The 115343-nt window shown below is 34.2% G+C and carries 111 protein-coding genes, 3 tRNA genes and 1 pseudogene (2 of these 115 only partly in view); 58 read left to right on the top strand and 57 right to left on the bottom strand.

Going from position 1 to position 115343, the window contains the following annotated elements; all coding sequences use genetic code 11:
* From gpmI to CLV00_RS06740, 10 genes and pseudogenes are all read left to right on the top strand, one after another.
* Positions 1–1071, top strand: a pseudogene (gene gpmI / locus CLV00_RS06785) (2,3-bisphosphoglycerate-independent phosphoglycerate mutase); it begins 446 nt to the left of the window's first position.
* Positions 1072–1226: 155 nt separating this feature from the next.
* Positions 1227–2003, top strand: a complete 777-nt coding sequence (locus CLV00_RS06780) for a carbonic anhydrase (RefSeq protein WP_199074764.1) — start codon at positions 1227–1229, stop codon at positions 2001–2003.
* Positions 2000–2773 carry a DUF2490 domain-containing protein gene (locus tag CLV00_RS06775; RefSeq protein ID WP_099714414.1) on the top strand — a complete coding sequence of 258 codons (774 nt, stop codon included), beginning with the start codon at positions 2000–2002 and terminating at the stop codon, positions 2771–2773. Before CLV00_RS06780 ends, CLV00_RS06775 begins: the two co-directional genes overlap by 4 nt.
* 479 nt (positions 2774–3252) lie before the next feature.
* Positions 3253–3885, top strand: coding sequence for a leucine-rich repeat domain-containing protein (locus CLV00_RS06770; protein WP_099714413.1), 633 nt, complete (start codon positions 3253–3255; stop codon positions 3883–3885).
* 111 nt (positions 3886–3996) lie between these two features.
* On the top strand, positions 3997–4668 hold the full coding sequence (locus CLV00_RS06765; RefSeq protein WP_099714412.1) for a TetR/AcrR family transcriptional regulator: 672 nt from the start codon (positions 3997–3999) through the stop codon (positions 4666–4668).
* A 12-nt stretch (positions 4669–4680) separates the two neighbouring features.
* On the top strand, positions 4681–6342 hold the full coding sequence (locus tag CLV00_RS06760) for a peptidase domain-containing ABC transporter (RefSeq protein WP_099716264.1): 1662 nt from the start codon (positions 4681–4683) through the stop codon (positions 6340–6342).
* Positions 6343–6344: 2 nt separating this feature from the next.
* Positions 6345–7691, top strand: coding sequence for an HlyD family secretion protein (locus tag CLV00_RS06755; RefSeq protein WP_099714411.1), 1347 nt, complete (start codon positions 6345–6347; stop codon positions 7689–7691).
* Positions 7691–9079: a TolC family protein gene (locus tag CLV00_RS06750; RefSeq protein WP_099714410.1), complete on the top strand. Its 1389-nt coding sequence runs from the start codon at positions 7691–7693 to the stop codon at positions 9077–9079. Before CLV00_RS06755 ends, CLV00_RS06750 begins: the two co-directional genes overlap by 1 nt.
* 44 nt (positions 9080–9123) lie before the next feature.
* Positions 9124–9942, top strand: coding sequence for a type I methionyl aminopeptidase (gene map, locus CLV00_RS06745; protein WP_099714409.1), 819 nt, complete (start codon positions 9124–9126; stop codon positions 9940–9942).
* Complete coding sequence (locus CLV00_RS06740) at positions 9942–10712, top strand: class I SAM-dependent methyltransferase (RefSeq protein WP_099714408.1); 771 nt, start codon at positions 9942–9944, stop codon at positions 10710–10712. Before map ends, CLV00_RS06740 begins: the two co-directional genes overlap by 1 nt.
* A gap of 66 nt (positions 10713–10778) precedes the next feature.
* Here the strand turns inward: CLV00_RS06740 and CLV00_RS06735 are convergent, their stop codons facing one another.
* Complete coding sequence (locus tag CLV00_RS06735) at positions 10779–13589, bottom strand: pitrilysin family protein (protein ID WP_099714407.1); 2811 nt, start codon at positions 13587–13589, stop codon at positions 10779–10781.
* 169 nt (positions 13590–13758) lie between these two features.
* Between CLV00_RS06735 and CLV00_RS06730 the strand changes: the two genes are divergently transcribed.
* From CLV00_RS06730 to pruA, 3 genes are all read left to right on the top strand, one after another.
* The gene (locus CLV00_RS06730; RefSeq protein WP_099714406.1) at positions 13759–15024 is read left to right on the top strand and encodes a DUF5103 domain-containing protein; all 1266 of its coding nucleotides are present in this window, start codon (positions 13759–13761) and stop codon (positions 15022–15024) included.
* An 82-nt stretch (positions 15025–15106) separates the two neighbouring features.
* Positions 15107–15493: a Co2+/Mg2+ efflux protein ApaG gene (gene apaG, locus CLV00_RS06725; RefSeq protein WP_099714405.1), complete on the top strand. Its 387-nt coding sequence runs from the start codon at positions 15107–15109 to the stop codon at positions 15491–15493.
* 107 nt (positions 15494–15600) lie between these two features.
* A complete protein-coding gene (pruA, locus tag CLV00_RS06720; protein ID WP_099714404.1) occupies positions 15601–17226 on the top strand; it encodes an L-glutamate gamma-semialdehyde dehydrogenase in 1626 nt (541 codons plus the stop codon).
* Between the two features lie 128 nt (positions 17227–17354).
* On the opposite strand, the gene rsmG is transcribed toward pruA, so the two are convergent.
* Positions 17355–17984, bottom strand: a complete 630-nt coding sequence (gene rsmG, locus CLV00_RS06715) for a 16S rRNA (guanine(527)-N(7))-methyltransferase RsmG (protein ID WP_099714403.1) — start codon at positions 17982–17984, stop codon at positions 17355–17357.
* A gap of 105 nt (positions 17985–18089) precedes the next feature.
* Between rsmG and CLV00_RS06710 the strand changes: the two genes are divergently transcribed.
* The 3 genes from CLV00_RS06710 to purT all read left to right on the top strand — a co-directional run bounded on the left by CLV00_RS06710 (position 18090) and on the right by purT (position 21913).
* Entirely contained in the window at positions 18090–19187 is a 1098-nt protein-coding gene (locus tag CLV00_RS06710; protein ID WP_099714402.1) for an acyl-CoA desaturase, read from the top strand.
* A gap of 88 nt (positions 19188–19275) precedes the next feature.
* The gene (locus CLV00_RS06705) at positions 19276–20463 is read left to right on the top strand and encodes a pyridoxal phosphate-dependent aminotransferase (RefSeq protein ID WP_099714401.1); all 1188 of its coding nucleotides are present in this window, start codon (positions 19276–19278) and stop codon (positions 20461–20463) included.
* A 289-nt stretch (positions 20464–20752) separates the two neighbouring features.
* Positions 20753–21913, top strand: coding sequence for a formate-dependent phosphoribosylglycinamide formyltransferase (gene purT, locus CLV00_RS06700; protein WP_099714400.1), 1161 nt, complete (start codon positions 20753–20755; stop codon positions 21911–21913).
* Here purT and CLV00_RS06695 read toward each other — a convergent pair whose 3' ends face one another.
* Entirely contained in the window at positions 21914–22777 is an 864-nt protein-coding gene (locus tag CLV00_RS06695) for an AraC family transcriptional regulator (protein ID WP_099714399.1), read from the bottom strand.
* A gap of 92 nt (positions 22778–22869) precedes the next feature.
* Here CLV00_RS06695 and CLV00_RS06690 point away from each other — a divergent pair, with 92 nt between their 5' ends.
* The gene (locus CLV00_RS06690; RefSeq protein WP_099714398.1) at positions 22870–23232 is read left to right on the top strand and encodes a DUF983 domain-containing protein; all 363 of its coding nucleotides are present in this window, start codon (positions 22870–22872) and stop codon (positions 23230–23232) included.
* A 41-nt stretch (positions 23233–23273) separates the two neighbouring features.
* Positions 23274–23594: a DUF6370 family protein gene (locus tag CLV00_RS06685; protein WP_099714397.1), complete on the top strand. Its 321-nt coding sequence runs from the start codon at positions 23274–23276 to the stop codon at positions 23592–23594.
* 38 nt (positions 23595–23632) lie between these two features.
* Here the strand turns inward: CLV00_RS06685 and CLV00_RS06680 are convergent, their stop codons facing one another.
* Positions 23633–25276: a hypothetical protein gene (locus tag CLV00_RS06680; protein ID WP_099714396.1), complete on the bottom strand. Its 1644-nt coding sequence runs from the start codon at positions 25274–25276 to the stop codon at positions 23633–23635.
* Between the two features lie 229 nt (positions 25277–25505).
* Between CLV00_RS06680 and CLV00_RS06675 the strand changes: the two genes are divergently transcribed.
* The 6 genes from CLV00_RS06675 (at position 25506) to CLV00_RS06650 (ending at position 30788) form a co-directional block, all read left to right on the top strand.
* Positions 25506–26180 (top strand): response regulator transcription factor, encoded by a 675-nt coding sequence (locus tag CLV00_RS06675; protein ID WP_099714395.1) that lies wholly within the window; start codon positions 25506–25508, stop codon positions 26178–26180.
* A gap of 3 nt (positions 26181–26183) precedes the next feature.
* Positions 26184–27572 carry a HAMP domain-containing sensor histidine kinase gene (locus tag CLV00_RS06670; RefSeq protein ID WP_099714394.1) on the top strand — a complete coding sequence of 463 codons (1389 nt, stop codon included), beginning with the start codon at positions 26184–26186 and terminating at the stop codon, positions 27570–27572.
* Positions 27573–27652: 80 nt separating this feature from the next.
* On the top strand, positions 27653–28360 hold the full coding sequence (locus tag CLV00_RS06665) for a hypothetical protein (RefSeq protein ID WP_099714393.1): 708 nt from the start codon (positions 27653–27655) through the stop codon (positions 28358–28360).
* Between the two features lie 38 nt (positions 28361–28398).
* Positions 28399–29349: a bestrophin family protein gene (locus CLV00_RS06660; RefSeq protein WP_099714392.1), complete on the top strand. Its 951-nt coding sequence runs from the start codon at positions 28399–28401 to the stop codon at positions 29347–29349.
* 203 nt (positions 29350–29552) lie between these two features.
* Positions 29553–30428, top strand: coding sequence for an ACP S-malonyltransferase (gene fabD / locus CLV00_RS06655; RefSeq protein WP_099714391.1), 876 nt, complete (start codon positions 29553–29555; stop codon positions 30426–30428).
* Between the two features lie 108 nt (positions 30429–30536).
* The gene (locus tag CLV00_RS06650; RefSeq protein WP_099716263.1) at positions 30537–30788 is read left to right on the top strand and encodes a hypothetical protein; all 252 of its coding nucleotides are present in this window, start codon (positions 30537–30539) and stop codon (positions 30786–30788) included.
* A gap of 35 nt (positions 30789–30823) precedes the next feature.
* Here CLV00_RS06650 and galE read toward each other — a convergent pair whose 3' ends face one another.
* Positions 30824–31837, bottom strand: coding sequence for a UDP-glucose 4-epimerase GalE (gene galE / locus CLV00_RS06645; RefSeq protein ID WP_099714390.1), 1014 nt, complete (start codon positions 31835–31837; stop codon positions 30824–30826).
* Between the two features lie 85 nt (positions 31838–31922).
* Entirely contained in the window at positions 31923–33053 is a 1131-nt protein-coding gene (locus CLV00_RS06640; RefSeq protein ID WP_099714389.1) for a DegT/DnrJ/EryC1/StrS aminotransferase family protein, read from the bottom strand.
* A 227-nt stretch (positions 33054–33280) separates the two neighbouring features.
* Between CLV00_RS06640 and CLV00_RS06635 the strand changes: the two genes are divergently transcribed.
* From CLV00_RS06635 to CLV00_RS06620, 4 genes are all read left to right on the top strand, one after another.
* Positions 33281–34522 (top strand): 3-deoxy-D-manno-octulosonic acid transferase, encoded by a 1242-nt coding sequence (locus tag CLV00_RS06635; protein ID WP_099714388.1) that lies wholly within the window; start codon positions 33281–33283, stop codon positions 34520–34522.
* Positions 34509–34955 carry a GNAT family N-acetyltransferase gene (locus CLV00_RS06630; RefSeq protein WP_233206865.1) on the top strand — a complete coding sequence of 149 codons (447 nt, stop codon included), beginning with the start codon at positions 34509–34511 and terminating at the stop codon, positions 34953–34955. The genes CLV00_RS06635 and CLV00_RS06630 overlap by 14 nt, the downstream gene beginning before the upstream one ends.
* A 23-nt stretch (positions 34956–34978) precedes the next feature.
* Positions 34979–37147 carry a S46 family peptidase gene (locus CLV00_RS06625; protein ID WP_099714387.1) on the top strand — a complete coding sequence of 723 codons (2169 nt, stop codon included), beginning with the start codon at positions 34979–34981 and terminating at the stop codon, positions 37145–37147.
* Between the two features lie 188 nt (positions 37148–37335).
* A complete protein-coding gene (locus CLV00_RS06620; RefSeq protein ID WP_099714386.1) occupies positions 37336–37560 on the top strand; it encodes a hypothetical protein in 225 nt (74 codons plus the stop codon).
* A gap of 167 nt (positions 37561–37727) precedes the next feature.
* Here CLV00_RS06620 and CLV00_RS06615 read toward each other — a convergent pair whose 3' ends face one another.
* The 4 genes from CLV00_RS06615 to mutS all read right to left on the bottom strand — a co-directional run bounded on the left by CLV00_RS06615 (position 37728) and on the right by mutS (position 41129).
* Positions 37728–38075 carry a DUF1508 domain-containing protein gene (locus CLV00_RS06615; RefSeq protein WP_099714385.1) on the bottom strand — a complete coding sequence of 116 codons (348 nt, stop codon included), beginning with the start codon at positions 38073–38075 and terminating at the stop codon, positions 37728–37730.
* A 126-nt stretch (positions 38076–38201) separates the two neighbouring features.
* Positions 38202–38287: transfer RNA gene (locus CLV00_RS06610), tRNA-Leu, on the bottom strand.
* An 11-nt stretch (positions 38288–38298) separates the two neighbouring features.
* Positions 38299–38374, bottom strand: a tRNA-Gly gene (locus CLV00_RS06605).
* Positions 38375–38522: 148 nt separating this feature from the next.
* The gene (gene mutS, locus CLV00_RS06600) at positions 38523–41129 is read right to left on the bottom strand and encodes a DNA mismatch repair protein MutS (RefSeq protein ID WP_199074762.1); all 2607 of its coding nucleotides are present in this window, start codon (positions 41127–41129) and stop codon (positions 38523–38525) included.
* A gap of 158 nt (positions 41130–41287) precedes the next feature.
* On the opposite strand from mutS, the gene CLV00_RS06595 reads away from it, so the two are divergent.
* From CLV00_RS06595 to CLV00_RS06585, 3 genes are all read left to right on the top strand, one after another.
* Complete coding sequence (locus CLV00_RS06595) at positions 41288–41734, top strand: DUF1573 domain-containing protein (RefSeq protein WP_099714384.1); 447 nt, start codon at positions 41288–41290, stop codon at positions 41732–41734.
* A 69-nt stretch (positions 41735–41803) separates the two neighbouring features.
* Complete coding sequence (locus CLV00_RS06590; protein WP_099714383.1) at positions 41804–42340, top strand: RNA methyltransferase; 537 nt, start codon at positions 41804–41806, stop codon at positions 42338–42340.
* A 41-nt stretch (positions 42341–42381) separates the two neighbouring features.
* Positions 42382–44574 carry a T9SS type B sorting domain-containing protein gene (locus CLV00_RS06585; protein WP_233206864.1) on the top strand — a complete coding sequence of 731 codons (2193 nt, stop codon included), beginning with the start codon at positions 42382–42384 and terminating at the stop codon, positions 44572–44574.
* A 36-nt stretch (positions 44575–44610) separates the two neighbouring features.
* Here the strand turns inward: CLV00_RS06585 and folK are convergent, their stop codons facing one another.
* A complete protein-coding gene (gene folK, locus CLV00_RS06580; protein WP_099714382.1) occupies positions 44611–45747 on the bottom strand; it encodes a 2-amino-4-hydroxy-6-hydroxymethyldihydropteridine diphosphokinase in 1137 nt (378 codons plus the stop codon).
* 138 nt (positions 45748–45885) lie between these two features.
* Between folK and sppA the strand changes: the two genes are divergently transcribed.
* The gene (gene sppA, locus CLV00_RS06575; RefSeq protein WP_099714381.1) at positions 45886–47646 is read left to right on the top strand and encodes a signal peptide peptidase SppA; all 1761 of its coding nucleotides are present in this window, start codon (positions 45886–45888) and stop codon (positions 47644–47646) included.
* Between the two features lie 183 nt (positions 47647–47829).
* Positions 47830–50445 carry an AsmA-like C-terminal region-containing protein gene (locus CLV00_RS06570; RefSeq protein WP_099714380.1) on the top strand — a complete coding sequence of 872 codons (2616 nt, stop codon included), beginning with the start codon at positions 47830–47832 and terminating at the stop codon, positions 50443–50445.
* A gap of 225 nt (positions 50446–50670) precedes the next feature.
* Here CLV00_RS06570 and CLV00_RS06565 read toward each other — a convergent pair whose 3' ends face one another.
* Positions 50671–51465 carry a DUF2797 domain-containing protein gene (locus CLV00_RS06565; protein ID WP_099714379.1) on the bottom strand — a complete coding sequence of 265 codons (795 nt, stop codon included), beginning with the start codon at positions 51463–51465 and terminating at the stop codon, positions 50671–50673.
* A gap of 236 nt (positions 51466–51701) precedes the next feature.
* Between CLV00_RS06565 and CLV00_RS06560 the strand changes: the two genes are divergently transcribed.
* On the top strand, positions 51702–53225 hold the full coding sequence (locus CLV00_RS06560; protein ID WP_099716259.1) for a GH3 auxin-responsive promoter family protein: 1524 nt from the start codon (positions 51702–51704) through the stop codon (positions 53223–53225).
* Positions 53226–53237: 12 nt separating this feature from the next.
* The gene (locus CLV00_RS16385) at positions 53238–53387 is read left to right on the top strand and encodes a hypothetical protein (RefSeq protein ID WP_158234587.1); all 150 of its coding nucleotides are present in this window, start codon (positions 53238–53240) and stop codon (positions 53385–53387) included.
* Between the two features lie 58 nt (positions 53388–53445).
* On the opposite strand, the gene serB is transcribed toward CLV00_RS16385, so the two are convergent.
* The 8 genes from serB to CLV00_RS06520 form a co-directional block, all read right to left on the bottom strand.
* Positions 53446–54684, bottom strand: a complete 1239-nt coding sequence (gene serB / locus CLV00_RS06555; protein WP_099714378.1) for a phosphoserine phosphatase SerB — start codon at positions 54682–54684, stop codon at positions 53446–53448.
* Between the two features lie 193 nt (positions 54685–54877).
* Positions 54878–55312, bottom strand: a complete 435-nt coding sequence (locus CLV00_RS06550) for a VOC family protein (RefSeq protein ID WP_099714377.1) — start codon at positions 55310–55312, stop codon at positions 54878–54880.
* Between the two features lie 24 nt (positions 55313–55336).
* Complete coding sequence (locus CLV00_RS06545; RefSeq protein ID WP_099714376.1) at positions 55337–55777, bottom strand: SRPBCC domain-containing protein; 441 nt, start codon at positions 55775–55777, stop codon at positions 55337–55339.
* A gap of 29 nt (positions 55778–55806) precedes the next feature.
* Positions 55807–56220 (bottom strand): VOC family protein, encoded by a 414-nt coding sequence (locus tag CLV00_RS06540; protein WP_099714375.1) that lies wholly within the window; start codon positions 56218–56220, stop codon positions 55807–55809.
* An 11-nt stretch (positions 56221–56231) separates the two neighbouring features.
* Positions 56232–56642 carry an SRPBCC family protein gene (locus CLV00_RS06535; protein WP_099714374.1) on the bottom strand — a complete coding sequence of 137 codons (411 nt, stop codon included), beginning with the start codon at positions 56640–56642 and terminating at the stop codon, positions 56232–56234.
* A gap of 173 nt (positions 56643–56815) precedes the next feature.
* Positions 56816–58048: an ATP-dependent Clp protease ATP-binding subunit ClpX gene (gene clpX / locus CLV00_RS06530; protein WP_099714373.1), complete on the bottom strand. Its 1233-nt coding sequence runs from the start codon at positions 58046–58048 to the stop codon at positions 56816–56818.
* Between the two features lie 86 nt (positions 58049–58134).
* Positions 58135–58809 carry an ATP-dependent Clp endopeptidase proteolytic subunit ClpP gene (gene clpP, locus CLV00_RS06525; protein WP_039108847.1) on the bottom strand — a complete coding sequence of 225 codons (675 nt, stop codon included), beginning with the start codon at positions 58807–58809 and terminating at the stop codon, positions 58135–58137.
* A 408-nt stretch (positions 58810–59217) separates the two neighbouring features.
* Positions 59218–60543: a trigger factor gene (locus CLV00_RS06520; RefSeq protein WP_099714372.1), complete on the bottom strand. Its 1326-nt coding sequence runs from the start codon at positions 60541–60543 to the stop codon at positions 59218–59220.
* 476 nt (positions 60544–61019) lie between these two features.
* Here CLV00_RS06520 and CLV00_RS06515 point away from each other — a divergent pair, with 476 nt between their 5' ends.
* From CLV00_RS06515 to CLV00_RS06505, 3 genes are all read left to right on the top strand, one after another.
* Positions 61020–61835: a DUF6615 family protein gene (locus CLV00_RS06515; RefSeq protein WP_099714371.1), complete on the top strand. Its 816-nt coding sequence runs from the start codon at positions 61020–61022 to the stop codon at positions 61833–61835.
* Positions 61836–61980: 145 nt separating this feature from the next.
* Positions 61981–62754 carry a hypothetical protein gene (locus tag CLV00_RS06510; RefSeq protein ID WP_099714370.1) on the top strand — a complete coding sequence of 258 codons (774 nt, stop codon included), beginning with the start codon at positions 61981–61983 and terminating at the stop codon, positions 62752–62754.
* A gap of 309 nt (positions 62755–63063) precedes the next feature.
* Positions 63064–63288 carry a hypothetical protein gene (locus CLV00_RS06505; RefSeq protein WP_099714369.1) on the top strand — a complete coding sequence of 75 codons (225 nt, stop codon included), beginning with the start codon at positions 63064–63066 and terminating at the stop codon, positions 63286–63288.
* 116 nt (positions 63289–63404) lie between these two features.
* Here CLV00_RS06505 and CLV00_RS06500 read toward each other — a convergent pair.
* Positions 63405–63476, bottom strand: a tRNA-Glu gene (locus tag CLV00_RS06500).
* A 282-nt stretch (positions 63477–63758) separates the two neighbouring features.
* On the opposite strand from CLV00_RS06500, the gene CLV00_RS06495 reads away from it, so the two are divergent.
* Positions 63759–64130: a hypothetical protein gene (locus CLV00_RS06495; RefSeq protein ID WP_099714368.1), complete on the top strand. Its 372-nt coding sequence runs from the start codon at positions 63759–63761 to the stop codon at positions 64128–64130.
* Positions 64131–64206: 76 nt separating this feature from the next.
* Positions 64207–64386 carry a hypothetical protein gene (locus CLV00_RS06490; RefSeq protein ID WP_091165592.1) on the top strand — a complete coding sequence of 60 codons (180 nt, stop codon included), beginning with the start codon at positions 64207–64209 and terminating at the stop codon, positions 64384–64386.
* A gap of 135 nt (positions 64387–64521) precedes the next feature.
* Here the strand turns inward: CLV00_RS06490 and CLV00_RS06485 are convergent, their stop codons facing one another.
* The 14 genes from CLV00_RS06485 to CLV00_RS06420 all read right to left on the bottom strand — a co-directional run bounded on the left by CLV00_RS06485 (position 64522) and on the right by CLV00_RS06420 (position 77522).
* Positions 64522–65340: an MOSC domain-containing protein gene (locus CLV00_RS06485; protein ID WP_099714367.1), complete on the bottom strand. Its 819-nt coding sequence runs from the start codon at positions 65338–65340 to the stop codon at positions 64522–64524.
* Between the two features lie 45 nt (positions 65341–65385).
* Positions 65386–67617 (bottom strand): multicopper oxidase family protein, encoded by a 2232-nt coding sequence (locus CLV00_RS06480; protein WP_099714366.1) that lies wholly within the window; start codon positions 67615–67617, stop codon positions 65386–65388.
* A gap of 62 nt (positions 67618–67679) precedes the next feature.
* Positions 67680–70214, bottom strand: a complete 2535-nt coding sequence (locus CLV00_RS06475; protein ID WP_099714365.1) for a heavy metal translocating P-type ATPase — start codon at positions 70212–70214, stop codon at positions 67680–67682.
* A gap of 58 nt (positions 70215–70272) precedes the next feature.
* The gene (locus CLV00_RS06470; RefSeq protein ID WP_099714364.1) at positions 70273–70722 is read right to left on the bottom strand and encodes a heavy metal-binding domain-containing protein; all 450 of its coding nucleotides are present in this window, start codon (positions 70720–70722) and stop codon (positions 70273–70275) included.
* 106 nt (positions 70723–70828) lie between these two features.
* The gene (locus tag CLV00_RS06465) at positions 70829–71389 is read right to left on the bottom strand and encodes an AraC family transcriptional regulator (RefSeq protein WP_099714363.1); all 561 of its coding nucleotides are present in this window, start codon (positions 71387–71389) and stop codon (positions 70829–70831) included.
* A gap of 5 nt (positions 71390–71394) precedes the next feature.
* Positions 71395–72123, bottom strand: coding sequence for a DUF3347 domain-containing protein (locus CLV00_RS06460; RefSeq protein ID WP_099714362.1), 729 nt, complete (start codon positions 72121–72123; stop codon positions 71395–71397).
* A 95-nt stretch (positions 72124–72218) separates the two neighbouring features.
* On the bottom strand, positions 72219–73028 hold the full coding sequence (locus CLV00_RS06455; protein ID WP_099714361.1) for a hypothetical protein: 810 nt from the start codon (positions 73026–73028) through the stop codon (positions 72219–72221).
* Positions 73028–73558 (bottom strand): heavy-metal-associated domain-containing protein, encoded by a 531-nt coding sequence (locus CLV00_RS06450; RefSeq protein WP_099714360.1) that lies wholly within the window; start codon positions 73556–73558, stop codon positions 73028–73030. The genes CLV00_RS06455 and CLV00_RS06450 overlap by 1 nt, the downstream gene beginning before the upstream one ends.
* Before the next feature lie 6 nt (positions 73559–73564).
* Complete coding sequence (locus CLV00_RS06445) at positions 73565–74035, bottom strand: TlpA disulfide reductase family protein (RefSeq protein ID WP_099714359.1); 471 nt, start codon at positions 74033–74035, stop codon at positions 73565–73567.
* Between the two features lie 20 nt (positions 74036–74055).
* On the bottom strand, positions 74056–74931 hold the full coding sequence (locus CLV00_RS06440) for a DUF3347 domain-containing protein (protein ID WP_099714358.1): 876 nt from the start codon (positions 74929–74931) through the stop codon (positions 74056–74058).
* Positions 74932–75085: 154 nt separating this feature from the next.
* Entirely contained in the window at positions 75086–75457 is a 372-nt protein-coding gene (locus tag CLV00_RS06435) for a hypothetical protein (RefSeq protein WP_143394880.1), read from the bottom strand.
* An 87-nt stretch (positions 75458–75544) separates the two neighbouring features.
* Positions 75545–75889 carry a phage holin family protein gene (locus CLV00_RS06430; RefSeq protein ID WP_099714356.1) on the bottom strand — a complete coding sequence of 115 codons (345 nt, stop codon included), beginning with the start codon at positions 75887–75889 and terminating at the stop codon, positions 75545–75547.
* A gap of 54 nt (positions 75890–75943) precedes the next feature.
* Positions 75944–76702, bottom strand: coding sequence for an alpha/beta fold hydrolase (locus CLV00_RS06425; RefSeq protein WP_099714355.1), 759 nt, complete (start codon positions 76700–76702; stop codon positions 75944–75946).
* Between the two features lie 106 nt (positions 76703–76808).
* The gene (locus tag CLV00_RS06420) at positions 76809–77522 is read right to left on the bottom strand and encodes a pyridoxine 5'-phosphate synthase (protein ID WP_099714354.1); all 714 of its coding nucleotides are present in this window, start codon (positions 77520–77522) and stop codon (positions 76809–76811) included.
* A 114-nt stretch (positions 77523–77636) separates the two neighbouring features.
* Here CLV00_RS06420 and CLV00_RS06415 point away from each other — a divergent pair, with 114 nt between their 5' ends.
* The 8 genes from CLV00_RS06415 (at position 77637) to murI (ending at position 85986) form a co-directional block, all read left to right on the top strand.
* Positions 77637–78296 (top strand): CBS domain-containing protein, encoded by a 660-nt coding sequence (locus CLV00_RS06415; protein WP_099714353.1) that lies wholly within the window; start codon positions 77637–77639, stop codon positions 78294–78296.
* Between the two features lie 78 nt (positions 78297–78374).
* Positions 78375–79259: an NAD kinase gene (locus CLV00_RS06410; RefSeq protein WP_099714352.1), complete on the top strand. Its 885-nt coding sequence runs from the start codon at positions 78375–78377 to the stop codon at positions 79257–79259.
* A gap of 168 nt (positions 79260–79427) precedes the next feature.
* Positions 79428–80111: a DUF6089 family protein gene (locus CLV00_RS06405; RefSeq protein ID WP_099714351.1), complete on the top strand. Its 684-nt coding sequence runs from the start codon at positions 79428–79430 to the stop codon at positions 80109–80111.
* Positions 80112–80115: 4 nt separating this feature from the next.
* On the top strand, positions 80116–80856 hold the full coding sequence (locus CLV00_RS06400; protein WP_099716258.1) for an isoprenyl transferase: 741 nt from the start codon (positions 80116–80118) through the stop codon (positions 80854–80856).
* Positions 80789–83518 carry an outer membrane protein assembly factor gene (locus CLV00_RS06395; protein WP_099714350.1) on the top strand — a complete coding sequence of 910 codons (2730 nt, stop codon included), beginning with the start codon at positions 80789–80791 and terminating at the stop codon, positions 83516–83518. Before CLV00_RS06400 ends, CLV00_RS06395 begins: the two co-directional genes overlap by 68 nt.
* A gap of 37 nt (positions 83519–83555) precedes the next feature.
* Positions 83556–84575 (top strand): OmpH family outer membrane protein, encoded by a 1020-nt coding sequence (locus CLV00_RS06390; RefSeq protein WP_099714349.1) that lies wholly within the window; start codon positions 83556–83558, stop codon positions 84573–84575.
* Between the two features lie 21 nt (positions 84576–84596).
* A complete protein-coding gene (locus CLV00_RS06385) occupies positions 84597–85097 on the top strand; it encodes an OmpH family outer membrane protein (protein ID WP_099714348.1) in 501 nt (166 codons plus the stop codon).
* 109 nt (positions 85098–85206) lie between these two features.
* Positions 85207–85986 carry a glutamate racemase gene (gene murI / locus CLV00_RS06380; RefSeq protein ID WP_099714347.1) on the top strand — a complete coding sequence of 260 codons (780 nt, stop codon included), beginning with the start codon at positions 85207–85209 and terminating at the stop codon, positions 85984–85986.
* A 1-nt stretch (position 85987) separates the two neighbouring features.
* On the opposite strand, the gene CLV00_RS06375 is transcribed toward murI, so the two are convergent.
* Both CLV00_RS06375 and CLV00_RS06370 read right to left on the bottom strand, forming a co-directional pair.
* Complete coding sequence (locus CLV00_RS06375; protein ID WP_099714346.1) at positions 85988–87223, bottom strand: aromatic hydrocarbon degradation protein; 1236 nt, start codon at positions 87221–87223, stop codon at positions 85988–85990.
* Positions 87224–88546, bottom strand: a complete 1323-nt coding sequence (locus CLV00_RS06370) for a DUF4270 family protein (protein WP_099714345.1) — start codon at positions 88544–88546, stop codon at positions 87224–87226.
* 229 nt (positions 88547–88775) lie between these two features.
* Between CLV00_RS06370 and CLV00_RS06365 the strand changes: the two genes are divergently transcribed.
* Genes CLV00_RS06365 through CLV00_RS06345 form a run of 5 tightly spaced genes read left to right on the top strand, consistent with a single transcriptional unit; the run spans position 88776 to position 92853 of the window.
* Positions 88776–89624, top strand: a complete 849-nt coding sequence (locus CLV00_RS06365) for a DUF6268 family outer membrane beta-barrel protein (protein WP_099714344.1) — start codon at positions 88776–88778, stop codon at positions 89622–89624.
* A 15-nt stretch (positions 89625–89639) separates the two neighbouring features.
* A complete protein-coding gene (locus CLV00_RS06360; protein ID WP_099714343.1) occupies positions 89640–90647 on the top strand; it encodes a kelch repeat-containing protein in 1008 nt (335 codons plus the stop codon).
* A complete protein-coding gene (locus tag CLV00_RS06355; protein WP_233206863.1) occupies positions 90634–90996 on the top strand; it encodes a DUF4907 domain-containing protein in 363 nt (120 codons plus the stop codon). Before CLV00_RS06360 ends, CLV00_RS06355 begins: the two co-directional genes overlap by 14 nt.
* Positions 90997–92082 carry a sensor histidine kinase gene (locus CLV00_RS06350; protein ID WP_099714341.1) on the top strand — a complete coding sequence of 362 codons (1086 nt, stop codon included), beginning with the start codon at positions 90997–90999 and terminating at the stop codon, positions 92080–92082.
* 57 nt (positions 92083–92139) lie between these two features.
* Positions 92140–92853, top strand: a complete 714-nt coding sequence (locus CLV00_RS06345; protein WP_099714340.1) for a LytTR family DNA-binding domain-containing protein — start codon at positions 92140–92142, stop codon at positions 92851–92853.
* 23 nt (positions 92854–92876) lie between these two features.
* Here the strand turns inward: CLV00_RS06345 and CLV00_RS06340 are convergent, their stop codons facing one another.
* The 3 genes from CLV00_RS06340 to CLV00_RS06330 are packed head-to-tail and all read right to left on the bottom strand — an operon-like array spanning position 92877 to position 94741.
* Positions 92877–93179: a hypothetical protein gene (locus CLV00_RS06340; RefSeq protein WP_099714339.1), complete on the bottom strand. Its 303-nt coding sequence runs from the start codon at positions 93177–93179 to the stop codon at positions 92877–92879.
* Positions 93180–93207: 28 nt separating this feature from the next.
* A complete protein-coding gene (locus CLV00_RS06335; RefSeq protein ID WP_099714338.1) occupies positions 93208–93726 on the bottom strand; it encodes a gamma carbonic anhydrase family protein in 519 nt (172 codons plus the stop codon).
* Positions 93727–93742: 16 nt separating this feature from the next.
* Complete coding sequence (locus tag CLV00_RS06330; protein ID WP_099714337.1) at positions 93743–94741, bottom strand: type IX secretion system membrane protein PorP/SprF; 999 nt, start codon at positions 94739–94741, stop codon at positions 93743–93745.
* A 169-nt stretch (positions 94742–94910) separates the two neighbouring features.
* On the opposite strand from CLV00_RS06330, the gene CLV00_RS06325 reads away from it, so the two are divergent.
* From CLV00_RS06325 to CLV00_RS06310, 4 genes are all read left to right on the top strand, one after another.
* Positions 94911–95810, top strand: a complete 900-nt coding sequence (locus CLV00_RS06325) for a NifU family protein (RefSeq protein WP_099714336.1) — start codon at positions 94911–94913, stop codon at positions 95808–95810.
* Between the two features lie 121 nt (positions 95811–95931).
* Positions 95932–96132 carry a dodecin family protein gene (locus CLV00_RS06320; RefSeq protein WP_099714335.1) on the top strand — a complete coding sequence of 67 codons (201 nt, stop codon included), beginning with the start codon at positions 95932–95934 and terminating at the stop codon, positions 96130–96132.
* A gap of 320 nt (positions 96133–96452) precedes the next feature.
* Positions 96453–96962 (top strand): YtxH domain-containing protein, encoded by a 510-nt coding sequence (locus tag CLV00_RS06315; protein WP_199074761.1) that lies wholly within the window; start codon positions 96453–96455, stop codon positions 96960–96962.
* A gap of 81 nt (positions 96963–97043) precedes the next feature.
* Positions 97044–97871 (top strand): mechanosensitive ion channel family protein, encoded by an 828-nt coding sequence (locus tag CLV00_RS06310; protein ID WP_099714334.1) that lies wholly within the window; start codon positions 97044–97046, stop codon positions 97869–97871.
* A gap of 7 nt (positions 97872–97878) precedes the next feature.
* Here the strand turns inward: CLV00_RS06310 and tsaB are convergent, their stop codons facing one another.
* The 7 genes from tsaB to CLV00_RS06275 all read right to left on the bottom strand — a co-directional run bounded on the left by tsaB (position 97879) and on the right by CLV00_RS06275 (position 105759).
* Positions 97879–98547 (bottom strand): tRNA (adenosine(37)-N6)-threonylcarbamoyltransferase complex dimerization subunit type 1 TsaB, encoded by a 669-nt coding sequence (gene tsaB / locus CLV00_RS06305; protein WP_099714333.1) that lies wholly within the window; start codon positions 98545–98547, stop codon positions 97879–97881.
* Between the two features lie 83 nt (positions 98548–98630).
* Entirely contained in the window at positions 98631–99935 is a 1305-nt protein-coding gene (locus CLV00_RS06300) for an efflux RND transporter periplasmic adaptor subunit (RefSeq protein WP_099714332.1), read from the bottom strand.
* 6 nt (positions 99936–99941) lie between these two features.
* Positions 99942–101312: a TolC family protein gene (locus CLV00_RS06295; protein WP_099714331.1), complete on the bottom strand. Its 1371-nt coding sequence runs from the start codon at positions 101310–101312 to the stop codon at positions 99942–99944.
* A gap of 82 nt (positions 101313–101394) precedes the next feature.
* Entirely contained in the window at positions 101395–102510 is a 1116-nt protein-coding gene (locus CLV00_RS06290) for an efflux RND transporter periplasmic adaptor subunit (RefSeq protein ID WP_099714330.1), read from the bottom strand.
* Positions 102511–102552: 42 nt separating this feature from the next.
* Complete coding sequence (locus CLV00_RS06285; protein ID WP_099714329.1) at positions 102553–103818, bottom strand: ABC transporter permease; 1266 nt, start codon at positions 103816–103818, stop codon at positions 102553–102555.
* 2 nt (positions 103819–103820) lie between these two features.
* The gene (locus tag CLV00_RS06280; protein ID WP_099714328.1) at positions 103821–105065 is read right to left on the bottom strand and encodes an ABC transporter permease; all 1245 of its coding nucleotides are present in this window, start codon (positions 105063–105065) and stop codon (positions 103821–103823) included.
* Entirely contained in the window at positions 105058–105759 is a 702-nt protein-coding gene (locus CLV00_RS06275; protein WP_099714327.1) for an ABC transporter ATP-binding protein, read from the bottom strand. The genes CLV00_RS06280 and CLV00_RS06275 overlap by 8 nt, the downstream gene beginning before the upstream one ends.
* A 172-nt stretch (positions 105760–105931) precedes the next feature.
* Here CLV00_RS06275 and CLV00_RS06270 point away from each other — a divergent pair, with 172 nt between their 5' ends.
* The gene (locus CLV00_RS06270) at positions 105932–107341 is read left to right on the top strand and encodes a DUF4403 family protein (protein WP_099714326.1); all 1410 of its coding nucleotides are present in this window, start codon (positions 105932–105934) and stop codon (positions 107339–107341) included.
* Positions 107342–107438: 97 nt separating this feature from the next.
* On the opposite strand, the gene CLV00_RS06265 is transcribed toward CLV00_RS06270, so the two are convergent.
* The 10 genes from CLV00_RS06265 to deoC form a co-directional block, all read right to left on the bottom strand.
* Positions 107439–107729 (bottom strand): hypothetical protein, encoded by a 291-nt coding sequence (locus CLV00_RS06265; RefSeq protein WP_099714325.1) that lies wholly within the window; start codon positions 107727–107729, stop codon positions 107439–107441.
* Complete coding sequence (locus CLV00_RS06260) at positions 107719–108303, bottom strand: DUF420 domain-containing protein (protein ID WP_099714324.1); 585 nt, start codon at positions 108301–108303, stop codon at positions 107719–107721. The genes CLV00_RS06265 and CLV00_RS06260 overlap by 11 nt, the downstream gene beginning before the upstream one ends.
* 2 nt (positions 108304–108305) lie before the next feature.
* Entirely contained in the window at positions 108306–108992 is a 687-nt protein-coding gene (locus CLV00_RS06255; RefSeq protein ID WP_099714323.1) for an SCO family protein, read from the bottom strand.
* Between the two features lie 6 nt (positions 108993–108998).
* Positions 108999–109664: a hypothetical protein gene (locus tag CLV00_RS06250; protein WP_099714322.1), complete on the bottom strand. Its 666-nt coding sequence runs from the start codon at positions 109662–109664 to the stop codon at positions 108999–109001.
* Positions 109665–109714: 50 nt separating this feature from the next.
* On the bottom strand, positions 109715–110065 hold the full coding sequence (locus CLV00_RS06245; protein WP_099714321.1) for a cytochrome C oxidase subunit IV family protein: 351 nt from the start codon (positions 110063–110065) through the stop codon (positions 109715–109717).
* A gap of 18 nt (positions 110066–110083) precedes the next feature.
* Positions 110084–111061, bottom strand: a complete 978-nt coding sequence (locus CLV00_RS06240; RefSeq protein WP_099714320.1) for a cytochrome c oxidase subunit 3 — start codon at positions 111059–111061, stop codon at positions 110084–110086.
* A 42-nt stretch (positions 111062–111103) separates the two neighbouring features.
* Positions 111104–111691 carry a cytochrome c oxidase subunit 3 gene (locus tag CLV00_RS06235; protein ID WP_099714319.1) on the bottom strand — a complete coding sequence of 196 codons (588 nt, stop codon included), beginning with the start codon at positions 111689–111691 and terminating at the stop codon, positions 111104–111106.
* 2 nt (positions 111692–111693) lie between these two features.
* Positions 111694–112596, bottom strand: a complete 903-nt coding sequence (gene cyoE / locus CLV00_RS06230) for a heme o synthase (RefSeq protein WP_099714318.1) — start codon at positions 112594–112596, stop codon at positions 111694–111696.
* Between the two features lie 82 nt (positions 112597–112678).
* Positions 112679–114802, bottom strand: a complete 2124-nt coding sequence (locus CLV00_RS06225; protein ID WP_099716257.1) for a gliding motility protein RemB — start codon at positions 114800–114802, stop codon at positions 112679–112681.
* Between the two features lie 19 nt (positions 114803–114821).
* Positions 114822–115343, bottom strand: partial view of a deoxyribose-phosphate aldolase gene (gene deoC / locus CLV00_RS06220; protein ID WP_099714317.1) — the 3' portion only. The gene runs 222 nt beyond the window's last position; only the last 522 of its 744 coding nucleotides appear in the window; its start codon lies beyond the right edge, outside the window; it ends in the stop codon at positions 114822–114824.

Raw genomic sequence — 115343 nt, 5'->3', positions numbered from 1 at the left:
GACGGTCGTGATGTAGATCCAAAATCCGGAAAGCATTATATTCAGGATTTACAGGATTACATTGCTAATACTACCGTAAAACTGGCTTCGGTTGTGGGACGTTATTATGCGATGGACCGCGACAGACGTTGGGAAAGAGTAAAACTTGCCTACGATTTATTGGTAAACGGAATTGGAACACATTCAACAAATGCAGTGGCTTCCATCGAGGATAGTTATGAAGTTAATGTAACGGATGAATTTATTCACCCAACGGTTATTGTGGATGAAAATGATAAACCTCTGGCGACAATTGAAGAAGATGACGTGGTTATTTTCTTTAACTTCAGAACGGACAGAGGAAGAGAATTAACCGAAGTATTGACGCAAATGGATTGTCATGAACAAAACATGCACAAACTTAATTTGTATTATGTTACGCTGACTAATTATGACGAAACGTACAAAAACGTAAAAGTAGTTTACAACAAAGATAATATTACGGAAACTCTTGGAGAAGTTTTAGAAAAAGCACACAAAAAGCAAATTCGTATTGCCGAAACGGAGAAATATCCTCACGTAACTTTCTTCTTTTCCGGCGGAAGGGAACAGCCCTTTATTGGCGAGAGCCGCATCTTGAAAAACTCTCCTAAGGTCGCCACTTATGACTTGCAACCGGAAATGAGCGCCTTTGAGTTGACCGATGCTTTGATTCCCGAATTGGAGAAAGAAGAAGTAGATTTTGTTTGTCTTAATTTTGCAAATGGCGATATGGTCGGACATACCGGAATTATGAGTGCTGCGATAAAAGCCTGTGAAGCAGTTGACCAATGTGTCGAAAAAGTAATCACGGCAGCATTAGCCCATAATTATACTACCATCGTAATTGCAGATCACGGGAACTGTGAGACAATGATTAATCCTGATGGAAGTCCAAATACAGCACACACTACAAATCCTGTCCCAATTATTTTAGTGGACAAAGATCTTAGAGTAATTCATGATGGAGTTCTTGGCGATATTGCCCCAACTATTTTAGAATTAATGGGTGTCGAAAAACCGGAGGTAATGACTTGTTATTCTTTACTTTAAATAAAACCAATAAGCAATATTTGAATTGAAAGCTACTCCAAACGAGTAGCTTTTTTTATAAATAAAAGTTAAATTTTCATTGTTAATAGCAATACTATTATTTTTAATATATATTTGTATTAAATTTAAATGTATCACTATAATTAATTAAAAACATGAAAAAAAGTATTCTATTTTTAATGTGTTTAAGTATAGGTCTAAGCACTTATTCGCAAGAAAAACAAGTCAAAAAAAACAAATCAAAAAAAATTGAGATTGATTCCGTACAATGGAAAAAAGAACATTACGTCATTAATAGAGATTCCGCTTATGCAGATCCTAGGATTGGCATAAAGAAATTAATGGGCGGAAACAAACGTTTTATTGAAGGGAGAACAATCAAACCAAGGCAAGACATGAATACCATAAAAAGCCTAGAAAACGGACAGGAACCCTTTGCAACAATTGTAGGCTGTTCAGATTCAAGAGTGCCTAATGAAATGATTTTTGATCAAGGTTTAGGTGATTTATTTATCATCAGAACTGCTGGACAAGTATCTGCTGCGGCATCTTATGGCAGTATGGAATTTGCCGTATTAAAATTAAAAACAAAATTAATTGTAGTGCTGGGACACACAGAATGCGGTGCAGTAGCTGCAGCTGTAGAACGCCCCGAGGATGTACCCGGCCACATTGTAACCCTGATTAATGAAATTAAACCCGCGGTGGCAAAATGTGCACATTTACCTGGGAATCATGTTAATAATGCAGTCCGACAAAATGTTGTTGACCAAGTTAATAACCTGCGCGACCTAGACCCCATTTTACATAAAAAATACTTAAATGGTGAAATATTAATAGTAGGTGCGGTATACGATATCCACACAGGAAAAGTAGAATTCCTACCAGAAACACTAAACAACTTGCCACAGCCAAAAAAGAATACCAAATGAAAAAAATAATATTTATAACACTGTTGTCACTAATGGGCAGCAGTGTTTTTTCACAAAATACTAGATTAAATGACCACAACCAAATAGGATGGTTAGGATATTTTGGGACATTTAAAGTTTCCAATAAATTTAGCTTGCACTCCGAGTACCAGTGGCGAAGAGACAATTATATTGCTGATAAACAGCAAGGATTAATGCGTGTAGGATTGAACTACCAAACCAATCCAAAATTGCAATTACGATTAGGATATGCCTGGATTGAGACCTATCCTTATGGTGATTTTCCAATAAATGGAATGGGAAGAGATTTTACGGAACATAGAATTTTTCAGATGGCTACGCTCACAGATAAAATATCAAAATTTGATCTTTCGCATCGTTTTATGCTCGAACAGCGTTTCATAGGAAGATATACAAATCGTACAATAAGAGTAGAAGATGACTATCTATTCCTTAATCGTTTACGATATATGTTTCGAATTCAAATGCCTTTAAAAGGAAAAGAAATAACAAACAAAACAACATACATTGCCGCCTACAATGAAATACTTATAGGATTTGGAAAAAATGTAAATGAAAATATATTTGATCAAAATCGAATAGGAATTTTACTAGGTTATAAATTCAACAATAATTTTAGAGTTGAAGGCGGTTATATAAATCAAACGGTACAACTTGGAAGAGAAATAGAACAAAGAAATGTATTTCAAAACAATAATGGATTCATAGTAAACACACTAATAAACCTAGACCTTACTAAAAAAAATTAATACTAAAAAATAATTGATTCTTTAGCTTTAGAAAAGTATAATAAGACATACGCTATTACTTAAAATCAAATTTGTGGAATAAATTTTTGTTTGCAAGAAAACCACAATTTATTGGAAATATGGATTCTTAAAACCAAGGATTAATGATGCCCTGAGCTCGATTAGAAAGAGGCTTTTACTGTTTAAATTAGGCGGTTTCGAATTTTAAAGAAGAAATTTTTGAGCAATTAATCAACATTTTGCCGCAAAATATCATCATATCTTGAAAATATCGTTTAGTTAAACTATTAACTTTCGGATATTTATAAGCAAATGATTTTCAACTTTAGCAATTTTTTTTTAATGATAAATCGAGTTCAGGTTAATTACTGAACAAGAAGCAAAAGCATGCGTTTCTTAAAAAAAAGTTAAAATCACATAATCAATAGCATTACTATTAATTATGTGATTACTTTTGTTGAATAATCTAAAAAAATAAAATGAAAACGAACTTAATTTTGGCATTTTTAATCGTCTTTTCAAATGCATTATTTGGTCAAATTAAGCCTGATCAAAGTAAAGATTACAATAATTTAGAAGAAGCTCTGAAGAATCCTGAAATGATTTACAGACTAGATCTGAGTAATCAAACAGTTAAATTAGATACTATAAATTGGACAAAGTTTACTAATCTTACCTATCTAAGTCTTAAAAATGATCATCTGAAGGAAATACCAATTGGCATTACTACTCTAAAATCTTTAAAAACAATTGATTTAAGTGGAAATGATTTCAATATATTACCTAGTGATTTTTCTAATTTGACCGAATTAGAAGAGGTGTTTTTAAATGATGAAAAGAAAATGAATTTGCCTAAAACGCTGAACATTTTAGCAAAACTGCCAAATTTAAAATCCCTGCATTTAGAAAATGATCACTTAAAATCATTACCAAGTGAACTACTGCGTTTTAAAAATCTAGAAAAATTGTATTTGGGCAATAATGAATTGAAGCAAATCCCAGTTCTCAAAACATTAGATCATTTAAAATATTTAGATTTAAAAAATAATAATATAGAAACTGACATTAGAGATATGAAAAATTTAAACTTTGGCCTAAAAATTAATTTCTAATAATAACCAATAAAACTTATCTTTAATTAAAAATACGTTTTAAATACAAGCAGTGAAACAATAATATAAAATTCCTTTTTGTCTCTCAAGTATATCATCAAAATTTTAAAAATGAACACTATTTTAGCAAATATAACAATAACAGTCAACGATCAACTTTACGTCAAGAATCCTGAAACTTCTTCTTTAGGAAAAAAAATAATTGAGCATAGTATTTTAATGATAGATGAAATAGGTTTTGAAAATTTTACGTTCAAAAAGCTTGGTGAAAAAATTGGTTCAAATGAAAGTTCAATCTATAGATACTTTGAAAGTAAGCATAAACTATTATTATATTTATCCTCGTGGTATTGGGGCTGGATGGAGTATAAATTAGTGTTTGCAACTAATAATTTATCTGTACCATTGGAGAAATTAAAAAAAGCTATTACTATTTTAACGGAAAAAATTGAAGATGATTTTACAACCGCCCATATCAACGAATCTATTCTAAACAAAATAATAATTGCCGAATTCACAAAAACATTGCTAACAAAAGACGTTGACGAGGAAAATAAAATTGGTTTTTTCTTAGTGTATAAAAGAGTAATCAATAGAGTTATAGAAATGATACAAGTGGTAAATCCTGATTATAAATATGCAAAAAGTTTAGCCTCATCAATAGTCGAAGGCGCATTACACCAGCATTTTTTAAAGGACCATTTAAAAACAATTACAAATTGTAATGAAACTATTTCACCAACCGATTTCTACATTGATTTAGTTGAACGAATTACAAAATAAGATATTATGAAAATTTCTCCATTAAAACGTTTTTACAATTTACTTGAATTAGATAAAAAAGATGTTTATCAAATATTTTTCTACGCCATTTTTGCCGGATTAATCAGTTTGTCTTTACCCCTGGGTATTCAGGCGATCATCAACTTTATACAATCCGGAAGAGTAAGCGCCTCTTGGATTGTTTTAATTATTTTGGTGATTTTTGGTGTTGCATTAGTGGGTATTTTATCCTTGATGCAATTGCGAATCACTGAAAATTTACAACAAAAAATATTTGTTCGCGCCTCATTTGAATTTGCAGCCCGTTTGCCCAAAATAAAAATGGATCAATTGTACAATTCCTATCCACCGGAATTAGCCAATCGATTTTTTGACGCGATGACTATCCAAAAAGGAACTTCCAAGCTGCTAACCGATTTCTCAGCAGCATTATTGCAAATTGCTTTCGGAGTAATTTTACTGTCTTTGTATCATCCTTACTTTATAATATTTGGAGTACTACTATTTTTTCTTTTGTATTTTATTTTCAGATTTTCTTTTAAATCGGGTTTGGAAACAAGTTTGAAAGAATCAAAATTCAAATATAAAGTAGCAGGCTGGTTACAAGAATTAGCTCGGAATAATTACAGTTTCAAAAATGACCTTCACTACAATTTTGGACTCCAAAAAAACAACAATATAGCGGCTGCTTACTTGAATTATCGCGAAAAACATTTCAATGTTATCCAAAGACAATTTACCCAATTAATCATTTTTAAAATTTTAATAACTGGTGGCTTATTGTCTATTGGAGGTTTTTTGGTACTTTCAGAACAAATGAATATTGGCCAATTCGTAGCGGCAGAAATCATTATTTTATTAGTTATAACTTCTGTCGAAAAAATTATCATTGGACTTGAAACATTCTACGATGTACTGACCTCAATTGAAAAAATTGGTCAAGTGACTGACATGGAATTAGAAGACGATACCGCATTTAACAGCGATACTTGCTATGCTAATATTTCATTGGAAATAGAAAATCTTACGTTTAAATTTCCAGATTCAAACAAGGAAATATTAAGTAATTTATCTCTTAAAATAGAACAGGGAGAAAAAATAGCAATTGAAGGACCTAATGGTTCTGGGAAAACAACCCTAATTCGCATATTGTCCGGTTTATTGCAACCTACATCTGGTACTTTTTACATTAATGACGATACGTATAGAAAAATTAACCTGAAGCAATATCGTTCGCAAATTGGCGGTATTATTCACGGTGAAACACCATTTGAAGGAACGCTGTTAGAAAACATTACGTTCAATGACAGCTCAATAACAACTGAAAATCTAAAATGGGCTATTGAAGGAGTCCAACTTTCCAGCTTTGTAAAAACGCTGCCGAAGGGTCTCGAAACACGCATTTTTCCGGAAGGCAAGCAATTGTCATCTTCAGATGCTGAAAAAGTACTGTTAGCTAGAAGTATCATACACAAACCAAAAATCCTTTTTTATGAAGATCCTACGGACATGATGGACATTAAAGTTGCTAATGAAATTATTGATTTCCTTACATCCGAAAAGAACAACTGGACGATAATAGTTTCCTCAAAAAACCCATATTGGAAAACCAAATGCAGTCGTATTATCACTATGGAAAATGGAACTATTCAACTTGATTTAAAAAATAAATAGTCATGCTAAACATCTCTGACAATAAAACAAAACTGCCGAAATTAGATCGTTTTAGTACGGTGAAAAACCTGGTAAACAGACCACACTATAAAATTTTAAATAAAATTATTGTAGGGGTTTCAATTATTGGTATAATAGCACTTTTCCTGCCTTGGACACAAAACATTTCAGGTAGCGGAAGCGTTACCACCTTAAGACCTGACCAAAGACCACAGTCCATTCAGAGTGTGATTTCTGGGCGACTTGAAAAATGGTATGTTCAAGAAGGTGATTTTGTAAAGAAAGGCGACACGATTCTATTCATTTCAGAAATAAAAGAGGATTATATGGATCCAAATTTAGTTCAAAATACAAAGAATCAAATAGATGCAAAAAAACAATCTTTACAATCGTACGGTTCAAAAGTAAGTACGCTTACCGGGCAAATTCAGAACATTGAAAGAGAAAAAGTTTTGAAACTGGAACAAGCGCAAAATAAAATCAAACAATCCGTTTTGAAAATAAAGAGCGACAGTATAGATTTAGTTGCCGTAAGAACCCAGCTAAAGATAGCCAATACGCAATACAATCGTTCTGTTCAACTGAATAAGGAAGGACTGAAACCGCTTACTGATATTGAAGAAAAAAGACTGAAATTACAAGAAGTAGAAGCGAAAATTATCACTCAAGAAAACAAATTTTTAACGAGTAAAAACGAATTTATCAATGCCAAAGTTGAAATAAACAGAATAAGCGCAGAGTATGCAGAAAAGGTATCAAAAGCCAACAGTGACAAATTTACAGCGCTTAGCAGTCAGTACGACACTGATGCGCAAGTGAATAAACTTGAAAATCAGTATGCAAATTACAGCATTCGCAATGGAATGTATTATATCAAAGCCTCGCAAAACGGCTACATCAACAGGGCATTGCAGTCCGGTATAGGAGAAACCATCAAAGAAGGAACGCCAATTGCAACCATAATGCCTTCAAAATATGATATTGCCGTAGAAACTTTTGTAAACCCAATTGACCTGCCGCTATTACGCAAGGGAGAAAAAGTCAGAGTGTGGTTTGATGGCTGGCCAACAATTGTATTCTCCGGATGGCCAAACATGTCATACGGTACCTTTGGCGGTGAAATTGTAGCCATTGAAAATTTCATTAGCGTCAATGGAAAATATCGGGTCTTAATATCACCTGATAAAAATGATGAAAAATGGCCCAATCAACTGAGTATTGGAGCTGGAGCGCAAACTATTGCTTTACTAGAAAATGTGCCAGTATGGTTTGAATTGTGGAGATCCTTGAACGGATTCCCTCCTAATTATTACAAACCTGCGGTAAAACCAACAACAGATAAAAAATAATGAAACAACTATTTTTAGCATTTTTATTTTTGAGTTTTGCTGCAACTGCCCAAGATATCGCCTCAAAAGAACTTACCTACAACGAGTTTTTGGGTTATGTGAAAAAGTACCATCCCTTGGTTAAGAATGCCAATTTGGAAATCAATAAAGCACAAGCAAATTTGATGATGGCCCGAGGTGGATTTGATCCAAAAATCGAGGTCGATTTCAGCAAAAAACAATTCAAAGACAAAGAGTATTATTCCATTTTGAACAGCAGTTTCAAAATCCCAACTTGGTACGGAATCGAGATTAAAGCGGGTTTTGACAATAGTGACGGCGTATACTTGAATCCGCAAAACACACTTCCCAATCAAGGATTAACTTCCTTAGGAGTGACCGTTCCACTTGGACAAGGACTGTTTATCAACCAAAGAATGGCTGATGTAAGAAAGGCAAAAATGCAAATGCAATTGAGTCAGGCAGAACGAAAACTTCAGGCTATTGCAGTTTTGTATGATGCTTCGCAGGCCTATTTTAATTGGAAAAAAAACTTCAATGAAGTGCAGTTGTATGAAGAATATAATAAAAATGCACAAATTAGATTTAAAGGAATTCAATCTTTAATCAATCAAGGTGACAAACCCTCAATTGATAGTGTTGAGGCCGGAATTATTGTAAAAAACAGAAAACTGAGCTTGGAAGATTCGAATCTGAAATTGGCTAAAGCCAAATTAGAACTCGCTAATTTTCTTTGGTTGGAAAACAATATTCCGCTAGAATTATCCGATGAGTTGATTCCTGAAACCCAATTGGAATTCACGATTCAGGAAAGTTTAAAAACAAATGATTTATTGAATACGGATTTCTCCATCACCAATCATCCAAAAATTAATGCATTACAAAGCAAAATTGACATGCTCAATGTAGAACGAAAACTGAAAGCCAACATGCTTTTGCCAAAAATTGATGTCGGTTACTCCTATATTTCAGAACCCAGCTATATTGATAATTATCAGTTTGAGGATTATAAAATTGGATTGGATTTTTACTTCCCTTTATTTCTTCGAAAAGAACGCGGAAGTTTGAAACTAGCGAAGTATAAAGTACAGGAAACTGAATTTACATTGGATTTAGAAAAAGTACAACTGACCAATAAAATAAATGCACAAAGGATGGAAATTGAATCCTTGCTAAGACAAAAGGAACTAATCAAAGGTTTGGTTCAGGATAATCTCACGATGTTAAATTCAGAGGAAAGATTATTTTCTTTTGGAGAAAGTTCCTTATTTTTAATTAACACCAGAGAGAATAATTTAGTTAGTGCACAGCTTTCAAAGATAGCTTTGGAGAACCGTTTTTACATTTCAAATTCAGAGCTTTTTAAAATAATGGCTAATCCGGATTAAATAATTTATAAAATTGTACTTTTGCAAACTGAAAATTCGAAATTATGATTATAGTAAAATCACGTGAAGAAATAGAATTAATGCGCGAAAGTGCCTTAATCGTATCAAAAACATTAGGAATGATTGCTTCTGAAATAAAAGAAGGAGTTACGACTTTATACCTGGATAAATTAGCCGAAACATTCATTCGTGACCATGGAGCTGAACCAAGTTTTCTTGGATTATATGGCTTCCCAAATTCACTTTGCATGAGTCCAAACGCACAAGTAGTTCATGGAATCCCAAACAATACACCTTTAAAAAGTGGTGATGTAATCTCCGTAGATTGTGGCGCATATAAAAATGGATACCATGGCGATCATGCTTATTCTTTTGAAATAGGTGAAGTCGCTCCTGAAACAAAAAAATTATTGCAGGTAACCAAAGAATCTTTATATGTTGGAATCCGCGAATTCAAATTAGGAAATCGTGTAGAAGACGTAGGAAATGCAATTCAAAAATATACAGAAGCGCATGGTTATGGCGTTGTTCGTGAATTAGTAGGTCATGGCGTAGGACAAAAAATGCATGAAGATCCTGAAATGCCTAATTATGGTAAAAAAGGAAGAGGAAAACTTTTTGTAGAAGGAATGGTTGTCGCTATTGAACCGATGATTAATATGGGAACCCGAAACATCAAACAATTAAAAGACGGCTGGACAATCCTTACTGCCGATGGAAAACCAAGTGCGCATTTTGAGCATGATGTTGCGATTATTGATGGAAAACCAGAGATTTTATCGACTTTTGGATACATCTACAAAGCGTTAGGAATTGTGAGTGATGAAGAAGATGAGTTTAGACAAACACCTTTAGTGCTGTAATGAAAAAACTATTTAAACTTGTACTCAATACTATTCCGCGTCCTATACTTATTCGTTTAAGTTATGTAGCGCGTCCTATTATTGCTTTTTCATTAAGAGGAACTAATTTCACCGACCCAATCGATGGAAAAAGCTTCAAATCGATGTTGCCTTATGGGTACGAAACACAAAGAAATAATGTGCTTTCGCCAAGTACACTTTCCCTGGAAAGACATCGTTTATTGTGGTTGTATTTAAATAACGAAACTGACTTTTTTACTTCGGCAGCAAAAAAGAAAGTATTGCATTTTGCGCCAGAACAAGCTTTTTATAAATTGTTTAGAAACCAGAAAAATCTGGACTATACAACAACGGATTTGTTTTCACCGTTGGCGGATGTAAAAGCTGATATTTGTAATTTGCCTTTTGAAGACAATCAATATGATGTTATTCTGTGCAATCATGTTTTAGAACACATTCCGGATGACACGAAAGCCATGCAGGAATTGTATCGGGTTTTGAAACCAGGCGGAATGGCTATTTTACAAATTCCGCAGGATTTATCCAGAGCAACAACTTTTGCCGATGATTCCATTACAGATCAAAAAGAACGAGCTAAAATCTTTGGTCAATACGATCACGTTCGTATTTATGGCCGTGATTATTTTGACAAATTACGAAGCATTGGGTTTAAAGTAATTGAAGAAGATTACACAAATAAAATTGCACCTGAATTAGTAGAGAAATATTGTTTAGCCAAAGGGGAAATTATTCCGGTTTGTTTTAAATAATTCACACTATAAAAAAACCTGCTAAAGTTTATTTTAGCAGGTTTTTAGTTTATAAATTGAGTTGGTTTATTTTTTTTCTGGCATCAACATTCCAATTACTTTATCTTTTGTAAGATATTTTTTTGCAATATCTTGAATATCCTTAGCCGTTACTGCATTTACAGTTTCTTCAAATTTCAAGACTTCTTCAGCGCTACTTCCATTGGTGTATGATCTAGTGAAATTAGACAACCAATATCTGTTTTCTTTACTATCTTTTCTGAAATCAGCTAATTCTCCTTCTTTAAATTTAGCCACATCTTTTTCATCTGGTCCTTTATCGATAATATTTTGAAGTTCTTTTAAAGCAGAAGCTGTCAATTTTTCAGCATTATCTGGTCCACATGGGAAACCAATTGTAAAACTGTACGATCCATTTGGAACTTTATTCATGCTTCCTCTTGCAGAAACACCATAAACACCGCTTTCATTTTCACGCAATTGCTCGATTAGTTTTATAGTCAAAACTTCTCCTAATGCTTGCATACTCATCGCATCTTTTGCAGAATATTTTGCATCTCCATAATACATGATCGTTACGTTACTTTTAGGATCTGTTCCTTTATTAACGACTTTTTTCAAATCTCCTTTTAGCATTCTATAACCTAAATCTACGGCTTTCTCTTTTTTATCAGTCGCAGGTAAAGACGCTAAATATTTAATAGAATACGCTTCCATAGTTTTATCATCAATGTTTCCAACGAAATAAAACTCAAAATCAGCAGCATTGGCAAAACGCTCTTTGTATTTTTTGTACGCTAATGCATAATCTGTTTCTCCCCAAGTTTTTTCAGAAGGAATCAATCCATTAAATCTAGGATTCTCTTTATTCAAATACGTATAAAACTCTTGTTGAAAATAAAAACTAGGTTGTGAAGCCATATTGTTAAAGAAAGCCGATTGCTTTTGTTTGTAGCCTTCAAAAGCGGTCACATCCATATTTAAATCTGTGAAATACGCATGCGTCATTTGGAACAAATATTCTAAATCCTTCGGAGTAGAATTTCCTCTTAAACCTTCAGTACTTCCACCTATATATGGATTTACTCTTGCTATTTTACCCGTCATGAATTTATTGATATCGTTCAATTTCAATCCTGAGAATCCGGCTTCCGCCAAGGCTCCGTTAGCAAATTGAACTTTTTTCATATCCTCATTAGAGTATAAATTAGTTCCTCCAAGACTCACTGCCTCAAAAAGAACCTCATCATTTTTGAAATCTGTATTCTTATACGTTACTTTCACACCATTGGACAATACTAATGTTTTTGTTCCAATTTTAGCATTGCTTTCACGACTAACAATTGTACCTGGTTTAACTTCGTTTCTTATCAAACTTGTCGCAACTGCAGCATCTTCATAAGGCTTAATATCATCAGTATTAATTTTCAAAGCATCAAGAACTTGTTGTTCTGTAACTTTTTTCAAACCTTCTTTTTCAGGGCCAGTAAGAATAATGACACGGTTGTCTTCTTTTACGTAATCTTTAATTAAGCTATTTACATCCTTTAAATCAATCAAAGGCATCAATTGTTTCATGGTTTGATACGTCCATTCAATTCCGGGAACTGGTTCTTTTTCTAAGAAATTAGCTTGGTATTCTCCAACAAAATTTACTGAATTCGTTTTATCTCTGTCGTTGTATGCTTTTTCAATAGAAGCAAGAAATTCTAATTTTGAACGATCTAATTCACCTTGTGTAAATCCAAATTTCTTAGCTCTTTCATTTTCAGTTATCAATACTTTCAAAGCACTTAATTGCTTATCTTCTTGAGACATAGCCACAGACTGATATGCTTTTTTATTTCTGGCAAAAGTTCCGCCATAATACGAATATCCATAGGTAAATGGAGGTGTAGATGAATTTGTAAGTTCATCCAATCGCGTATTTAAAAGCGTAGAGAACAATCCTTCAACAATGTAATTTTTGAAATCTCCAATATTTACGATAGGTTTTGGAGCTCCATAATCTTTGTAAATCAATTGTACTTGAGCACTTGAAGCTTCTTTATCACTTTCAACAGCTACAAAAGTTTCCTTGTGATTAGGAACGTCATAAAATTTTCTAGGTTTTTCTTTGGCTGGATTTTTATAACTTGAAAAATGAGAAATGATTTTCTTCTCCATTTCTGCTACGTCAATATCACCAACAACAATTACGCTCATTAAATTTGGACGATACCAATCTTTATAGAAATTAATTAACGATTGGTGTTTAAATTTCTCTAAAATTTCTTTTTGACCAATTGGCAAACGCTCTGCATAGTGTGACTCATGCATCATTTTTGAAATGTAGCGACCCAACATTCTTTTTTGAGCACCTAAACCCAATCTGTATTCTTCTAAAACTACGCCTCTTTCTTTATCGATTTCTTCTGGTGTCAAAACCGTGTTAAAAGCCCAGTCTTCAATAATTTGAAATCCTTTTTCTAATTTTTCAGGACTGTCAGATGGAATTGGTAAAAAATAAACCGTTTCATCAAAACTGGTATACGCATTTAAGTGTTGCCCAAACTTTACACCAATACTTTGCAAATAATCAACTAATTGATTTTTAGGAAAGCGCTTGGTTCCATTAAAACACATGTGCTCCATAAAGTGAGCCAATCCTTGTTGGTCATTCTCCTCAAGGATAGAACCAGCATTGACAACCAGCCTAAGATCTACTTTTTTTTCTGGTTTGGCATTTTTCTTGATGTAATAGGTTAAGCCATTTTCAAGCTTACCTGTTTTTACGCTAGGATCAAAAGGAATTGCTTTTGAGTAATCCATTTGCTGTGCAAAAACAGCAAAAGGAAACAGCATGATCCCGAATACTAAATTGTTGATTTTTTTCATAAGGTTAGATATATTTGAAGTAAAAATAATAAGATAACTCCTAACTTTTAAAAATATTGTATTTTAATTAACAGAAATTACATACAAAATATATTTACTCTTTGAATTACATTATCGGATAAAAACGGGGAGTATTCCTTATATTTACAAAATCTTTAAGCGCTGCAAAATGATAAAATCTTTTTTTAAAATAGTCTTCTTTTTTCTTTTTGTATTCACAGCTAATTCTTCCTCTGCACAAGCAGAAAAAGAAGTAGCCGCGCCTTACAATATCAAAACGATTTCTTTTTTACAGAGTGATCGAAATGTGATTCCAATTTTTAAATTAGGAGAAGGATTTCAATTGCAGTTTGATGACCTTTTTGGCAATGAAGCCAATTATTACTACGAAATAATCCATTGCGATTACAACTGGGTTCCTTCTGGAATTCCAAAAAACGAATATTTAGAAGGTTTTGACAATCAAAGAATCCAAAATTACACTAATTCCTTTAATACATTACAAATCTATTCGCACTACAAATTATCAATTCCCAATCAGTTTACACAGCAGTTGCGAATCAGCGGAAATTATATCATTAAAGTTTTAGACGAAAATAAAGAAGTGGTATTTTCCAGAAAATTCATTTTAAGTGAAGATCTTGTTACGGTTCCAATGCAGGTGAAGCGAGCACGAACAGTCAGCAATATAGAACTGAAACACAATTTAGAATTCTCTATAAAATCAAGCGTAATTACATTTCAAAATCCAATGAAGAACGTTAAAGTAGTCTTACTTCAAAACGGACAATTTAACACTGCCATAAAAAATGTGGTCCCACAATATACCATTGGAAATGACTTGATTTACAAATATGACCCTGAAACACAATTTTGGGCAGGAAATGAGTTTTTGTTTTTTGAAAACAAAGACATACGATCCGCAAGTAACAACATCGCTCGTATAGATTCTAATACGGCAATTTATGGCTCTTATTTATACACCAACGGCGCACGAACAAATTTCCCTTATTCATTTACCCAAGATGTTAATGGTGATTTCGTTGTTAATAACATAAATGCCACTAATCCCGAAATCGAAGCGGATTATGTATGGGTTTATTTTAGTCTCTCTGCCCCTACTTTTAGATTGAAAAAAAATATTTATGTTGGTGGAATGTTCAATAATTATAATCTGTCCCCAGAATACAAAATGGAGTATAACTCCCAAAAGGGTATTTATGAAAAAGCAATTTTAGTCAAACAGGGATTTACAAACTATCAATATATTGTTGCTGATGACAAAGGAGTTATTGACTATGAAAATGCAATTGACGGGAATTTTTATCAAACGGAAAATGATTACACCGTACTCGTTTATTACAGAGAAAACACAGATCGATACGATAGAGTAGTTGGGAAAGGAATAGCAAATTCCTTAAATATTACCAACTAAAAAAACTTTTCAAAAATTTAGCAAAACGAGTTCAATTTTTTGTAAATTTGTCAATAATAAACACATATTCATCCATTTAATCATGGTTTCTCAAATAACAAGAGGTATAAAAATTTCAGTTTTGACTAGTTTTGAAGGAACCTACTTCAAAAACTACAAGATTCACTTTGCCTTTAGTTATGTAATCACAATTGAAAATCACAGTAAAGATTCTGTTCAGTTGATTTCTCGCCATTGGGAAATCTTTGATTCTCTAAATGCAATAGAAATAGTTGATGGAGAAGGCGTAATTGGAAAAAAACCAGTTTTAAAACCTGGTGAATTTCATACCTACAGTTCTGGCTGTTTACTTTCTTCGCCTTATGGCGCCATGAAAGGATATTTCAACATGATTAACTTCACCTCTACAAAAAACTTCAAAGTTATCGTACCTACTTTTAGGTTATGTGCGCCTTTTGCTTTGAATTAAATTACAACTCTTTTATTAGAATTTTAACTTCCAATCAGATTCTCTGATTGATGAATTATTGTTACCTTTACAGCTCAATTTTTGATTATAATTAAAATCTATTTAATATGCCAAAAGGAATTTACAACGTCCCAAAAGCGTTTAACGAAACCGTTAAGTCCTACGCTCCAGGAAGTCCGGAAAGAGAAGAAGTTCTAGCCACTTTCAATAAAATGTATAATGAAACAGTTGATGTTCCTTTATATATTGGAGGAGAAGAAATCCGTACAGGAAAAACTCAATCAATAAATCCTCCTTTCGACCACAAACACACTGTAGGACAGTATCACGAAGCTGATAAAGAACATATAGAAAAAGCCATTTCAACAGCTCTGGAAGCTAAAAAGAAGTGGGCTAATTTAGCTTGGGAACACAGAGCATCCATCTTTTTAAAAGCTGCTGAATTGCTTGCCGGACCATACCGTGCCAAAATAAATGCAGCAACTATGATTGCTCAGGCAAAAACAGTACACCAAGCTGAAATTGATGCAGCCTGTGAATTTATAGACTTTTTGCGTTTCAATGTGCAATTTATGTCTCAAATTTATGCTGAACAACCCGCTTCATCAGAAGGTGTTTGGAACAGATTAGAACACAGACCTCTTGAAGGATTTATATATGCCATCACTCCGTTTAACTTTACAGCAATTGCCGGTAATTTACCTGCAGCTCCAGCATTAATGGGGAATGTTGTAGTTTGGAAACCAAGTGCTACACAAATTTATTCTGCAAATGTAATTGTAGAGGTATTCAAACTAGCAGGTTTACCGGACGGTGTAATCAATGTAGTTTATGGAGACTCTGCCATGATTTCTGAAACGTTATTAGGAAGTCGTGATTTCGCAGGAATTCACTTTACAGGTTCAACTCGTGTTTTCAATGACATTTGGGGAAAAATTGGACAAAACATCAGCAACTACAAAACATATCCAAGAATCGTAGGAGAAACTGGAGGTAAAGATTTTGTTGTGGCGCATTCATCCGCTATTCCGGCTCAAGTTGCTACGGCACTTTCCAGAGGAGCTTTCGAATACCAAGGTCAAAAATGTTCAGCAGCTTCAAGAGCATATGTACCAAAATCTATATGGCCAGAAGTAAAAAAATTATTAGTTGCTGATTTAGCTTCTATGAAAATGGGATCGCCAGGAGACACCAATAATTTCGTTTCATCTGTAATTTCAGAAGGTTCATTTGACAAATTAGCCGGTTTTATTGACCAAGCTAAAAAAGATGCTGATGCCGAAATTATTGCAGGAGGAAATTACGACAAGTCTGTTGGTTATTTTATTGAGCCTACCGTTATCGTAACTACTAATCCAAAATACAGTACAATGGAAACCGAATTATTCGGACCAGTATTGACAATTTACGTTTACGAAGATGCTAAATGGGAAGAAACTCTTGTATTAGTAGATTCGACTTCTGAGTATGCATTGACAGGAGCTGTCTTGAGCCAAGACCGTTATGCCATTGAATATGCGATGAAAGTTTTAGAAAATGCCGCTGGTAATTTCTACATCAACGACAAACCTACAGGTGCTGTTGTAGGACAACAACCATTTGGTGGAGCTAGAGGTTCAGGAACAAATGACAAAGCAGGTTCAGTATTGAATTTATTGCGTTGGGTTTCTCCAAGAACCATCAAAGAAACATTTGTTACTCCAGAGAATTACAGATACCCGTTTTTAGGATAATAAATTAGTCGTAAAGTTCGAAATTCGAAAGTCTTAAAGAACATACAAATAGTAAAAAAGCCGAATCTAAAATTTAGATTCGGCTTTTTTATCTTTTTTCTAGTCAATTCTATCTTTCGATCTTATGACTACGATTGAAACTTCAACGGCAAATGCACTACTTTTTTGGTTTCAAAGAATTCATCTTCAAAGAAATCAGCAAGATTATATTCAGTGGCTTTTGGAAAATCCTTTAATTCTTCGGTTAAATCACCCCCTTTTAGATACAGAATTCCGTTTTTCAATTCGTGTTTGTTGTTCTTTTTGATTTTGGTTTTCACCCAAGAAACAAAATCCGGCATATTTGTTACGGCACGACTCACGATAAAGTCGAAATCTCCTTTTACATTTTCGGCACGCATTTGTTCGGCTTTTACATTTTTCAACCCCAATCCTTCGGCAACAGCCTGAACCACTTTTATTTTCTTGGCAATAACATCAATTAAATAAAAACGCGTTTCCGGAAAAAGAATCGCCAATGGAATCCCAGGAAATCCTCCGCCAGTTCCAACATCAAGAACATACGTTCCTGGTTCGAATTTTATGATTTTGGCTATTCCTAAAGAATGTAAAATATGTTTGGTGTACAAAGCATCAATATCTTTTCTCGAAATAACATTGATTTTTTCATTCCAATCATGGTATAAAAAATCCAGTTTTTCGAACTGTTCTTTCTGAATATCAGTTAAATTAGGAAAATACTTAAGAATCTCGTCCATCTATTAATTTTTTAACAAAAGTAATACTTTAGAGTTAAAATATTTATCTCAATTTTGTATATCCAAAAATTTATAATAATTACCTTTGAACTTTATTGAAAATATATGAATAATAATGCTCCAACATTTGCTAAGCAAGATAGCCTAAAGTTTTTTAGAACACTTAACTCACGGGTTAACAATTACTTCAAAGAAAACAACATCCAAAAGACCGGCAATTGGAAACTATATTTGAAAACTATAATTCTGTTTTCAGTTTTTCTAGCGCCTTATTTTTTAATTCTGACACTTGGTATGCCATTTTGGGCACATCTTCTGTTGACAATAGTTATGGGAATTGGAATGGCTGGAGTAGGAATGAATGTGATGCACGATGGAAATCATGGTTCTTATTCCAATAAAACTTGGGTCAACAAATTCATGGGTGGAACTATTTATGTTTTGGCAGGAAATGTATACAACTGGCAAGTGCAACATAATGTTTTACACCACACCTACACAAACATTCCGGGTCACGATGAGGATTTAGATGCCGGACGTGTTATCCGTTTTACTAAAGAAGCAAAATGGTATAATTTCCACCGTTTTCAGCAATATTATTCTGTATTCTTATACGGATTACTAACTTTCAACTGGGCTATCACAACTGATTTCAAACAGATGAGAAGCTACTTGAAAAGAAAATTATCTTACGGAGAAGCAAAAAGCCCAAAAATACTTTGGACGACTTTAATTATCACCAAAGTAATTTATGTTTCTATCTGGATCGTATTACCAATCGTTATTGGAATCACTTGGTGGAAAGTATTAATTGGTTTCTTCGTGATGCATTACACTGCTGGATTAATTCTAAGTGTTGTGTTCCAATTGGCACACGTTGTTGAAGAAACGACTAATCCATCTCCAAATGAATTAGGTGAAATGGACAATACTTGGGCTATTCATCAATTGTTTACCACAACTAATTTTGCTCCAAAAAACAAAATCGTTAACTGGTACACAGGCGGATTGAATCACCAAATTGAGCACCATATTTTTCCAAATATCAGCCACATCCATTATGGTAAAATTGCTAAAATTGTGAAAGAAACTGCGCAGGAATGCAACTTGCCGTATTATGAATACAAAACAATGCGAAGCGCCGTTATTGCACATTTTAAGCATTTGAAAGATTTGGGACAAAACCCTGCTCTTACTGTATAATCATAAAAAACACAACGTGTAAAGATGCTGCAGTGCATCTCTACCAACAGAATGAATTTAATAAAAACTAACTACAACCTATTAAAAAATGAATCCATTATCAGATAGAATAAACAATTTATCTACGTCTCAAACATTAGCAATGGCAGCTTTGGCCAGAGAATTAAAATCACAAGGAAAAGACATCATCAGTTTAAGCTTAGGCGAACCTGATTTCAATACGCCAGACTTTATTAAAGAAGCGGCTAAAAAAGCAATTGACGAAAATTACAGCACTTATTCTCCAGTAGAAGGATATTTAGAATTAAAAGAAGCCATCTGTAGAAAATTCAAAAGAGACAATGATTTAGAGTACAAACCGTCTCAAATTGTAGTTTCAACAGGAGCAAAACAATCGTTATACAACATTGCACAAGTAATGCTAAACGATGGTGACGAAGTGATTTTACCGGCACCTTACTGGGTTTCTTATTTCGAAATTGTAAAATTATCTGGTGGAGTTCCTGTAGAAGTTCCAACTTCTGTAGATACTGATTTCAAAATCACACCAGAACAATTAGAAGCAGCGATTACACCAAAAACAAAAATGATGTGGTTCAGTTCTCCTTGTAACCCAAGTGGATCTGTATACAGCAGAGAAGAATTAACGGCATTAGCAAAAGTATTGGAGAAATATCCAAACGTTTATGTTGTTGCTGATGAAATCTATGAGCACATCAATTTCTCAGGAACTTTTTGCAGCATCGCATCTATCCCGGGAATGTTAGAAAGAACAATTACCGTAAATGGAGTAGCAAAAGCTTTCGCCATGACAGGATGGAGAATTGGATATATTGGCGCACCAGAATTCATTGCAAAAGCATGTACAAAAATTCAAGGACAAGTAACAAGTGGTGCTAACAGCATTGCACAACGTGCTACAATTACTGCTGTTGATGCGGACCCAAGTGTTTTAAAACACATGGTTGACGCTTTCCATAGCCGTAGAGATTTAGTGGTTGGATTATTAAAAGACATTCCTGGAATCAAAATCAACGTTCCAGAAGGTGCTTTTTATGTATTCCCAGACATTTCATCTTTTTTCGGAAAAACATTAAAAGGAACTTTTATCAAAGATGCTAATGATTTCTCTATGTACCTTTTGGGCGAAGCTAATGTAGCAACTGTAACCGGTGACGCATTTGGAAACCCAGACTGTATCCGTTTCTCTTACGCAACTAGCGAAGAATTATTGAAAGAAGCCTTACGCAGAATCAAAGAAGCAGTAGCTTTATAGTCAAAAGTCATAAAGTCAAAAGTTGGAAAGTCAAAAGTTGGAAAGTCAAAAATCCAACTTCCAATATACAAACAAAGCCTCAAGATTTTCTTGGGGCTTTTTAGTATTTGAGCGTGACCACAAGGGTCGGGCTTTACGCTGCAATCTTTTTATTTCTCCGTTATCACTTCAAAAATAAAAAGGATTTTCACTTTAATCCCTCACGCAAAAAAACACTATTTTTGTTTCCGTTTTAAATTGCATTCCTAACCTTACGCAACTTTAAACTTCAAACATTAAACTTTTTTTCATGAAAATACTATTGCTAGGCTCAGGCGAATTAGGAAAAGAATTTACAATCGCTGCACAACGCATCGGACAAATCGTAATTGCGGTTGACAGTTACGAAAATGCGCCCGCCATGCAAGTTGCCCATGATTTTGAAGTTATCAATATGCTGGATGGTGACGCTTTAGATAGAATCGTTGCCAAACACAAACCTGATTTTATTGTTCCGGAAATTGAAGCCATCAGAACCGTGCGCTTTTATGATTACGAAAAGCAAGGAATTACCGTAGTTCCCTCAGCGAAAGCGGCAAACTTCACCATGAATAGAAAAGCGATTCGGGATTTGGCTGCCAAAGAATTAGGATTAAAAACCGCAAATTACCGCTATGCCACAACTGCCGATGAATTAAAAAAAGGTGTTGAAGCCGTAGGAATGCCTTGTGTCGTAAAACCATTAATGTCTTCGTCCGGAAAAGGACAATCGACGATAAAAACCGAAGCCGATATCGAAAAAGCATGGAATTATGCCGTTGAAGGTTCCCGAGGCGATGTTGTAGAAGTGATTGTGGAAGCCTTTGTAAAATTCAATTCCGAAATTACTTTATTGACCGTGGTTCAAAATAACAATCCAACATTGTTTTGCGCACCAATTGGTCATAGACAAGAAAGAGGTGATTATCAAGAAAGCTGGCAACCCACCAGAATATCCGACAAGGATTTATACGAAGCACAAGACATGGCCGAAAAAGTAACTGAAGCTTTGGGTGGCGCAGGACTTTTTGGAGTAGAATTTTTCTTGGCTGATGACGGCGTTTATTTCTCGGAATTATCACCTCGTCCGCATGATACTGGAATGGTAACATTAGCTGGAACACAAAACTTCAATGAATTCGAATTACATTTACGAGCCATTTTGAGTTTGCCTATTTTCGAAATTACATTAGAAAAAGCGGGAGCGAGTGCTGTAATTTTAGCTTCGGAAAACTCAACAAACCCGACTTATTCCGGCATCGAAAACATTGCTTCCTTACCTAAAACTGATTTCAGAATCTTTGGAAAACCAACTTCAAGACCGTATAGAAGAATGGGGGTAGCTTTAATCAATGACAGTTTAGAAACTCCAATTGAGGAAGTGGTAGAAAAAGCGAAAAAAGCAGCCAGTTTAGTTACCGTAAATTCGTAATTACTTTTTAGAAATACGAAAATCTGTTGGAGTCATTAGGGTATTTTTTTTGAATAATCGTGTAAAATAAGAATAATCATCATAGCCTAATTCCGTTGCAATTTCATTAACGGTAAACTTTTTATCCATCAGCATGCGTTTCGCTTCGAGTATAATTCTATCTGTAATTACCTCGGTTGTGGTTTTTTGCAACATTTCATTGCAAATCCTGTTCAAATGTTTTAAAGTAATAGCAAGTTGCGAAGCATAGAAAGAAGGTGCTTTTTCTTTTTTAAAATTATGTTCTAAAACCAATTCAAATGTTTTGATTTTCACATTATACGAATGGGCTTCGTGGAGATGTGTTTCACTATATTTTCTGGCAATTTCAATGTGAATGATGTCTAACAGATTCATGATTTTATCCTGTTTCAACAGCTGATTTGCCTGAGTTTCTAAAATTAAACTCTCAAAATAAGGGAGAATCAATTTCGATTCGGTTGCATCAAAAAACATTTCAGGCTTATTATCCACCGAAGAATAAAAAGGATAATCGCCAATGGTTTTTTGTCCAAAATAAAGATTATACATTTCCTGCGAATAGAAAATCACAAAACCTTCTACATCATCGGATAAATTCCAATGGTGCATTTGTCCGGGTTGCAAGAAAAACATACTTCCCGGCTGAATCGTAAATACATCAAAATCGATTTCATGTGTTCCGGAACCTTTCGTAAAAAAAACCAAAACATACGAATTATGGCGGTGTGGTTCCTCAACAAAACTATGGTCGATTAAGTGATTTTTAAAAGTATTAATATACAAATCACTATTCACTGAATTACAGTTAAACCGCTGGATGTTATAAATCGGATATTTTTTCATCTCGCTCTAAATGTCTTTATTGTGCTATAATAAGCGAATATAGAAAACATCCATGACATGAATAAGAAATACCTTTGATAAAAATAATAACGATGTCAAATTCTATTGTACACATCCTGAATAATGATTGCCCACACTGTCTTAAAGGCAAAGTTTTCAATGAAAAGAATATTTTCTTAAACATTGGATTTCCTAAAATGAACCAGTATTGCTCGAATTGCCAGTTTAAATTCGAAAAAGAACCTGGCTATTTCTTTGGCGCCATGTATGTCAATTATGGTTTAACAGTAGCGCAAGGTATAGCGACATATGCTGTAGCGCAATTCTTCTTTACCGAAAATTTTGATTTGAGAATCATTCCAATTATTGCTGTTGTCATTATTGCAATGTCTTCTTTCAACATTCGTTTTTCCAGATTATTGTGGATTTATATGTTTAAAAATTATTCGATATAAAAAAACTAGTATCTTAGCTGAAGTAAAAAATTTAATCATTTATGAAAAAGTTACTATACTTAGCTATTTTGTTCTCTGCAACACTTGCAAGCGCTCAGGATAAGAAAGAAGAACCAAAAAAACCTCAAATTGTAGAAGCTTCATGCGGACAATGCCAATTTGGGATGGAAGGACACGGTTGCGAATTAGCCGTTCGCATTGACGGAAAATCCTATTTTGTTGACGGAAGTTCTATCGACTCTCATGGTGATGCGCATGCCAGCGATGGTTTTTGTTCTGCCATTAGAAAAGCGGAAGTGGTTGGTAAAGTGGTTGACAATAAATTCAAAGTCACCTCATTCAAATTACTGCCAAAAAAATAAAAAAAGGGCCTAAAGAAATTTCTTTAGGCCCTTTTTAATTATTTCGTTTTCATGCTCATTTTCAGATTGATATTCTCAAAACTCGAAACATCAATTACTTCTTCTAAGTCTACATCAAAAGAAATTTTTATACTGTCACCCACCATTGTTACGGGCAATTGATTGGATATTTGTGAAGAACCCACAAAAATATTAGGATAATCTTTGACTTTAAAATAATAAAAACTATTTCCGTTTTTAACATCATTCTGGATTCGGGTTACCACTGATTTCAGCGATTTTTTATTGGAAACACTGTTCGGATTTATTTTATTATCAGCCATATTATAGACGTTTTTAAATGAAGTCAACGTTTCTCGCATCGTATTGCCTACGCCCACAATCGTATAATCTGAGATGGCAACCATCGCAAACATTTTAACTAATCCACCGTCATCTTTAAGCGTCATTACATAGGTGGGAATATTGTTGATATTGTACGGAATAGGCAACGAAGCCTTATAACCTTTTTCCTGAACTTTCCCTTGTGCTGAACTCTGAGCTGCAAATTCTGTTGCGCCACCTTGCTTATAAAAGGTAATTTCTTTGGTTCTGGTATCCACCAATACAAAGCCTACCGCAGATTCTTCTTTCCCCACCGAAGTCAATCCCGTATACCAATAGGATTTATTGTCTTTTCCGTACACCAGCGTCAATCCTTCCGTGATTTGAAGTTTATCCGCATTAGAAAAATTCCAATACCCGTGAACATATTCTCCCCAATCGTTCAATTGATCTTCTATGAAATCCAAAGGCTGAATTCGATCTACCCATTTTGGTGTTTCAGCAATCGAATATTCATTTATAGCTCCAGATTGGGCATCAACAACAATAACACCAGTCGCTTCTTTTCCTGAGAAACCAATTTTTTTCACATATTTAGTGACAATCCAAAATGGATTTCCAGCATCATCAATTTCAAAACTAAAATCAGCCAAACCAACCGTAGCGTTTCCATTAAAATAAACATGTCTATGAATATCACTTTGAAAATAAGCCCCTTGCTGGTACTTAATCTTAATGGCTTTCCCTCCTACACTCTGAACTAATTTCACATCGCGTTCATTGGTTGCAGAAACCATAACATATCCCGCAGTTCCTTCTTGGTTATTGAACCATTTTAAAAAACCAGAATGCAATAATGGAGCAACCCAATACAAGTTGTCATTTACTTTTTGGATACAAAAATCCCCTAATTCTACCTGACTTCCCAAAGCTGGTTGTGAACCTAATATTTTTTCACCCAAAAGATGCGCTAACTCCTCATCGACCACACGGATTTTATCAATAGAAATTGGAGCAATATGATTGGTTATTTTTTGACCGTTTTTAACCTCACCTATTAATTTTTGGTACGAATCGCTTCTGAACATTTTTAAGCTTGTTACAAAAGGAAGCGCGATACAATACACTAAAAGTATTCCTGCCAGAATATACAAAACCTTGCTCGGTCTTGAAATAATCTTGACTTGCTTCGTTTGCTGTGAAACTGTAAGTCCCAAAGAAAATAAAATCCCAAGAATAACTAATAACAACAAAACAATAGCAAAACCCGTAAATCCATAATTAATTACCGGCAGGTTGATATAAAAAAGGAAAAATCCAAAAAGGAGTAAGAAAACAATGGAGAATATTTTTTTCATAAAGCTGTTTATTTTTATACTTCATTAGTAACCAAGAAACAAAAAATGTTACAAAACAAAACCCTAATAAATTAATAATGAAGCCTAAAAACAATTCTACGATTTGGATATAAAAACACAAAATGAAACTTTCAACAAATTATAAGATTTTGTTAATATTAGTTTAGCAGCTGTATTTTGGAAAAAAAATAAAAGTTTAAACATTAGATTTGTAGAAATAGTAATGTTAATGAAGTTATTAATCGTTGAAGATGAACCTAATCTTTCGTCAATTATCCGCAAAGGGTTTTCAGAAAAAAATCATGAAGTAAGTGTTGCACTTGATGGTACCACAGCGTTAGATTTACTCTCTAATCATAATTTTGATGTGGTGATTCTAGACGTAATGCTACCTGACATCAATGGTATTGAAATTTGCAGACGTTTGAGAGCTGCTAAAAACTTTGTTCCCATTTTGCTATTAACTGCATTGGGAAGTACTGAAAATATAATAAACGGATTGAATTCCGGAGCCGATGACTACTTATTAAAACCGTTCAAATTCCTTGAACTTGACGCAAGAGTCAATGCCCTTTCCAGAAGAGCCGGTCAAATACAAAAACCAAATGAAATCATCACTATTGCCGATCTTCAAATTAATTCAAAAACAAAATCGGTAACCAGAAATGGAGATTCCATTATATTAACAGCCAAAGAATTTAAACTCTTACATTATTTAGCCATCAACTCTGAGAATATTTTATCCCGCGAACAACTTTTAGACAATGTTTGGGACATTAATTTTGACATGAATACCAATGTAATTGATGTCTACATTAACTATTTGAGAAAAAAAATTGACAAACCGTACGACACTAAATTAATTCACACCATGAAAGGCTTGGGTTATGTACTGAAACCATAAAAAATGCAGATTAAGAAAAAAATTACCTTTACCTATATTGCGCTTTCAACCCTCAGCACCCTTTTATTGAGTTTGGTGGTTTTCTTTTTGTTCAAACAAAATAATCAATATCATTTTTTGAAACGATTACAAGATAGGGCTAAAATTGTAGCATCTATTCATTATCAAAATGACCCAGTAAAAACCCGTTATTTCAAAGAATTTAAAGCAAATGGACTGGAAGAACTGATTGATGAACAAGATTTTGTTCTTAAAGTCAGTGGGAAAAATACATTTGAATACAATACCAATCTTGATTTACCAGCTGATTTTTATACAAAAGTAATGGCTAATGGTTCTAATTGGATTGAAAACAGCAATCGTTATTTTTATGCCCAGACTTTTACGGAATCCAATCAAAAATATATCGTAATCATCACCGCAATAGACCGAAGGGGAAATGTCAGCAGCATTTACATTATTCAAATTCTCTTTTTTGGAGGATTGGCTTTTGTATTATTGGCTTATTTTCTTGGTAGATTTTTGGCAAGAAGAGTGATCAATCCAGTAGCCCGAATTACGGATGAAGTAAAAATAATAAGCGCATCAAACCTTCACAATAGACTTCCCGAGACCAACAGCACTGATGAAATTGCCGATTTGACAAAGACATTTAACAACATGCTGGACCGTCTGGAAACCTCCTTTGAAATCCAGGCAAACTTCATCAATAATGCTTCTCATGAGCTAAAAACACCCGTGACAACTATTATTGCCGAAGCAGAAATCATGCTTTTAAAAGAACGAAATGTTTCGGAATATATCTCTTCATTAGAAAACATTCACAGTCAGGCATCAAGATTAGGAGATCTTACGGAAAGTCTTTTGAAACTGACACAAACTGGTTATGACGGTAAAAAACAATTATTAGATATTGTCAGGATTGATGAACTTCTAATGGATGTAAAATCAGATGTTGATAAAATTTACCCCAATAACAGAGTAACGATCAAGATCAAGAAAATCCCGACTGACCCAAGTTTTCTGGAAATCCCTTGTAACAAATCCTTACTGGAACTTTCATTGAATAACATTATCGCTAATGGTGTCAAATATTCTGATAACGAGACTGTTTTTGTTACTTTATTCGTAAACAGTTCAAGCATCAAAATTTCTATTACTGATATTGGCATTGGTATTCCGGCAGAAGATATTCCACATCTTTATGAGCCGTTTTTTCGGGGCAAAAAAGCATCAAAATACAATGGTTATGGATTAGGGCTTCCTCTAGCCATGAAAATAATCAGGATGCACAATGGAGAACTTCAAATACAATCTGAACCCGACAAAGGCACTATTGTAAATATTACTTTTAATACCGCCAAGATTAGAAATTCTAATGTGAATTCTTAGAATATTCTAATTTTAATTTAAGATTGCTATAAACTGGGTACTGTTATTTTGTATGTATAAATAAATCAAATTTAATACATATGAAAAATATTCTTATCCCATCGACATTACAAAGTGACACCATCAATGCGGTAAAAACTGCTATAAACTCATCTAATGGTACTCAATGCCAGCTCGTATTGATGTTACTTGCAGATATTCCTGACACCTTTTCTTCTGCCAGTTTATTAAGAAACATCAATAAAGGTTTAAGCACTTCGCAAGAAAATGTTTTGCAGATGTGCCGACAAATTATTTCAGAATCTAAAAATTGCAGCTTAAAAATTCACCATCAATATGGTATTTCTTCTCCTGTTTTTAAAAATCTAATGGAGCATTTTACTATTGGACTAACTATTATTACACCTTCTTTTAAAGCTTCAAAAAAGAAAATCAACACTTATTGTGTCCAAATTATTTCTAACAGCAAATGCCCCATTTTACATACAAACGCAAACTTTGAAGAAGAAATCTTAAGCCAAGCATTGTATATTAAAAATTCAGATTCAAACCTTCATGCGGAAGATCTGCAAACGTACATTAATACAATTCTTTCCTTGAAAATTGTAGGTGAAACCAAAACAAACGAAAACAAACCTTTTTTGACGGATACGATATCAAAAAACAACATTGATATTTTGATTGAAACCAGAAAACCTAAAAAATTAAAATTACTTAAAACAGAAAAAAAAGCACTTAACGAAACCTTAGGCCTGCCTGTTCTTTCTCTATACGAAGAGATTTCTTAGTAAAATAAATAATTGTTTAAAATTTAAACCTAAAACATATGTTACTAAAAAAGAAAATTCCCATGAAATATGTGCTGGGTAAGATAAAAACTGAATTGACATTGGTGATTCTGTTTTGTATTGCATTTGAAATTTTTCATTATTTTTTCAAAACAGCTTCTGTTAATATTCCTATCGCAATCCCTACTATTATTGGTACTATTATTTCATTATTATTGGCCTTCAAATCCAACCAAGCTTATGACCGTTGGTGGGAAGCAAGAATAATATGGGGCTCAATTGTAAATGATTCCAGAACATTATTACGCCAAATTATTATCTTTTATAACGACCCTAATTTCTCCGTAGAGGCAAACGATTTCAAGGAAAAATTCGCAAAAAGACAAGCTGCTTGGTGTTACAGTCTTGGACAAGCACTTCGAGAAAAAGATCCTATTAAACCAATAAGAGATTTACTAGACGAAGATGAGTTACGCTTTGTAAAAAAACATAAACATGTACCAAATGCCATTTTAATGCTGCACGCCAAAGATTTAAAAAAAGCACTTAATGCGGATAAAATTAATGTTTACCAACAAGTAGAAATAGACAATACATTATCGCGACTGTGTGATTCAATGGGCAAATGTGAGCGTATAAAAAACACCATTTTCCCAACAACATATAGCATGTACATTCGATTTGCGCTGTGTTTATTTATAATTCTATTGCCTTTTGGATTAATTAACATTATTGGCTGGCTTCAAATTCCATTGGTGACAACCATTGCCGCAGCTTTTTTCTTAATCGAAAAAATGGCCATTCATTTGCAAGATCCATTTGAAAACAGACCTACAGATACTCCTGTAAGTGCGATTTCGAATACAATTGAAAAAAACCTTATGCAAATGGTTAACGAATATCGAGATGAATTTGATGAAGAACTACCAGTTTATGGAGCAAAAGCACATCATATACAACCTTTAAACAATGCTTATTTCGTTCTTTAGTTTTTGATTTTGGTGAAAATCCACTCATTAATTTGAGTGGATTTTTTTTTGGATTGAATCTACTATTTTATAAATGGACCAACCCTTCAATAGAAAAAGGAACCCTAACAGATAGTTTCAAATACCGCAAAAAATAGTATTTTTGCATTCCGATTGATACTAATATTTCAATCCTTACATTTTTCAATCTTTAAATTAGACACATGAAAGCATACGTATTTCCAGGTCAAGGCGCACAATTCACAGGAATGGGTAAAGACTTATATGAAAATTCTGCTCTTGCAAAAGAATTATTCGAGAAAGCAAACGAAATTTTAGGTTTCCGCATCACAGACATCATGTTTGAAGGAACTGCCGAGGAATTGAAAGAAACCAAAGTTACTCAACCAGCAGTTTTCTTGCATTCTGTGATTTTGGCAAAAACGCTTGGTGAAGATTTCAAACCAGAAATGGTAGCGGGACATTCATTGGGTGAATTTTCAGCTTTAGTAGCAAATGGCGCTTTGTCTTTTGAAGACGGATTAAAACTGGTTTCACAAAGAGCCTTGGCAATGCAAAAAGCCTGCGAAATAAAACCATCTACAATGGCAGCAGTTTTAGGGTTGGCTGACAATATCGTAGAAGAAGTTTGCGCTTCTATCGACGGAATTGTAGTAGCTGCAAATTACAACTGCCCAGGACAATTAGTGATTTCAGGAGAAACATCAGCAGTAGAAAAAGCATGTGAAGCGATGAAAGCCGCTGGTGCAAAACGCGCATTATTGTTACCTGTTGGAGGTGCTTTTCACTCTCCAATGATGGAGCCGGCTCGTGAAGAACTGGCTGCAGCTATTGAAGCAACTACGTTTTCTGCTCCTATTTGTCCGGTATATCAAAATGTAACGGCAAGCGCAGTTTCAGATCCGGCCGAAATCAAGAAAAACCTAATCATTCAATTGACAGCTCCAGTAAAATGGACACAATCTGTACAACAAATGATAAAAGACGGAGCAACTTTATTTACTGAAGTAGGTCCTGGAAAAGTATTAGCAGGATTGATTGGAAAAATTGATAAAGAAGCAGTTACTGCGAATGCATAATTAGCATTTAGTGTTCAAAATAGTATCCTCATAAACTCTTGTTTATGAGGATTTTTTTTATCTTTATAAAATGAGTTAAAATCAATTTTAATTTTTAAAATGAAAAAAATGAAAAAAGCACTTTTAGGATTAGCATATATTGCAACTTTAATGACTTCTTGCAAAAAAGAAACAAAAGACGAAGTAAAAGAGGCTACCGAAGCCGTTGGTAATGAAATGGAAGAAGCTATAGACACAGCAGCTGTAAAAGTGGATGCTGCAGCTGATTCTACCAAGGTTAAAGCAGGAGAAGTTCTTGAAAAAGGAGCTGACAAAATGAATCAAGCCGCTGAAAAATTGAAAGAAGCAGCAAAAAAATAATTTTAAAAAAAGGGCTGTCAATGACAGCCCTTTTTTTATTTTCTAATTTTCTGTTCCCATTTCCAGGCACTGGCCATTGCTTCTTCAAGCGTGGATTGTGCTTTCCATCCCAGAACAGTATTAGCTTTATCCGTATTGGCGTAAGCCGAAGTAATATCTCCTTCTCTACGTCCTACAATTTTGTAAGGCAATTTTTTACCGCTTACCTTTTCGAAAGTATGTATCACTTCTAAAACAGAACTTCCGGTTCCGGTTCCCAGATTAAAAGTTTCCACTTTAGCTGTATTTTTTTTATTCAATAATCGTTGCAAAGCAATCACATGGGCTTTCGCCAAATCTACTACATGAATATAATCACGTACCGCTGTTCCGTCTGGAGTTGGGTAATCATCTCCATAAACCGCTAATTCTTTACGCAATCCAAAACCAGTCTGCGTAATAAACGGCACTAAATTTTGAGGAACTCCAATAGGCAATTCTCCAATTTCAGTGGATGGATGCGCCCCAATTGGATTAAAATAACGCAATAAAATCGCATTCACATTCGTTACTTTGACGGTATCAATGATAATTTCTTCTCCAATTTTTTTGGTGTTTCCATAAGGGGAAATTGGCTGCTGTACTGGCGCATTTTCGGTAATTGGCATTGTTTCAGCTTGACCATAAACCGTACAAGACGAACTGAAAATAAAATTTGCTTCTGTTTTTTGTTGTAATTCCTGCAAAATATAAACTAATGCATTGATGTTATTTTCATAATACAACAATGGATTTTCTACGCTTTCGCCTACTGCTTTTGAAGCTGCAAAATGTATAACACCAGAAATATCATGATGCCTTTTAAAAAAGTCCTGAACCTTATCCTTTTCGCGCAAATCTAATTTTTCGAAAGCGGGAATTTTTCCGGTAATATTCTGAATTCCATCCAACACACTCAATGATGTATTCGATAAATTATCTACAATTACTACTTCAAAACCCTCATTTTGTAATTCGACAACAGTATGCGAACCAATAAAACCCAAACCTCCTGTAACTAATATTTTCATGATTACTTTTTTATACAGACGCGATTTATAGCATCTCTTAATATTTATACCACATAAAAAAGACGCAATAAATTGCGTCTTTCTATTATTTTAAAAACTCTAAAACGCTATCCGTAATGAATTTAATTTGTTCGTCATCTAATTCTGTATGCATCGGTAACGAAATCACTTCTTTAACCAACTGATTGGTAACTGGGAAATCTTCCTCTTTATATCTGGAATCCAAATATGCTTTTTGCGAATGCAATGGAATTGGATAATAAATAGCACATGGAATTCCTTTGTCCAACAAATGTTGCATTAAACCATTTCTGTCAGCATCAACAATTCGCAATGTATATTGATGAAAAACGTGACAATCACAAATATCACAAATACTTGGTGCAATTATATTTTTATGTCCTTCAAAAGCAGTTGAATATTTTCTGGCTGCATCTTGTCTTGCTTTACTGTACTCGTCTAACAAAGGCAATTTAGCATTCAAAACTGCTGCTTGAATACTGTCTAAACGTGAATTTACACCTACGACATCATGGTGATAGCGTTCGTACATTCCGTGGTTTACAATTCCGCGAAGTTTGTGGGCCAATGCATCATCATTTGTAAAAATGGCTCCACCGTCTCCGTAACATCCAAGGTTTTTGGAAGGAAAAAAGGATGTAGCCCCTACATGTCCAATCGTTCCTGCTTTCTTTTTTGTTCCGTCAAAAAATTTACAATTGGCACCAATCGCTTGCGCATTATCTTCAATAACATATAAATTATATTCTTTGGCGATAGCCATAATAGCTTCCATATTGGCAGCACGGCCAAACAAATGTACTGGAACTATTGCTTTTGTTTTTGGCGTAATCGCTTTTTTAATTCCTTCGATAGAAATGTTCATGTTATACATATCCACATCGACTAAAACTGGTGTCAATTGCAGTAAAGCAATAACTTCTACTGTCGCTGCAAAAGTAAAATCGGCTGTAATTACCTCATCTCCTGGTTTTAAATCCAATCCCATCATAGCAATTTGCAACGCGTCGGTTCCATTAGCACATGGAATTACGTGTTTTACGTCAAGATATTCTTCTAAAGATTTTTGAAACTGATGAACTTGAGGCCCATTAATGTAAGTATTTGTGTTCAGAACCTCCTGAATAGAAGCATTTACAGTGGTTGCAATTTTATCATATTGACTTTTCAAGTCAACCATTTGGATTTTTTTCATTGAAATTTTTGTTAAAGTTCGAAAGTTTATGGTTTCCAGAAACCATAAACACTTTCTTAAAACGAAGAACAAAAATAGTTATTTATGAGTTTAAACCAATGCAACCCACATTAAAAAACGATATTATTCCAATGAAATAAAAAGTGGATTCCTGACAACCAAAATTTATATATTGATGCTGAAACAAAAAACCTAAAGAAAACGTATTTTAGCCCAAAATTTCAACGATGCTTTTTCTCTATAATCTAATTGTTCAGATAGCTGGTTTTTTATTAAAAATCGCAGCTCTTTTCAGCCCAAAAATGAAACTTTTTGTAGAAGGCCGCAAACTGGTTTTTCCTGTTTTGGAACAAAAAATAAAACTTACCGATAAAACAATATGGTTTCATGCTGCTTCCTTAGGCGAGTATGAGCAAGGCTTGCCCGTAATTGAAAAAATAAAAGAGCAATTCCCTTCTCACAAAATTGTACTTACTTTTTTTTCGCCTTCTGGTTATGAAGTTAGGAAAAACAATACCGTTGCTGATGTTACGGTTTATTTGCCTTTGGACACCCAGAAAAATGCTCAGAATTTTTTAAAAATCGTTCATCCGGATTTGGTGTTTTTTATTAAATATGAGTATTGGCCCAATTATTTAGCTGAGCTCAAAAAAAGGTACACCAAAACCTATTTAATTTCTGGAATTCTTAGAAAAAATCAACTGTTTTTCAAATGGTACGGCGGCTTTTACAGAGAAGCATTAAATACATTCACTTACTTTTTTGTACAAAATGAAACTTCAAAAAAATTACTGCAAGAAGTAGGCAAAACGAATGTTTCGGTTTCTGGAGACACTCGATTTGACCGAGTTGCCGCAATTTTAGAAAAAGACAATTCCTTGGATTTTATTGCTCAGTTTAAAAACAACACATTAACGATTGTCGTGGGAAGTTCGTGGCCGAAAGACGAAAATTTATTAGTGGATTTTATTAATTCGAACACCTTAAATGTCAAGTTTATAATTGCGCCACATAATATCAAAGAAGAACAAATTCAACAATTAAAAAACAGCATTACCAAAAAAACCGTTTTATTCTCTGAAAAAGAAGGACAAAATCTCGCTGATTTCGATGTTTTTATCATTGACACAATTGGTATTCTGACAAAAATCTACAGTTATGCGGATATTGCATATGTGGGCGGTGGTTTTGGGAATCCCGGAGTTCATAATTTACTGGAGCCGGCAACTTTTGGCGTTCCAATACTGATTGGTCCCAACTATTCACATTTTGCAGAAGCAACAGCATTGGTAAATATGGAAGCGTGTATTTCTATCAACAATAACAAAGAGCTAGACGAAGCATTTAAAAACCTCATCCAGAACGATGACATCAGGCACGAAAAAGGACATATGTGCAGCACTTTTGTACAAATGAATAAAGGAGCTACAGCCATTATTCTGAAACACATCTTGAATGATTCAATTTAAACCGTTAGTAATTTCTGATATCGAAACGATTGTGTCCATGATGCAAGAGTTTTATGCGATTGACAATTATCCTATTGACATTGACGTTTCCAAAGCTTTATTTAAAGAATTTATTTCCAATGAAAATCTGGGGAAATCATGGCTCATTTTATCCGATAATGAAATTGTAGGCTACGTTATCCTAACCATTGTTTTTAGTTTTGAATACCAAGGAAAAATTGCTTTTTTAGACGAATTGTTTTTGACCGAAAAAACTAGAGGCAAAGGAATTGGTAGTAAAACCATTGCATTCATTCAAAATGAAAGTCATAAACTATCGTTAAAACTGGTTTATCTGGAAGTGGAACAACACAACGAAAAAGCACAAAAATTGTACCTTGCGCACGATTTTGAGATGCACAACAGAAAATTGATGCGATACAAAATCAAATAAAATTACACCCTAAATTTAATACCATGAAATTTTTAAAACTATTCTTATTATTATTTGTCATTCAGATGCAAGCGCAGCAGGGTGGCATGTGGATTCCTTCACTTTTGAAAGGAATGAATGAAACAGAAATGAAAAATTTAGGCATGAAAATGTCTGCGAAAGAGATTTACGATGTCAATCAATCGAGCATGAAAGATGCCGTTCCGCATTTTAATGGCGGTTGTACCTCCGAAGTTATTTCTCCAAAAGGATTGATTTTAACGAATCATCATTGCGGATTTTCACAAATTCAATCGCACTCTACGGTAGATCATGATTACCTGACTGATGGATTTTGGGCTTACAAAATGGAAGACGAATTGCCTAATAAAAACTTAACTGTCGCTTTTATTGTAAAAATCGAAGATGTGACCACATTAGTTTTAGAGGGAACTGCTGCTCTAACCAGCGAATCAGAAAAACAAAACAAAATTCAAGAAAACATTACGGCACTTACTAATTCTTTACCAAAAGAAAATTGGCAGGAAAATAAAATCCGTACGTTTTACGAAGGCAATCAATACATGCTTTTTGTAACAGAAACTTTTACCGATGTACGTTTGGTAGGTGCTCCGCCTTCCTCAATAGGGAAATTTGGTTCTGATACTGATAATTGGGTTTGGCCGCGTCATACGGGAGATTTTTCATTGTTTAGAATTTATGCTGACAAGAACAATCGTCCGGCTGCGTATTCGAAAGACAATGTTCCTTACACACCTAAACACTTCTTACCGATTTCACTTGACGGTGTAGCCGAAGATGATTTTACATTGGTTTTTGGTTATCCAGGAAAAACAAATGAATATTTACCTTCTGTTGCGATTGAGCAAATTGTAAACGAATTAAATCCGGCAAAAATCGAAATCAGAGACAAAGCCTTGAAAGTGGCTGATGGTTTCATGAGAAAAGACAATGCCATTAAAATTCAATACGCCTCTAAATATGCCAGAATTGCTAATAATTGGAAAAAATGGATTGGTGAAACCCAAGGATTAAAAAAATCAAATGCCGTTGCTGTTAAAAGGGAATCTGAAAAAGCCTTTCAGCAAAAAATAACAAAAGCAGGCAAAGAAAAAGAATACGGAACACTTTTAGTCGATTTCGAAAAAAACTACGCAGAAATAGCCCCATACGCTTCCGCAAGAGATTATTTTACAGAAGTTGTGCAGCTTAACACCGAATTATTAAGTGTTGGTTACAAATTGTATCAGCTGGAGCAAGTTTACAAAACCAAAGGAGAGCAATCTTTTACTGACCGAAAAAACAATTTGCTAATTGGTCAGGAAGCTTTTTACAAAGATTTTAATGCAACTGTTGATGAAAAAATTTTTGAACAATTGATTGAATTGTATGCTGCCAAATCTCCAAAACAATTTTTACCCCAAAGTTTGATGAATGTAAACGCTAAAAATTTAGCTTCGGAAATTTACAGCAAATCCAGACTTAAAAATTATACTGGTCTGAAAGAATTATTAACTGGCGATACAAGAACCGTTTTAACGAGTTTAAACAATGATCCAGGTTTTCTGTTGGTAAAAGAATTAGCTGATAAATATTTGAAAGAAGTCGCGCCAAAATACGACGAAATCAATTTAAAGATTACTGCGCTGCAACGCACGTACATGAAAGCGCAATTGGAATTGAACAAAGACAGCAGAATTTTTCCAGATGCCAATAGCACATTACGAGTTACTTATGGAAAAGTAAAAGGATACGAACCTAAAGACGCTACTCTTTATACGCCAATAACTTATTTAGATGGGGTAATGGAGAAATACATTCCCGGAGATTATGAATTTGATGTTCCAGCTAAATTGTTAGACTTATATAAAACTAAAGATTACGGTCCATATGGTGAAAACGGAAAAATGCCAGTTAACTTTATTGGCACAAATCACACCACAGGAGGCAATTCAGGTAGCCCGGTGATAGACGCAAACGGAAACTTAATAGGACTTAATTTTGACAGGGTTTGGGAAGGAACCATGAGTGATATCTATTATGACCCAAGTATTTGTAGAAATATTATGGTTGACATACGCTACGTCCTGTTTATTATGGATAAATATGCTGGTGCAAAAAACTTGATAAGTGAGCTAAAACTGGTTCACCCCAAGAAAAGCAAACCACTGAAAAAGAAAAACTTAAAGTAAAACCAAGGACTCAACAACGATATAAAGCATTTATTAATTATTTAGCTGGATTGGCACAATAATTGTTATTTGTTTCGGCGTTGACAAAAAATATTATTTTTTAAAAAAAAAATAAAAAAATATTTTACATATTAAAAAATTTATATCTTTGCCACGAATTAATAATTAACCTTTTATATTAAATTAAGATGAAAAAAGTATTTTTAAGTTTAGCTGCTGTTGCTGTTTTGACTGTTGTATCATGTAAAAAAGCTGACGCTCCTGCTGAGGACGCTGCTGCTGTTGTTGATTCTGCTGCTGCTGTAGTTGATTCTGCTGCTGCTGTAGTTGATTCTGCTGCTGTTGTTGTTGATTCTGCTGCTGCTGTTGCTACTGAAGCTGCTGCAACTGCTACTGAAGCTGCAAAAAAATAATTAGAACTCAAATTCTAAAAATTTTAAAGCCATCCGCTATGCGAGATGGCTTTTTTAATTTATGACATTTCCATTCCTTTAAGAATAGATATACAAATAAAAAAGAGAGTCGCGAAAATTTAATTTTCACGACTCTCTTTTTTATTTACGAATTAATTCAAAAACCTTTAATCAGAAAAAATAAAATCATTTCCTGAGAAATCCAACACCTCTGAATTTGATCCATACCGAACAATTTCATCGATTCCTTTTTGCAAACGCAACGAAGTGGTATATTTTCTACTTGTAGCAAAATGATTCCCTTCCAGCATTAATTTAAAATAAAATTTCCCGCCAGAAGATTTAAATTTTAAAAAGTCAGCGGTTTCAATTGTCGCTTTAAACTTTTCAATATCTTCTTCGCACTCAAACTTGAGCTCATAACTTAAACTCGTAAAAACAACTTTCCCTTTTCTGGAAGTAAAAACAAATTTATACTCATCATTATACCTTTTACTAATTACAAAAGCGCCCATTGTTTATTAAATAACAAAAATTAAAATTACAAATCACAAAAAAAAGTTGATATTGGTTTCGACAGATTTAGTTTTATACAAAAACCATAAAAACAAAAAAAGCCTCTTCAATTGAAGAGGCTTTAGTACTCAGAGCGGGACTTGAACCCGCACGAACATTGCTGTTCACTGGATTTTAAGTCCAGCGTGTCTACCAATTTCACCATCCGAGCATTATGTGGTGTGGAGCGAAAAACGGGGCTCGAACCCGCGACCTCGACCTTGGCAAGGTCGCGCTCTACCAACTGAGCTATTTTCGCATTTTCAATTCTTAGAAAGAACCGCGATACTTGTTCTGTATTGCGGATGCAAATTTAGGACATTTATTGAATTATACAAGCCTTTTTCATAAAAAAATCACACATCAGAGTTAACATTCTGATAACGTAATCTTTAAAATAAAATAAATTATTTTCTGGTCAACATTCTTTTAATTTCATTGAGTTTCATCAGCGCCTCCATAGGCGTAATGGTATTTATATCCAGACTTATAATCTCCTCTTTGATTTCTTCCAATAGAGGATCATCCAGATTAAAGAAACTCATTTGCATTTCATCTTTTGCAGCTTTAATTCCGTTCAGTGCATCGCTGGAATGATTCTTTTCTAATTTCTTTAAAAGCTTTTGCGCTTTCAAAATTACAATTTGAGGCATTCCGGCCATCTTCGCCACATGTATTCCAAAACTATGCGCACTTCCTCCTTTTACTAATTTTCGAATAAAAAGTACGGTATCTTTCAATTCTTTGACGGCCACATTATAATTCTGAATTCTAGGCAATGATTCACTCATTTCATTCAACTCGTGGTAATGCGTTGCAAATAATGTCTTCGGTTGCGAAGGATGTTCGTGTAAGAATTCAGCAATTGCCCATGCGATGGAAATCCCATCATAGGTGCTCGTTCCTCTTCCAATTTCATCCAAAAGCACTAAACTTCTATCGGAAATATTATTCAAGATAGAAGCCGTTTCATTCATTTCGACCATAAAAGTAGATTCACCCATCGAAATATTATCGCTCGCTCCTACTCTGGTGAATATTTTATCTACAATTCCCATTCTCACGCTGTCTGCAGGAACAAAACTTCCCATTTGAGACAAGAGTACAATCAGCGCCGTTTGACGCAAAATAGCGGACTTTCCAGACATATTTGGACCCGTGATCATAATCAACTGCTGCGTTTCTCTATCCAAGAAAACATCATTGGCTATGTAAGGCATACCAACAGGCAATTGTTTTTCGATAACAGGATGCCTTCCGTTTTTAATTTCTAGTTCGAATGTTTCGTCTAGTTCCGGACAGATGTATTTATTTTCGATAGCCAATTGCGTAAAAGAACACAAACAATCGAGTTGCGCCACCAAATTAGCATTCATTTGAACCGGCTTGATATACGTGGCAATCCAACTCACTAATTGTTCAAATAATTCTACTTCTATTTTATGGATTTTCTCTTCTGCACCAAGGATTTTAGTTTCATATTCTTTTAATTCCTCCGTAATATAACGCTCCGCATTGACCAAAGTTTGTTTTCGAATCCATTCCGCAGGAACTTTATCCTTGTGCATATTCCTAACTTCGATGTAATATCCAAAAACGTTATTAAAGGATATTTTCAATGATGAAATTCCCGTCAGTTGTGATTCTCTTTTTTCAATTCCTTCCAAGAATTCCTTACCAGAAGTTGATATCGCGCGTAAATCATCTAACTCAGCATTGATTCCTTTGGCAATAGCATTTCCTTTGGCAATAGCCACAGGCGCATCTTGATTCAAAACGGTTTTTATTTTTTCACGCAATAATTCACAACTGTGCAAACTATCGCCGATTACTTTCACTGCTTCTTGCGGACTTTCTAGAGCCAAGGTTTTTATCGGAATAATAGCATCCAATGATTCTTTCAGATAAACCACTTCGCGAGGCGATACTTTTCCGGCTGCAATTTTTGAAATCAAACGTTCCAAGTCGGAAATTTGCTTGATTTGATTCTGAATATTTTTCAGCACACCCTGATTTTCTTTTAAATAAGAAACCACTTGGTGACGACTTTTTATTTTAGCACTGTCTTTCAACGGCAATGCCAACCATCTTTTTAACAAACGACCACCCATTGGCGAAAGCGTTTTATCAATAACATCGAGAAGCGTCACCGCGTTTGGATTGTAACTGTGATACAATTCCAGATTGCGAATGGTAAATCTATCCATCCAGACATAAGCATCTTCGGCAATACGCTGAATCGCCGTTATATGCTGTACTTTATTGTGTTGTGTTTCGGATAAATAATACAAAATAGCTCCCGAAGCAATGATTCCTTCTTTCAATTCTTCGATTCCAAATCCTTTCAAAGAAACCGTCTGAAAATGCTTGGTTAAGGTTTCGAATGCGTAATCTTCTTTGTAAATCCAATCTTCCAGATAAAAACTATGATAATCCTCTCCGAAAATTTCACGGAAATCATTTTTATTATTTTTTGGAATTAGAACCTCACTTGGATTAAAATTCTGCAACAGTTTATCAATATATTCTGCATTTCCTTGCGCCGTTAAAAACTCTCCTGTAGAAACGTCCAAAAATGAAATTCCTATGGATTTATTGGCAAAGAAAATGGATGCTAGAAAGTTATTGGTTTTTGATTGCAAAACCTCATCATTCATGGAAACACCAGGAGTCACCAGTTCAGTAACACCCCGTTTTACAATAGTCTTAGTCATTTTTGGATCTTCGAGCTGGTCACAAATTGCCACACGAAGTCCTGCTTTGACTAATTTTGGTAAATATGTATTCAAAGAATGATGCGGAAAACCAGCCAGTGCCGTTTCAGTTTCAGAACCTGCACCACGCTTCGTTAAGACAATTCCTAATATTTTTGAAGCACGAACTGCGTCCTCTCCAAATGTTTCATAAAAATCTCCAACGCGAAATAAAAGACAAGCATCAGGATACTTTCTTTTTATCTCATTGTATTGCTTCATTAACGGAGTTTCCTTAACTACTTTATCTTTAGATGCCAATTGTATTTATGTTTAAAAAATGAAAAAATATCAGCGAATTTATATATTTTAAAACAAATAAATAAGGAGTTCAAAAAATTAAACTATTTTAAGAAAGATTTAAGGCATAATTTCTATTTTTTATTTAGATTTGTAAATACTTTTAAATTGAAATAGATATGAAAAAAATAATTACCCTAGCTATGCTAGTTGTTTTAGGAGTTGCTACTTCTACTGCACAAGAAACTTCAAAAAAATTGAAAGCAACTACTGCTAAAGTTGCTGCAAAAGTGAATGGCGCAGGAATGGTTTTCGTAAGTGAAACTATTGACTACGGTACAGTTGCCTATAACTCTGATGGTAAACGCGAATTTGTTTTTACAAATAACGGAAACAAACCTTTAATCATTACTAATGCTCAAGGATCTTGTGGTTGCACAGTTCCTACTTATCCTAAAGAACCAATTGCTCCAGGAGCAAAAGGAGTTATTGGAGTAAAATATGACACTTCAAGAGGTGGTCAAGCTTTTACTAAAACAGTAACATTGACAACTAATGCTGTTGTTCCTACCAAAACACTTACAATAAAAGGAAATGTTTTAGCCGCTCCTGCTGCAAAAAGCTAAATTTTAACTTAATAGACAAAAAAGCTTCCATTAACTTCGGAAGCTTTTTTTTTGAATAATTTACAAAATATGAGAAAGCTAGAAAACAGCGAACTGGATCGAAAATCTATTGAAGCATTCAAACAATCTGAAAAAACACCGCTTATTTTAGTATTAGATGACATCCGTAGTTTGCATAATATTGGCTCCGTATTTAGAACAGCTGATGCGTTTCTAATTGAAAAAATATATTTATGCGGTATTACCGCCACTCCACCAAACAAAGAAATTCACAAAACAGCACTTGGCGCAACCGAAACAGTAACTTGGGAACATCATGAAAATGTTCTTGCCGTTATTGAAAAATTAAAAGCCGAAAATGTAATGACGCTTGCCATAGAACAGGTAGAAAGTGCCATTTTTCTTCAAAATTTTGAAGTTCAAAAGGGAGAAAAATATGCTTTAGTTTTTGGAAACGAAGTATATGGTGTTTCACAAGAAGCAGTTGCATTATGCGATGGTTGTATTGAAATCCCACAATTAGGCACCAAACATTCTTTGAATATATCCGTGAGTGCAGGAATTGTAGTTTGGGATTTATTTCAAAAACTGAACTGGCCAAAATGATTTTTTTAATAAAATTAAGAATTAAGTAATACTTTTATCATATGAGAATTTATAACTTTTTGAAATTATCTTTAGCTTTTTTATCGCTCGTTCCAATGGCTGAATGTTCCGCCACTTCCTTTTATTCGATAAAGAAAAATACTGCCATAATCTCAAAAGGTCCGATAAATCCATCATCTCTTAATTTTATTACAAGTCCAAATCCATTATCTATTGCAGATAATGCTCCACGAATTACAGCAACAGGAAATCAAAGCTACTGCCTCGGAACTTCATTAAAAATTGTAACCGATGTAAGCATCACTAACTCTGACATTACAGATACAGGTACAGAGGCTATTTACATTCAGATTTCTTCGGGTTATATAAACGGGCAGGATTTAATACAATTAGCTAATCCTACATTACACCCAACAATTATTTCTAGTTGGGATGCTCCCTCAGGAAAATTAAAATTATCCAGCCCAACCGGAGCAGATGTTTTATACAGCGACTTTGTAAAAGCAATAAAAGACATTGAATTTAGCAATTCATCCGCTTCTCCGTCAGGGATTCGAAATTTCTCAATCACCATAGGACAAGCAAATTATTTACCCCGAAACGGACATTATTATCTATATTTTCCAAACCTTGGAATTAACTGGACTGCAGCCAAAACTGCAGCCGAGACAAGTACTTATTATGGATTGCAGGGCTACTTAGCCACAATCACAGCAGCTGATGAAGCAAAAATATCTGGAGAACAAGCCGCAGGTGCCGGATGGATTGGCGGAAGTGATGCCGAAACAGAAGGTGTTTGGAAATGGGTAACAGGCCCAGAAAACGGTACTGTTTTTTGGAATGGAGCCGTGAATGGATCAACCCCTAATTTTGCTTTTTGGAATTCAAACGAACCAAACAATCTTAACAATGAAGACTATGCACATATTACTGCTCCAGGTATTGGAACACCAGGATCATGGAATGATTTACAATTAAATGGCGATCCAACTGGAAACTACCAACCCAAAGGATATATTGTAGAATATGGCGGAATGCCTGGAGATCCAACACTTGAAATTGCAACTAGCACAACCATAACAATATTACAAATAACAGGAACAACTCCAGCTTCAAGATGTGATTCAGGCACCGTAACACTTCAAGCAACCGCTTCTAACGGAACCGTAAACTGGTATGACACCAACAGTGGAGGAACTTTATTAGCAACTGGCAACACTTATACAACACCATTTTTAACAACCACAACAACTTATTATGTGGATGCCGGATGCGCAACATCTAGAACAGCAGTTACAGCCACTATAAATACAATCCCTACTATTACGGCTACCAATTCTCCTGTTTCCAGATGTGGAGCAGGAACTGTAACGCTAGAAGCAACAGCTTCAACCGGAAGCATAAACTGGTATTCAACTCTAACCGGAAGCACTATCATAGGGACCGAAACAAGCCTGACTATCCCCAATGTTACTCAAAATACAACCTATTATGCAGAAGCCATCAATAACGGATGCATTAATGGGAACAGAGTTTCGGTTGAAGTTACTATTTACAACCCACCAGTTGTTATGGATCAAGAATTAACATTATGCAAATCCAGCACTCTTACCCTTGATGCACAAATTCCTAATATGAGGTATCTATGGTCAACAGGAGAAACGACCGCAACAATTACCGTTGCTACTTCTGGTATTTACACCGTTGATGTAACAAGTCCCACGCCTGAAAATTGTACCAGCAGAAAAAAAATTACTGTTATTGAACATACTACTCCTGAAATAGACCGCATTGATGTAAACGGAACTACAGTCGTGATTTATTTATTAAAATCAGAGGACTATTTTGAATATTCTGTTGACGGAATCAATTATCAAAGTTCGAACGTATTTTTCAATGTACCCAGCGGCTTGCAAACGGCGTATGCAAGAGAAGTTAATTCTTGCGGGGCAGATAGTGAAACATTTGTAATTTTAATCGCTCCAAAATTCTTTACCCCAAACAACGACTCTTATAATGATGTATGGGAAATAAAAGGATTAATTAATTATCCTGAAGCAGAGGTAACCATTTTTGATCGGTATGGAAAACTGATTACTAAACTAAGCGCAAACAACCAATCATGGAATGGGACATTTAATAAAAATCTGATGCCTGCTTCCGATTATTGGTATGTCTTGAAAATTGACAACACAAGACCTGTAATGAAAGGACATTTTTCTCTAAAAAGATAACGATCATTAACTTAATCGTTTAAAACAGCAGCTTATTTATTGATTAATCTTCTTCTGTATTTCTTCCAAAATATAGAGATAATCTTCTTGATTTTTCACAAAATCTTTATCTGAAACATCAATGATGAGAACATTCAAATCGGTTTGGGATTTAATATAATCGAGATAACCGCTATTGATTTTATCCAAATATTCAGCCGGTATTTTTTGTTCGTAGCTTCTGCCTCGTTTCTTTATATTTTGCAACAGCCTTTCTGAATTTTGATACAAATAAATGTACAAATCCGGTTTTGGCATTTCTCTGTAAATGATATCAAAGAGATTGCGATACAAACGATATTCATCTTCAGCCAGTGTGATTTTGGCAAAAATCAAAGATTTAAAAATATGATAATCAGCAACTAGAAAATCTTTAAACAAATCAAATTGTGCTAAATCATCTGATAATTGTTGGTATCTATCAGCCAAAAACGACATTTCAAGTGGAAACGCATATCGGTTTTGATCTTTATAAAATTTAGGCAAGAAAGGATTATCAGCAAAACGTTCTAATACTGTTTTTGCATTAAAATCCTCAGAAATTTTCATGGCCAAAGTGGTTTTTCCCGCTCCGATATTCCCTTCAAAAGCAACATAATTAAATTGCTCCAAAGAAATATTCTGCAAAGGATTAACTAAATTCTGAACGACTGTACAAACACTGTCATCTGGCGATACTGACAATAATTCTGAAATATTTTTTTGAAGAACGGGATGTTCCCAATCTAAATTCAAATCCTGAATGGGTAACAAAACAAAATTTCTGTTTTGCATCAAAGGATGTGGAATTTGCAGTTTTTCGGTAGTAATAATTTCTGAATCGAAAGCAATCAAATCAATATCAATCGTACGTGATTGGTATTCTTGAGTTTTGCTTCGCAAACGACCCAATCGTTTTTCGATTTTTAAAACCTGAGTCAGAATTTTATGTGCAGAGGAAAAAGTATGCAAAACCAAAGCGCAATTATAAAAAGCATCACTTTCAAAACCCCAGGCTGGTGTTTCATATAATCTGGAAACTTTGATTACAGTACCAATTTCTTGATGTATCAATTCTAAGGAACGCTCGATATTTTCCAAACGATTGCCTTGATTACTGCCTATAGATAAAATGACCTGATGTTGTGATTTCATAATTAGGTGCAAATTAACTAAAAGAATTTTAGAATTAGCAATATATTTGTATCCTGTGTTGATAATTAAACTCGGAAATACGAAACAATTGTTTGTAACATTTCTATCTTTTTTGCGACATATTAAAAAAATATAATTATGAGATTTTTAGGAAATGTATTGGCGACCATTATAGGTATTTTTGTTTTTTTCATGTTGTTCTTTTTTGGAATCATCCTCATCGGAGCCATTTTTGGTGGTGAATCTGAAGGCGTTACGGTGAAAAACAATTCTGTTATTGAATTGAATTTGGAAGACATCAGAAACGATTATGCAGGAAAATATAAAGATCCTTGGGTAACGATTTTTTCAGAAAACAAAAAAGTAGGTTTATCAGACATTATCAACGCCATTGAAGAAGCAAAAACGGATACCGACATTAAAGGTATTTCTATTCTAAACAACGATTCCTCACTGGGAATGGCACAAAGTAAGGCATTGAGAGATGCTTTGGAAAGCTTTAAAAAATCAGGGAAATTCGTCATGGCTTATGCCAATTCGTATTCACAAAAAGAATATTACCTAAATTCTGTTGCCAGCCCAATTTACTTAAATCCTGTTGGAGATATGGATTTCAAAGGTCTTTCTGCTGAACTTATGTTTTTTAAAGATTTTCAGGAAAAATCAGGGTTGAAAATGGAAGTAATCCGTCACGGAAAATACAAAAGTGCTGTTGAGCCATTTTTAGAAAATAAAATGAGCGATGCCAACAGAGAGCAAACTACTGCATTATTAAATTCAGTTTGGAATTCTATTACTGCTGACATTTCTAAAAGCCGAAATATATCTGTAGCTAAATTGAATGAAATTGCCAATGGACTTCTTGCTCGAACTCCAGAAATGGCAAAATCACAAAAATTAGTTGACATTATTGCCTATGAAGATGTGTATCACAATGCCATCCGAAAAGCACTTAAAGTAGCCAATGACGAAGATTACAACAAAGTATCTGTTGTAGATTATGCTCAAAAAATTGCTACAACTTCACAAAATTTTGACAGTAATGACGAAATCGCCATTATTTATGCCCAAGGAGAAATTATGGGTGGTGAAGGCGATGTGAACGTTATTGGCGAAGGTTCTATGCGTCGTTCCTTTCAAGAGGCTCGAAAAAACAAAAATGTAAAAGCCATTGTACTTCGAATTGATAGTCCAGGCGGAAGTGCTTTGACTTCTGATTTAATTTGGAGAGAAATTGAATTGACTAAAAAAGTAAAACCAGTAGTTGTTTCTATGGGGAATTACGCTGCTTCTGGCGGGTATTACATTGCGTGTAACGCCAACACCATTTTTGCTGAAGAAAACACAATTACGGGTTCTATCGGTGTTTTTGGAATATTACCTAATTTTACACCATTGGCCACTAAAATTGGAATTCATACCGAGCAAGTTAAAACACATCAAAACTCAGCAAATTACAGTCCTTTTGTACCAATCGATGAAAATTTCAAAGCAGTTACCTTAGAAGGTGTTGAACACATTTACAAAACATTTGTTACACATGTAGCACAAGGTCGCAAAATGACATTTGCACAAGTAGATGCTATCGCACAAGGAAGAGTTTGGACCGGTTCCGAAGCATTGAAAATTGGACTTGTAGATAAAATTGGAGGTTTAGATGATGCTATTGCAAAAGCAGCTTCATTGGCAAAAATAAAAAGCTACAGTACCCAAAATTACCCGGAATACGAGAAAAAATTCGATGATCTTTTAGCAAATCTTCCTTTTGCAAAATCTAAAGAAGACTTTATAAAAGAAGAAATCGGTGAAGAAAACTATAGAATCATGCAACAAATAAAAAAATTGCAAGCACAGAAAGGAGTTCAGGCCCTAATGCCTTTTGAAATTAATATTCATTAAAATTTTATAACTCATTAAAAAATCCGTTTTAGAAATTACTAAAACGGATTTTTTTATATCATAAAGTTAAATTATTGTTTATAAAAAACGTCAAAAAAATCACTCTGTCCTAAAAATACTATTTTTGTAAAAGAACAGAAGGCATTATTTTTGTTACACTAATAGAATCTAAAGAAATAAATTATGGTAAAGAAAGTTTTAAAAATCATTGGAATTCTGATTATCCTGCTCGTCGTGACTTTATTTGCTGCGCCTTATCTATTTAAAGATCAAATAAAAGCTAAAATTTCTGAAGCCATTAATGCCAAAGTAGATGCCAAAGTCTCTTTTGCAGAAGCAGATTTAAGCTTATTCAAAAATTTTCCAAATGCGAATGTGACATTGGAAAAATTAGTCATTATAAACAAAGCTCCTTTTGAAGGTGACACATTGATTTCATTAGGCGAATTGAATTTAAAAATGTCTATCAAAGAACTTTTTAAAGGTAAAGACGAAGCGATGTCTATTGACGGAATCACTTCGAAAAATGGATTAATCAATATCATTTTTAATAAAGACGGAATCGGGAATTACGACATTGCATTGAAAGATGACAAAGCCAAAGACGATGGAAAAAGCAGTCCGTTATCCTTAAAAATCCAAGAGTATAAAATCGAGAATTTCAAGTTTCGCTATTTTGACGAAAGTTCAAAAATAAAAATGGTAATCGACAGTCTAAACCATGAAGGAACAGGAGATTTTGCAGCCCAAAAATTAGATTTGGTTACCAAATCAACTGCAAAAGTATCGCTGGACATGGACAAAGTCAATTACATGAATAATGTCGCCTTGACGCTGGACGCAGTTTTGGGAATCGATTTAGAAAAAAGCAAATACACCTTCAAAGAAAATAAAGCGTTAATCAATCAATTGCCGCTGGAATTTGATGGTTTTATTCAAATGGTGGAAACGGGCCAACAATATGATTTGAAATTTAAAACGCCAACTTCTTCTTTCAAAAATTTCTTGGGAATTATTCCCGCAGCTTATGCATCGAGTTTGGACAACGTGAAAACCACCGGAGATTTTACTGTGGCGGGTTTTGCAAAAGGCTTGTATTCAGACACAACGGTGCCAAAATTTAATATTGAAATTGCTTCCAATAACGCTTCATTTCAATATCCTAATTTACCAAAATCAGTTCAAAACATCGTTATTGACACTAAAATTATAAATGAAACAGGGATTCTAAACGACACTTATGTCAACTTGGATAAGCTCTCTTTCAAAATTGACCAAGATGTTTTTAATGCGAAAGCAAACATTAGAAACATCACTCAAAATGCAATTGTTGATGCCGCTTTAAAAGGAACTATAAATTTAGCCAACCTTTCGAAAGCATATCCAATAAAGCTTGATAAGCCATTGTCAGGGATTTTAAAGGCCGATGTGACAACGAAATTTGACATGCAATCTGTAGAGAAAAGTCAGTATCAAAACATCAATAATGCAGGAACCATGAGTTTGTCCGGTTTCAACTATGTGGATGAAAACGGTAAAACAATGAACATTAGCAATGCTTTGGTACAATTTAATCCTAGTCAGGTCAATTTGAAAGAACTGAACGCGACTACAGGAAAAAGCGACATTAGTGTAACGGGAATTTTAGAAAATTTTTACGGCTTTATCTTTAGAAATCAAGAATTGAAAGGAAACTTCAACATGAATTCTAAACAATTGGCCGTTGATGATTTTATGACAACCGGTGAAACTACTAAAACGGCAACTAAAAAAGCAGACGCAATGAAGATTCCTGCTTTCTTAAATTGTACGCTTACCGCAAAAGCGACTACGGTTTTATACGATAATTTAACCTTGAAAGATGTATCGGGAAAACTGATTGTGAAAGACGAAAAAGTAACTTTAGAAAATGTAAAAACATCTATTTTCGGAGGAACAATTGGCGTGAATGGGGCTGTTTCCACAAAAGGAAAAACACCAGTCTTCAATATGGATTTAAAATTAAATCAAGTCGATATCGCACAGTCTTTCACTCAACTGGACATGCTGAAAAAAATCGCGCCAATTGCCGGAATCATCAACGGAAAATTAAATTCAAGTATCAAATTGAACGGAAATCTTGATGCAACAGAACTGACTCCTGATTTGAAAACGCTTACCGGAGATTTATTGGGACAATTGCTTTCTACGACAGTAAACTCTACAAATTCGACTTTACTGACAGCATTAGGATCTAACTTGAAATTCATTGATGTGCGTAAAATCAATTTGAATGATTTGAAAGCGGCGGTTACGTTCAAAGATGGAAAAGTAAATGTAAAACCATTTGATATTAAGTACAAAGACATCAAAGCCACTATTGGAGGAACGCATGGTTTTGACCAAAGTATGAATTACAATTTAAAATTTGATGTTCCCGCAAAATATTTGGGTTCAGAAGCGAATGCGCTAATTGCAAAATTATCTCCTGCAGATGCTGCTAAAGTGCAAAGCATTCCGATAAATGCGATATTAGTTGGGAATTTCACGAATCCAAAAATCACAACTGACATCAACAGTGCAGTAACCAAATTGACGACTCAATTAGTAAACCAACAAAAAGACAGATTGGTGAAACAAGGAACTTCGGCTTTGACTGATTTCATTAATAAAAACAAGAAACCGGGAGATACCACAAAAACGGCGACTCCTACAACTCCTGCAACTAAGGAAGAGGTAAAAACTAAGGCTAAAGATTTATTAAATGGATTTTTAAATAAAAAGAAAAAAGCAGAAGAGCCTAAAGTGCAACAAGAATAATTTAAATTAAAATAAAGGCTTTACTAAATGTGTTATAAAAACAACTTCTATTTACAATTAAACCATTAAGAAATTAAGAAAAATTAAGCCTTAAATCTTAATGAAACTTAATTTCTTAATGGTTAAAAAAAATTACAAAAAAGCCAGTAGAATCAAAATGGTAGATTTTATACATTCTAAAAAGCAGGAATTTCTAACATGAGATTCCTGCTTTTTTATTGAATTTTATATATTAATCTGTACTACATATCCTTCTGAACCGCGGATATTGAAAACTGTTCCGTCTTCAAAAAGTAAATATTGCCCTTTTATTCCGGTGAGCTTTCCTTGAAACTGTGGTTTTTTATCCAAGCTCAAACTGTTTACTTTATTTGGATACTGTAAAACGGGATAATGCATCTCGTACAAATCATTTTTCTGCGAATAAAAGTATTCCTGAACTTCTGCTGGAATCAAATTTTCTACTTTCAATCGTTCTGCAACCAAATCAATTTGCTCCACATTGTTGGTCAACATTTTTCTCCAATTGGTTTTATCGGCATAATGATTTTTCAGCGCCACCTCGGTAATTCCAGCCAAGTATCGGTTAGGAACTTCCACAATTGAAATGGCTTGGGTTGCGCCTTGATCAATCCATCGGGTGGGCATCTGCGTTTTTCTGGTCACTCCTACTTTGACTTCGCTAGATAAAGCCAAATATACAATGTGCGGTTGCAGTTGTACTTTTTCTTCATACGCTAAATCCCTGTCCTGAATCCCAAGATGAGCCGTACTTAACTCCGGTTTCATAATCCAATCTCCAACAGCCGCACTAGAATAGAAGCAATCATAACAAAATCCCTGACGGAATATTTTTTTCTTCTTGCCACAATTCAAACATTGGTATCCCACAAAATTGATTTCGAGTTCTTTATTCAGCAACTGATTCACATTCAAAAAACTATTCTCAAAAACCAAATAATATTGAATCGGGTCTCCAAATTCCGTTTGCATTTTTGTAAGTACACCTTCGTATGTCATTGCGATTTTAGATTGTTGATTAACGATTTATGATTTTAGAATCCGATTATTAGAAGCCCATTTCTGAGTTAAAATCTTTACTATAATATAGAATTGTTTTTTATAAAAAAACACTATTTTTGATACTTTGACAAAGTTAGTATTTGTCAATCGATATTCAAATCTTAAATTTCAACCTTTTTACAATAGAAAAAAATCTGAAATTTAAAATCGTTAATCAACAATCTGAAATCTATATGCCTCTAACCATAATCAATTCGTTTGCCTCTTGGGTTCTAAAACAAAGAATCCATCAGATTGAACTTTTCCTAAAATACCCGAATGAGGTTCAGGAAGAATTGCTTATGAATTTAATTCAGTCATCAAAAAACACTGCATTAGGCAAAGAATATGAGTATGCTTCGATACATTCCTATGCGACTTTTGCCGAAAGAATCCCTATTTCGACCTACGAAGAATTACAGCCGTTGATTGAAAGAACCCGCAAAGGAGAGCAAAATGTTTTTTGGGAAACACCTATAAAATGGTTTGCCAAATCAAGCGGAACAACCAACGCCAAAAGTAAATTTATTCCAGTGAGCAATGAAGCGCTGGAAGATTGTCATTATAAAGGAAGTAAGGATTTGTTATGCTTGTATCTAAATAACAACGAAGATTCAGAACTGTTTCTTGGAAAAAGTCTGCGTCTTGGCGGAAGTTCCCAAATCTATGAAGACAACAATACGTTCTTTGGGGATTTATCCGCAATACTAATCGAAAACATGCCTATTTGGGCGGAGTTCAGCAGTACGCCAAGCAACAAAATTTCTTTGATGAGCGAATGGGAAACTAAAATTGCTGCGATTATAAACGAAACAAAAAACGAAAATGTAACCAGTTTTGCCGGAGTTCCTTCCTGGATGTTGGTTTTAATGAATAAAATGCTGGAAGAAACCGGAAAGGGAAATTTATTTGAACTTTGGCCTAATCTGGAAGTGTACTTTCATGGAGGTGTAAATTTTGAACCCTACCGAGACCAATACAAAAAAATACTCCCGAAAAAAGATTTTAAATATTACGAAATATACAATGCCTCCGAAGGATTTTTTGCCATTCAGGATTTAAATTATTCCAGTGATTTATTATTGATGTTGGATTATGGAATTTTCTATGAATTTATTCCAATGGATACTTTTGGGACACCGGAACAAAAAGTAATTCGATTGGCAGATGTGGAACTGTTCAAAAATTATGCTTTGGTGATTACAACCAATTCTGGTTTGTGGCGCTATTTGATTGGCGACACCGTCCGTTTCACCTCATTAAATCCATACCGAATTCGGGTAACGGGAAGAACAAAGCATCACATCAATGTTTTTGGAGAAGAATTGATGGTCGAAAACACGGATCAGGCTATTGCCAAAGCGTGTAAAATGACCCAAATGGAAGTAGTTGATTACACTGTTGCGCCTATATTTATGGAAGGCAAAGAAAAAGGCGCCCATGAATGGATGATTGAATTCAAAGACAATCCAGCGGATGTATCTCAATTCCAGAAAGCACTGGATGAATCCATACAATCTTTAAATTCAGATTACGAAGCAAAGCGCTACAACAACATGACACTAAACCCGTTAGTAATAAATGTAGCCCGGAAAAATTTGTTTTATGATTGGTTAAAAGACAAAGATAAACTCGGCGGACAACATAAAATTCCAAGATTATCAAACCAAAGAGATTATCTGGAACAACTGAAAACCATGCAGTTTCAAACTGTATAAAAAAACGAGAAGATGAAAAATACTTTCTACATCTTGATTACACTTTTTTTGTTGAGTTCCTGTGGACCGCATAGAATGAGTTGTGGCGCCAGAGGAATTTGTAAATCTCCCGAAAAACAAACACTGGAAAAACCTGAAAAAGGGTTTACCGTTAAAGCATAAAAAAGGCTGTCCGAAAATTACTTTTTGGACAGCCTTTTTTTATAATTATTGGAATCTTTTATTCCTCCTCCATCATATCAATATGTCTGTCGTGATACCCTAATAGGTATAAAACACCATCGAGGCCTAAACTGGAAATAGAACTTTCTGCTTTTTCTTTTACCGTAGGTTTGGCATGAAAAGCAATTCCTAAACCTGCTAAATTCAACATTGGTAAATCATTGGCTCCATCACCCACAGCAATAGTTTGATTGATGTGAATGCCTTCTTTTAGCGCTATGGCTTTTAGATATTCTGCTTTCTTTTTACCATCCACAATTTCGCCAAGATAGTTACCCGTCAATTTCCCGTCTTTAATTTCCAATTCATTGGCGTGAACGTAATCAATTCCTAGTTCTTTTTGCAAATAATGACCAAAATAGGTGAATCCTCCTGATAATATAGCCGTTTTATAGCCGTAATATTTCAAGGCTTTCATCAAGCGATGCGCTCCTTTTGTTATAGGCAAATTTTCAGCAACACTTTGCAGTACCTCTTCACTCAAACCTTCTAACAAAGCCATACGTTGTTTGAAGCTTTCGCTAAAATCAATTTCGCCATTCATCGCTGCTTCCGTGATGGCTTTTACTTGCTCACCCACACCCGCTAACTCAGCCAATTCATCAATTACTTCCGTTTGAATCAAGGTCGAATCCATATCAAAACACACCAAGCGTCTGTTTCTTCTGTACATATTGTCTTCTTGAAAAGAAATATCCACATCCAATGTTCTGGAAATCTCCATAAAACTGGCCGTCATGAACGTTTTATCGACAATCGTTCCCGTTACCGATAATTGTATGCATGAACGAGGAAACTCTTCTTTATCAATGATAGAAACCCTACCCGTTAATCTTTTGATAGCGTCAATATTTAAATTTTGGTTGGACAAAATTCTAGTCACAGCCGCTAATTGTACCGCTGTTAGTGTTTCTCCCAAAACATTGATGATATAGCGCTGTTTGCGTTGTGCTTTTACCCAAATTTCGTAATCAGCAATAGAAATCGGAATAAACTTAACTTTAACACCTAATTCATAGGCTTTAAACAATAAATCTTTTAAAACAGGTCCAGAGGAAGACCCCGCTTTTATTTCAAATAAAATACCTAAAGATAGTGTATCATGAATATCTGCTTGTCCAATATCTAAAATAATGGCATCATAAGTCGCCAAGATGGATGTTAAACCAGCTGTTACCCCTGGTTTATCCTGACCAGAAACTTTTAATAAAATAACCTCTATGTCTTGTACCTGCATTTTATAATTATTTGATTTAGAATGGACAAAAATCGTCAATCTGAAGTTGATAAAAAAAAATAATGTTCCTTTTTTTAAACAATAACAAATAGTTTAAATTACCTATAAAAAAACCTGTCCAAATGAATGAACAGGTTTATTTTTATGAGAAAAACGCAATCCAAGAGTACGCCCGAATTTGTTTTAACGCTAATTATTTTTCATTTTCGTCAAAATTCACCATCCAATTGATTCCAAATTTATCAGCAAACATTCCAAAATAAGCACCCCAAAAGGTTTGATTCATTGGCATCGTCACCGTTCCTCCTGCCGAAAGTCCGTTAAACAATTTATCTGCTTCTTCTTTACTCGCAGTATTAATTGAAAGTGAAATATTTTGTCCAAAAGCAACTTCTCCACTTGCCGAATTACTGTCGCTTCCCATCAGGATTGTCCCGTCACCGATAGGCAAAGTAACATGCATAATCTTATTGCCTTCCGCTTCAGAAAGCACGGGATTCCATTCTGCCGGCGGCATGTCTTTAAATTTTCCAATATAAGGGAATTCCCCACCAAATACTGATTTATAAAATAGAAATGCTTCTTCGCAGTTTCCATTAAAAACTAAGTACGGATTAATTGCTGCCATGATTGTAATTTTTAAATTAATATATTATTTTTCTTCTGAAAGTTTCTTTACCAAATCTAATGCTTTTGGCCATGTCGTTTTGAAATAATCGATGTATTTTTCGACTGCATCCATTTTTGCTTCTAAAACAGTAACTCCATTGTCTTCGGTCAAACGGTACATTTCCATAGCACCCGTCCATTCTTGAGTCGCATCATCAACAGGCATTTCCTGAAATTTTTTGATTTCACTCAAATGTTTAAAAGCCATGTATTCATTATCAATTTTCTTGAAAATAATGCTGTTCATCCCGTCTCCGTTTGGAGATAAAAAATGAATTCTACTCCCTTCTTTCCAATCGCTTTCTGCATAAGACCCTTCACAAAAAATAGAGGTCCATTGTTTGTATGTTTCTTCATTCCATAAAACGTCCCAAACTTTTTCTTTGGGAGCATTTATCTCGATTTTAAATTCCAGTGTTGTCATTTTGTTTGTTTTTTAAATTGACTTAAATCCTACTGTTTGGGCATTTTACTAAAATCCATGTATAACATATTCCAGCGATGCCCGTCTAAATCCGCAAAACCACAGCCATACATCCACCCTTGAATTTCGGCTGGCTTGTCAAAAACTATACCTCCGGCTTCTTCTACTTTCTTGGCGAATTCATCCACTTCCTCCCTGCTTTCTGCATCAATTGAAATTAACACTTCAGAACTTGATTGTGTATCTGTAATTTTATTTCGCACAAAACCTTCAAATACCGCTTCCTCAAAAAGCATGACTGCAAAATGAGTAGCTCCAACTGACAAGCATGTTGATTGCGGAGTAGCGTATTGTTCATTAAAAGAAAAACCTATTTTGGCGAAAAATGCTTTTGATCTAGCCACCTCTTTTACAGGCAAATTAAGCCATATTTGCTTTGTCATTTTGTACGTTTTTAAAGGATTGCATTTTCAACATATTTTTTAAAATTATCCAAAATTGCCTGCCAGCCATTTTTCTGCATTTCTTCAGGATTTACTGTTTCCGGATCAAAACTTTCTATCACTTTTATGCCTTCTGCATCTTTTTCAAAAACAATTTTCACTTTTCTCCCATCTGCCATTTCGTATTCTATTAATGAAAGATTCACCACATTCGTATAAACTCCTTCGAAATCAAAACGCATTGTACCGTCTGTTGAAGCCATGGTGTATTTGAATTTCCCTCCCACTTTCAAGTCATTTTCCGCAAAAGGAGTATGCCAATCCTCTGAGGCATTGTTCCACTTCATGACATGTTCCGGAGCAGTCCATAATTCCCAGATTTTCTCAATTGAAGCGTTTATTGTACTTTGTACTGTTATCATTTAAAGTTCCCTTTTTAAATTTCCGACTATAAATTTACAAAATATTTAAAGTCGGTTCTCTTTTATAATCAAGAATATAACTTTAAAATAATACATAAAAAAACCTGCTCAAATGAATGAACAGGTTTACTATTTTTAGAAAAGATTACAATTAATCTTTATCAGAATTCAAATTACGAAGCAATTTCCAAACGTTTCAATAAATTTTTATTCAACGTTTCTTTGGCATATTCTCTATCAATTTCTAAGATTTTATCATCAGAACTTGGCAGTTCATACATCGCATCGGTTAAGATAGCTTCGCATAAAGAACGCAATCCACGAGCACCTAATTTATATTCTAATGCTTTATCCACAATAAAATCCAAGGCTTCGTCTGTGATGGTAAAAGTTACCTCATCCATCAAAAACAATTTTTCGTATTGCTTGATTAACGCATTTTTAGGTTGTGTCAAAATCGCACGCAAGGTTTCTCTGTCTAAAGGATCCATGTGTGTCAATACTGGCAAACGACCAATAATCTCAGGAATCAATCCAAAATCTTTGATGTCTTTTGGGATAATGTATTGCAACAAATTGTCTTTGTCAATATTATCCACATTTTTTGAAGTCGAATAACCCACGGCCTGACGGTTCAATCGTTTCGAAATAATTCTTTCGATTCCATCAAAAGCACCACCGGCTATAAACAAAATGTTTTGTGTATTGACCTCCACAAATTTTTGGTCCGGGTGCTTGCGTCCTCCTTTTGGTGGTACATTCACAACCGTTCCTTCCAATAATTTCAATAATGCTTGTTGCACCCCTTCACCAGAAACGTCACGCGTAATAGACGGATTATCACTTTTACGTGCAATTTTATCTATTTCATCAATGAATACAATTCCGCGTTCCGCTTTGGCAACATCATAATCAGCAGCTTGAAGTAGACGAGTCAAAATACTTTCGACATCTTCTCCTACATAACCTGCTTCAGTTAATACCGTTGCATCAACAATAGCCAAAGGCACATCCAACATTTTTGCAATGGTTTTAGCCACCAATGTTTTTCCTGTTCCTGTTTGTCCCACCATGATGATGTTACTTTTTTCAATCTCAACCTCATCGTCTAATTGCTGTTGCATCAAACGTTTGTAGTGATTGTAAACTGCAACCGACATTACTTTTTTAGTTTGGTCTTGTCCAATTACATATTGATCTAAGAACGCTCTGATTTCTTTTGGTTTTTTCAAAATCAAATCACCAACCAGTTTTGAACTCCCGCTGGATTTTAATTCTTCTAAAACAATTCCGTGTGCTTGTTCGATACATTTATCACAAATATGTGCATTGATACCAGCAATCAATAAATTGGTTTCTGGCTTCTTTCTTCCACAAAACGAACACTCTAATACTACTTTTGCCATTCTTTTTTTGTTTAAAGTTTAAAAAGTTTAAAGTTTAAAGTTCCCGCAGCAACCTTAAACCTCAAACCTTAAACTTGTAACTATTTTTATCCTCTTATTAAAACTTCATCAATCATTCCGTATGCTTTTGCTTCTTCGGCAATCATCCAATAATCACGCTCGCTGTCATTGTGTACTTTCTCGAAAGTTTGTCCAGAGTGGTGAGAGATGATTTTGTATAACTCATCTTTCAGTTTCAACATTTCGCGTAAGTTGATTTCCATATCTGTTGCAACTCCTTGAGCTCCACCTGATGGTTGGTGAATCATTACTCTTGAATGTGGCAATGCTGAACGTTTTCCTGCTGCTCCTGCACATAAAAGCACTGCTCCCATAGAAGCTGCCATTCCTGTACAAATAGTGGCTACATCTGGTTTGATGTATTGCATGGTGTCATAAATTCCTAATCCTGCGTAAACGCTTCCTCCTGGAGAATTCAAATAAATTTGAATATCCTTAGAAGCATCGGCGCTTTCAAGGAACAATAACTGTGCTTGAACGATGTTTGCGATTTGGTCATCAATTCCTGTTCCAAGGAATATAATTCTGTCCATCATCAGCCTTGAGAAAACGTCTAATTGTGAAATATTCAACTGACGTTCTTCAATGATATATGGAGTCATGTTTTTAGGAGTCATTGCGCCTACGATTTTATCGTAATACATGGAGTTTACGCCGTGGTCCTTTGTAGCAAATTTTTTAAATTCTTTACCGTAGTTCATATTTTTTTGTTCTAAGTTTTACGTAATATCTTGTGATTCGATTTAATGCAAAGGTCATACCTATTTACAAATGATGTCAATATGTCTTATTTTTAGCCCAGATGGGAGTAAAAAGCTTTTTGAATTCCGTTTTTTAGTTTTTTTATTCTTGCAAAGCGACTGAAAGAAGCTCTTGCAGGAATTTAAAAAACAGAAACGGAAGAAAAAACTTGAAACGTACAGCTGGATTAGCTCCTGAAATTAATTCAAACAAAAGAGCGCCAAAAAATATTTTTTCTGACGCTCAAATATAACTATTTTTTATTGTTTTGTCTTTGTAATAAAATCTTAAAATTTGAAACAACTAACGAAATTTGATTCCCATTTTTCAACTTTTGACTTTATGACTTTTGACTTTACGACAATACTTTATTCTCCGTAAGAAGCAGCAATAAATTCTTCGTAAGTCACTTCTTTAGTAGTAGGATTTGCTTTTTCTTTGAACAATTCCAATAATTTCTCAGCAACAACTTGGTCAGAAAGTCTTTTCACTTCGTCTTGGTTAGACAAAACTCTAGCTACAATTCCTTGAACTTCTTCGTCAGTAGGATTTGTTTGCCCGAATTGCGCCATTTGTTGACGAATATTTTTTGTAGTGAATGTTTTCAAGTCTTCAAAAGTGATTTTGATATCAGATTGAGCCATTGCTCTACCTTCGATCAATTGAAAACGCAATCCTTTTTCAGAACGTGCATATTCCACTTCAGCTTCCTCAGGAGATAATTTTTTCTCACCAACAGTTTGCAACCATTTTTTAAGGAATTCAGCTGGTAAATCAAATTTTGTGCTTTCGATTAAGAACTCCGTTACATCACCTAATAATTTTTGGTCAGCTTGTTGTGCAAATTGATTTTCAGCATCTTCTTTGATTTTTGCTTTCAATTCTTCAAGTGAAGAAACAGTTCCAGCTCCAAACAATTTATCGAACAATTCTTGGTTCAATTCTGCTAATTCAGCAGTGTTGATAGCTTCGATTGTGAAGTTTACATCAACATCTAAACCGTGAACGTCATCATGACTTACTTTCATCACGTCCATCAATTGGTGGTCGTCTTCAAATAAACCTTTAGTATTTACAGTCACTACATCACCTACTTTTTTACCTATGAACAAGTCAAAAGTCGCTTTGTCTTTGAAAAGATCAGCAGCAATAGTGGTAGCGTTATTAATTCCTTTTTCTTCGTTAGTGAATGTTCCCGTTACATCTGAATCTGCAGCAACAACCTCTTGAGGAATTGCAGTTCCAAATTGTTTTTGGATTCTTTCCACTTGACCGTCGATTAATTTATCGTCAGCAGTAACCACATATTTTACGATGTCGTTTTTAGCATCTAAGTCTAAAGTGAAGTTTGGAACCAATCCAATTTCATATTCAAAAACCAATTCTTCAGCATCCCAAGAAAAATCTTCGTTTACTTTAGGAAGTGGCGTTCCAAGAAGGTTTAATCTTTCTGATTGTACGAAACGCTCTAGAGCCAAATCAACAACTTTCTGAACTTCTTCTTGTTTAATAGCTTTACCGTATTGTTTTTCAACAAGATCTTTAGGCACCGCTCCTTTTCTAAATCCCTTAACAGTTGCCAAAGGCATTTTTTCGTTTATTCTTTTTGCAACTTGTCCTTTGTAATCCATGTGAACAACAGTCATTACAATTGTTTCATTCACAGCGTCTATTGCTACTCTTTTGATATCCATCTTCTTCTTTAATTTACATAATAAAATTGGGTTGCAAAATTATAAAATTTTTGCAACCCAAACAAGCTTTTTATTCACGATCCTGATCCCGAAGCTTCGGGACGGGACGGGATTGAATTTTAGGCTGTTATTTGACAAAATCACAGGCCGGAAAAGGAAAATAATTTGGGCGTGTCCCTGCAGATTACTTGTCGTTCCTCCTCGCAACTTTGGGTCAGGCTGTCCGTTATAATCTTTTATTGCGCTTCGCTTCATAAAAGGATTTCCACTGCCATCCTTCACGCGGCTCGAGGTTTTCAATAATATAAAATTGCTTTGATAATTTATAAGATAATTATTATATATTTGGATTACTAATAATGTATCACTTTTATCATGCAAAGCTAGCCAGCTATGGGTGGATAAGTTGTACGTTATCAGACCTATAAACAAGTTAGCGATAATTATAATAGAAACATAATCTTAACAGAAAACATATGACAGTTTGTAACACTTTTCAGCAATTAGCTGTTTATACTTGGACACAGATAAACCGTAGCCGAAAAGTAAACTACCAGCTTAAAGAAGAAACTCTTACTGACATGATTGTTTTAGAATTAAAGAGAAAACATGGTCATCAAGTGATAACCCATACTTTTTCAAAATATTATGAATCTAAGAATGGAGCAGATTGGGAATGGTGGTTTAATAATAATGGAAAATGGATAGGATTTAGAATTCAGGCAAAAATAATTAATAACAAAAGTAATGAATTCGAACATTTACATTATAAAGGAAAAAAAGCAGTAATGCACCAATGTGATACTTTAATACATAATGCATTAACAACTTCACCTCCAAAAATTCCTTTATATTCACTTTTCCTAAGTACTAATGATAAATCGTTACTCAAAAGGTGGTTTTGCAAAACATTCACATTAGATAGAAAATTTTGGGGTTGCTCACTAATTAATGCTTTTGATGTGCAAAAATTGCGTTCATCTAATATCAAACATTTACGAGATTTGGAAATGTTAATAAGACCTTGGCACTGCTTAGTATGTTGCTCTGGATATCATGGCAATGACAAGATTCAGCAAATGGAAAATTACGCTAAAGCAAATTTTCCATTAGATAATAATATTATCAAAGAACTAAATCTAAATATTCCAGAAAGTTTTATTACAGAAAACCCTCCCGATTACGTTCTTAGTTTATTTAAAAATGAAAGCGCAGAAATTCAGCCTCCTGATGAAAATCTATATGGAATTTTGATAATGACTTTGGCATCTAATGATGAAATTGCCCAATAACTACCGCTAACAGTGGTTTTAAGCAAGTGGAAGCTTAAGGCTTAACTGAAAGTTCTTTTTGTATATTTGGCTTCCGTTCTAAACCGAAAATTAAGTAATAAAAGTTCCCACCTGCTTAAAGCAACGGGATGTTAACAGAAATTTTATGATACCATTCGCTAAACAAGTTTCAGAAATTCATTTAATATATTTAAAAAAAACGCAAGAAATTGTGAACTACAATATATATAATGAATATACTAATTTAATTATTGGTAGCCTTAGTGTTTCGGAAATAAAAAAAGCAATAGAAAAATCGAAAAACGCTTCTGCAACTTATAGGGGTTTTAAAAATTCCAAAGATATAATTACTAAAAAGAGAGCTTATGAAACGATTAATCATGAGCTAATTTATAAATTACATTTTCAAACCTTTGAAGAATATTTGTCCAATTTTCTGTATTTATGCTTTAGTAAGTTTCCAAAATTTATGAATTCTGTTGATTCAAAAAATGACATCCCTTATGACAAAATCTTTAATGATGATAGTAGTATTGAAGATATTAAAGACTTTATGGTAACATTTCGCGTAAAAAAGATAATTCAAAGTAATAATATTATTGAAATTATAACGAAAATTGAAAAACTATTCAATCTCAATTTCGAATTGTCAAATGAACAATTAGATATGCTCTTTCTGACATCATTAAATAGAAATCTATTAACTCACAATAATGGTATTGTAAATCAAGTTTATCTTCACCAATTAAAGTTGAGAAGTCTTACAAGTCCTTTAAAAAAAGGTGATGACATATTTGATGTAATTAGTAGCATAGAGTTTCCTGATATTTATAATATGTTTGAAATTGCAAAGATTATAAGTAAGAAACTTGAAAGCGATGAAAATAGATTGGTTAAGCATCATGAATCAATGCTGTAAAACTTCTCTTAATGGCAGTTTGGCGCAATGTCTTGTTCAGTTTTTCTCAGGTGGAAATTACTCCCGCTCCGCAAAATGTTAATTAAAAGAATAAATTTGTCGTATAAACTCCAAAACCAGCTCCGCAAAGTATTCATTCAAAGAATAAAGTTGTCGCACAAGCTGCGCAAACGTCTCTGACTTTGCGCCCACAATAATGAGCAAATAAAATATAATAAGTGTAAAACGTAAACGGCATATAGGATTTGGCACAAAGTCGGGAGACTTTGCGCAGCGTAATATATTGTAAATAAGTATAAATTAATATCAATGGAATACATACAAGAAGAAAGTACAAATACATTAATTTTTTATTTCTTTTTCTGGATTTTTGTTGCTTTTTTAATTGTCAAATGGGATTTATACGAAAAGAGAAAAAGCGAGAAAAAAAATGAATATAGAGATTCCTTATCAAAATTTAGAATACGCGGAATATTTATAATAATATTGATTGGACTATTTGCTACTGTAAAAGAATTGCTAAATAGAATTTAATATTTACCTCTGCTCCGAAAGCTCAATTACTCTCTTATTTCATAAAATCCATAACCAACAAAAAAAGCCTCGAAAAATAATTTTCGAGGCTTTTTAAGATAATTGTTTATGAGTTGTAGCCCGTAGCGGAATCGAACCGCTCTTACATGGATGAAAACCATGCGTCCTAACCGATAGACGAACGGGCCTTGTTTTTCTATTTCGGGTGCAAAAATAGCACTATTTTTGAGATGCTCAAAGCCAAACCCAAAAACCTTCAAATAAAAATAGCCTGTATTGAACTTGTAAATTGTAATCAATTCAGAACTAACAGCTACCACAAATAAGTTTTTTTTAAAACAAGCTGATTTTTCAAAGAACAAATCTAAAATCTAATGAAAGGCAACGTTTGTAAACACAAATAATAATAAAATAGTCCTTAATTCAACGTTACTTTTGTACTTTTGAAATAATAATTAAAACTAAATAGATTGACAAAGTATCTAAAATATCTCCTTTCTCTCTTTCTGGCTTTTGGCCAGATGGTGAATGATGGTGCTTTAGATTCTCCATCAAATTCAGCAGATTATTACCGATTCTCGAACGTAATTCTAAGACGAGAATTAAACCATAAGGGTTCGAAATTATATGTGTTCCATCAGATAAATTCATCTGAAAAAACGGCATTCCTATTTCAGTTAGCTTATCTCCAATTTCAAGATATTTTTAGTCTTCAAATTCCGATTCTTCTAAAATTACAAACGCAGCTTTATCAAAAAGTATGTTCATTTGCATCTCAACACATTTTTATAAATGAGATGATTACTTCCCGAAATTCCTATAAAAGTTTATACACAGCCTAGAAATTTCTTTCTACGCATTTATGCAATTCCATGCATAAAGATGATACCAAATGTCTAATCATTTATCATTTACAAAATGTATAAACACAAAACTAAAACACGTTTAGAAGAATCTAAACGCCCTATTCATTGGGCAAAAAGAAAAATTATGCTAATTATTACCGCCTTTATGATCGGGATGTCAAACGGAATGAATGTGGGAGATCATACGATTCACGGAAATCAAAATCATACGGAACAACATAAAAAAGATTAATTTGATTGCTCATAAATACGTTATAACACAAAAGCTATAAACGAGAATAGTATTAAAAGTCGGGTTGCGCTACGGCGTCTCCCGACTTTTTAGCTATTTCAAAAAGCTATAAATTTGAGTAAGAAATTGGGAAACTTAAATAGAAATCAAAACAGCAATAGCATCACCAACAGCTACAAGACCAGTTCCAGAACCTATCAAGTTTTGCCCAAACAACACGCTATTCCCTACTGTTCTGTATTTTGCCAAAGTCCGTAAAGGATCTTTTCCTGAGGTCACTCCTTTTTCTTGGTCAATAGTTGTCATTACACATCTTCCGCAAGGTTTCACCCCAAAAAAAGTTAGCTCACCTATTGTAAATTCTTTCCAAGATTCTTCTTCATAAGCATCACCGCCTGTACAAACAAAATTAGGTCGAAACCGATTCATCGGCAGTGCTTCCTTCATACGCGAATTCAAATCATCCAATGACGATTGACCAATCAACAAAAAAGGATAACCATCCGAAAAAGAATTAATATCAGCTTCCGTAACGGCATATTTAGCCTCTACTTTTCGGTGACTTTCTTCGGGCATGTAAACCAAACGAGCCGAAAATCCCAATATTCTGGAAAACCAATCTGAAATAACTGAATCGACTTCATACGCCTGAATGGAGTCCTCCCAAACCATCACATCAATTTTAGTTTTGGTCTCCGAAAAAGATTGATGCAACGGAAGTTGTATTGTTTCTAATTGTACGCGATGTGTAATATTCAGAAAATCCCCTGCAATTTCAGGTTGAAAAAGAGCTAATTCCGAATGTTCCCTTTGCGACAGAAACAATCCGTTTTCATCAACCAACAACCAACGGCGGTCGTGTTCCAAACCACGATCGGTCACTTGAGCTTCTTGCAATTTAATTCCACCTAATGATTTTACAGGATAAATCCAGATTTCTGAAAGTTGTACCATAGCAGTATATTTTTCCCAAAATTACAAAAACAAAGTATTCCGTTTTTAATAATTCAAACTCAATCCAAAACCCATTCCCATATCACTGTCGTAATGCGTGGTAATTCCGAAATTTCTCTTGACAATATAGCGCAAACCCGCCATGTATTCTTTGTCCGTATTCCACATTAAATTCATGCGCAATCTTTTGGAAACCGGAATATCCATGCGTTCAAATTGCAATCTGAAATTCCCGTCTGTAAATACTTCGGCTTGTGCTTTGATGAGCATTGGCAACGTATATTCGACTCCGGCACTGAAAACAGCGCGATTGTCTTTGGTATTCGTTTGACCAAAAAGATTCTCTTCCATTTCTCCCATTTCCATTTTTCGATACCTCCAGTCAAAACCAATGAACGGCATCAGCCATTGCATTTTCCCGATGTAGCGTCCAATGTGCGTTTCGGTTTCATACCCGTGATGATTGGTGTAGCCCAAACGCCATTCGGTACCAATACTCCAACGCGTGTTTTGAATCATCAACATTCCATCGTTTCCATTGGTGGCAAAATCATTTTCGGCCATCACATGAAAAGCTCTGTCATCAGCAAACAATTTGCGTTGCGCTAATTTTGGATTTGGAATCAAAGGATTTGGCTCTTGATTTTCATAACTAAAAACCCTGCCCATTCCCGCCATCATGTGATAGAGAATGTGACAATGAAAAAACCAATCGCCTTTAACATTCGCATTAAACTCAATCGTATCGGTTTCCATCGGCATAATATCGATGATATTTTTCAATGGAGCGTATGCTTCTTTTCCGTTCAGCACTCTAAAATCGTGTCCGTGTAAATGCATCGGGTGGCGCATCATGGAGCCATTGAAGAGTACAATTCGAACATTCTCCCCTTTTTTAATTAGAATTTTATCGGTTTCCGAAACTACTTTATTGTCCAGACTCCAAACATACCGATTCATGTTTCCTGATAATTCAAACCGCAATTCTTTTACGGGTGCGTCTTTTGGCAAGGTTGTTTTCGTGGGTGATTTCAGCATCGCATAATTTAATGTCGTGATATCCGAAAGTGCGTTGGAGTCGTACTGATTGTGATTGGCATGTTCATCCTTTTTCTGACTTTCGCCTTTCTCCTTTTGACTGTTTCCAGTAATTTCAGGATACATCACCACATTCATGTCCATTTGGTTGAGTGACATTTGCATGCCCATATCATCTAAATCCCCATTCATTTTCATCATACCGTTCATCATTTTCATCCCTTCAAAATACTTTAATTTAGGCAAAGGCGCAATCAATTGCTTGATGCCATCTCCTAAATACAACGAAGCCGATTTCGTCCTATCCTCCGAAGTGACTAAAAACTCATACGCCGTTTTATCGGCAGGAATCGTTACAACAACATCATAGGTTTCAGAAACAGCAACGATTAATCGGTCGACTTCAACAGGTTCCACATCATTTCCGTCACTAGCAACCACGGTGATTTTTCCTCCGGCATAATTCAACCAAAAATAGGTAGAAGCACCACCATTGGAAATTCGCAATCGGACTTTATCTCCCGCTTTAAACTGCGAAAGCTGACTTTCATTTTTCCCGTTGATCAGGAATTTATTGTAATACACATCACTTACGTCCATGGCGTTCATACGTTTCCATTCGTTGGTGACTTTTGTCTTGAAATGTCCAGCTTTTATAGCTTCAGAATAACTTTGCGTAGTTCCTTTTTGAATCGCAAACCAATCCGTCGCATTGTGTAACATTCGATGCACATTTTCCGGTTTCATATCCGTCCATTCACTCAGAATAATTGGAACGGTTGGCAAATCATCAATTCCTTTTCTAAAGGTTGGATCATCCAATTTTTTATTCATTACAAAAGAACCGTACATCCCAATTTGTTCCTGCAAACCCGTGTGACTGTGGTACCAATGCGTTCCGTGCTGGATAATTGGGAACGTATATTTATGCGTAGTGTGTGGTTTGATGGGCATTTGTGTCAAATTAGGCACGCCGTCTTCTTTATTGGGCAAAAATAATCCGTGCCAATGCAACGAAGTATCTTCATTTAATTCATTATGCACATAAATTTCGGCAATATCGCCTTCGGTAAACGTGAGTGTTGGCATGGGAATTTGTCCGTTTACGGCAATCGCTCTTTTGGGTTTATCACCAAAAGTGACTATCGTGTCCCGAACATATAAATCGTAACGAACTACTTTTTGCGCGGCAGCATTCAAAGCAAAAAGCAAGATTATAATTATAGAGTATTTTTTCATATTAAGATACTGTTTTTTTTTTAGCGGAACATGGCATCGCCATTCTTCATGCCGATTTCATTTTATAATTTTAAATTTCGCAATCGCAACGCATTTGCAATTACGGAAACAGAGCTAAAACTCATCGCCAAAGCCGCAATCATTGGCGAAAGCAACACTCCAAAAAACGGATACAAAACGCCCGCAGCAATTGGAATTCCCAACACATTATAGAAAAAGGCAAAGAATAGATTTTGCTTGATATTTTTCATCACGGCATGGCTTAAGTTTTTGGCTTTTACAATGCCTTGCAAATCACCTTTCACCAACGTTATTTTCGCGCTTTCAATAGCCACATCTGTTCCGGTTCCCATCGCAATTCCGATGTCGGCTTGTGCCAAAGCCGGAGCATCGTTGATTCCGTCACCTGCCATAGCCACAATTTTCCCTTCGGATTGCAATCGTTTAATTTCTTTCAGCTTGTCTTCGGGCAAACAGCTCGCTTTAAACGAACTTAGATTCAGTTGTGTAGCCACTGCTTTTGCCGTATTTTCATTATCTCCCGTTAGCATAATCACCTCAACTCCTTGGCGCATCAGTTCTTTTATGGCTTCGACACTTGTTGCTTTTATGGCGTCAGTTATCGATACAAATCCTACCGCGATTCCGTCCACTGAAATGTAAGAAACCGTTTTTCCTAGTTTTTGTTCGGCTGTGATTTTATTTTCTAATTCTTCAGAAACTGAAACATTTACTTGCTCCATTAATTTTTTATTTCCGAGCGCCACTTTTTTGTTGGTTACTGTTCCAATGACTCCTTTCCCTGAAATCGCTTCAAAATCCTTGACTTCGATTAATGAAACTGCTTTCGCTTTCGCAAAATTGACTACGGCTTGCGCCAAAGGATGTTCGCTGTATTGATTTAAAGATGCGATGCTTTGCAACAAAGAATCTTCTTCATTATTCAAGGAAAATACTTTCTCCACAGAAGGTTTTCCTTCGGTAATTGTTCCTGTTTTATCCGTAATCAGAACATTTACTTTGTTCATGTTTTCCAGTGCTTCGGCATTTTTTATCAAAACTCCCGATTGCGCTCCTTTCCCAACACCAACCATGACTGACATGGGCGTAGCTAATCCCAAAGCGCAAGGACAGGCAATTATCAATACGGCAATCGCATTGATAAACCCATAAACCATTGCGGGTTCAGGACCAAATTGTGCCCAAACAAAAAAAGTAATTGCAGATACAAAAACCACAATTGGCACAAAATATTTAGCGATTTTATCCGCTAGCTTCTGAATCGGTGCTTTAGAACGACTGGCGTTATTGACCATTTGTATAATTTGCGAAAGCAAGGTTTCCGAACCTACTTTTTCAGCAATCATCACAAAAGATTTATTGCCGTTTATCGTTCCGGAACTAATGCTGTCGCCTATTTTTTTATCAACAGGAATGGGTTCACCTGTTATCATCGATTCATCAATGGTACTTTCACCATCAGTGATTTTTCCATCCACCGGGATTTTATCTCCAGGTTTTACCCGCAATAAATCGCCTTTTTTGATGTCGTGAATCGAGATGACCGTATCTTTTCCATCGCGTACCAAAACGGCTTCGGTCGGCGCTAATTTCAACAATTCTTTTATCGCCCCACTTGTTTGGCTGTGTGCTCTGGCTTCTAACAATTGTCCTAATAAAACCAATGTTAATATGACTGTTGTTGCTTCAAAATAGAGCGAAACCGTTCCGTTATGCGTTTTGAATTCATCCGGGAAAACAGCTGGAAAAAACATTCCGACTAAACTAAATAAAAACGCCACGCCTGTACCAATCCCGATAAGGGTAAACATATTGAGATTCCAAGTAACAATGGATTTCCAAGCGCGCTCAAAAAACATCCAACACGCATAAAAAACGACCGGAAGCGAGAGTATTAATTGTACCCAATTCCAGTTTTGTGTATCCATAATTTTCATTAATGGATTATTAGGAATCATATCTGACATGGCAATAATAAAAACAGGAACGGTACACACAACCGCTATTTTCATTTTGCGCACCAAATCATTGTACACTTTATTTTCTTCAGAATCGGTAGGTTCCATTGGCACTAAATCCATTCCGCAAATGGGACACGAACCGGGACCGTCTTTGATTACTTCGGGATGCATGGGACACGTGTACATTGTTTTTGCAGCACTTAATTCTGGCACTTTTTCCAAATTCATTCCGCACACCGGGCAACTTCCGGGTTTATCATAGACTTTTTCGCCCTCACAATGCATCGGGCAATAGTATTTACCTTGTGAATTAGCGGGTAAAATTACGGTTGGTTTCTCTATTTGTTTATTTGAACTGCAACACGATTTTTCGATTGGCTTTTCGGTAGCGTGATGAGAATCAGTCGCATTATTCATGGCAATTGTATAGTTTCCGGCTGCAGTTAAGGTCTCTTGTAATTGAGCCGTGGGAATATGTTCATCCATTGTTATTGTCGCTATTGGCGGATCCAAAGTAACTGTCGCATGAATTCCATCGATAGCATTCAATGTTTTTTCGACCTTGGAACGACAACCGTCGCAAGACATTCCAGTGATTGTATAGGTATGTTTCATAATGTTGAATTAAAAAAAATCGGTTCTATAAAAAGTATAGAACCGATTTTAAAAAATTTTAATGTTGATGATTCTCTTCTTTTTTGTCACTTTTTTTTGGAGTCATTTGCATACCACATTTGGGACATTTTGCTGGTTTATCACTCATTTCTTTCGGGTGCATTGGACAAGAATAGGCCGGTTTCTGAACGTCCTGAGGAGTCATTTTCATTCCGCATTTAGAACATTTTCCAGGTTTATCAGCAGTTGTACCATCCATTTTACAAACGTATTTTGTAACTACTTCTGTTTTTTTCCCTTTCCCTGAAGTGTCGTGTTTTAGTGTTTTTACTAATTTCATTCCACATTTACTGCACTCTCCTTCTTTACTGCTCATCTCTTTTGGGTGCATGGGACACGAATACATTTCTTTATTCATTTCCTTTTGGGAAGATTTCACAGCTTCTTGAGCTGATGCCATTGAATTTACTGCTAAGAACACGCTTAGTACGATAATTAATGTTTTCATTTTTTCTATTATTAAAATATTAAACTAAAGATTCATTTCTACTGTTCAAAGGTACTCGACCTGATATTTTGACTTGTTGTAGAATTTTGGAAATGATTTGTAAATTTTACAATCCATCAATTTGCAATCTGTTATTTTCTTTTAATTGTTTAAAATGAGTTGGCGTTACGCCCGTGATTTTTTTAAACTGATTACTCAAATGTGCTACATCGCTGTAATTCAATTTAATTGCAATTTCACTTAAAGTTAATTCTTTATACATTAATAACTCCTTTACTTTTTCAATTTTTTGAGCAATAAAATAATGCTCAATAGTTGTGCCTTGAACTTCTGAAAATAAATTACTCAAAGTACTGTAATCTTGCCCTAGTTGCCCTGACAAATAGTGCGATAAATTGGTTTTTAATTCATTATTTTGATGGTGTACCAAATCAATAATTAGGCATTTGATTTTCTCTATAAGTATCGTTGTTTTGTCTTCTAACAATTCAAATCCAAGCGATTGCAATTTAACTTCTAACTCTTGCTTTTGATTCTCCTTGAAATTTTCCAATAGTTCCACTTCCCCCAACTCCACCGAAACAGGAAAAATTCCAATCTTTTCGAGTTCGGATTTCACAACCATTTTACAGCGATCGCATACCATATTTTTGATGTAGAATTTCATCGCTATTAAATTGCTTCCACCATTCGGCCACAAGTTAACATCTCAGAACCGTAATATGGATTTTTAACGTCTTTGGTTTCGCTTATCCAATAGCCATCTTTCCCTTCATTGTACATTGGGCAATAATCCTGATATAATTTTTGGTCTGTTCCAAAGGTTTTTATCAAATCATGTACATCTTTGCTCAACAGTGCAAAATATTCTCTTTGATGATCTATTTTCCCGGCGTTATCACCAATATGTTTCACATGTTTTTTTGCATTTTCGGCAATGTCATTGTACTTGTTTTTCAGTTTTACATTTGAAATAGTATTCGAATTTACTTTGTCAAACGTGGCATACAACCCTTTTCCAGCATTAGCAGCGGCTTTAGAATCATCTTTCACCAATGCGTTTTTAAGCTTTAAATAACTGCTTACTATTTCATTAATTGTAAACGAATTTGCAGCAACAGTTTTAGTGGTTGCTACCGTATTTTCTGTTTCAACATCAGTCGTTACGGCATCATTTTTTTCCGCCTTTGGCATTTGCGCCACTTTCTCTGATAGTTCCATTCCACATTCCGAACATTCTGCTCCTTTTTCACCGGTAACTTCAGGGTGCATTGGACACGAATACAATTCCGATGTCGTTTTGGTTGCAACCGGTTTGTCAGCTTCCGTTTCTTTATTTTTTTGGTTACATGAAACCGACACTAATGCTAATGTGATTATTGATAAGATTGTATTTTTCATTTAATGAATTATTAATTGTTAATTATTGTAGCAAATTGCTGTATTGTTTGACAACTGTTTTTTTAAAATTCAAATGATAATGATTGTTACTTGTATCATTTTGAAACATTGAAAAAGTTATATTCTAAGTTCAGATAAAATCCATTGGGCGCAGAACGTAGCATAGAACTGTATAATTCTTGTCTGTATGCCACATCAATCCGTGCCTGACTGTTTACAATAAATTGAATGGAAGGCACAATATCCAAATATGATTTCCCATTTTCGTTTAATGTCTGCCCAACAAACTCAAGCATTGTATTGATATTTGTTTGCTTAAAATTAGTGTATTTTTTTGGATACATCAATCTTCCTAACGATACTGTATAATTGGTAGCGTTATCACTTTGTGTTGTTGGAAATCTGTAATCCGGTTTATTATCGAATGCTTTTTCAAAACTGACAGAAGCACTTATGGCTACCTTTTTTATAAGCTGCGTAGCTACAATTCCCGTTTCAAAACCAGTATTATGCCCCATAATTTCTATCTGTTCCTGATGGATATCGGCATTATTAAAACTATATCTCCCAAATGCTGCCATCCTAAAATGACTATGCAAATCATCCGTGGAAAGGAAACGATATTTAGTATAAAAACTGGCGCCTTCAGTAACCAATTGATTGCTCCTATTGCTAACAAACATTGATGTTCTCACCATCAAATTTTTATTGATACCCCACGTAACTTCGGGCATGAGATGATAACTATATCCTGATTTCATTTGTTCCTTGAAAATGGATTGTCCCAAACGAATTCCTAATGAACCCGCAGGAACATTGCTTGCCGGATCAGTTACCACAAAAAGTTCCTGAGCCGATATTCCTTGAATAAGAAAAAACGAAAATGCGATTAAAAACTTCCTCATTAAATTACAGTTTTGATATGGTAATCGTCTTCGTTATCCAATGGATATGACGCTGTTTTTGAAAACGTTTTAAGCAGTTTTTTATGCTCTTTTTGAGTTACATATCCTTTATCATAAACCTTCAATTTGGTTTCCCCGTTACTGTTTTTAAGTTCTTCATTCAATAAAACGAAAGTAGAACCGTTTAATGAAATGGTTTTATCTCCTTCGATTTTTAAGTTCTCTGTAGGTACCGTAATTACTAATGAACCGATAAAAAAACCTGCTTTTTCAACACCTTCTTTCAGTACTCTGGGCATTATTTTACTTTCTTTTTTAAAATAAACCGTGAAGGTATTTGTGTTCAAATCAGTACTCACACTGTCCACACCAACGGTTGCTTTTAGTTGTTTGTTTATAGCATTAGAACACATAGAACACGTTAAACCTGTAGCAATTATTTCCGCTTTTGAGATTTGAGAATAGGATTTTATACTTGTTATTAAAAACAAACAAGCGATACCAATGAATTTTAAATTTATATTTTTCATTTTACTTTATTTTTTTATTTTCATTATTATTTCTTGCTCCGTTGGATTGATGGCAACTAATTTTCCTGATGCATCAAATAGATACGAATTAGGTAATGCTTCTACTCCAAAAAGCAGCGCAGATTTAGCATCAAAACCTTTAGCATCGATTAATTGCTCGTATGCTAATTTATCTTTTTGAATAGCATTCATCCACTTCGTTTTGTCCGTATCCAGGGATATCCCAACAATTTCGAAGTTATCATTTTTATATTGATTGTATAAAGGAGCCAACTTTTTATTAGCCAATCTACAAGGCGCACACCAAGAAGCCCAAAAGTCAATCAAGACCGTTTTTCCTTTGAAAGAAGTCAAATTTATTGTTGCTTCTTTATTGTTTTTAAGTTGAAAATCAGGCAGGCTGTCTCCAATTTTCATTTGTGCAGTTGCAGTTGAAATACTGATTATTAAACTGAATAGTAGCATTATTTTTCTCATTTTATATTCCTTTTATACAGTTATTGAATCGTTTCGACTGTTTTTCCGCAAGTCATCATTTGAGAACCGTAATATGGGTTTTTAACCACGTTCTCTTTACTCAACCAGTTTGCGCCTTTACCGTCATTAGCCATCGGACAAAACTGAAGGTAAACCGGAGTTTCGTATTTAGCCACTTTTATCAATTCGTAGATTGATTTTGAAAAAGGAATAAAAATTTCTCTTTGACGTTTGATGTCTTGTGTTTCCGAAATATTCTTGGCCCCAGCCCTTAAACCGTTCATTTCTTTCATCCAAACGATGTGAACATCCATAGCAAGATTATTCATTTTCACTCCATTTAATGCTGTCAAAAGGTCTTTCGCAACAGTAGCGGCAGCTTTTCCGTCTGTTTTTACCAAAGCATCTTTCAATAAGAAATAGGTATCAAAAACAACTTTTAATTCCGTATCCACTTGTTGTTTTGCAACTGCAGTATCAGAATGACTGGCGTGGTTTGCATGATTCTCTGCAGCAGCGGTTTCCATTTTCATCTCTGTTGAAACAGCTACTTTTGCTTCTCTTTCATATTGACAACATCCATGTAATGCATCGTAAGTATCATCCGGAGCAAGAAATTTATCGCTGTCGTAACCGGCTAAAGCAATGCGTTTCAAGATTTCGTCTTGAGTCGTTTTAGAGGAATCATACGTAAGTGTTGCCATTTTGGAATCTTTATCCCACTCGACTTTCGCAACTTTTTTCAGGGTTCCGGCAGTTTCTATCTTGCTTTTACACATGTCACAGTTTCCGTATATTTTTACTGTTTCTGTTGTAGCATTTTTAATTTGCGCGCTTGCAATTGTAACTGAAAGCAATAGTGTTATTGCCATCAATATTCTTTTTATTGAGTTCATTGTATGAATAATTTTGAGGTGAATTAGTCGCAAAAACATTGAAAACAATAGCGCATTTTGCTACATTTCAAATTGTATTCGACTAAAATTTAATGATTGTAAAAGCATAAAATGCTTTGAAATAGACAGTCTTTTGGCTGTCAGAAAAAGGAATTTAGCTTATTTTAGGTGGAAGCCAAATAGAACGGAAATCTGAAGAAATAAAGATTTCTGAGTAATAGTAATTTTGTTTTTCAGTAGAAAAACTAAAGAGTTGATTATTCAATTCAGTGTAAGACAACGAAGTCATCCCTAAATAGACTGTTGAACTGCTGCAAGTAACATTTTTACAAGCACCATTACAACCTTCATGAGATTTCTCTTTTGAAGACTGTCCTTTTTTACAACATTCTTTTTTATCCTTTTTTGAAGAGGATTCTTTTTTGCAACATGCCTTCTCCGTTTTTGTTCCACATGCAAAAGCCACGCTTGGTGTCATAAAGAAACCAAGCATAACTAATAGCACTATGTAAAACTTTTTCGACATTGTTTATCTTATATAGAAGCACAAAGGTATAAAATTATACAAATACTGTAAATTAATTCATTCACAAATACATGTTAAAACAATTCCTTATTTTCCTTCGCCTAATATTCCATTCATTATGGACTGTAATAATGACAAGATGATACTAAAGAATAAGGCGGTCCAAAAGGTGTCTACGCTAAATCCGCCAACAATTTTTGTACACAACAAAATCATTAATGCATTAATTACCAATAAAAACAATCCTAAAGTAATGATGGTAACCGGCAATGTAAGTATTACCAATATTGGCTTGATAAATATATTAAGTAACCCCAGAACAATTGCTACGATTAATGCTGTAGTAAATCCTGCTACATGAACCCCCGGCATAAAATTCGCAATTAGCAATACTAAGCCCGAAGTGATAAGAATTTTGATCAGTAAATTCATAGATTTTTGTTTTAAAATTTTAATAAATGTAGTGAAAATTTAAAATTATCACGTTTATTTCAAAAAAGAACTTACTTTTTGGTAAAACTCAGTTGGGTTTTCGGCATGAAGCCAATGCCCTACATTCGGAATCGTTTCGATGCTTGAATCAGGAAAATGTTGTTTTATATTTTCGAAATCACTGTCCAGAATATAATTAGATTTTCCTCCGCGAATAAAAAGAGTTGGCTTTTCAAAAATTGAATTCTCCGGTAACGGAACTCCTATTTCATCCATTTTATGATTAAATACTGCTAAATTAAATCGGAAAGCGAGTTGTCCCGGCTCTAGCCAAAATAAATTTTTCATTAAGAATTGTCTGGTTCCAAAATCAGGAATATACTTTTCCATAATTTCTTCGACATCACTTCGGCTTGGTTTTTTTGAAAAATCAACGGCGTTCAATCCCGCCAAAATATCCTGATGATGTTGCGGATAAAATTTTGGTCCAATATCAGCCACAATTAATTTACTTACTAATTCCGGATGTGTAGTTGCCAAAAGCATCGCTACTTTTCCACCCATCGAATGACCAATGATGTTGATGTTTTCTAAATTATGAGCTTGGCAATACTCGTAAACATCCTGCGCCATGATTTCATAACTGAACTCTTCTGAATGCAAGCTTCGTCCGTGGTTGCGTAAATCGAGAATATGAACTTGAAAATCAGCCGCAAATTGCGTTCCGAGTGTTTTCCAATTATCGGACATTCCCAAGAATCCGTGGAGGATTAAAAGTGGTTGCCCTAAGCCTTCTATTTTTGAAAAAAGCATATGGTTTTAGATTTTAACGTTATAATTTAAATTACAAACCATTAAATAAATTAAGGTCATGAAGCTTTTGACTTCATCTATCTTAATTTCTTAATGGTTTAAAAAACTATTTTAATTTTTGCAAATACATATTTACCACATTATCCAATCCTAGATAAATGGCTTCAGAAATTAACGCGTGACCGATAGAAACTTCCAATAATCCTGGAATATTTTGTTTAAAAAACTGAATGTTGTCCAAACTCAAGTCGTGACCTGCGTTGATTCCTAATCCAAGTTCGTTTGCCAAAACTGCTGATTGTGTGTACGGCAAAATTCCGTTTTGATTTCCTAAACTGTATTGATGTGCAAATGCTTCAGTGTACAACTCGATTCTTTCAGTTCCAATTTTCTTCGCGCCTTCAATCATTTCGAGAACAGGATCCACAAAAATGGAAGTTCTGATTCCGTTACGTTGAAATTCCTGAACGATTTCGGTTAAATAAGAAGCGTGTTTTATGGTATCCCAACCCGCATTAGACGTTATGGCATCGATTGCATCCGGCACCAAAGTGACTTGAGTCGGTTTTATTTCAAGAACAAGATCGATAAATGTTTGCTCTGGATTTCCTTCAATATTATATTCGGTGTAAACGATAGCCTTTAAATCTCGGGCATCTTGATAGCGAATGTGGCGCTCATCCGGACGGGGATGAATGGTGATTCCTTCGGCACCAAACTTTTGAATATCGGTGGCTACTTTTAATAAATCGGGAACATTTCCTCCGCGAGCATTTCGCAAAGTAGCTATTTTATTGATGTTTACACTTAACTTTGTCATTAGAACACTTTTTGATTTAGATACTAGTATTTACTTGGAGCAAAAATACAAAGTAAAACTTAGGAGATTTTGCTTATTTTTGATTATTTTGCATGAAATATTGCCGATTGATTTATGACAGAAATTACAGAATATATTACCAATGACTTTAAAGCGATTGACAGCCACGATTCTATTGCGGCTATTCAAGACTTTTTTAGTGAGTTACACTTTTCACATTTTCCAATTGTTGAAGAGGGCGTTTATATTGGCAGTATAGCATCCGAAGATATAGAGACTTTTGACAGTGATAAAAAAGTAGCGGATTATCGTTTTACTCTTGAAGGATTTTTTACCAGAACAAATACGATGTGGCTGGATGTTTTAGAAGTTTTTGCAAAAAACCACACCAATTTAGTTCCCGTTTTGGACGAAAACAATACCTATGTAGGATATTATGAAATAGAGGACATCATGAAATTTTTTCATGAAACCCCTTTTTTAAAAGAACCTGGAGGAATCATTGTTGTTAAAAAGGGAGTTTTGGATTATTCTATGAGTCAAATTACTCAAATTATAGAAAGCAATAACGGAAAACTTTTAGGACTTTTCATATCGGAAGCGGATGTTGAGAGTGTTGAAGTTACTTTGAAAATAACTTTGGGCGCCATGAATGAAATCATACAAACTTTTAGAAGATACAATTATGAAATCATATCAGAACATCAAGAAGACAATTATATCAATAATTTAAAAGAGCGCTCTGACTATTTAGACAAATACCTTAATATATAGTTTTTGTTTAACCGATTATTTGTTTAATCGATTAAATGCTAAAATAAACATATCAACATTAAACGATTAAACAAAAAGATGAAAGTAGCTATCTACGGTCAATATTATCAAAACAGTACAGAACCCATCATAAATGACATCTTTGTTTTTTTTAACAAAAACAATGTAGAGATGATTATTGAATCTCATTTTTTGTTGATGCTTAATGAACGGAAGATTGTAGAAAAAAAATACAAAACTTTTACATCCCATACGGAACTTGACTCCAGTTTTGACATGCTGATAAGCATCGGCGGAGATGGAACCATACTAAGAGCCGCAACATTGGTAAGAGATTCCGGCATTCCCATTTTAGGTATAAATGCTGGAAGATTAGGTTTCTTAGCCTCTGTACAAAAAGAGAATATTGCCTCGTTTATGCAATTTGTTCTCGATAAAAAATACACGATTTCTAAACGAACTTTACTGAGTTTAACGTGTACTCCACCAAATGAATCCATTGACGCAATTAATTTTGCCATGAATGAAATTACAGTCAGTCGAAAAGACACTACTTCGATGATTACGATTGACACATACTTGAACGAAGAATATTTGAATTCCTATTGGGCCGACGGTTTAATCATTTCAACACCAACAGGATCCACAGGATATTCACTCAGCTGCGGCGGTCCCATTTTGACCCCTGACGTAAAAAGCCTTGTTATTACTCCTATTGCCCCTCACAATCTTACCGCAAGACCTCTTGTAGTTCCCGATGAAACTGAAATCCGACTGAAAGTTTCGGGAAGAGAAGAATACTATTTAGTTTCCTTAGATTCCAGAGTTACCTCGGTAAAAAACGAATCAATTCTGACTTTAAAGAAAACTCCTTTTCAAATTAATATGGTAGAAATTACCGAAGAGACCTTTTTGAAAACACTTCGCAAGAAATTACTTTGGGGAGAAGACAAAAGGAATTAAATCATTTTAATCAAGCGCTATACGATTTTATCAATTTTCCCCGTTTTAGTTAAACTAATACTTAATTAGTGTAGGTTTAGTAGTTAATTATTAAAAAAACACACATTTAACTGAATGGGTATTGAATCGAATTGATAATTATTATATTTGCACGCAATTTTTGATTAAATGAACAAAATTTTTTATTTATTTTTTTGCTTTTTCCCTTTAATGGTTACCAATGCTCAGATACATGAGGTCGGTGTTTTTATAGGCGGAAGTAATTTTATAGGAGATGTTGGCCCTACTACATATGTTTCGCCAAACGAACCTGCATTTGGATTGCTATATAAGTGGAATAAAAGTGCCAGACATGCTTACCGATTTTCTTACACGCAATCAAAAATCGTTTCAAATGATTTAGATTCAAAAGAAGCCGGCAGAAACCAAAGAGGCTATCGCTTTGAAAACGGCGTAAAAGAAGTATCTTTAGGCCTTGAATTCAACTTTTTTGATTTTAATCTTCATGAATCCAGTACTAAAATAAGTCCTTATGTGCATTCCGGCGTAAGTTATTTTAGACACGATGAATTGTATGTATTGGACGGAGAAACTAAAAAAGATAAAAGCACAGGTTCATTTGCAATACCAATGACTATAGGAATAAAATCGAACATTAGTCCTAGTATAATATTGGCTGCAGAAGTTGGTGCAAGATATACTTTGACGGATAACATAGATGGAAATAATCCGGAAAATAAAAATTTGGAATCGCTCCGATTTGGAAATATAAATAATAATGATTGGTATGTTTTTTCAGGAGTTACTTTAACTTATACCTTTGGGAATAAACCCTGTTATTGTGCAGAATAAAAAAATGAATTTACTAGAGACTATCAACAAGAATAACTTGCCGAAACATTTAGCCATTATAATGGATGGCAATGGCCGTTGGGCAAAACAACAAGGTCTTTTAAGAGCCTTAGGCCATGAAAGCGGGACAAAATCAGTTAAAGTGATAATCGAAGCCAGTGCTAAACTCGGCATCGAATTTCTTACTTTATATGCATTTTCGACTGAAAACTGGAACAGACCAAAACTAGAAGTTGAAACTTTAATGAAAGTACTCATCAACTCCTTGAAAAAAGAACTTGTAACACTCCAAAAAAACAACATCAAACTGAATGCTATCGGTAATTTGGAAAAATTACCAAAATCAGCGCAAAAAGAACTACTTGATGTTATTGATAAAACTAAAGACAACACACAAATGACATTGACTCTGGCGTTAAGCTACGGGTCGAGAGAAGAACTTGTAAGTGCAGTCAGAAACATCTGTAATAAAGTTAAAAATAATATAATTTCAATAGACACTATTGACGATTCCATTATTAATGAGCATCTTTACACGCAAAATTTACCTGACGTAGATTTATTAATACGAACAAGCGGAGAACATAGGATAAGTAACTTTTTGTTGTGGCAGATTGCCTATGCAGAATTATATTTTACTGACATATTGTGGCCAGACTTTAAAGAACAAGATTTATATGAGGCTATCATTAGTTATCAAAAAAGAGAGCGTAGATTTGGAAAAACAAGTGAACAAATTAAATAATTTTTTAGTGTTAAATAAAAGCATAAAAATAGTCCTTACCGTTTTGATTTTTGGAAGTTTTTCACAAGTTAAAGCTCAAGAAAGAGTTCCTTTTGATCAAGGAAAAAAATACATCTTAGCCGATGTAGCGGTGGTTGGAGATATAAGTTTCAACTCTCAAACCGTAGTTACTTTTTCAGGTTTACAAAAAGGACAAGAAATAACAATACCTGGCGAAGAAATTAGTGCTGCTATAAAAAAACTTGGAAAACTGGGTCTCTTTGATGAAATTTCATTTTATGTAAATAAAGTGCAGAATGACAGTATTTATCTTGATTTAAACATTGTAGAGTTACCTAAATTAAACCAAGTAAAATTTGTAGGCGTTAAGAAAACGAAGACAGAAGGTTTAATTAAAGACAACAGCTTAAACAAAGGTAAAGTAGTCAATGAAAACTTGATTACCACCACAAAAAACTACATCGAAAATAAATATAAAAAAGACGGTTTTTACAATACTAAGGTAAACATAAACACTGTTAAAGATACGTCAACCGTAAACTCTGTAAATATGCTTGTCACTATTGACAAGGGTGAAAAGGTAAAAATTCAAAAAATTGATTTTGTAGGAAATACAAAAATGTCAGACAAAGCTTTGCGAAAAGCGATGAAGGATACGAAACAAAAAAATCCTATTCGAATTCTAAAAGCGTCTAAATTCATAAAAGACAAATACAAAACCGATTTAGAAAAAGTAATTTCGGCTTATAAAGAAAAAGGATATAGAGATGCCCGAATACTTTCGGATTCGGTTACTTTTGACAAAGAAAAGAACGCATTATCCATTAAAATAAATGTAGAAGAAGGGAACAAATATTACTTTGGAGACATTAAATTTTTAGGAAATACAGTATACACAGATCAAGGATTAAGCCGAGTATTAGGTGTTAAAAAAGGAGAAACTTATAACGGTGTTTTGCTACAAAAAAGAATTGCTGATGCCTCAAAACCTGACGGGGAAGACATTGACAACTTATACAAAAACAATGGGTATTTATTTTCTAATATAAATGCGGTTGAGGTAAGAACAGCAAATGACACTATTGATTTTGAAATACGAATCACTGAAGGGCCAATTGCTTATTTTAACAAAATTACTGTTGTAGGAAATGACAAAACAAATGACCGTGTAATTTATCGTGAATTAAGAACAAAACCAGGAGAAAAATACAGCAAAGAAGAATTAGTAAGAACCATTCGTGAAATTGGGCAACTAGGATTTTTTGATCCGGAAGCTATTGATCCAAAGTTCAAAAATGTAGATTCAGGAGCAGGAACTGTTGATATTGAATACAATCTTGTAGAAAAAGGTTCGAGTCAAATTGAACTTCAAGGTGGTTATGGCGGAGGTGGTTTCATTGGTACCCTTGGACTATCTTTCAACAACTTTTCTGCACGAAATATGTTCAACAAAGATGCTTACAAACCATTACCTATGGGAGATGGTCAAAAAGTTTCTTTACGTTTGCAAGCAAGTACTTTCTTTCAGACTTATAGTGTTTCATTTTCAGAACCTTGGTTTGGAGGAAAAAAACCAGTACAATTTAGTAGCTCTATATCGTACAGTAAACAATTTTTAAATAATTTTGTTACACAAAGAGCTGATAAAACCAAAAGTTTTAACATCATGACATTGTCTGTTGGTTTAGCAAAAAGACTGACTGTTCCAGATGATTTCTTTGTGTTGTCACAATCTTTAAGTTACCAACATTATGATTTGAATAATTACAATACCGGATTATTTACTTTTGGAGATGGTACATCTAGAAACTTTGCCTACACTGTTGGATTAACAAGAAGCAATAAAGGTGTGAATCCAATCTTCCCAACATACGGATCGGAGTTTAGTATTTCAGCTAAATTAACCCCTCCTTATTCATTGTTAAACGGAATTAATTATTCGACATTAGGAGATAAAGAAGAATACAAATTAAAAAATACTGTTGACCGCTTAAATGTTCCAGATGCAAATGGTAACATTGTTCAAATAGGAGATTATATTGATACCGCTGGAAACAAAGTAACCGACTTCAATCTAGCAGCTACAGACGTAAGTAAAGTAGATCAAGAGCGTTTTAAATGGTTGGAATATTACAAAATAAAGTTTAAAGCAGACTGGTATACAAAAATTTATGGTAAATTAGTACTAAGAACCTTAGCAGAGTTTGGGTTTCTTGGAGCATACAATCAAGAAAGAGGAGTTGTTCCTTTTGAACGATTCTATCTTGGTGGTGACGGACTGGCAAATTACTCCATGGATGGAAGAGAAACAGTACAGTTGAGAGGATATCCTAATAACTCATTAACACCAGTAAATGAGGCAGGAGATCAAATTGGAGCTACTGTTTTTAATAAATTCTCAATGGAATTACGTTATCCGATAACATTAAAATCATCGGCTTCAATTTATGCATTGGCATTTATGGAAGCAGGATCATCGTTTAGGGATTTCAAAAGCTATAATCCTTTTGCCTTAAATCGTTCTGCAGGACTTGGATTGCGTGTATTTATGCCAGCATTTGGTTTATTGGGAATTGATTTTGGTCACGGTTTTGATACATTACCAGGACAAGCAAAAGCTAATGGATGGGAAACCCATTTTATCATTGGGCAACAATTCTAAAAAAAATTGGTTTTAAATTTTCTAATACAGTAACGTTATGAGAAAACAATTTTTATATCTATTTTTAGTGCTAGTTGTTGTACAAACAGCTGATGCGCAAACCAGAGGGACTAAGCTAGGCTACATTGATATGGAATACATTTTACAAAATGTACCCGATTACACTGAAGCAAAAGCTCAATTAGAGCAAAAGGCTGAAAAATGGAAACTGGAGATTGATACTAAGAAAATTGAAATCAATAAATTGAAGGATGCCTTAAAAGCAGAAAGAGCTTTATTGACGAAAGAGTTAATTGATGAAAGAGAAACAGAAATTAATTTTCTTGAAAATGAAAATCTGGATTACCAACAAAAAAGATTTGGTGCCAACGGAGATTTGATGATACAAAAATCTGTTTTGGTAAAACCAATACAAGATCAAGTTTTTACTGCTGTTCAAGATATTGCAGAAAGATTAAAATATGATTTTATCTTTGACAAAACTTCTGACTTGACCATGTTATTTGCAGCGAAAAGATTTGATATCAGCGATCAAATTTTACGCACATTGAACAGGACAGAAAAAAGAGAAGAGTTGACTAAAAAACAACAGAAAGAAGAAGAGGCTAAAGAAAATAAAGAAGATGCATTGGATGAAAATCCAGCGTTGGCAGATAGACAAAAACTCTTGGATGATAAAAAAGCAATAAGAGATAAAGTAATCGCTGATAGAAAATTGCTTCAGGAGCAAAAGAAAAAAGAATTTGACGATAAAAGAAAACAAATTGCTGCTGACAGAGAGGCTAAAAAAAATGGCACGGTTTCTGCAAATGTTAAAATAGATGGCACAGCAACAGCCTCAAGTAATGATGCTGCTAAAGACAGTACGAAGCTAGCAGTTGAAGATGCCAAAGTAAAACAAGCGGCCGCAAAAGCGAAAACATTAGAAGATCGTAAGAAAGTTTTAGAGGATCGCAAGAAAGCATTAGACGAGAAAAGAAAAAAAATACTGGAAGACAGAGAGGCAATTAGAAAAGCTAAAGAAGAAAAATTAAAAGAAAATACAAACAAAAATTAATTATTAAATATTTTAAAAACGATGAAACAAATTAAAACTCTATTTATTGCTGCAATTTTTATTTTAGGAGCAAGCCAAACAATTAATGCACAAGCAAAAACTGCTCATGTTGATGTAAGTGAGATTATGACAAAAATGCCAGCAATGCTAGATGCTCAAAAACAATTGGATAAATTGAGTACTACGTATGATGCTGACTACAAAAAAATGGTTGAAGAATACCAAGCAAAATTGAAAAAATACGAAGCTGAAGCTGCTACAGTTACTGAAGCTGTAAATACTGAGCGTTCTAAAGAAGTTCAAGATATGCAAAAAAGAATTGTTGACTTTAGAGACAATGCTCAAAAAGAATTGCAACAAAAAGAATCTGATATCGTAAAACCATTAATGGAAAAAGTAAGAGCTTCTATTCAAAAAGTAGGAAAAGCTAAAGGATTCCAATATGTTCTTGATGGTTCTAGTCTTTTGCTTGCTGATGGTCCAAACTTGACTATTGATGTAAAAAAAGATTTAGGTTTCTAAAAAAAATAGATACTCGCATAAAACTGCTCACCTTATCATAGGCTTGAGCAGTTTTTTTGTTTAAAATAAATTTTAGGAAATTCAAATTCCAGCATGTAACTTTGTTTTTATGAACAGCAATAATCAACCAATAGGAATTTTTGACTCAGGGATTGGCGGAACTTCCATTTGGAAAGCAATCCATCAATTACTGCCCAATGAAAAAACTATATATCTGGCAGACAGTAAAAATGCCCCTTATGGACAAAAATCTAAACAAGAGATTATTGCATTGAGTATGAAAAATACTGATTTCCTACTGGAGATGAACTGCAAATTAATTGTTGTAGCTTGTAATACCGCAACCACTAATGCCATTCAAGAATTAAGAGCAAAATATGACGTTCCTATTATAGGTATTGAACCTGCTATAAAACCCGCGGTTACGCATTCTAAAACACAAATAATAGGAATCCTTGCTACTCAAGGAACCTTGAACAGTGAACTGTTCAACAAAACTACAGAGAAATACCAAGACACAAAAATAATTGAGCAAGTAGGTCACGGATTAGTGCAGCTAATAGAAAACGGAGATATCGATTCACCAGAGATGACTGAACTGCTTCACTCTTACCTGACTCCAATGATTGAAGCCAATATTGATTATTTAGTATTAGGTTGCAGTCATTATCCTTATCTGATTCCTCAAATCAAAAAAATTCTTCCGGAACACATTCAAATTATAGATTCTGGCGAAGCTGTAGCAAAACAAACACGAAATATATTACGTGACAAAGTAGGTTTTTCATCCGCAGAAAACAGTGAACCGGTTTTTTACACGAATACAAATCCCAAAGTTTTGACTGAAATTTTGGAAAATAAATATCTTGTTGAAGAAATAGCGTTTTAAGCTACTCAAATTTTCTTTTGACAAACCAAATACCGTCTAAACTTAAATTAAGAGACAATTTATGATAATTTTCTTTGATTAGTCCATCACTGATTCTACCCTTTTGCCCGAAGGAATAGCTGATATTCAGTGCTGAAAACGTATTTTCAATGGGAAGTGAAACTCCAACCGAAAATGACATAGCATTAATTCTCTTATTATCAACTTCGAGGTAACCCGTATCATAATTGAATCCCGTTGAATATTGAATCCTATCAGAATAGCTTCTTATATTCTTTGGCTTACTGTAAGAAAACCCCAATGCGAACTTATCTTGGTTTACAAAATTTCCGTACAAATCAGATTGATTGGTGCTATTCCACAACCCTTTTCCGTAATCAAGTGTCAGATTTAAGTTATTCTTAAAAACCTTGCTTAAACCCACTCCCATCTCTAATGGCATATAGTAATCATCCGTATCCGATGCAACCTCTGACTCAATAGCCAAAGATCCTGAATTAAAAACTGAAGTTACAGATTGTACTTTAGTTGCATTTATTTTTGTGGGTGATTTCAAATTCATTCCCAAAGTAAATGTAGAATCAACTTTGAACTGACCTCCCAGAGATGCCCTGACGCCATTATAATTTGTCTTTTTATAAATATTTGTTACCGAATTAGCAATACTATAATCTCTATCATCTGTGGTATTTCCAAAAAGAATAGAAGTAGAAAGCCCTAATGCTATTTTTTTACCAATTCTATAGCCATAGGAAACATCAAAATCATTCAATCCACCTGTTCCGGTAGCATTCAAAGTATAGTTTTCCTGGCTGTCCTGAATTGGCAATGATAAATTAGATATTTTAAATGTAGAGCTCGAATAAGGCTTCAGCGCCAAACTAAAAGCTGATTTTGGCGATACTGGAAAAGCAAATGCAATATGTGAAAATTGAAGGTTATTCCGACTTTCTTTTTTTGAATTGTTTTCGTAACTCGACAAGATAGCTTTCCCTCCTATGTCAAACAAAAAGTGGTTTTGATACATGAATCCTAAAGAAGCTGGATTTAAATTGTTGATAAATCGATTTGAAGGCAGAGCAATACCCGAAGAACCTATTCCAGGAATCGAACCAAAATCTGAATCATATAAACTTCCTAAACCATACAAAGAATATGGGGAACTGGAAATACTTTGTGAAAACGAAACTGTTGTTATAAAAAGAAACAAACCTAAGAATGCTATTTTATTTTTCATCTAATAAGAAATATAATAAATTTTCAATTGAATTTTGTTATTGGCATTTTTCTGATCACCTAAAACCAGTCTGTTAACTGCTTTTGAAATACTGGGTAATGTGAGAATTAAGGAAGATCTAGCGTCTGATTCCTTTAGCATTTCAGCTTGTAAAAAAGCACCAATCGAAATTTTATACCCAATATTCTCATTGAATTCATCACTTGTAGCATTCAAGAGTCCATAAACAGCCGATCCATCTACGGCATTTAGCGTTCCTTTGATTCTATTTAATTTATCCCCTACAAAAACACGCAAAGAATCCATTAAAGGATAAGCAACTGAATAAGTATTATTTACTGGTTTTATGATTAATTCAGCATCTACAATTGCCCCTTTTTCAGAGAGGTATTTCAATTGCTTTATGTTAGGAAAATCTACTCGGCAAGCAAGTCCTGTCCCTGATTGAATGAAAGCTTTATTCCCCGTTAGTAAACTGGACAGCTTACTGGATGAAACAGGTAAATCCTGAATTTGTGTTCCAGTTCTATCCAAAGTGATATTATTAAATTGCTTGGAGACATCCAAAATAGAGAAGTTTTTAATCAATGAAGTTTCTGAATCGCCCTGGTATTTTGAATAATACAACCGTAGTACGCTAGACATATTGAAACCGACAATGCTAGAAGAAGTTCCCGATGTTGACTTAATGACAAATCCTTTGAGATATTCTGTAAACTCATCAAAATTTGATATTTCAAGTTTTTTTAATTTTAGAAAAAGAGCATTCCCAAATTCATTATTCAGTTTCACAACCACGGAGTCCTTACTATTGGGTTTTGGTTTAAATGAAATGCTACCGAGACTTTGAGCATCATAACTTAAGCTGGAATTATTGTAAAAACTATCATCTTCTGAGTTTGGTTTAACCTTTTGTGTCAATCTGTGAATGCTAAGAGATTGCACTTTTGTTGTGTCTCCGTAGAAATACTTATCTTCTTTTAAAACCATTTTAATAGAGTCGAAAACATAATTTGGAGCATCAGTATCAGAACTTTCATTATACAGCGCGTAATCAGACGCCGAAAGTTGAAAATAACTGTCTGATTTTACTTTTCCAAAAACAGGATCGTCATAATTCCCTACCAAAATCCTGCTCTGACTGGAGGTCACTAATGAATCAAAATTAATGGTAGCAACATCAACAGTTACAGTATCAATCAATATCACTTTATTACTAACCGATAAATAATCAGAACCAACAACAAATTCTCCAGCATCAACATCAGAATTACACGAAGTTATTATAAGTCCAAAAACCAGCAACAACAATACCTTATACATAAATGTTTTTTGAACAAATATATAGGAGACCACTTTATACCGCATAATAACATATACCACCAGAAGTTTTGTGTCTATAAAATGGCGATTCTAGTCTACAATTAAGATACTGTAGGTAATAATTCATTCGACCTTACAAATGCCCAGTTAGTCTATGAATTTGGGCGGTACATATATCTTCTTTTTTTTAATTGGATAACGTATCTACTTTTGAATCAATAAAAAAATTATGAGAATAAAGACTTTAGCAAATCTGTTGTTTATGATTCCAATTCTTAATGCATCGGCCCAAAGCGGATATTCCTTAGAGTTAAATATAAAAACACAACCAACTGAGAAAATTACAATACATGAAACTGGAATTGGAGTAACTTTTTTTAAAAATATTGATTCGAAAAATAAAATAACCAACACCTTCAAGTACAAAAATATTGGAGTCGATTATTCATTAGAAAATTATGATTTACAAAATAGTCTGAATCAGTTTAACGGTTTCGAAAATGATTTTAAACTATCTCATCAACTAAACGGTGCTACAAAACTGAATTTAGAAATCAATCCAACAGTTAATTTCGAGAGTAATATTGGACTTTCTGATGTATCACTTTTAGGTGGTATAGAAATGACTCATTCTTTCAATCGTTCAAATGCAATCAGCATTGGAGTAAAAAGGATGACGCTTTTTGGCAAACCGGAAATACTGCCTACTTTTTCTTTTTATCATCAAATCAGCCCTAATGCATTTGTTGAAGTTGGCTTTCCAAACTCCACTTTCTCGTATTCAAATAACACACGAAATAGTTTCAGTTTGACAAATAGTTTCAATGGGAATTTTTATAACCTAGACAAACCTGAAGTTCTTGACCATTTGAATGCAGCTTCAAAAGTGAGTTTTTCACAAATGACTTCGGCATTGGAATATGAAAGAAATATGGATTCAAACTGGTTTGTAAGTTTAAAAGGAGGCTATGAATTTAACAAAAAATACAATCTAACCAATAACACTGGCGACTCAAAACTTGATTTTAACAGCACTAACGGTTACATTTTTAACATTGGAATAAAATACAAACATTAATAAATACACTAAATTATGAATAGTTTTAAAAAAGGAATATTGTTCACTACACTTTTTGCAAGTTTGGTATTTACGGGCTGCAGTAATGATGATGACTCCGACGATTTGATTGGAAACTGGATTAAAAAATCCTCCTTTGACGGACCTGCCAGATCAAGCGCCACGAGTTTTGTAATTGGCACTTACGCCTTTGTGACTACCGGATATACCGGAGATGAATATTTAAAAGATCTTTGGGCTTACAATTCGACAGGCGATTATTGGGAGCAAAAAGCTGATTTTATTGGAGTTGCCAGAAGTTCAGCTTCGGGATTTGAGTTAAACGAAAAAGGCTACATAGGTCTTGGTTATGATGGTACTAATAAATTAAAGGATTTTTATGAATATGACCCCAGTAGCAATACTTGGATGCAAAAATCTGATTTTGCAGGAACAGCGCGCTATTCGGCTGTAGGATTTCAAGTGGGTGGTAAAGCGTATTTTGGAACCGGTTATGATGGGAATTATCTGAAAGACTTTTATCAATACGACCCAACTACAGATTCTTGGTCATTGGCAAATGGTTTTAGCGGAAATAAAAGACGAAATGCAACTGTTTTTGTAATTGACGATAAAGCTTATTTTGGAACAGGAATAAATAACGGAGCTTACCAAGTCGATTTTTGGATGTTTGATCCGGCAACTGATGTATGGACAAGAAAACGAGATATTGACCAAGACACTGATGACGATTATGATTACAATGATGACTATGTAATTTTGCGTTCTAATGCGACCAGTTTTTCTATGAATGGATTAGGATATGTTGCCTGTGGAGAAAGCTCAAAATCGATTTGGGAATACAATCCAACAACTGATGTTTGGTTAGAAAGAACTCCGCTTGAAGGATCAGCCAGAACAGATGCAATAGGTTTCTCTATTAACCAACGAGGATTTGTGATGCTGGGAAGAACCGGAACCTCTTATTTTGATGATTCATGGGAATTTAAACCTTTAGAAGAACAAAACGATGATGACAATTAATACAACCAATACATTCTTCTGGGCTACAATCCAGAAGAATTTTTCTTTAGTAAACACAAAAAACAAAGTACTTTTTCTATTGGGTTTGTTCCTATTTATTTCTTGTAACAAAAGTGAAAACTTAAACGTACAATCTTTAAAAACGACTACAGGCTGGGGTTATTGCATAACTAACAATGAGAAAATTATAATAAAACAAACAATAATTCCTGTTATCAGCGAAAACAAAAGCTTCAGAACGGAAGAAGAAGCGCTGAAAGTTGGAAACTTAGTATTACAAAAATTGAAAGACGATTTATCGCCTACGGTAACAAAAAAAGATTTATTTTTATTAGCTGTAAAAATCTAGATGAACATAGAAGGAATTAAAAATAACAATTTAAACCAAATACTTTTTCATAGTATGATTTGGTGTTTCTTCATTGTTGCCTCACTAATTCAGTTTTACGAAAGTCCTTTTAGTATTGGTATTGATTTCTATGTCCAATGGATTACGGGAATCCTACTATTTTATCTGAATTATTTATACTTAGTCCCTTTATTGCTATTGCAAAAGAAATACTGGCAATATTTCACGATTGTAATTGCATTAATAACCCTTTTTATGATTGTTCGGTTTAATTTCTTTATGCCCGAATTCCAAAACATGAGGCCTTTCAGAATGATTAATTCATCCGGGAAAGAGATTTTATTAAACCCGAATTTCAAAAGGAAACAACCGTTTTTTTTTAAAATTGTGCCTTCTTTTTTCTATATATTAATCATTACAATTAGTACCATTATTAAAACTTTGTCTGAGTTATACAACAATCAGCAAAACAAGTTAATTGCCGAAACGCACAGAACTTCAACAGAATTAAATTATCTAAGAAAACAGACCAATCCCCATTTTTTATTTAATTCCTTGAATAGCATTTATTCATTAGCCTATAAAAAATCTGATTTAGTTCCGGATGCAATTGTAACTTTATCAGAAATGATGCGGTATATGTTGTATGAAACCGATAATAAATCGGTGTTTTTAGAAAAAGAAATCAATTACATTAAAAACTATCTTGAGCTGCAAAAACTACGCTTGAATAATATTGAAAACATCACCATTAACATTCATGGCGAGACAAAAAACAAATACATTGAGCCGTTGCTTTTAATTTCATTTATTGAAAATGCTTTCAAATATGGTACTGATTATAAAGGAGCAGCTTTTGTAAAAATTAAAATAACAATTGAAGAAAATATTTTAGATTTTTGGGTAGAAAACAAAATCGAAAATCACCGAAAAGATCCGGAAAATTCAGGAATAGGAATGACCAATATTGAAAGTCGTCTGAATCTCCTTTATCCTAATGCACACCAGCTCACTATCATTGAAACCGACAGTAATTACAGTGTTCATTTAAATTTAAAACTAGACCAGATTCAAACTTCTTTTTAATTAGGAATCTTGATATTAATTTTAGTTGTTCCAAATTTTAAATAAAAAACAGAAAAGATGAAATGTGTAATTATAGATGACGAACCATTAGCGGTTGATTTGCTTAAAGAATTTGTGAGCAAAGTAGATTCTCTTGAACTGGTAAACACATTTACAAACGCCATTGATGCCATTTCGATAATCAATCAGTCTAATGTTGATTTGATTTTTTTAGATATAGAAATGCCTCATTTTTCAGGAATTGATTTTATTAATGCCATAGAAAAAAAGCCGTTAATCATATTTACGACAGCGTATTCTAATTATGCTGTTGAAGGATTTAATCTTGGCGCAGTCGATTATTTAGTGAAACCCATTCCGTTTCATCGGTTTTTAAAATCCGTTTTACGGGCACAACAAATTTTCAATCCACAAATTTTACCTGCAAATAACAATCCCATTTCTACCCCAGAAATCGAACAGGATTTTATGTTTGTAAGAGCTGAATATGAAAATGTAAAATTGAATTTTTCGGATATTTTATTTATCGAAGGATTGAAAGATTATGTCAAAATATACACCACTGATAATAAGTTTACATTAACATTAATCAGCCTTATAAAACTGGAGAATTTGCTTTCATCCAAAGGATTTGCGAGGATTCACAGATCGTATATCATCAATATAAAACACGTGAAATCAATCCAGAAAAACAAAGTACTCATTGCCGAAAAAAGAATCCCGATTAGTGAAAGCTACAAGAATTCTTTCTTTGAGAAAATTAATTTATAGTTTCTTGAATTCATTAGAAACCATTATTTAATAATATTCAGGGTAATCAACATTGTGATAATAAGCAAAGAGAAAAGTCCAGTCAGAAAAATTATATCTGCAGTATTTTCCATTTTCTCACTAGGCTTTTTAGTATTTCGCATCGATAAAAAAGAAAGAATACTACTGATCATAAACATAACAATTGATACTGCAATGAGTTGATCAACTATAGTAGTTTCTTTAATATCATTTAAATGGATTGAGGTAAGAACTATAAAACAAATTCCAAGTAGCGTTGCCGAAGTATTTAATATGTGTGAAGCTTTGTCTTTTTTCTTGCCCATTCTTTTAATTATTGAAAAGTGAAATAGATTACTCTTCGTCTTTAAACCAACTCGAATACATCACATAATTATTCGAAATACGTTCGATTTCGCCAGCAAAATCAGATTGGTCAATATCTTTCACTTTTTTAGCAGGAACTCCTGCCCAAATTGTACCAGATGCTACAACTGTATTTTGGGTAATAACCGCACCGGCAGCCACAATAGAATTACTTTCGATTACACAATTATCCATAACAATTGCTCCCATTCCTATAAGCACATTATCGTGAACTGTACAACCGTGCACAATGGCATTATGACCAATGGAAACGTTATTTCCTATAATTGTTGGATGTTTTTTATAGGTACAATGAATAACTGCACCATCTTGTATGTTTACTTTATTGCCAATTTTGATGAAATTTACATCTCCTCTAATTACGGCGTTAAACCAAACACTACAATTTTCTCCAAAAGAAACATCGCCTACAATGGTGGCATTTTCGGCAACATAACAATCCTCAGGAATTGAAGGTGACTTACCGTTAACAGATTTAATTAGCATGAAAAAAGGATAAATATTAATTTATTGCTGGGCAGTTGCAATCGTATTTCACAGGTTTGCAGAACAAATCGATTCCTAAAGTAATTTGGTGATAACCACCATTATCGAATTTAACCGCACCCGTTAATTGAGAATACGTGTAGGCAAACATAAATTTATCAAAGTTAACACCAACTATTGGAGTAATATATTGGAGCTTTTGTTTCGAAATAGAATTTCCATTCATATATTCTGCACCATCAAAACTTCTTCTATAGGATAATCCACCCCAAAGCTTTCCAAAATCTAACGTCTTATAGGCTTTAAAGTTAATATCAATGGATTTTTCTTTCGTTTGGTCTACCATTTGGAATAAAATAGAAGGTTCCCATAATATTTTATCTCTGTCACCAAATATATAACCGGCACTCAACAAGTACTTTCTTAAATTATCACTTTCATATTCAGTGTAAATATCTCTTCTGGTTTCTATAGCATTTTTTACCGTAGCATGAGCGTAAAAATCCAAGTAGTTGTATGATGCTCCGATATCTACATTAAAATAAGAATCTTTTTGCACGACAGTTCCATCAATAATTGGATCAAAATCACCAGATTGCATGAACTCCGTTTCGTCTAATTGACTTTGAATTAATCCTGCACTGATTCCAAAAGACAATTGGTTCAAATCAATTTCATTTCTTGAAAACATCAAGTGATAGGCATAGGTAAATTTGACTCCTTTTTGAGAATGATATCCGTTTTTATCATTAAAAAGTATAATTCCGGCACCTGCTTTTTCCCCTACTCTTCCATTAAAACTTAATGTTTGAAGCTCTGGAGCGTCTTGCTGATCAAACCATTGCTTACGTCCTGTTAACCTAATTTTGGCACAATTTGACGCACCGGCCATTGAAGGATGAATTAAGTAATAATTGTCTGAAAGATAATCTGAATAAACAGGGATTCCTTCCTGCGAAAAGGAATAAAAGGATATAAAAAAAAGAGCAGATAAAAATTTAATTTTATTATACATTTAATTACTTTTTAATAAGAATGAATAATTCTAAATCAATAAAAGTTTTATGGAAACAAGGACAAACAGCTTATCTAAAAATTAAACTAAAGTTAATTTATTCATTAAAAACTCAAATATAGTTATTCGTAGAAAATAACTTTACTAAATTTGTAAAAATTTAAAAGTCATGAACAAAGTTAGCATAAAAGAAACACAAAACCCAACTATATTAAAGTTTGAATTTCAAGATTTTATAACTCAAAATGAAAGTTTTGAATTCAAAAACATTGATGAAGCTAAAACGTCTCCACTAGCGCAACAATTATTTTATCTTCCGTTTGTAAAAACAATTTACATCTCAGGAAATTTTATAGCAATCGAAAAATATAGTATTGTTGAATGGGACGATGTTAAGGATGCCGTAGCGGAACAAATGGAGACATTTGTAAACAATGGCGGAACAATCATTACTATTGACGAAAACAAAACCAAAAAACAGCCTGTGACCGTTTATGGAGAAACCACTCCAAATCCAGCAGCATTGAAGTTTGTAGTGAGCAAAATGTTGACTAAGAATGCTATTGAATTCAAAAACATCGATCAAACAGGTGCATCACCATTAGCAAAAGAGCTTTTTAAATTTCCTTATGTAAAAGAGATTTTCATTGATGAAAACTACATCTCGGTAACTAAATATGAAATCAATGAATGGCAGGAAATAACATTGGAATTAAGAAGCTTCATCAAGCAATATATTGAAAATGGCGGAACAGTCCTAGATGAAAATTTCATTCAAGCAGTAACAGCTGAAGAAGATACTAAAGCTAAAGAGTTTGATAATCTGGATGTGACTTCACAACAAATCATCAACATATTAGAGGAATATGTAAAACCGGCCGTACAAGCTGACGGTGGAAATATTGCATTCGATTCGTATAATGAAACTGATAAGACCGTAAAAGTAATCCTTCAAGGAGCTTGCAGCGGTTGCCCGTCATCAACATTTACTCTAAAAAGCGGTATCGAAAACATGCTGAAAAGTATGCTGAACGACGAGGGAATTAAAGTGGAAGCTGTAAACGCATAAATAAAAAAAAAAATACATATTTAATTGACAATGTTATAGTTACATTAAAATAATTGCCTTTTTAAATTGAAATTTTAAATAAAATAGGTACATTTAATCTTTAACTTAACAAATAGAAATTATGTCAGTATTAAAAGTAATTGAAGTGCTTTCCAGTTCAGATATAAGTTGGGAAGATGCAGCTCGAAAAGGAGTTGCTAAGGCAGCTAAAACCATAAACCACATACGTTCTGTGTACATTAAAGACCAAAGTGCAGCCGTAAGTGGAGGTGAAATCACAGAATATAGAGTAAACCTAAAATTAACTTTCGAACTCGAATAGATTAATTTGACCGATTCATTTAAGCGTTCGCCGTGGCGAACGCTTTTTTTATTTTTAGCGGTTATTACAGTTATTTGTTGCAATACTTTCTAGCATCAGATATTCATTTGTATTTTCAAACTGGATGGTACGGCTGGAACCAAAAAACATCAAGTCTTCCTTTTTTATTTGTACGCCAAATACACAAACCTTGTTTTATGTTTGCCAAAAGTGGACACAGTTGATGCCAAATACTGATTTTCAGCAAATTATTAATGGTTTAATAAAGTAATCCTAGAAAAAATTGTTTAATATTGTAAGACTAATCAAATAAAAATACCATGGGACTATCTTCATTTTTTAAAAATTTATTTGGCTCAGCCAAAGAAACTGCCAGCGAATTAGCTGATAAAGCCGAAACTACTTTTGAGCAAGCAAAAGAAACTGCTGCACCATACCTAGAAAAAGCAGAAACATTTGCAGAAGAAACATTTGAAAAAGCAAAAGAAACTGCAACTCCTTACCTTGAAAAAGCCGAAACTTTTGTTGAAGAAACATTTGAAAAAGTAAAAGAAACTGCAGCTCCAATTATAGATAAAGTAGAAGATTTTGCTGGTCATGCAAAAGAAACTGTGACTGAACATTCTGAGAAAGCAGTAGAATCCGTAAAAGAAAAAACGGCTATAGCAACAGAAAAAGTTGAAGAAATAGCAAGTGAAACTAAAACTATAGCTACTGATGCTGTCGAAACTGTTTCTGAAAAAGCAAGTGAATTAGCAAATGACGGTGATGCAGACGCCACTGAAAAAGCTAAAGAAACTATAAATAAAATAGAAGAAGACGCAGATTAATTTATAAAAAAATAATTTATTTGTATTTTTGCACTTCAAACTTAACCTTCTCTTTTGGGAAGGTTTTTTATTAGATAAAAAATGAACTTAAATCCAAATCAGTTAACTGATTATGCCAATACATTTATCACTGTACTGGTTGATTATTCGCCAAAAATTATTTCTGCCTTTGTCATTTTATTTATTGGTCTTTACGCCATTCGGCTTATCAATAGATTCATTAGAAAACTAATGATAAAAAGAGATTTAGATCCTACTTTGACAAAGTTCCTTGCCGATATTTTACTTTGGGTTTTGAGAGTACTCTTGTTTGTGACTTTCATTTCAAATCTAGGAATAGAAACTTCGTCATTTGTTGCCATTTTAGGTGCAATGGGACTTGCAGTAGGTTTATCACTTCAAGGTTCGTTATCAAATTTTGCTGGTGGTATGTTGATTATTCTCTTCAAACCTTTCAAGGTACATGATACCATTGAAGCACAAGGAGTAATTGGAACCGTGAGTGAAATACAAATATTTGTAACCAAACTAATTACAGCTAATAATCAAACTATTTTTGTGCCGAATGGAGCTTTATCAAATGGAAATATTATCAATTATTCTTTGCAAAAAATCAGAAGAGCCGATTTGACCATCGCTATTTCCTATGATACGGATATTAAAAAAGTGAAAGAAATAATCACTGCCATTTTAAAAAACAATCCAAAGGTACTTCAAACTCCTGCTGCCGAAGTTTCTGTAAAAAACTTAACCGACAATGCCATTCAGCTTGCGGTGAGACCATGGGCAAATAATGAAGATTATGGTGTCGTTTTCTCTGAAACTTTAGAAAGCTGCAAACTAGCATTTGATACTGCCGGAATAGTTATACAACCTTATGTAAGAGAATCATCCCCAGATAATTCTTAATCAAAAATTACTTCTTTGAAGTCGTAATCATAAAGTCTTTCAAATAATACGGTTCAAAATAGGCGACATCTACAGTGTCGCTTTTTTTGAATTTTTCAAAACTTATCGCACTCATTTCTTTGGCAGAAGGATATACAATTTCGTCAAGGAAAATATAATTTTCTTTAGTCAAAACCGACTTGCATTTTTCAGCACAATCACCAACAAAATAAAGTGTTTCCTCCAAATCCTCAAATGAGTTCTCTGTAATTATTTCGGCAAGAACTTCTCTTTTTCGCTCGTAATTTGGAGCAAAAACAGCGCTGTACACTTCCATTCTTCGAGCATCAATCATAGGGATAATTAATCCTCTGGAAATGGTCACTTGTGACGCCAAAGCCTGCAAAGTATCTACGGCAATTAATGGAATATCCAGTGCGTAACAAAGTCCTTTGGCTGCTGAAACTCCTATTCGCAATCCGGTATAAGAACCTGGACCATGACTCACTGCGATGGCAGATAAATCATTGAGCGTAATTCCCGCCTCCTTTATAACTTCTTCTATAAAAACATGAAGTCGTTCTGCATGAGAATATCCTTCTTCGGCAATTTCTTTGCATACAATAGTTTTTCCGCCTTTTGCAAGAGCAACAGAACAGTTTTTTGTAGCGGTTTCGATGTTGAGAATGTATTCCAATTTTCAGATTTTATTTTAACTTGAAAATCACAATCATGAAATATATTCCATGATTGTGATTTTTAAAATATTAGTGTATTATTTTATTTCTTGCTTTCTGCTTTATCCTTATCCGTTTTTAGCGTTACCTTATCTCCAGAATTTAAGTCCTTCGAAACGGTACTATAAGGTCCGGTTATAACAACATCTCCTTTTTTAAGACCTGTTAAAACCTCAATATTTGTATCGTCTTGAATTCCAGTTTTGATGATTCTAATTTTAGCTTTATCACCCACTTTTACAAATACGCATTCAAATTTCTTATCACTTTTTGGCGCAGCTCCTTTTTGCTCTTCATTAGGATCTTCTACTTTAATTTCTTTTACAGCTGTCGTATCTGATTTTACCACAACGGAACTAATCGGCACAGACAACACATTCGTTTTTGTTTCTGTAATAATATCAACAGTTGCCGTCATTCCTGGTCTAAAAGGAGAATACGTATCCGGTTTTCCTTCTAATAAATCTTGATACGATTCTTTAAGGATTCTTACTTTAACTTTAAAATTAGTCACCTGATCTGCTGTCAAAGCGGAACTCGCTGAATTAGAAATACTAGTTACGACACCTTTAAATTGTTTTTTTAGATACGCATCAACTTCAACATTAGCATCATCACCTACTTTTATTTTCACAATATCATTTTCATTGACATCTACTTCAACCTCCATATTATTCAAGTTGGCCACTCTCAAAATCTCCGTTCCGGTCATTTGTTGTGTACCTAAAACACGCTCTCCTAATTCTACGTTTAGCATCGAAATTGTTCCATCTGCCGGTGCATAGATTGTAGTACGTCCTAAATTGTCTTTCGCTTCGTTTACAGTTGCGGAAGCACTTTGAACATTAAAATAAGCCGTTTGCTTTGCAGCTTTAGCCACTTCATAAGAGGCAACAGCTTTATCCCAATCCGACTTTGAAATAATTCCTTTATCGAATAATGTTTTATTTCGGTCGTAACTTGATTTAGATTCCTTGAACGAAGCATCGGCCTGACTCAAATTTGCTCTGGTTCCTGATAAATTTGAAACCGAACGATTGTAACCCGAAGTATACAAATCTGGATTTATTTTGACCAATAAGTCCCCTTTCTTTACGACTTGTCCTTCTTTTACGTTTAAAGAAATAATCTCCCCTGATACCTCAGATGAAATTTTAACCTCAATTTCTGGTTGAATTTTCCCTGTTGCCGAAACTGTTTCAACAATAGTTGTTGGGATAACTTGGGCGATTTCAACTTCAGTTCCTTTGTCCTTATTTCCGATAACTCCAGATTTTGAAAGTGCTATCAACGCTGCGATAAGTACTATTGCTCCACCTATTAGGATATAAATTGTTTTCTTTGACATGATAAATTAGTTTTTGATAAGTGGAATTCCAAAATAGAATTCTAATATTTTAATTTTAAAAATATAATCGTATTTGGTTCTAAGAACATCTGATTGTGCATTTGTAAGTAAGGTTTGAGATTGATTAAAATCAAAAGAATTCATCAAACCAACTGCATATTTTTCTTTGGCATAATCATACGCTCCTTGTCTCGATTCAAGTGCTACAACCGAAGATTCGTAAGCATTCAAGGCGCCTTTTGCATCAGCAAATGCCGTGAAAACATTTCTTTGTAAATCTAAATCTTGTTGCTCAACAGCAATTTTTGATCTCTCTAAACTTACTTTAGAACGCTCCACATTATTTTTTGCCGAAAATCCATTAAAGATAGGAATTGATAACTGAGCTCCAAAAGATTGTCCTTTATTATCACTGAATTGATCAAAAAATGGTGCTGGACTTTTTGTTCCAATTATATTTCCCATACTGTCAAATGCAGGAACATCTGCATACGAAACCCTACTGTTAAAACTGTAAAACCCTTGTAAAGTAGGCTGAAAAGCTCCTTTGGCAATTTCTACATTTTTTTGTGCAATCTCTAAATTAGTTCTGGCAATTTTCAATTCTGTTCTGCCTTCTTTAGCTTTATCATAAATGGCCGCTGGAGATTGTGCCATAATATTATTTTCATCTTTAACATCAGTATCATCAACAACATCAAAATTTTCAAAGTCTTTCAACTGTAATAATTGAGCTAAACTTAATTTTGAAATCAATAACGCATTGTCAGCAGCAATAACATTTTGATTGTTTGATGCTACAGTAGCTTTTATGTCCAATAAATCGCCACGTGGAATAGATCCCGCTTTAACTAATTCTTCTGAACGTGCATATTGTTTTTCATTAATTCCCAATTGTTCTTTTTGCACTTTTAAGTTTTCCTTATTAAAAAGCACCTGTAAAAAAGCATTGGCAACATTCAATGCAACATCCTCCTGCATTTTAAGCAACTGATACTTCGCCGCCACAATCGAAAGATTGGCTTTACGCAATGTGTTTTGGTTTTGTAAACCTTTGTAAATATCCACTCCCACATTTGCTCCAGCAGACGTAAACTGAGTCGTTTGATTACGCAAAAGTCCTGTTGTAATATCCTGATTCAAACCAATATTCCAGGAATGAGAAGCACTGGCGTTCAATGATGGAAGGAAATTCCCAATCGCTCCTTTTTTATCAATGGCCGCCGTTTTAGTATCTAACTCGGATTGTTTGATGGAGATATTATTTTGTATGGCATACTTTACGCATTCTTCCAGAGTCCATTTTTTGGATTGTCCCTGAACGGACAAACCAAACAGCACGATAAAAACGAAACTGATACAACTATTTTTTTTCATATATTTTGAATGAAAGTGTAGCAAAGGTACTACACATATTTAACATTTTTTTAAAAACTAAAATTCTTTTTTGAGTGTATTTTTAAGGCTTCACTTCTTCATTTTTCAGCCCTTGATTCCATACTTTTATTTTATCCGAAGCTTTAATTCCGCTTTTGATTTCGACATAAATCCCATCACTGACACCCAAGACTAAATCTTTTCTTGTGAATTTTTGTACTCCGGTTTCAATCTCTACATATGGTTTTTGTGTTTTTTTATCAAATTGAATCAATGATTCTTTTATTGCTAAAACTTTATCCGCTTTTTCCAAAATAATCGAGGCATTAGCGCTTAAACCTGCTCTGATAAAAGTATCATCTCTATTGGTCAAAGATGCTTTTATTTCGAATTGAATTGCTCCATTTTCTGTTTTACCTTTTGGAGCAATATATTGCAGAACCGCATCAAATTTTTTGTTTTCAATAGCACCAACAGTAATTTCGATTGGTAATTTTTCTTTTATTTTACCTACTTCTGATTCATCAATTTTTCCAACGAATATCATACGCCCAACATCGGCAACACTTGCTATTGTTGTTCCTTCATTGAAATTATTACTTTCAATCACTTGGTTTCCTACTTTTACCGGAACATCCAACACCATTCCATTTACTGTAGAACGAATCAAAGTATTGGCATAGCTTCCCAATCCAGAAGTTGTTCCTGTTTTTACAATATCATATCCTTGTCGAGATGCGCTATAATTCTGCTTGGCTTGCTTATACGCTAATTGTGCCGCATCAAAATCATTTGCCGAAATAACGCCTTTATCAAACAACGTTTTTTGTCTCAAAAACACTTTCTCCTGATTGTCTAAAGCAATTTTGGAGGTTTGAACCTGGTTTTGAGAATTACTCAAGTTAGATACATTGGCAACAACTTTAATTTTTGCAATTAAATCACCCGCTTTGATATTTTCACCGGCCTTAATATAAACCGCCTCAATAATACCTGAAATATTAGGTTTGATAAGCACCTCTTCATCTGGAACAATATTACCGGTTGCAATGGTATTTTTTACAATCGTTTTTATTTCTGCCTTATCGGTTTCAAAAACAATTGGAGATTCCTGATTCTTGGCATACAAATAATACAAAGCACCAAAGAAGACTAGTGCGATTGTAATTAAAATAGTTATGGTTAATCCTTTTTTCATTTTGCTTATGTTTAATCGATTAAATAATTTTTGATTGATACTTTATTCTGTTCTTAATGCGTCTACTGGTTTTACATTTATGGCAGTTTGAGCCGGAATTAATCCTGCTAATAAACCTGAACCAATGAGTATGAACAAAGCAATAAATACAACTGTCAAATCTACACTTGGATTCGCGAACATCATTCCTTCACTTGGCATCGACTCTAAAACCATATTTAAAACTGCTAATAATCCTGTGGCCAATGCAATTCCAAACATTCCTGCTATGATAGTCAGAAAAATAGCTTCTGATAATATTTGGGAACGAATCGCGCCCGGTGTTGCACCTAAAGCTCTTCGAATTCCTATTTCTTTTGTACGTTCTTTGACAACAATCAACATGATATTAGAAATACCAATTACGCCCGAAAGCAATACCAATGTCCCTACAAAATAAGCAATGAATCTTAGAATAAGAAACAAGCCTTGTATTTTACTGAACTCCTGAAACAAATCAAAATTCCCAATCGCCCTGTCATCTTGAGGATGTATCGAATGTCTGGATTTCATGAAGTCTAAAATTTTAGGTTTTAACTCCGTAATTGAAGCATCATCATTAGCTGTAAGCGCCATCCATCCTACTGTATCACCATAATTAAACGCTTGTTGAAAGGTAGTAAATGGCATGAAAATATTTTTTTGTGCAGATTCAGCATCACCATTATTTCTGGATTTTGAGTTATAAACACCCACAACCATAAAATTCACTCCGTTAATCTTGATATAAGTTCCAATAACCTCTTCTGCTTTTTCATACATTTCGCTTATTACACCCTGACCAATAACCGCAACTTTACGCTTCAATACTATATCTTGTTGATTTACGAAACGTCCTTTTATAATATCCATCGATTCTTGCTTAATCAACTCTGGGTAATCCCCATAAATAGTATAAGCTGCCGTTTTTGTTCCTCTGACTACATTATTTGCTCCTTCAAAACCACCCAATTGATTTCTGGGTGAAACGTATAATAAATCTGGAAAATTCTCTTTCAAAGCAGTAACATCGACGTTTTTAAAGTCAAATTGTCTGGTTGCAGGCAATCCTTTGAACGGTTTTGAAGTAGTTTGTGACCACATAAACATGGTATTGGTAGCAATTCCGTCAAACCCTTTTTTAACGCCATTTTCTAATCCGTTTCCTGCCGCGAGTAATATTACCAAAATAAATATCCCCCAAAAAACACCAAACGCAGTAAGAATCGTCCTGAATGTATTAGCAGTTAAAGCCTCTAAAATCTCGTTCCATTTATCTCTGTCAAACATAATTATTCGTCTCTAAGTGCTACAATGGGTTTTATTTTGGCGGCTCTGTATGCAGGGAAAAATCCAGCTAAAGCGCCAGCTACAACTAATAATATCAAGGTGGTTAAAGCGATACTAAAATCAACTTCGGGATTCAAGAAATAATCGCTTGATACTAGCGGACCTACTAATTCCAACAATAATAAACTTGATAAAAGCCCCACAAATCCTGCTATTGTCGTAATAAAAATGGATTCGTGCAAAATCATTCCAATAATAGAAACCGGAGATGCTCCAAGTGCTTTTCTAATACCAATTTCTTTGGTTCTTTCTTTTACAATAATCAACATAATATTACTAACTCCAACGACTCCAGCTATTATGGTACAAATTCCAACCCACCAAAAAAACAATCGGATATACAGATTTAAATCATAAAACTGTTTTGCATTTTTTATGGAATTATTAATTCCTATGGCACTTTCATCATCCGGTGCAATTATATTTTTACTTCTCAATAATTGTCCTAACTCTTCCGTAAATTTTGTTGATTGCGCTAAAGCTTCCTCATAAGTGTCTTTTTTTGTGAGCGTAAAATCCAAATTACTGATTTTATCACCTACGCCAAAGGCTTGCTGAGTTGTGGTTATTGGCAAATAAACCCTGGACTCCTCTCTTTCTCCAGCTGGATCTGTAAAAACACCAACCACTTTGAAGGTGATATTATTAATCACAAGTTGTTCACCAATAGGATTTTTTTCTTTAAATAAATCCAGCTTTACTTTTTGTCCAATAACGGTTACTTTTTCGCTATTTTTTAAATCATTTTCATTGATAAATCTTCCTTGAACAATAGTTGCATTTTCAACATTTACATAATCGGGATAAACCCCAATAAATCTGTAATTTCCAGTTTCTTTACCATATGTCATAACCCCGTTCCAGAAAATATAATTCGCAGATTTTATGTTTAATTGATCTCCGAATTTCTGAACTGAAATAGCATAGTCACTATTTCTGAATTGAATTTGCCTACCCGGATTCAACCCTTTATAGCCTTTTGTTGTCGTGCCAGACCACACAGAAATTAATCCATCGGCATCACGTTCAAACTGTTTTTCAATTCCGTTTTGAAGTCCCTTGCCCGCACCCAAAAGAATGACTAATATAAAAATTCCAGAAGCCACAGAAATTCCCGTGAGAAACGTTCTCAGTTTGTTCTTGGCAATTGCCTCAAAAATTTCCTGCCAGCGTTCTACATTAAACATAAGCGGATGCTCTTACTTGTTCTACTAATTTATCATCGATGATTAAACCATCCTTTAAAACTACATTTCTTTTGCACATAGCAGCAATATCAGGCTCGTGTGTTACAATCAAAATGGTTTTTCCCTCGTCATTAATCCCTTGTATCAACTCCATAACCTCATAAGATGTTTTGGTATCCAAAGCTCCTGTAGGCTCATCGGCCAATAATACTTTCGGATTTGATGCTAATGCTCTTGCAATAGCGACACGCTGTTTTTGCCCACCGGAAAGTTCATTTGGCAAGTGATGAGAATGCGAAGACAAACCTACTTTCTCCAGAAAATTCATGGCAATTTCATTGCGTTCTTTTCTTTTTATACCTTGATAATACAATGGCATCGCCACATTATCCAAAGCACTTTTATAATTAATCAAATTAAAAGATTGAAAAACAAAACCTAAAAACTTGTTACGATATCTTGAAGCAATAGTTTCGTTGAGATTTTTAATAGGCACACTATCCAAAATATAATTCCCTGAATCCGCTTCGTCAAGAATCCCAAGAATATTAAGCAGTGTAGATTTTCCTGAACCAGAAGACCCCATAATAGCCACTAATTCCCCTTCTTTAATGTTGAAATTAATTCCTTTTAATACATGTAATTCGGAATTTCCCATTTTATAGGATTTATGCAAATCTTTAATTTCAATCATAATTATGTTAATTTTAAAACAATATTAATTCTTCTCTAAAAGAAATTGTAATAAGAAAACGTTAATACCTTTATCAGGAATTTAATCATAAGACTTAATTGTTGTGAAAATGTTACACATTAATCCTAAAAAAAATTGTTTTGCTAATTTTGCCTCACCAAACTAAAATAAAATGCATAAATACTTTTCAGCTCTACTTATAATCCTGTCTATCGTACTGATAACAAGCTGTTCAACAACTAATAAAATAGCTACTCTAAAACCAGAACCGGACGATGCCACACCTTTGGTTTACGAGAACACTCCTTCCTTTATCAATTTGCCCATCAGCGTAAAATTGAAGGATATAGAAAATCAAACGAACTCACTCCTGAATGGGCTAATTTATGAAGACAACAATATTGAAGATGATGATATTGAAATGAAGATTTGGAAATTGGCACCAATCACAATCAAGAATGACAACGGAGCCAATGGTCAAAAAATTAGAACCGTCTTACCTTTGAAAGCTATCGTAAAATATAGGATTGGAACTAAGAAAATGGGCGTTGAATTATACAACACTAAAGAATTTAATCTTGATGGCGTCGTAACTTTACTGAGTGATGTAGGTTTGACCAATTGGAAAATGAATACTAAAACGGAATTAAAATCATTGGATTGGAATGAAAGTCCGACAATGACCGTTTTTGGAAAAAATGTTCCTGTAACCTATCTTATCAATCCCGGAATAAAGCTTTTCAAATCAAAAATAGAAAAGAAAATTGATGATGCTATTGCAAAATCAATGGATTTCAAACCAAATGTTTTGGCGGCTTTAGAGAAAATTTGTGTTCCTTTTCAAATGAGCGATGCGTATGAAAGTTGGCTTCGAATTGTTCCTATTGAAATTTATTCTACCAATGCCAAACTCAAAAACGACACTTTTGTATTGGAAATGGGAATGAAATGCAACATGGAAACATTAATAGGAAAGCAACCGGAATCTAAATTTAATGCCAGTAAAATTGTTTTAAAACCAGTATCCAAAATCCCTCAGGAGATAACGGCAAACATTGTTGCTGTTTCTACTTATCTGGAAGCATCAAAACTAATGACCAAGAATTTTGCCGGACAAGAATTTGGTTCAGGATCCAAGAAAGTAAAAGTTCAGAATGTTGCTATTTGGCACAAAAACGGAAAAATGATAATTGCATTAGATGTATTGGGTTCTGTAAACGGAACCATCTATTTAGCCGGTTTTCCACAATATAACGACAAAACCAAAGAAGTATATTTTGATCAATTGGATTATGCTTTGGACACAAAAAATAAATTAATGCGAACTGCTAATTGGTTAGCGCAAGGATTAATCTTAAGAAAAATAGAGCAAAGTTGTCGCTACTCCATAAAACCAAATCTTGAAGAAGGTCAAAAAAGCATGATGACTTATTTAAAAAACTACTCTCCCATGCAAGGTGTTTTTGTAAATGGAAAAATGGAAGAGATTCAATTTCAGAAAATCCAATTGACAAACCAAGCTATTATTGCTTTTATAAAAGTAAAAGGAACCGTAAATGTTTCCGTAGATGGATTGAAATAGATTGATCAGTGGTCAGTTTTTAGTAATGAGTAAACCATATCCTTTAAACAGAAATACACTATTTTCAGATTGACTTTTGATATTCCTATTGAAATTTTTAGGATTTTTTCTTTTTCATTCGATAAATAGCATAACCAATTCCTGCAACAAGAAGATAAGGAATTACCATTAAATAAACAATCCCGTCATTTACCGCCGCTGCTTTAGTTGTATTTTCTTTACTGGTCAAGGCGGCGCGACACATGGCACATTGCGCATTTGCTGATAGCGAAAAGAGATTGAAAACAAGAATTAACAATAAAGAAAAAAGGTACGATTTACCATTTCTTTTTACTTTTCCAGAAGCTTTAACCACTTTACTTTTATTACTTAAATAGTTAGTATACATAATACGGTGAAATCATTAAATAAACAACTACTCCAGTTACGGCAACATACAACCAGATTGGAAAAGTAATTTTGGAGATTTTTTTATGCTTATCAAAATTTTCTGCCAATGCTCTAACATACGTTATTAAAACCATCGGAATAATAGCAATTGACAAAACAATGTGCGTAATTAAAATTAGCAAATAAACTATTCTCAAAGATCCGATACTTAATTTTTCAGAATCTTCCAATAAACGGTTATGATTTAAATCTCCGAATACAGCAGAATCAGAAGTCATGTGATATGCCACATACATCACTAGAAAAGCAACAGACAAGGCAATTGCACTCGTCATCAACCTTTCATGAAGTTTTCTTTTTCCGTTTTTAATGGCTACAACAGCCGCGATTAAAATAATAGCTGTGATTCCGTTGGTAGTTGCATAGATTGGTGGCAAAAATGAAAGTGGCTCTACATTATATCCAAAATCTTTTAGTTTAACCCCAAAAAGTATGGCAACCACAACGGGTATTAAAATTGAAACTGCAATAATGAACTTACTGAATCTCTGCTCTAACGAATTATTTTCCATTATTATTCTTCTAATAAAATATTAATATCTTGTTGAATGTTTCTTACTCCTTTTTTATCCAAACCATCATAATATAAAATTGGATTTCCAAAATCATCATTTCTACAACGGATGTTTCCATTTTTATCAATCAATGCAAACAATCCTGAATGCTCGAAACCACCGGCAACTTTTTTGTTTTCACCAGCATAAAGATTAAAACCTTTATTGGCTAAATTAAAAATATAGGCTTTGTCTCCAGTTAAAAAATTCCAATTAGACGATTTTACTCCTAAAAAATTCGCATGTTCTTTTAATAATTGTGGCGTGTCATGTTCTGGATCAATAGTAATAGAAACAATTCCAAAATTAGGATTTCCAAAAAAACTCTTTTCCAAGACCAACATGCTTTCATTCATTTTTGGACAAATCGTTGGACAGGTAGAAAAGAAAAATTCTAAAACATACACTTTCCCTTTGTACGTTTCATTAGTAATTTTCTTATTATCTTGATTTATTAATTCGAATTTAGGTGCAGGACCTATTTTAATTAACTGCCCTTCTTCTGCAGTTACTGGATTAACACTGTCTAATCTATCCCCTTGAACCACTTTATCGTTTTTAATTCTCTCTACTATTTTTGGAACTGCATAAATCCCAAAAATCAAAATAATAAAAGAGATTCCTATGTATGATTTATTTTTGAACATAAAATATTAAATTTTTCTGGTGGCGTTATTGTTCTTTTTAAGGGCTGCACGATATTCATAAAGAATGACTTTAAAATCATCCAGCATTTCGTTACTTAACTCCGCCGGGTGAAATGTACTATACCCTTCTTTAGCATCTTTAACAAGCTTTCGACCGCGAAGATTTCGTTTTTTATCAATAATGTAAACTTTTGGCGTACCAGAATTCTCATCTAATTTCTCCACTAATTTTAATTGGGAATAATAGGCGTTAATTTCTTCCGTAGGTGCGAATACAAATCGCCACTGGGCAACATCAGTAAAAGCGCCCAAAGCATCGACCACTTTTTTAGCATCTTTTTCAGTTCCGGTTGGACAAATCATCACAAACTGAACATCTTTGAACTCATGATACCTTTGATAAATTTTTTGATTTAAATTGAAAAGATTTCCTCTGTTTTTTAAAAGCTCAGTACCCATAAAACCGAGAATAGTTACTTTGCCATTCAAACTAACTTTTTGACCGTCTAAAGATTGCCAATTCCCTAAATCAGCAGTATTAGGAGTTATTGTTGGTAATTTAGTAAATCCGTTGACACCTGAAGCAAAAAAAAGGTAGGCAACTATAGGTAAAATAAAAAGAACGAAAAGGACAATATTTTTTTCATTGTAATGATACTTATTAAAGTACAAAAATAAAAAAAGGTACGCAATGCGTACCCTCTTTTTGAATTAATATCTTGTTAAAAATTCCATTTTATGGTAGAATTCTTAAAAACCTCATAAATATAATCCCCTTCTGTCAAAAGAATGAAGAGTAAATATAATATCAGAAAAATTACTGGAAAAACAACTGCACTTCTTAAAGAACTTTTTTCACCTTCCATGTGCATAAATGCATATACAATGTAATAGGCTTTAAAAATAGTAAGAGCATAGAATATCCAATTAAGTAAGTTCATACTTAAAAAATCATTCATGAAAAGAAAATCTGGTTTCAAAATACCCAAATAAACTTCAACAATAGTAACGGCAGATAATATTCCGAAAACTTTCCAGATTCTACCTATATTAGATACGTGTTCGTGTGACATGATAATTACTTTTTGAAATTAAACTAGATAGAAAACTGTAAATACAAATACCCAAACTAAATCGACAAAGTGCCAATAAAGACCCACTTTTTCTACCATTTCATAACTTTTTCTTTTTTCGTAAGTTCCAATTAACACATTAAAAAATATGATAATATTTATGATTACTCCAGAAAAAACGTGGAATCCGTGGAATCCAGTGATAAAGAAAAAGAAGTCAGCAAATAATTTACTTCCGTATTCGTTTCTTTTCAAGTTTGCGCCTTCAACAACATAATGTGCTTGGCTCAATCTTAATTCAGACTCTTCTCTTGAAAGAATTGTTTTTTTCTTCTCTTTGGTTATTACCTCAGTTCTGATTAAAAGTTCAGGATGCGCTTTGAAACCTGCTTGAACTTCAGCAACTGAATAAGAAGGCAAGCTTGGTTCATCCATAAACCATTTTCCTTTACTTCTTGTCAATTGTTCTCTTTCTTCAGGTAAAGTAGCTGCAAACTCAGCTAAAGCAACACGGTTACCTTCTTTATCCACAAACTGAAGTAAACTTCCTCCTTTTGTTTCAATAGCACCATATTCACCTTTGATGAAATTTTTCCATTCCCATGCTTGAGATCCTACGAAAATCAAACCACCAATAATGGTCAGGAACATGTAAATAACTACTTTGTTTTTTTTCATTTGATGACCTGCATCAACAGCCAAAACCATTGTTACAGATGAAAAAATCAAAATAAAAGTCATTAATGCCACATAATACATCGGAGCAGATACTCCATGCATAAATGGAAAGTGAGTGAACACTTCATCGGCCAATGGCCAAGTTTCAATAAATTTAAATCGAGAAAAACCGTAAGCTGCTAAAAATCCAGAGAACGTTAAAGCATCCGATACGATAAAAAACCACATCATTAATTTGCCATAACTTGCTCCCATTGGCTCATTGCCGCCTCCCCAAGTTTTTTCTTCACTATTTGCAGTAGTAACTGTCGCTTCCATAAAAGTTATTCGTTAAAAAGTTCCCAAATTTACGTTTTTTTCTTATTTAAAGAAATATAAAAACAAAAACAAATAAACCCACAATAAGTCAAGAAAGTGCCAGTACATTGCACCTAGTTCAATTCCAAGGGTTTGAGATGAATTGTATTTTTGTTTAAAATGATTATAAATTATAATTAGAAGTGAAATCACGCCACCAGCAAGGTGAATCAAGTGCACAACCGTAACAACGTATAAAAAAGTAGTGGTTATTGAGCTTCCACTTCCGGTGAAATAATACCCATTATCCACTATTTGACCAAATCCTACGAACTGTAAAATTACAAACAATATTCCTAGAACTAATGTAGTCAAAAGAAAAATTGTCGTTTTACTTTGATTGTTTTTCTGAATCGCTTTTTTAGCCAAATGAAAAGCAACACTACATCCTATTATTGCTGCAGTACTGTAATAAAACGCTATTGGTAATTGAAAATCCTTCAACCAGTCTGCTCTGGATTTACTCACTACAAAAGCACTGGTAAGCCCAGCAAACATCATAGTCATACTAACCATTGCAAACAACAAAATCAACTTATATGATCTTGCAGTTCTAGATTTTTGTTCCTCAGTTGTCATTATCATCTCCATAACTATCTTAAAAATTTATCAAATATATAAACCAATTGTAACAATGTAATATAAGAAACACTAACTAACATTAAAGTTCTGGCCGATTTTGCAGTTCTTAATTTGTATAATCGAACAGCATAAAAAAGCATCCATAATCCAAGTAAAAATACAACAATCGCAGCAACTGGCGTCATGTACAAACGACCAGTATATCCCAAAACTGGTAAAAGTGACGCTAAAATTAACCAAACTGTATATAAAATAATCTGCAAGGCTGTCCCTTTGTCTTTTTTACCTGTAGGCAACATAAAGAAACCGGCTTTCTCATAATCTTCATACAAAAACCACCCAATTGCCCAAAAATGGGGAAATTGCCAAAAAAACTGAATTAAAAACAAGGTTCCAGCTTCTATCCCAAATTCTCCTGTTGCCGCAACCCAACCCAACATAAAAGGAATTGCCCCGGGAAAAGCACCAACAAAAACAGACAATGAAGTCATCGTTTTCAAAGGAGTATAAACGCTTGTATATAAAAATATTGAAACGGCGCCAAACATAGCAGTTTTTGGATTGATTGTATACAACAATGCAATTCCAACAACTGTTAAAAGACTCGCTATAATCAAAGCCGTAGTCTGAGACATTCTGCCAGCCGGAACGGGACGATTTTTAGTCCTATCCATCAAGGCATCTAAATCTTTTTCGATAACTTGATTAAAAGCATTTGATGCTCCTACCATACAATAGCCACCAACTGCCAATTTTAGCAAAACCATCCAATCCAATGAATGCAAATCATAAATCCCAAGCATAAATCCCGCGATAGACGAAAACACGACACTAATAGCTAAACGCGCCTTAGTGATCTCTCGGAAATCAATATAAATGGATTTTAATGAAAATGTATTTTGTGTTGCGTTCAATACTAGAGTTTGTTTGTTTTGAAAAACTTTTGCAAAAGTAGTGTATCAAAAGGGATTTGACAAAAAACAATTCACAAAAAGATTAATAATCAAAATACCAATTAAAAATATCAGCTCTCAATCCTAAAGTAAACCAATTAGTGCTTTCAGTGAAAGTGGTTGCGGTGTTTTTTGCAGGATCAAAACTTCTGTAAATATAACTTCCAAAAAGTTTCAGGTTCGTCGACGGATTCACTAAATACCCTCCTTGAAAATCAGCTATAAAAACAGCCGTTTTATTTCCCTGACCTACTTTTACACCACTATCAAGAGCTCTGTTTTCATCATAATCCTTATAGATATTTCCTCCGTAATTAAAACCGTCTTCGGCGGTATCAAAATCAAATCCTCGAGTCCCCACAGTAACTTTTGCATCAGCAAAAAGTCTTCCTTTATGATAACGGGCAATAGCAATAAATTCCTTGAAATTTGCTCCCCATTGATGTCCGATACTCTGGTTGTTGTGCGCATAATTTGTGATTGGCATGCTATGAGAATACACATAAGGGCGCACATGATTGTACTCTAATTGCAGCAGTAAATTATCAACTTTGAAAGCATTGTAATATTTAACACCTAACTGATACCCGTACTTATTTTTCCAACTATTGTCTCCTTCTTTGATGTCTCCAAGAGAAAATTCATCCAGAATAAACTGTCCGTAAAAATTGATTTGATTGCTCCATTTGTACTTAAATGTCAATCCTAAAACTGCATTTCCACTTCTTGCCGAAGAAGCGAATTCAACCGAACGATAAAATATAATTGGATTCACAAAATTCACATCAAATCCTCTGTCATTCGTATTGGTCCAAATCACCGACTCGAAGAAACCAAGATTCAATTTATTCGAAACGTTCCAACTCAAATAATGATTTGCCATAAATTTTGTAGCGTATGTTCTTTCTAATGTTACCTCAGGACGAACATCTTTGAGCCACATGTAGGTATTAGTATATTTTATTTTCCAAAAATTAGTATTCAATTTAAAATAAGGATACGGACTGGCACCATCACTTTCTAACAAAGAACGGTATCCATCACCAATAAAATTTCTACCGTAACCCAATTGTAAATCATAATATTTACTAGGCGTAAAAGTCAAATTGGCTTCAGCCAAAGGAAAATCATAAGCATCTGTTTTGAAATCTTTGGCAATCCCTATCCCAGGAATAATAGCAGGATTTCCTCCCGCTGGCTTGATAGATTCCGCATAACGATTGAAGTAATCCGCAAAGCGTCCTTGACTTTCAAAAACCGTGGTAGAAAAATTAAGCTGCTTGCCTAATCCTCCTCTAAAATTGATTCCGCGCGTATTTACATAACTGTAAGAGGCTTCACTTTTTGAATCTTTACCAACCTGCAAATCCAGTATAGGATTTAATGTAAACCAATATCCTTCGCCCTGAATTTCAACAGTATTCTCATTCCATAATTTTCTTGCCCACCAACCGGAAGCTTTCTTTTTTATCTTTTCATTAACGGCTTTCAAGTCGTAATATTTTGAAACCTCAGCATACGTATATGGCTTTGAAGCCGTGTGATTATTACTTCCCACTTGATTTAAAGAGCCATCAAACTGTGCATAGTAACTGTGCGAAAAAGGAACATTCAAATGGCTTTCAAACTCCGGATTAGCAAACTTTTTATACACAATACTGTCCAATTCAGTAAGCTTCGGTTTATTATTTGAAACTATTTCGGCTTTCGCCAAAGCTTCTGCTTCGATTTCCGCTCTACTTTTTAAAGGTATGGCAATAGTAATGGTAAACTTAGAATAGGTAGGTTTTCCGTTATAGGTAGACGGTTCTATTTTTGGAAATGTACCAAAAACCCTTTTTGTTTCTTTTATCAACGTCTCATCAACAGCATCAACATAAATCACTTTAAAAACACCATTACTGTCCACTTCAAAAAGAACTTTTACATTCCCCTTAAAATTATTTTGCTTTAAATCATCCGGAACTTGGAAATTTTGAAAAACAAAATCCTGAACTTGACTGTAAAAGCAATTCTCAAGCACTTTCGATTGCAAATTTACACAATCAGGAAAAACAGGAAATCGCTCCGCCGAATTACCAGATTGTACTGAAGTCGTATTGAAATCTTGGGAATATGCAAAAAAGGAAAACGAAAATAAAAATAAAGCCAGCAACCCTTTTTTCATGTTTATAATTTTTGTGAATTTAATATTCATTATGTGAATTTTGTCCGTTAGCAATACTTTTTGCACCTGATGTACCTATTCTTTTAACCCCCAATTGAATCATCTTAACCGCTTCTTCATACGTTCTTACGCCTCCTGCAGCTTTCACCGGAAGGGGCGATGCATTTTCGAGCATCATCATTATTGAAGGAATAGTGGCGCCATTTGGCAAATTATTTTCTGTTTTATAAAATCCAGTCGAGGACTTCACAAAAACCGATGCGAAAAGCTCTTGTTTAAAATTAGAAACGATTACATTTTTTATCAAACTTGACAACTGGATAATTTCCTTATCACTTAAAGCCGCCACTTCAATAATCCACTTTACTACCTTATTATTATCTAAACCCAATTGAGTACATTTCAGAATTTCTTCTTTCACCAAAGCTATTTCTCCTCTTTTAAAAGCTTCATAATTGCACACAAAATCTAAATCATCAGCACCATCATGTATCGCCTGAAGAGCTTCGCTAAGTTTATTTTCTAATGAAGATTTCCCTTC

Source organism: Flavobacterium sp. 11, assembly GCF_002754315.1.
GTDB classification, from domain to species: domain Bacteria; phylum Bacteroidota; class Bacteroidia; order Flavobacteriales; family Flavobacteriaceae; genus Flavobacterium; species Flavobacterium algoritolerans.
Note: the sequence above shows the minus strand (reverse complement) of the source record. Positions and strands in the feature narration are given on the sequence as shown.

Excerpts from the sequence above, each read along its gene's own strand:
- CLV00_RS06780 (WP_199074764.1), top strand. The coding sequence starts at position 1,227 with ATGAAAAAAAGTATTCTATTTTTAATGTGTTTAAGTATAGGTCTAAGC.
- CLV00_RS06775 (WP_099714414.1), top strand. The coding sequence starts at position 2,000 with ATGAAAAAAATAATATTTATAACACTGTTGTCACTAATGGGCAGCAGT.
- CLV00_RS06770 (WP_099714413.1), top strand. The coding sequence starts at position 3,253 with ATGAAAACGAACTTAATTTTGGCATTTTTAATCGTCTTTTCAAATGCA.
- CLV00_RS06765 (WP_099714412.1), top strand. The coding sequence starts at position 3,997 with ATGAACACTATTTTAGCAAATATAACAATAACAGTCAACGATCAACTT.
- CLV00_RS06755 (WP_099714411.1), top strand. The coding sequence starts at position 6,345 with ATGCTAAACATCTCTGACAATAAAACAAAACTGCCGAAATTAGATCGT.
- CLV00_RS06750 (WP_099714410.1), top strand. The coding sequence starts at position 7,691 with ATGAAACAACTATTTTTAGCATTTTTATTTTTGAGTTTTGCTGCAACT.
- map (WP_099714409.1), top strand. The coding sequence starts at position 9,124 with ATGATTATAGTAAAATCACGTGAAGAAATAGAATTAATGCGCGAAAGT.
- CLV00_RS06740 (WP_099714408.1), top strand. The coding sequence starts at position 9,942 with ATGAAAAAACTATTTAAACTTGTACTCAATACTATTCCGCGTCCTATA.
- CLV00_RS06735 (WP_099714407.1), bottom strand. The coding sequence starts at position 13,589 with ATGAAAAAAATCAACAATTTAGTATTCGGGATCATGCTGTTTCCTTTT.
- CLV00_RS06730 (WP_099714406.1), top strand. The coding sequence starts at position 13,759 with ATGATAAAATCTTTTTTTAAAATAGTCTTCTTTTTTCTTTTTGTATTC.
- apaG (WP_099714405.1), top strand. The coding sequence starts at position 15,107 with ATGGTTTCTCAAATAACAAGAGGTATAAAAATTTCAGTTTTGACTAGT.
- pruA (WP_099714404.1), top strand. The coding sequence starts at position 15,601 with ATGCCAAAAGGAATTTACAACGTCCCAAAAGCGTTTAACGAAACCGTT.
- rsmG (WP_099714403.1), bottom strand. The coding sequence starts at position 17,984 with ATGGACGAGATTCTTAAGTATTTTCCTAATTTAACTGATATTCAGAAA.
- CLV00_RS06710 (WP_099714402.1), top strand. The coding sequence starts at position 18,090 with ATGAATAATAATGCTCCAACATTTGCTAAGCAAGATAGCCTAAAGTTT.
- CLV00_RS06705 (WP_099714401.1), top strand. The coding sequence starts at position 19,276 with ATGAATCCATTATCAGATAGAATAAACAATTTATCTACGTCTCAAACA.
- purT (WP_099714400.1), top strand. The coding sequence starts at position 20,753 with ATGAAAATACTATTGCTAGGCTCAGGCGAATTAGGAAAAGAATTTACA.
- CLV00_RS06695 (WP_099714399.1), bottom strand. The coding sequence starts at position 22,777 with ATGAAAAAATATCCGATTTATAACATCCAGCGGTTTAACTGTAATTCA.
- CLV00_RS06690 (WP_099714398.1), top strand. The coding sequence starts at position 22,870 with ATGTCAAATTCTATTGTACACATCCTGAATAATGATTGCCCACACTGT.
- CLV00_RS06685 (WP_099714397.1), top strand. The coding sequence starts at position 23,274 with ATGAAAAAGTTACTATACTTAGCTATTTTGTTCTCTGCAACACTTGCA.
- CLV00_RS06680 (WP_099714396.1), bottom strand. The coding sequence starts at position 25,276 with ATGAAAAAAATATTCTCCATTGTTTTCTTACTCCTTTTTGGATTTTTC.
- CLV00_RS06675 (WP_099714395.1), top strand. The coding sequence starts at position 25,506 with ATGAAGTTATTAATCGTTGAAGATGAACCTAATCTTTCGTCAATTATC.
- CLV00_RS06670 (WP_099714394.1), top strand. The coding sequence starts at position 26,184 with ATGCAGATTAAGAAAAAAATTACCTTTACCTATATTGCGCTTTCAACC.
- CLV00_RS06665 (WP_099714393.1), top strand. The coding sequence starts at position 27,653 with ATGAAAAATATTCTTATCCCATCGACATTACAAAGTGACACCATCAAT.
- CLV00_RS06660 (WP_099714392.1), top strand. The coding sequence starts at position 28,399 with ATGTTACTAAAAAAGAAAATTCCCATGAAATATGTGCTGGGTAAGATA.
- fabD (WP_099714391.1), top strand. The coding sequence starts at position 29,553 with ATGAAAGCATACGTATTTCCAGGTCAAGGCGCACAATTCACAGGAATG.
- CLV00_RS06650 (WP_099716263.1), top strand. The coding sequence starts at position 30,537 with ATGAAAAAAGCACTTTTAGGATTAGCATATATTGCAACTTTAATGACT.
- galE (WP_099714390.1), bottom strand. The coding sequence starts at position 31,837 with ATGAAAATATTAGTTACAGGAGGTTTGGGTTTTATTGGTTCGCATACT.
- CLV00_RS06640 (WP_099714389.1), bottom strand. The coding sequence starts at position 33,053 with ATGAAAAAAATCCAAATGGTTGACTTGAAAAGTCAATATGATAAAATT.
- CLV00_RS06635 (WP_099714388.1), top strand. The coding sequence starts at position 33,281 with ATGCTTTTTCTCTATAATCTAATTGTTCAGATAGCTGGTTTTTTATTA.
- CLV00_RS06630 (WP_233206865.1), top strand. The coding sequence starts at position 34,509 with ATGATTCAATTTAAACCGTTAGTAATTTCTGATATCGAAACGATTGTG.
- CLV00_RS06625 (WP_099714387.1), top strand. The coding sequence starts at position 34,979 with ATGAAATTTTTAAAACTATTCTTATTATTATTTGTCATTCAGATGCAA.
- CLV00_RS06620 (WP_099714386.1), top strand. The coding sequence starts at position 37,336 with ATGAAAAAAGTATTTTTAAGTTTAGCTGCTGTTGCTGTTTTGACTGTT.
- CLV00_RS06615 (WP_099714385.1), bottom strand. The coding sequence starts at position 38,075 with ATGGGCGCTTTTGTAATTAGTAAAAGGTATAATGATGAGTATAAATTT.
- CLV00_RS06595 (WP_099714384.1), top strand. The coding sequence starts at position 41,288 with ATGAAAAAAATAATTACCCTAGCTATGCTAGTTGTTTTAGGAGTTGCT.
- CLV00_RS06590 (WP_099714383.1), top strand. The coding sequence starts at position 41,804 with ATGAGAAAGCTAGAAAACAGCGAACTGGATCGAAAATCTATTGAAGCA.
- CLV00_RS06585 (WP_233206864.1), top strand. The coding sequence starts at position 42,382 with ATGAGAATTTATAACTTTTTGAAATTATCTTTAGCTTTTTTATCGCTC.
- folK (WP_099714382.1), bottom strand. The coding sequence starts at position 45,747 with ATGAAATCACAACATCAGGTCATTTTATCTATAGGCAGTAATCAAGGC.
- sppA (WP_099714381.1), top strand. The coding sequence starts at position 45,886 with ATGAGATTTTTAGGAAATGTATTGGCGACCATTATAGGTATTTTTGTT.
- CLV00_RS06570 (WP_099714380.1), top strand. The coding sequence starts at position 47,830 with ATGGTAAAGAAAGTTTTAAAAATCATTGGAATTCTGATTATCCTGCTC.
- CLV00_RS06565 (WP_099714379.1), bottom strand. The coding sequence starts at position 51,465 with ATGACATACGAAGGTGTACTTACAAAAATGCAAACGGAATTTGGAGAC.
- CLV00_RS06560 (WP_099716259.1), top strand. The coding sequence starts at position 51,702 with ATGCCTCTAACCATAATCAATTCGTTTGCCTCTTGGGTTCTAAAACAA.
- CLV00_RS16385 (WP_158234587.1), top strand. The coding sequence starts at position 53,238 with ATGAAAAATACTTTCTACATCTTGATTACACTTTTTTTGTTGAGTTCC.
- serB (WP_099714378.1), bottom strand. The coding sequence starts at position 54,684 with ATGCAGGTACAAGACATAGAGGTTATTTTATTAAAAGTTTCTGGTCAG.
- CLV00_RS06550 (WP_099714377.1), bottom strand. The coding sequence starts at position 55,312 with ATGGCAGCAATTAATCCGTACTTAGTTTTTAATGGAAACTGCGAAGAA.
- CLV00_RS06545 (WP_099714376.1), bottom strand. The coding sequence starts at position 55,777 with ATGACAACACTGGAATTTAAAATCGAGATAAATGCTCCCAAAGAAAAA.
- CLV00_RS06540 (WP_099714375.1), bottom strand. The coding sequence starts at position 56,220 with ATGACAAAGCAAATATGGCTTAATTTGCCTGTAAAAGAGGTGGCTAGA.
- CLV00_RS06535 (WP_099714374.1), bottom strand. The coding sequence starts at position 56,642 with ATGATAACAGTACAAAGTACAATAAACGCTTCAATTGAGAAAATCTGG.
- clpX (WP_099714373.1), bottom strand. The coding sequence starts at position 58,048 with ATGGCAAAAGTAGTATTAGAGTGTTCGTTTTGTGGAAGAAAGAAGCCA.
- clpP (WP_039108847.1), bottom strand. The coding sequence starts at position 58,809 with ATGAACTACGGTAAAGAATTTAAAAAATTTGCTACAAAGGACCACGGC.
- CLV00_RS06520 (WP_099714372.1), bottom strand. The coding sequence starts at position 60,543 with ATGGATATCAAAAGAGTAGCAATAGACGCTGTGAATGAAACAATTGTA.
- CLV00_RS06515 (WP_099714371.1), top strand. The coding sequence starts at position 61,020 with ATGACAGTTTGTAACACTTTTCAGCAATTAGCTGTTTATACTTGGACA.
- CLV00_RS06510 (WP_099714370.1), top strand. The coding sequence starts at position 61,981 with ATGATACCATTCGCTAAACAAGTTTCAGAAATTCATTTAATATATTTA.
- CLV00_RS06505 (WP_099714369.1), top strand. The coding sequence starts at position 63,064 with ATGGAATACATACAAGAAGAAAGTACAAATACATTAATTTTTTATTTC.
- CLV00_RS06490 (WP_091165592.1), top strand. The coding sequence starts at position 64,207 with ATGTATAAACACAAAACTAAAACACGTTTAGAAGAATCTAAACGCCCT.
- CLV00_RS06485 (WP_099714367.1), bottom strand. The coding sequence starts at position 65,340 with ATGGTACAACTTTCAGAAATCTGGATTTATCCTGTAAAATCATTAGGT.
- CLV00_RS06480 (WP_099714366.1), bottom strand. The coding sequence starts at position 67,617 with ATGAAAAAATACTCTATAATTATAATCTTGCTTTTTGCTTTGAATGCT.
- CLV00_RS06475 (WP_099714365.1), bottom strand. The coding sequence starts at position 70,214 with ATGAAACATACCTATACAATCACTGGAATGTCTTGCGACGGTTGTCGT.
- CLV00_RS06470 (WP_099714364.1), bottom strand. The coding sequence starts at position 70,722 with ATGAAAACATTAATTATCGTACTAAGCGTGTTCTTAGCAGTAAATTCA.
- CLV00_RS06465 (WP_099714363.1), bottom strand. The coding sequence starts at position 71,389 with ATGAAATTCTACATCAAAAATATGGTATGCGATCGCTGTAAAATGGTT.
- CLV00_RS06460 (WP_099714362.1), bottom strand. The coding sequence starts at position 72,123 with ATGAAAAATACAATCTTATCAATAATCACATTAGCATTAGTGTCGGTT.
- CLV00_RS06455 (WP_099714361.1), bottom strand. The coding sequence starts at position 73,028 with ATGAGGAAGTTTTTAATCGCATTTTCGTTTTTTCTTATTCAAGGAATA.
- CLV00_RS06450 (WP_099714360.1), bottom strand. The coding sequence starts at position 73,558 with ATGAAAAATATAAATTTAAAATTCATTGGTATCGCTTGTTTGTTTTTA.
- CLV00_RS06445 (WP_099714359.1), bottom strand. The coding sequence starts at position 74,035 with ATGAGAAAAATAATGCTACTATTCAGTTTAATAATCAGTATTTCAACT.
- CLV00_RS06440 (WP_099714358.1), bottom strand. The coding sequence starts at position 74,931 with ATGAACTCAATAAAAAGAATATTGATGGCAATAACACTATTGCTTTCA.
- CLV00_RS06435 (WP_143394880.1), bottom strand. The coding sequence starts at position 75,457 with ATGTCGAAAAAGTTTTACATAGTGCTATTAGTTATGCTTGGTTTCTTT.
- CLV00_RS06430 (WP_099714356.1), bottom strand. The coding sequence starts at position 75,889 with ATGAATTTACTGATCAAAATTCTTATCACTTCGGGCTTAGTATTGCTA.
- CLV00_RS06425 (WP_099714355.1), bottom strand. The coding sequence starts at position 76,702 with ATGCTTTTTTCAAAAATAGAAGGCTTAGGGCAACCACTTTTAATCCTC.
- CLV00_RS06420 (WP_099714354.1), bottom strand. The coding sequence starts at position 77,522 with ATGACAAAGTTAAGTGTAAACATCAATAAAATAGCTACTTTGCGAAAT.
- CLV00_RS06415 (WP_099714353.1), top strand. The coding sequence starts at position 77,637 with ATGACAGAAATTACAGAATATATTACCAATGACTTTAAAGCGATTGAC.
- CLV00_RS06410 (WP_099714352.1), top strand. The coding sequence starts at position 78,375 with ATGAAAGTAGCTATCTACGGTCAATATTATCAAAACAGTACAGAACCC.
- CLV00_RS06405 (WP_099714351.1), top strand. The coding sequence starts at position 79,428 with ATGAACAAAATTTTTTATTTATTTTTTTGCTTTTTCCCTTTAATGGTT.
- CLV00_RS06400 (WP_099716258.1), top strand. The coding sequence starts at position 80,116 with ATGAATTTACTAGAGACTATCAACAAGAATAACTTGCCGAAACATTTA.
- CLV00_RS06395 (WP_099714350.1), top strand. The coding sequence starts at position 80,789 with ATGAGGCTATCATTAGTTATCAAAAAAGAGAGCGTAGATTTGGAAAAA.
- CLV00_RS06390 (WP_099714349.1), top strand. The coding sequence starts at position 83,556 with ATGAGAAAACAATTTTTATATCTATTTTTAGTGCTAGTTGTTGTACAA.
- CLV00_RS06385 (WP_099714348.1), top strand. The coding sequence starts at position 84,597 with ATGAAACAAATTAAAACTCTATTTATTGCTGCAATTTTTATTTTAGGA.
- murI (WP_099714347.1), top strand. The coding sequence starts at position 85,207 with ATGAACAGCAATAATCAACCAATAGGAATTTTTGACTCAGGGATTGGC.
- CLV00_RS06375 (WP_099714346.1), bottom strand. The coding sequence starts at position 87,223 with ATGAAAAATAAAATAGCATTCTTAGGTTTGTTTCTTTTTATAACAACA.
- CLV00_RS06370 (WP_099714345.1), bottom strand. The coding sequence starts at position 88,546 with ATGTATAAGGTATTGTTGTTGCTGGTTTTTGGACTTATAATAACTTCG.
- CLV00_RS06365 (WP_099714344.1), top strand. The coding sequence starts at position 88,776 with ATGAGAATAAAGACTTTAGCAAATCTGTTGTTTATGATTCCAATTCTT.
- CLV00_RS06360 (WP_099714343.1), top strand. The coding sequence starts at position 89,640 with ATGAATAGTTTTAAAAAAGGAATATTGTTCACTACACTTTTTGCAAGT.
- CLV00_RS06355 (WP_233206863.1), top strand. The coding sequence starts at position 90,634 with ATGATGACAATTAATACAACCAATACATTCTTCTGGGCTACAATCCAG.
- CLV00_RS06350 (WP_099714341.1), top strand. The coding sequence starts at position 90,997 with ATGAACATAGAAGGAATTAAAAATAACAATTTAAACCAAATACTTTTT.
- CLV00_RS06345 (WP_099714340.1), top strand. The coding sequence starts at position 92,140 with ATGAAATGTGTAATTATAGATGACGAACCATTAGCGGTTGATTTGCTT.
- CLV00_RS06340 (WP_099714339.1), bottom strand. The coding sequence starts at position 93,179 with ATGGGCAAGAAAAAAGACAAAGCTTCACACATATTAAATACTTCGGCA.
- CLV00_RS06335 (WP_099714338.1), bottom strand. The coding sequence starts at position 93,726 with ATGCTAATTAAATCTGTTAACGGTAAGTCACCTTCAATTCCTGAGGAT.
- CLV00_RS06330 (WP_099714337.1), bottom strand. The coding sequence starts at position 94,741 with ATGTATAATAAAATTAAATTTTTATCTGCTCTTTTTTTTATATCCTTT.
- CLV00_RS06325 (WP_099714336.1), top strand. The coding sequence starts at position 94,911 with ATGAACAAAGTTAGCATAAAAGAAACACAAAACCCAACTATATTAAAG.
- CLV00_RS06320 (WP_099714335.1), top strand. The coding sequence starts at position 95,932 with ATGTCAGTATTAAAAGTAATTGAAGTGCTTTCCAGTTCAGATATAAGT.
- CLV00_RS06315 (WP_199074761.1), top strand. The coding sequence starts at position 96,453 with ATGGGACTATCTTCATTTTTTAAAAATTTATTTGGCTCAGCCAAAGAA.
- CLV00_RS06310 (WP_099714334.1), top strand. The coding sequence starts at position 97,044 with ATGAACTTAAATCCAAATCAGTTAACTGATTATGCCAATACATTTATC.
- CLV00_RS06300 (WP_099714332.1), bottom strand. The coding sequence starts at position 99,935 with ATGTCAAAGAAAACAATTTATATCCTAATAGGTGGAGCAATAGTACTT.
- CLV00_RS06295 (WP_099714331.1), bottom strand. The coding sequence starts at position 101,312 with ATGAAAAAAAATAGTTGTATCAGTTTCGTTTTTATCGTGCTGTTTGGT.
- CLV00_RS06290 (WP_099714330.1), bottom strand. The coding sequence starts at position 102,510 with ATGAAAAAAGGATTAACCATAACTATTTTAATTACAATCGCACTAGTC.
- CLV00_RS06285 (WP_099714329.1), bottom strand. The coding sequence starts at position 103,818 with ATGTTTGACAGAGATAAATGGAACGAGATTTTAGAGGCTTTAACTGCT.
- CLV00_RS06280 (WP_099714328.1), bottom strand. The coding sequence starts at position 105,065 with ATGTTTAATGTAGAACGCTGGCAGGAAATTTTTGAGGCAATTGCCAAG.
- CLV00_RS06275 (WP_099714327.1), bottom strand. The coding sequence starts at position 105,759 with ATGATTGAAATTAAAGATTTGCATAAATCCTATAAAATGGGAAATTCC.
- CLV00_RS06270 (WP_099714326.1), top strand. The coding sequence starts at position 105,932 with ATGCATAAATACTTTTCAGCTCTACTTATAATCCTGTCTATCGTACTG.
- CLV00_RS06265 (WP_099714325.1), bottom strand. The coding sequence starts at position 107,729 with ATGTATACTAACTATTTAAGTAATAAAAGTAAAGTGGTTAAAGCTTCT.
- CLV00_RS06260 (WP_099714324.1), bottom strand. The coding sequence starts at position 108,303 with ATGGAAAATAATTCGTTAGAGCAGAGATTCAGTAAGTTCATTATTGCA.
- CLV00_RS06255 (WP_099714323.1), bottom strand. The coding sequence starts at position 108,992 with ATGTTCAAAAATAAATCATACATAGGAATCTCTTTTATTATTTTGATT.
- CLV00_RS06245 (WP_099714321.1), bottom strand. The coding sequence starts at position 110,065 with ATGTCACACGAACACGTATCTAATATAGGTAGAATCTGGAAAGTTTTC.
- CLV00_RS06240 (WP_099714320.1), bottom strand. The coding sequence starts at position 111,061 with ATGGAAGCGACAGTTACTACTGCAAATAGTGAAGAAAAAACTTGGGGA.
- CLV00_RS06235 (WP_099714319.1), bottom strand. The coding sequence starts at position 111,691 with ATGGAGATGATAATGACAACTGAGGAACAAAAATCTAGAACTGCAAGA.
- CLV00_RS06225 (WP_099716257.1), bottom strand. The coding sequence starts at position 114,802 with ATGAAAAAAGGGTTGCTGGCTTTATTTTTATTTTCGTTTTCCTTTTTT.